This window comes from uncultured Rossellomorea sp., from assembly GCF_947488365.1.
Taxonomy (GTDB): domain Bacteria; phylum Bacillota; class Bacilli; order Bacillales; family Bacillaceae_B; genus Rossellomorea.
This window is the reverse complement of sequence record NZ_CANKZT010000001.1, coordinates 1-114,825: the sequence shown is the minus strand read 5'-3', so window position 1 is coordinate 114,825 and position 114,825 is coordinate 1. Positions and strand designations below refer to the sequence as shown.

The 114,825-nt window shown below is 39.6% G+C and carries 122 protein-coding genes and 4 pseudogenes (1 of these 126 only partly in view); 29 read left to right on the top strand and 97 right to left on the bottom strand.

All coding sequences use genetic code 11. From position 1 onward, the window contains the following. From glpK to Q1B03_RS00620, 3 genes are all read right to left on the bottom strand, one after another. Positions 1–754, bottom strand: the 5' portion of a protein-coding gene (glpK, locus tag Q1B03_RS00630) for a glycerol kinase GlpK (RefSeq protein ID WP_299737053.1). 737 nt of this gene lie to the left of the window's left edge; the window shows 754 of its 1,491 coding nt (coding positions 1–754); it begins with the start codon at positions 752–754; its stop codon lies beyond the left edge, outside the window. Between the two features lie 18 nt (positions 755–772). Next, a complete protein-coding gene (locus Q1B03_RS00625; protein WP_299737050.1) occupies positions 773–1,603 on the bottom strand; it encodes an MIP/aquaporin family protein in 831 nt (276 codons plus the stop codon). A gap of 182 nt (positions 1,604–1,785) precedes the next feature. Next, positions 1,786–2,346 carry a glycerol-3-phosphate responsive antiterminator gene (locus tag Q1B03_RS00620; RefSeq protein ID WP_299737048.1) on the bottom strand — a complete coding sequence of 187 codons (561 nt, stop codon included), beginning with the start codon at positions 2,344–2,346 and terminating at the stop codon, positions 1,786–1,788. A 209-nt stretch (positions 2,347–2,555) separates the two neighbouring features. On the opposite strand from Q1B03_RS00620, the gene Q1B03_RS00615 reads away from it, so the two are divergent. Further along, positions 2,556–3,671 carry an NADH:flavin oxidoreductase gene (locus Q1B03_RS00615; RefSeq protein WP_299737046.1) on the top strand — a complete coding sequence of 372 codons (1,116 nt, stop codon included), beginning with the start codon at positions 2,556–2,558 and terminating at the stop codon, positions 3,669–3,671. Positions 3,672–3,838: 167 nt separating this feature from the next. Here Q1B03_RS00615 and Q1B03_RS00610 read toward each other — a convergent pair. From Q1B03_RS00610 to Q1B03_RS00600, 3 genes and pseudogenes are all read right to left on the bottom strand, one after another. Next, positions 3,839–4,231 (bottom strand): annotated as a pseudogene (locus tag Q1B03_RS00610) (VOC family protein). Between the two features lie 121 nt (positions 4,232–4,352). Then, positions 4,353–5,594 (bottom strand): aminopeptidase, encoded by a 1,242-nt coding sequence (locus Q1B03_RS00605; RefSeq protein WP_299737044.1) that lies wholly within the window; start codon positions 5,592–5,594, stop codon positions 4,353–4,355. Between the two features lie 11 nt (positions 5,595–5,605). Beyond that, positions 5,606–6,037 (bottom strand): HIT family protein, encoded by a 432-nt coding sequence (locus Q1B03_RS00600; protein ID WP_299737041.1) that lies wholly within the window; start codon positions 6,035–6,037, stop codon positions 5,606–5,608. Positions 6,038–6,149: 112 nt separating this feature from the next. Between Q1B03_RS00600 and Q1B03_RS00595 the strand changes: the two genes are divergently transcribed. Continuing rightward, positions 6,150–6,653 carry a GNAT family N-acetyltransferase gene (locus tag Q1B03_RS00595; RefSeq protein WP_299737039.1) on the top strand — a complete coding sequence of 168 codons (504 nt, stop codon included), beginning with the start codon at positions 6,150–6,152 and terminating at the stop codon, positions 6,651–6,653. Positions 6,654–6,707: 54 nt separating this feature from the next. Here Q1B03_RS00595 and Q1B03_RS00590 read toward each other — a convergent pair whose 3' ends face one another. Together Q1B03_RS00590 and Q1B03_RS00585 are read right to left on the bottom strand one after the other, a co-directional pair. Next, positions 6,708–7,208 (bottom strand): CBO0543 family protein, encoded by a 501-nt coding sequence (locus tag Q1B03_RS00590; RefSeq protein ID WP_299737037.1) that lies wholly within the window; start codon positions 7,206–7,208, stop codon positions 6,708–6,710. 316 nt (positions 7,209–7,524) lie between these two features. Further along, positions 7,525–8,070: a GNAT family N-acetyltransferase gene (locus Q1B03_RS00585; protein WP_299737035.1), complete on the bottom strand. Its 546-nt coding sequence runs from the start codon at positions 8,068–8,070 to the stop codon at positions 7,525–7,527. A 152-nt stretch (positions 8,071–8,222) separates the two neighbouring features. On the opposite strand from Q1B03_RS00585, the gene Q1B03_RS00580 reads away from it, so the two are divergent. Continuing rightward, a complete protein-coding gene (locus Q1B03_RS00580; RefSeq protein ID WP_299737033.1) occupies positions 8,223–8,615 on the top strand; it encodes a hypothetical protein in 393 nt (130 codons plus the stop codon). 39 nt (positions 8,616–8,654) lie between these two features. Here Q1B03_RS00580 and Q1B03_RS00575 read toward each other — a convergent pair whose 3' ends face one another. Continuing rightward, positions 8,655–9,668 carry a S66 peptidase family protein gene (locus tag Q1B03_RS00575; protein ID WP_299737031.1) on the bottom strand — a complete coding sequence of 338 codons (1,014 nt, stop codon included), beginning with the start codon at positions 9,666–9,668 and terminating at the stop codon, positions 8,655–8,657. Between the two features lie 261 nt (positions 9,669–9,929). Here Q1B03_RS00575 and Q1B03_RS00570 point away from each other — a divergent pair, with 261 nt between their 5' ends. Further along, complete coding sequence (locus Q1B03_RS00570; RefSeq protein ID WP_299737029.1) at positions 9,930–11,243, top strand: D-alanyl-D-alanine carboxypeptidase family protein; 1,314 nt, start codon at positions 9,930–9,932, stop codon at positions 11,241–11,243. Between the two features lie 105 nt (positions 11,244–11,348). Continuing rightward, positions 11,349–11,741 carry an SET domain-containing protein gene (locus Q1B03_RS00565; RefSeq protein WP_299737027.1) on the top strand — a complete coding sequence of 131 codons (393 nt, stop codon included), beginning with the start codon at positions 11,349–11,351 and terminating at the stop codon, positions 11,739–11,741. 36 nt (positions 11,742–11,777) lie between these two features. Here the strand turns inward: Q1B03_RS00565 and Q1B03_RS00560 are convergent, their stop codons facing one another. The 12 genes and pseudogenes from Q1B03_RS00560 to Q1B03_RS00505 all read right to left on the bottom strand — a co-directional run bounded on the left by Q1B03_RS00560 (position 11,778) and on the right by Q1B03_RS00505 (position 26,101). Beyond that, positions 11,778–12,491, bottom strand: a complete 714-nt coding sequence (locus tag Q1B03_RS00560; RefSeq protein WP_299737025.1) for a hypothetical protein — start codon at positions 12,489–12,491, stop codon at positions 11,778–11,780. Positions 12,492–12,814: 323 nt separating this feature from the next. Next, entirely contained in the window at positions 12,815–13,639 is an 825-nt protein-coding gene (locus Q1B03_RS00555; protein WP_299737022.1) for an EcsC family protein, read from the bottom strand. Between the two features lie 72 nt (positions 13,640–13,711). Next, complete coding sequence (locus Q1B03_RS00550) at positions 13,712–14,983, bottom strand: hemolysin family protein (RefSeq protein WP_299737020.1); 1,272 nt, start codon at positions 14,981–14,983, stop codon at positions 13,712–13,714. 42 nt (positions 14,984–15,025) lie between these two features. Next, positions 15,026–15,427 carry a MerR family transcriptional regulator gene (locus Q1B03_RS00545; protein WP_299739542.1) on the bottom strand — a complete coding sequence of 134 codons (402 nt, stop codon included), beginning with the start codon at positions 15,425–15,427 and terminating at the stop codon, positions 15,026–15,028. Positions 15,428–15,622: 195 nt separating this feature from the next. Continuing rightward, positions 15,623–16,105, bottom strand: coding sequence for a YjdJ family protein (locus Q1B03_RS00540; protein ID WP_299737018.1), 483 nt, complete (start codon positions 16,103–16,105; stop codon positions 15,623–15,625). 270 nt (positions 16,106–16,375) lie between these two features. Beyond that, a pseudogene (locus tag Q1B03_RS00535) lies at positions 16,376–16,921 on the bottom strand (nucleotidyltransferase family protein). Positions 16,922–17,178: 257 nt separating this feature from the next. Continuing rightward, complete coding sequence (locus Q1B03_RS00530; protein ID WP_299737016.1) at positions 17,179–17,343, bottom strand: hypothetical protein; 165 nt, start codon at positions 17,341–17,343, stop codon at positions 17,179–17,181. A 72-nt stretch (positions 17,344–17,415) separates the two neighbouring features. Then, positions 17,416–18,639, bottom strand: a complete 1,224-nt coding sequence (locus Q1B03_RS00525) for a type III PLP-dependent enzyme (RefSeq protein WP_299737014.1) — start codon at positions 18,637–18,639, stop codon at positions 17,416–17,418. A gap of 3 nt (positions 18,640–18,642) precedes the next feature. Beyond that, entirely contained in the window at positions 18,643–19,854 is a 1,212-nt protein-coding gene (locus Q1B03_RS00520; RefSeq protein WP_299737012.1) for an MFS transporter, read from the bottom strand. A 2-nt stretch (positions 19,855–19,856) separates the two neighbouring features. Further along, positions 19,857–21,842: an IucA/IucC family siderophore biosynthesis protein gene (locus Q1B03_RS00515; RefSeq protein ID WP_299737010.1), complete on the bottom strand. Its 1,986-nt coding sequence runs from the start codon at positions 21,840–21,842 to the stop codon at positions 19,857–19,859. Then, on the bottom strand, positions 21,829–23,724 hold the full coding sequence (locus tag Q1B03_RS00510; RefSeq protein ID WP_299737008.1) for an IucA/IucC family siderophore biosynthesis protein: 1,896 nt from the start codon (positions 23,722–23,724) through the stop codon (positions 21,829–21,831). The genes Q1B03_RS00515 and Q1B03_RS00510 overlap by 14 nt, the downstream gene beginning before the upstream one ends. A 253-nt stretch (positions 23,725–23,977) precedes the next feature. Then, positions 23,978–26,101 (bottom strand): penicillin-binding protein 2, encoded by a 2,124-nt coding sequence (locus tag Q1B03_RS00505; protein ID WP_299739540.1) that lies wholly within the window; start codon positions 26,099–26,101, stop codon positions 23,978–23,980. Positions 26,102–26,481: 380 nt separating this feature from the next. Between Q1B03_RS00505 and Q1B03_RS00500 the strand changes: the two genes are divergently transcribed. Then, positions 26,482–26,877: a sporulation protein gene (locus Q1B03_RS00500; protein WP_299737006.1), complete on the top strand. Its 396-nt coding sequence runs from the start codon at positions 26,482–26,484 to the stop codon at positions 26,875–26,877. A 52-nt stretch (positions 26,878–26,929) separates the two neighbouring features. On the opposite strand, the gene Q1B03_RS00495 is transcribed toward Q1B03_RS00500, so the two are convergent. After that, the gene (locus Q1B03_RS00495) at positions 26,930–27,664 is read right to left on the bottom strand and encodes a nucleotidyltransferase domain-containing protein (RefSeq protein WP_299737004.1); all 735 of its coding nucleotides are present in this window, start codon (positions 27,662–27,664) and stop codon (positions 26,930–26,932) included. A gap of 140 nt (positions 27,665–27,804) precedes the next feature. Between Q1B03_RS00495 and Q1B03_RS00490 the strand changes: the two genes are divergently transcribed. After that, positions 27,805–28,275, top strand: a complete 471-nt coding sequence (locus Q1B03_RS00490) for a hypothetical protein (RefSeq protein WP_299737002.1) — start codon at positions 27,805–27,807, stop codon at positions 28,273–28,275. 39 nt (positions 28,276–28,314) lie between these two features. Here the strand turns inward: Q1B03_RS00490 and Q1B03_RS00485 are convergent, their stop codons facing one another. The 5 genes from Q1B03_RS00485 to Q1B03_RS00465 form a co-directional block, all read right to left on the bottom strand. Continuing rightward, a complete protein-coding gene (locus tag Q1B03_RS00485) occupies positions 28,315–28,713 on the bottom strand; it encodes an HAD family hydrolase (RefSeq protein WP_299739538.1) in 399 nt (132 codons plus the stop codon). A gap of 18 nt (positions 28,714–28,731) precedes the next feature. Then, positions 28,732–29,040: a hypothetical protein gene (locus Q1B03_RS00480; RefSeq protein WP_299737000.1), complete on the bottom strand. Its 309-nt coding sequence runs from the start codon at positions 29,038–29,040 to the stop codon at positions 28,732–28,734. A gap of 15 nt (positions 29,041–29,055) precedes the next feature. Next, positions 29,056–29,226, bottom strand: coding sequence for a tRNA U-34 5-methylaminomethyl-2-thiouridine biosynthesis protein (locus Q1B03_RS00475; protein WP_299736998.1), 171 nt, complete (start codon positions 29,224–29,226; stop codon positions 29,056–29,058). An 18-nt stretch (positions 29,227–29,244) separates the two neighbouring features. Continuing rightward, positions 29,245–29,448, bottom strand: a complete 204-nt coding sequence (locus Q1B03_RS00470) for a hypothetical protein (protein WP_299736995.1) — start codon at positions 29,446–29,448, stop codon at positions 29,245–29,247. Positions 29,449–29,755: 307 nt separating this feature from the next. Further along, positions 29,756–30,394 (bottom strand): hypothetical protein, encoded by a 639-nt coding sequence (locus Q1B03_RS00465; RefSeq protein WP_299736993.1) that lies wholly within the window; start codon positions 30,392–30,394, stop codon positions 29,756–29,758. A gap of 233 nt (positions 30,395–30,627) precedes the next feature. Here Q1B03_RS00465 and safA point away from each other — a divergent pair, with 233 nt between their 5' ends. Then, positions 30,628–31,257 (top strand): SafA/ExsA family spore coat assembly protein, encoded by a 630-nt coding sequence (gene safA, locus Q1B03_RS00460; protein ID WP_299736991.1) that lies wholly within the window; start codon positions 30,628–30,630, stop codon positions 31,255–31,257. A 162-nt stretch (positions 31,258–31,419) separates the two neighbouring features. Here safA and Q1B03_RS00455 read toward each other — a convergent pair whose 3' ends face one another. Next, on the bottom strand, positions 31,420–32,055 hold the full coding sequence (locus Q1B03_RS00455; protein WP_299736990.1) for an FMN-dependent NADH-azoreductase: 636 nt from the start codon (positions 32,053–32,055) through the stop codon (positions 31,420–31,422). Between the two features lie 195 nt (positions 32,056–32,250). After that, positions 32,251–32,673: a DUF1801 domain-containing protein gene (locus Q1B03_RS00450; protein ID WP_299736988.1), complete on the bottom strand. Its 423-nt coding sequence runs from the start codon at positions 32,671–32,673 to the stop codon at positions 32,251–32,253. A 234-nt stretch (positions 32,674–32,907) separates the two neighbouring features. Here Q1B03_RS00450 and Q1B03_RS00445 point away from each other — a divergent pair, with 234 nt between their 5' ends. From Q1B03_RS00445 to Q1B03_RS00435, 3 genes are all read left to right on the top strand, one after another. Beyond that, positions 32,908–33,627, top strand: coding sequence for a DUF3784 domain-containing protein (locus Q1B03_RS00445; protein ID WP_299736986.1), 720 nt, complete (start codon positions 32,908–32,910; stop codon positions 33,625–33,627). 288 nt (positions 33,628–33,915) lie between these two features. Further along, positions 33,916–34,053, top strand: coding sequence for an FbpB family small basic protein (locus tag Q1B03_RS00440; RefSeq protein WP_299736984.1), 138 nt, complete (start codon positions 33,916–33,918; stop codon positions 34,051–34,053). Beyond that, a complete protein-coding gene (locus Q1B03_RS00435) occupies positions 34,053–34,448 on the top strand; it encodes a sporulation protein (RefSeq protein WP_299736982.1) in 396 nt (131 codons plus the stop codon). Before Q1B03_RS00440 ends, Q1B03_RS00435 begins: the two co-directional genes overlap by 1 nt. Before the next feature lie 40 nt (positions 34,449–34,488). Here the strand turns inward: Q1B03_RS00435 and Q1B03_RS00430 are convergent, their stop codons facing one another. The 11 genes from Q1B03_RS00430 to Q1B03_RS00380 form a co-directional block, all read right to left on the bottom strand. Then, a complete protein-coding gene (locus tag Q1B03_RS00430) occupies positions 34,489–34,620 on the bottom strand; it encodes a hypothetical protein (protein WP_299736980.1) in 132 nt (43 codons plus the stop codon). Between the two features lie 11 nt (positions 34,621–34,631). Beyond that, positions 34,632–35,054: an N-acetyltransferase gene (locus tag Q1B03_RS00425; RefSeq protein WP_299736978.1), complete on the bottom strand. Its 423-nt coding sequence runs from the start codon at positions 35,052–35,054 to the stop codon at positions 34,632–34,634. A 7-nt stretch (positions 35,055–35,061) separates the two neighbouring features. Beyond that, positions 35,062–35,199, bottom strand: a complete 138-nt coding sequence (locus tag Q1B03_RS00420; protein ID WP_299736976.1) for a hypothetical protein — start codon at positions 35,197–35,199, stop codon at positions 35,062–35,064. A gap of 62 nt (positions 35,200–35,261) precedes the next feature. Then, on the bottom strand, positions 35,262–35,726 hold the full coding sequence (locus Q1B03_RS00415; RefSeq protein WP_299736974.1) for an N-acetyltransferase: 465 nt from the start codon (positions 35,724–35,726) through the stop codon (positions 35,262–35,264). Positions 35,727–36,024: 298 nt separating this feature from the next. Further along, positions 36,025–36,228, bottom strand: a complete 204-nt coding sequence (locus Q1B03_RS00410) for a hypothetical protein (protein ID WP_299736972.1) — start codon at positions 36,226–36,228, stop codon at positions 36,025–36,027. A gap of 339 nt (positions 36,229–36,567) precedes the next feature. Next, a complete protein-coding gene (locus Q1B03_RS00405; RefSeq protein ID WP_299736970.1) occupies positions 36,568–37,836 on the bottom strand; it encodes an MFS transporter in 1,269 nt (422 codons plus the stop codon). A 99-nt stretch (positions 37,837–37,935) separates the two neighbouring features. Then, the gene (locus Q1B03_RS00400; RefSeq protein ID WP_299736968.1) at positions 37,936–38,559 is read right to left on the bottom strand and encodes a winged helix-turn-helix domain-containing protein; all 624 of its coding nucleotides are present in this window, start codon (positions 38,557–38,559) and stop codon (positions 37,936–37,938) included. A gap of 539 nt (positions 38,560–39,098) precedes the next feature. Beyond that, complete coding sequence (locus Q1B03_RS00395) at positions 39,099–39,968, bottom strand: cation diffusion facilitator family transporter (protein ID WP_299736966.1); 870 nt, start codon at positions 39,966–39,968, stop codon at positions 39,099–39,101. Positions 39,969–40,176: 208 nt separating this feature from the next. Continuing rightward, entirely contained in the window at positions 40,177–40,731 is a 555-nt protein-coding gene (locus Q1B03_RS00390; RefSeq protein WP_299736964.1) for a hypothetical protein, read from the bottom strand. A 453-nt stretch (positions 40,732–41,184) separates the two neighbouring features. Next, positions 41,185–42,870, bottom strand: a complete 1,686-nt coding sequence (locus Q1B03_RS00385) for an acyl-CoA dehydrogenase family protein (protein ID WP_299736962.1) — start codon at positions 42,868–42,870, stop codon at positions 41,185–41,187. Positions 42,871–42,952: 82 nt separating this feature from the next. After that, entirely contained in the window at positions 42,953–43,339 is a 387-nt protein-coding gene (locus Q1B03_RS00380; protein ID WP_299736960.1) for a MerR family DNA-binding transcriptional regulator, read from the bottom strand. Between the two features lie 176 nt (positions 43,340–43,515). On the opposite strand from Q1B03_RS00380, the gene Q1B03_RS00375 reads away from it, so the two are divergent. Beyond that, positions 43,516–44,472: a nucleoside hydrolase gene (locus Q1B03_RS00375; protein WP_299736958.1), complete on the top strand. Its 957-nt coding sequence runs from the start codon at positions 43,516–43,518 to the stop codon at positions 44,470–44,472. Positions 44,473–44,588: 116 nt separating this feature from the next. Here the strand turns inward: Q1B03_RS00375 and Q1B03_RS00370 are convergent, their stop codons facing one another. Further along, a complete protein-coding gene (locus Q1B03_RS00370; protein ID WP_299736956.1) occupies positions 44,589–48,656 on the bottom strand; it encodes a S8 family serine peptidase in 4,068 nt (1,355 codons plus the stop codon). A 258-nt stretch (positions 48,657–48,914) separates the two neighbouring features. Here Q1B03_RS00370 and Q1B03_RS00365 point away from each other — a divergent pair, with 258 nt between their 5' ends. Beyond that, a complete protein-coding gene (locus Q1B03_RS00365) occupies positions 48,915–50,159 on the top strand; it encodes a helix-turn-helix domain-containing protein (RefSeq protein WP_299736954.1) in 1,245 nt (414 codons plus the stop codon). Between the two features lie 108 nt (positions 50,160–50,267). Here Q1B03_RS00365 and Q1B03_RS00360 read toward each other — a convergent pair whose 3' ends face one another. Then, entirely contained in the window at positions 50,268–50,420 is a 153-nt protein-coding gene (locus Q1B03_RS00360) for a hypothetical protein (protein ID WP_299736952.1), read from the bottom strand. An 80-nt stretch (positions 50,421–50,500) separates the two neighbouring features. Further along, a complete protein-coding gene (locus tag Q1B03_RS00355; RefSeq protein WP_299736950.1) occupies positions 50,501–51,052 on the bottom strand; it encodes a 2'-5' RNA ligase family protein in 552 nt (183 codons plus the stop codon). A gap of 266 nt (positions 51,053–51,318) precedes the next feature. On the opposite strand from Q1B03_RS00355, the gene guaC reads away from it, so the two are divergent. The 4 genes from guaC to Q1B03_RS00335 all read left to right on the top strand — a co-directional run bounded on the left by guaC (position 51,319) and on the right by Q1B03_RS00335 (position 53,406). Then, positions 51,319–52,302, top strand: a complete 984-nt coding sequence (gene guaC / locus Q1B03_RS00350; protein ID WP_299736948.1) for a GMP reductase — start codon at positions 51,319–51,321, stop codon at positions 52,300–52,302. 240 nt (positions 52,303–52,542) lie between these two features. Then, complete coding sequence (locus Q1B03_RS00345; protein ID WP_299736946.1) at positions 52,543–52,836, top strand: hypothetical protein; 294 nt, start codon at positions 52,543–52,545, stop codon at positions 52,834–52,836. Between the two features lie 127 nt (positions 52,837–52,963). Beyond that, complete coding sequence (locus Q1B03_RS00340; protein ID WP_299736944.1) at positions 52,964–53,158, top strand: hypothetical protein; 195 nt, start codon at positions 52,964–52,966, stop codon at positions 53,156–53,158. Positions 53,159–53,214: 56 nt separating this feature from the next. Next, positions 53,215–53,406, top strand: a complete 192-nt coding sequence (locus Q1B03_RS00335) for a twin-arginine translocase TatA/TatE family subunit (protein WP_299736943.1) — start codon at positions 53,215–53,217, stop codon at positions 53,404–53,406. A 126-nt stretch (positions 53,407–53,532) separates the two neighbouring features. Here the strand turns inward: Q1B03_RS00335 and Q1B03_RS00330 are convergent, their stop codons facing one another. Beyond that, positions 53,533–56,610, bottom strand: a complete 3,078-nt coding sequence (locus tag Q1B03_RS00330; protein WP_299736941.1) for a GNAT family N-acetyltransferase — start codon at positions 56,608–56,610, stop codon at positions 53,533–53,535. Between the two features lie 317 nt (positions 56,611–56,927). On the opposite strand from Q1B03_RS00330, the gene Q1B03_RS00325 reads away from it, so the two are divergent. Next, positions 56,928–57,227, top strand: coding sequence for a DUF3889 domain-containing protein (locus Q1B03_RS00325; RefSeq protein ID WP_299739536.1), 300 nt, complete (start codon positions 56,928–56,930; stop codon positions 57,225–57,227). 60 nt (positions 57,228–57,287) lie between these two features. Here Q1B03_RS00325 and Q1B03_RS00320 read toward each other — a convergent pair whose 3' ends face one another. The 4 genes from Q1B03_RS00320 to Q1B03_RS00305 all read right to left on the bottom strand — a co-directional run bounded on the left by Q1B03_RS00320 (position 57,288) and on the right by Q1B03_RS00305 (position 61,242). After that, positions 57,288–59,705, bottom strand: a complete 2,418-nt coding sequence (locus Q1B03_RS00320; protein WP_299736939.1) for a heavy metal translocating P-type ATPase — start codon at positions 59,703–59,705, stop codon at positions 57,288–57,290. Positions 59,706–59,778: 73 nt separating this feature from the next. Then, complete coding sequence (copZ, locus tag Q1B03_RS00315) at positions 59,779–59,985, bottom strand: copper chaperone CopZ (protein ID WP_299736938.1); 207 nt, start codon at positions 59,983–59,985, stop codon at positions 59,779–59,781. Between the two features lie 14 nt (positions 59,986–59,999). Continuing rightward, a complete protein-coding gene (locus Q1B03_RS00310; RefSeq protein WP_299739534.1) occupies positions 60,000–60,311 on the bottom strand; it encodes a metal-sensitive transcriptional regulator in 312 nt (103 codons plus the stop codon). 406 nt (positions 60,312–60,717) lie between these two features. Beyond that, the gene (locus tag Q1B03_RS00305; protein WP_299736936.1) at positions 60,718–61,242 is read right to left on the bottom strand and encodes a helix-turn-helix domain-containing protein; all 525 of its coding nucleotides are present in this window, start codon (positions 61,240–61,242) and stop codon (positions 60,718–60,720) included. Between the two features lie 341 nt (positions 61,243–61,583). Here Q1B03_RS00305 and Q1B03_RS00300 point away from each other — a divergent pair, with 341 nt between their 5' ends. Continuing rightward, the gene (locus Q1B03_RS00300; RefSeq protein ID WP_299736934.1) at positions 61,584–62,408 is read left to right on the top strand and encodes an STAS domain-containing protein; all 825 of its coding nucleotides are present in this window, start codon (positions 61,584–61,586) and stop codon (positions 62,406–62,408) included. 95 nt (positions 62,409–62,503) lie between these two features. Here Q1B03_RS00300 and Q1B03_RS00295 read toward each other — a convergent pair whose 3' ends face one another. The 13 genes from Q1B03_RS00295 to Q1B03_RS00235 all read right to left on the bottom strand — a co-directional run bounded on the left by Q1B03_RS00295 (position 62,504) and on the right by Q1B03_RS00235 (position 77,155). After that, positions 62,504–63,301 carry a serine hydrolase gene (locus tag Q1B03_RS00295; protein ID WP_299736932.1) on the bottom strand — a complete coding sequence of 266 codons (798 nt, stop codon included), beginning with the start codon at positions 63,299–63,301 and terminating at the stop codon, positions 62,504–62,506. Positions 63,302–63,315: 14 nt separating this feature from the next. Next, entirely contained in the window at positions 63,316–64,320 is a 1,005-nt protein-coding gene (locus Q1B03_RS00290; protein WP_299736930.1) for an ABC transporter ATP-binding protein, read from the bottom strand. Further along, positions 64,317–65,240: a C40 family peptidase gene (locus Q1B03_RS00285; RefSeq protein ID WP_299736928.1), complete on the bottom strand. Its 924-nt coding sequence runs from the start codon at positions 65,238–65,240 to the stop codon at positions 64,317–64,319. The genes Q1B03_RS00290 and Q1B03_RS00285 overlap by 4 nt, the downstream gene beginning before the upstream one ends. Before the next feature lie 22 nt (positions 65,241–65,262). After that, positions 65,263–66,342 (bottom strand): mandelate racemase/muconate lactonizing enzyme family protein, encoded by a 1,080-nt coding sequence (locus Q1B03_RS00280; RefSeq protein WP_299736926.1) that lies wholly within the window; start codon positions 66,340–66,342, stop codon positions 65,263–65,265. Beyond that, positions 66,339–67,277: an LD-carboxypeptidase gene (locus Q1B03_RS00275; RefSeq protein ID WP_299736925.1), complete on the bottom strand. Its 939-nt coding sequence runs from the start codon at positions 67,275–67,277 to the stop codon at positions 66,339–66,341. The genes Q1B03_RS00280 and Q1B03_RS00275 overlap by 4 nt, the downstream gene beginning before the upstream one ends. Before the next feature lie 87 nt (positions 67,278–67,364). Beyond that, the gene (locus tag Q1B03_RS00270; protein ID WP_299736922.1) at positions 67,365–68,990 is read right to left on the bottom strand and encodes a peptide ABC transporter substrate-binding protein; all 1,626 of its coding nucleotides are present in this window, start codon (positions 68,988–68,990) and stop codon (positions 67,365–67,367) included. A gap of 42 nt (positions 68,991–69,032) precedes the next feature. Continuing rightward, complete coding sequence (locus Q1B03_RS00265; protein WP_299736920.1) at positions 69,033–70,046, bottom strand: ABC transporter ATP-binding protein; 1,014 nt, start codon at positions 70,044–70,046, stop codon at positions 69,033–69,035. A 5-nt stretch (positions 70,047–70,051) separates the two neighbouring features. Then, a complete protein-coding gene (locus Q1B03_RS00260) occupies positions 70,052–71,005 on the bottom strand; it encodes an ABC transporter permease (RefSeq protein ID WP_299736918.1) in 954 nt (317 codons plus the stop codon). Further along, positions 71,005–71,937 (bottom strand): ABC transporter permease, encoded by a 933-nt coding sequence (locus Q1B03_RS00255; RefSeq protein WP_299736917.1) that lies wholly within the window; start codon positions 71,935–71,937, stop codon positions 71,005–71,007. Before Q1B03_RS00255 ends, Q1B03_RS00260 begins: the two co-directional genes overlap by 1 nt. Before the next feature lie 14 nt (positions 71,938–71,951). Next, positions 71,952–72,776, bottom strand: coding sequence for a M55 family metallopeptidase (locus Q1B03_RS00250; RefSeq protein WP_299736915.1), 825 nt, complete (start codon positions 72,774–72,776; stop codon positions 71,952–71,954). 1,319 nt (positions 72,777–74,095) lie between these two features. Beyond that, positions 74,096–74,671, bottom strand: a complete 576-nt coding sequence (locus Q1B03_RS00245) for a histidine phosphatase family protein (RefSeq protein WP_299736912.1) — start codon at positions 74,669–74,671, stop codon at positions 74,096–74,098. A gap of 363 nt (positions 74,672–75,034) precedes the next feature. Further along, the gene (locus tag Q1B03_RS00240) at positions 75,035–76,210 is read right to left on the bottom strand and encodes a TraB/GumN family protein (RefSeq protein WP_299736909.1); all 1,176 of its coding nucleotides are present in this window, start codon (positions 76,208–76,210) and stop codon (positions 75,035–75,037) included. 357 nt (positions 76,211–76,567) lie between these two features. After that, positions 76,568–77,155 carry a vWA domain-containing protein gene (locus tag Q1B03_RS00235; RefSeq protein WP_299736907.1) on the bottom strand — a complete coding sequence of 196 codons (588 nt, stop codon included), beginning with the start codon at positions 77,153–77,155 and terminating at the stop codon, positions 76,568–76,570. 94 nt (positions 77,156–77,249) lie between these two features. Between Q1B03_RS00235 and Q1B03_RS00230 the strand changes: the two genes are divergently transcribed. Beyond that, positions 77,250–77,729: a hypothetical protein gene (locus Q1B03_RS00230; protein ID WP_299736905.1), complete on the top strand. Its 480-nt coding sequence runs from the start codon at positions 77,250–77,252 to the stop codon at positions 77,727–77,729. 35 nt (positions 77,730–77,764) lie between these two features. Here Q1B03_RS00230 and Q1B03_RS00225 read toward each other — a convergent pair whose 3' ends face one another. The 8 genes and pseudogenes from Q1B03_RS00225 to Q1B03_RS00190 all read right to left on the bottom strand — a co-directional run bounded on the left by Q1B03_RS00225 (position 77,765) and on the right by Q1B03_RS00190 (position 83,870). After that, positions 77,765–78,454 carry a hypothetical protein gene (locus Q1B03_RS00225; protein ID WP_299736904.1) on the bottom strand — a complete coding sequence of 230 codons (690 nt, stop codon included), beginning with the start codon at positions 78,452–78,454 and terminating at the stop codon, positions 77,765–77,767. A 191-nt stretch (positions 78,455–78,645) separates the two neighbouring features. Then, positions 78,646–79,719 carry a nitronate monooxygenase family protein gene (locus tag Q1B03_RS00220; protein WP_299736902.1) on the bottom strand — a complete coding sequence of 358 codons (1,074 nt, stop codon included), beginning with the start codon at positions 79,717–79,719 and terminating at the stop codon, positions 78,646–78,648. Between the two features lie 155 nt (positions 79,720–79,874). Then, positions 79,875–80,000: pseudogene (locus tag Q1B03_RS00215) on the bottom strand (MFS sugar transporter); the annotation flags it as partial. 16 nt (positions 80,001–80,016) lie between these two features. Next, complete coding sequence (locus Q1B03_RS00210) at positions 80,017–80,697, bottom strand: serine/threonine protein kinase (protein ID WP_299736900.1); 681 nt, start codon at positions 80,695–80,697, stop codon at positions 80,017–80,019. Positions 80,698–80,917: 220 nt separating this feature from the next. Then, positions 80,918–82,189, bottom strand: a complete 1,272-nt coding sequence (locus Q1B03_RS00205) for an MFS transporter (protein ID WP_299736898.1) — start codon at positions 82,187–82,189, stop codon at positions 80,918–80,920. Positions 82,190–82,227: 38 nt separating this feature from the next. After that, the gene (locus tag Q1B03_RS00200; protein WP_299736896.1) at positions 82,228–82,503 is read right to left on the bottom strand and encodes a helix-turn-helix transcriptional regulator; all 276 of its coding nucleotides are present in this window, start codon (positions 82,501–82,503) and stop codon (positions 82,228–82,230) included. Positions 82,504–82,958: 455 nt separating this feature from the next. Beyond that, positions 82,959–83,513, bottom strand: a complete 555-nt coding sequence (locus Q1B03_RS00195; protein ID WP_299739532.1) for a LysR family transcriptional regulator substrate-binding protein — start codon at positions 83,511–83,513, stop codon at positions 82,959–82,961. Between the two features lie 9 nt (positions 83,514–83,522). After that, positions 83,523–83,870, bottom strand: a complete 348-nt coding sequence (locus Q1B03_RS00190) for a LysR family transcriptional regulator (protein ID WP_299736894.1) — start codon at positions 83,868–83,870, stop codon at positions 83,523–83,525. 113 nt (positions 83,871–83,983) lie between these two features. Here Q1B03_RS00190 and Q1B03_RS00185 point away from each other — a divergent pair, with 113 nt between their 5' ends. After that, positions 83,984–84,607 carry a class I SAM-dependent methyltransferase gene (locus Q1B03_RS00185; protein ID WP_299739530.1) on the top strand — a complete coding sequence of 208 codons (624 nt, stop codon included), beginning with the start codon at positions 83,984–83,986 and terminating at the stop codon, positions 84,605–84,607. Between the two features lie 132 nt (positions 84,608–84,739). Here Q1B03_RS00185 and Q1B03_RS00180 read toward each other — a convergent pair whose 3' ends face one another. The 4 genes from Q1B03_RS00180 to Q1B03_RS00165 all read right to left on the bottom strand — a co-directional run bounded on the left by Q1B03_RS00180 (position 84,740) and on the right by Q1B03_RS00165 (position 87,227). Further along, positions 84,740–85,417 carry an HAD family hydrolase gene (locus tag Q1B03_RS00180; RefSeq protein ID WP_299736892.1) on the bottom strand — a complete coding sequence of 226 codons (678 nt, stop codon included), beginning with the start codon at positions 85,415–85,417 and terminating at the stop codon, positions 84,740–84,742. Between the two features lie 274 nt (positions 85,418–85,691). Continuing rightward, positions 85,692–86,183 carry a GNAT family N-acetyltransferase gene (locus Q1B03_RS00175; protein WP_299736889.1) on the bottom strand — a complete coding sequence of 164 codons (492 nt, stop codon included), beginning with the start codon at positions 86,181–86,183 and terminating at the stop codon, positions 85,692–85,694. A 92-nt stretch (positions 86,184–86,275) separates the two neighbouring features. Then, complete coding sequence (locus Q1B03_RS00170; protein WP_299736887.1) at positions 86,276–86,731, bottom strand: NUDIX domain-containing protein; 456 nt, start codon at positions 86,729–86,731, stop codon at positions 86,276–86,278. Between the two features lie 130 nt (positions 86,732–86,861). After that, a complete protein-coding gene (locus tag Q1B03_RS00165; protein WP_299736884.1) occupies positions 86,862–87,227 on the bottom strand; it encodes a VOC family protein in 366 nt (121 codons plus the stop codon). Positions 87,228–87,381: 154 nt separating this feature from the next. Here Q1B03_RS00165 and Q1B03_RS00160 point away from each other — a divergent pair, with 154 nt between their 5' ends. Continuing rightward, positions 87,382–88,437, top strand: coding sequence for a serine hydrolase (locus tag Q1B03_RS00160; protein WP_299736882.1), 1,056 nt, complete (start codon positions 87,382–87,384; stop codon positions 88,435–88,437). Between the two features lie 73 nt (positions 88,438–88,510). On the opposite strand, the gene Q1B03_RS00155 is transcribed toward Q1B03_RS00160, so the two are convergent. Beyond that, positions 88,511–88,810, bottom strand: a complete 300-nt coding sequence (locus tag Q1B03_RS00155) for a hypothetical protein (RefSeq protein ID WP_299736880.1) — start codon at positions 88,808–88,810, stop codon at positions 88,511–88,513. Between the two features lie 363 nt (positions 88,811–89,173). On the opposite strand from Q1B03_RS00155, the gene Q1B03_RS00150 reads away from it, so the two are divergent. Beyond that, complete coding sequence (locus tag Q1B03_RS00150) at positions 89,174–89,665, top strand: sigma-70 family RNA polymerase sigma factor (protein ID WP_299736878.1); 492 nt, start codon at positions 89,174–89,176, stop codon at positions 89,663–89,665. 77 nt (positions 89,666–89,742) lie between these two features. On the opposite strand, the gene Q1B03_RS00145 is transcribed toward Q1B03_RS00150, so the two are convergent. Both Q1B03_RS00145 and Q1B03_RS00140 read right to left on the bottom strand, forming a co-directional pair. Then, positions 89,743–90,198 (bottom strand): GNAT family N-acetyltransferase, encoded by a 456-nt coding sequence (locus tag Q1B03_RS00145; RefSeq protein WP_299736876.1) that lies wholly within the window; start codon positions 90,196–90,198, stop codon positions 89,743–89,745. Between the two features lie 170 nt (positions 90,199–90,368). Next, complete coding sequence (locus Q1B03_RS00140; RefSeq protein WP_299736874.1) at positions 90,369–91,016, bottom strand: pentapeptide repeat-containing protein; 648 nt, start codon at positions 91,014–91,016, stop codon at positions 90,369–90,371. Between the two features lie 239 nt (positions 91,017–91,255). Here Q1B03_RS00140 and Q1B03_RS00135 point away from each other — a divergent pair, with 239 nt between their 5' ends. Then, positions 91,256–91,762 (top strand): GNAT family N-acetyltransferase, encoded by a 507-nt coding sequence (locus Q1B03_RS00135; protein WP_299736872.1) that lies wholly within the window; start codon positions 91,256–91,258, stop codon positions 91,760–91,762. A 611-nt stretch (positions 91,763–92,373) separates the two neighbouring features. Here the strand turns inward: Q1B03_RS00135 and Q1B03_RS00130 are convergent. Beyond that, positions 92,374–92,757: a VOC family protein gene (locus Q1B03_RS00130; RefSeq protein ID WP_299736870.1), complete on the bottom strand. Its 384-nt coding sequence runs from the start codon at positions 92,755–92,757 to the stop codon at positions 92,374–92,376. Positions 92,758–92,858: 101 nt separating this feature from the next. Next, complete coding sequence (locus Q1B03_RS00125) at positions 92,859–93,944, bottom strand: citrate synthase/methylcitrate synthase (RefSeq protein WP_299736869.1); 1,086 nt, start codon at positions 93,942–93,944, stop codon at positions 92,859–92,861. 110 nt (positions 93,945–94,054) lie between these two features. On the opposite strand from Q1B03_RS00125, the gene Q1B03_RS00120 reads away from it, so the two are divergent. Next, positions 94,055–94,933, top strand: a complete 879-nt coding sequence (locus tag Q1B03_RS00120; protein WP_299736866.1) for a LysR family transcriptional regulator — start codon at positions 94,055–94,057, stop codon at positions 94,931–94,933. Between the two features lie 2 nt (positions 94,934–94,935). On the opposite strand, the gene Q1B03_RS00115 is transcribed toward Q1B03_RS00120, so the two are convergent. Beyond that, positions 94,936–95,130 (bottom strand): hypothetical protein, encoded by a 195-nt coding sequence (locus Q1B03_RS00115; RefSeq protein WP_299736865.1) that lies wholly within the window; start codon positions 95,128–95,130, stop codon positions 94,936–94,938. Between the two features lie 34 nt (positions 95,131–95,164). Continuing rightward, the gene (locus Q1B03_RS00110; protein ID WP_341357942.1) at positions 95,165–95,743 is read right to left on the bottom strand and encodes a GNAT family N-acetyltransferase; all 579 of its coding nucleotides are present in this window, start codon (positions 95,741–95,743) and stop codon (positions 95,165–95,167) included. A gap of 144 nt (positions 95,744–95,887) precedes the next feature. Here Q1B03_RS00110 and Q1B03_RS00105 point away from each other — a divergent pair, with 144 nt between their 5' ends. After that, positions 95,888–96,445: an MEDS domain-containing protein gene (locus Q1B03_RS00105; protein WP_299736863.1), complete on the top strand. Its 558-nt coding sequence runs from the start codon at positions 95,888–95,890 to the stop codon at positions 96,443–96,445. A gap of 321 nt (positions 96,446–96,766) precedes the next feature. On the opposite strand, the gene Q1B03_RS00100 is transcribed toward Q1B03_RS00105, so the two are convergent. The 7 genes from Q1B03_RS00100 to Q1B03_RS00070 all read right to left on the bottom strand — a co-directional run bounded on the left by Q1B03_RS00100 (position 96,767) and on the right by Q1B03_RS00070 (position 103,383). Next, positions 96,767–97,225, bottom strand: coding sequence for a CotY/CotZ family spore coat protein (locus Q1B03_RS00100; RefSeq protein WP_299736861.1), 459 nt, complete (start codon positions 97,223–97,225; stop codon positions 96,767–96,769). Positions 97,226–97,305: 80 nt separating this feature from the next. Beyond that, complete coding sequence (locus tag Q1B03_RS00095; protein WP_299736859.1) at positions 97,306–98,322, bottom strand: YheC/YheD family protein; 1,017 nt, start codon at positions 98,320–98,322, stop codon at positions 97,306–97,308. Between the two features lie 11 nt (positions 98,323–98,333). Next, a complete protein-coding gene (locus Q1B03_RS00090) occupies positions 98,334–99,551 on the bottom strand; it encodes an ATP-grasp domain-containing protein (RefSeq protein ID WP_299736857.1) in 1,218 nt (405 codons plus the stop codon). Positions 99,552–99,666: 115 nt separating this feature from the next. After that, on the bottom strand, positions 99,667–100,749 hold the full coding sequence (locus Q1B03_RS00085) for a YheC/YheD family protein (RefSeq protein WP_299736855.1): 1,083 nt from the start codon (positions 100,747–100,749) through the stop codon (positions 99,667–99,669). Positions 100,750–100,940: 191 nt separating this feature from the next. Continuing rightward, on the bottom strand, positions 100,941–101,660 hold the full coding sequence (locus Q1B03_RS00080; protein ID WP_299736853.1) for a glycosyltransferase family 2 protein: 720 nt from the start codon (positions 101,658–101,660) through the stop codon (positions 100,941–100,943). A 96-nt stretch (positions 101,661–101,756) separates the two neighbouring features. Further along, positions 101,757–102,626 (bottom strand): glucose-1-phosphate thymidylyltransferase RfbA, encoded by an 870-nt coding sequence (gene rfbA, locus Q1B03_RS00075; RefSeq protein ID WP_299736851.1) that lies wholly within the window; start codon positions 102,624–102,626, stop codon positions 101,757–101,759. Position 102,627: 1 nt separating this feature from the next. Then, complete coding sequence (locus tag Q1B03_RS00070) at positions 102,628–103,383, bottom strand: glycosyltransferase family 2 protein (RefSeq protein ID WP_299736849.1); 756 nt, start codon at positions 103,381–103,383, stop codon at positions 102,628–102,630. 275 nt (positions 103,384–103,658) lie between these two features. Between Q1B03_RS00070 and Q1B03_RS00065 the strand changes: the two genes are divergently transcribed. Continuing rightward, positions 103,659–104,756 (top strand): polysaccharide pyruvyl transferase family protein, encoded by a 1,098-nt coding sequence (locus tag Q1B03_RS00065; RefSeq protein ID WP_299736847.1) that lies wholly within the window; start codon positions 103,659–103,661, stop codon positions 104,754–104,756. Between the two features lie 186 nt (positions 104,757–104,942). Here Q1B03_RS00065 and Q1B03_RS00060 read toward each other — a convergent pair whose 3' ends face one another. From Q1B03_RS00060 to Q1B03_RS00050, 3 genes are all read right to left on the bottom strand, one after another. Continuing rightward, the gene (locus Q1B03_RS00060) at positions 104,943–105,362 is read right to left on the bottom strand and encodes a hypothetical protein (protein WP_299736845.1); all 420 of its coding nucleotides are present in this window, start codon (positions 105,360–105,362) and stop codon (positions 104,943–104,945) included. Between the two features lie 198 nt (positions 105,363–105,560). Further along, complete coding sequence (locus tag Q1B03_RS00055) at positions 105,561–107,795, bottom strand: YheC/YheD family protein (protein ID WP_299736843.1); 2,235 nt, start codon at positions 107,793–107,795, stop codon at positions 105,561–105,563. Positions 107,796–107,967: 172 nt separating this feature from the next. After that, entirely contained in the window at positions 107,968–108,702 is a 735-nt protein-coding gene (locus Q1B03_RS00050; RefSeq protein ID WP_299736841.1) for a YheC/YheD family protein, read from the bottom strand. Between the two features lie 211 nt (positions 108,703–108,913). On the opposite strand from Q1B03_RS00050, the gene Q1B03_RS00045 reads away from it, so the two are divergent. Next, complete coding sequence (locus Q1B03_RS00045; protein ID WP_299736838.1) at positions 108,914–109,267, top strand: hypothetical protein; 354 nt, start codon at positions 108,914–108,916, stop codon at positions 109,265–109,267. 202 nt (positions 109,268–109,469) lie between these two features. Here Q1B03_RS00045 and Q1B03_RS00040 read toward each other — a convergent pair whose 3' ends face one another. After that, positions 109,470–110,039, bottom strand: a complete 570-nt coding sequence (locus Q1B03_RS00040; RefSeq protein WP_299736836.1) for a hypothetical protein — start codon at positions 110,037–110,039, stop codon at positions 109,470–109,472. Between the two features lie 309 nt (positions 110,040–110,348). On the opposite strand from Q1B03_RS00040, the gene Q1B03_RS00035 reads away from it, so the two are divergent. After that, the gene (locus Q1B03_RS00035; protein ID WP_299736834.1) at positions 110,349–110,783 is read left to right on the top strand and encodes a hypothetical protein; all 435 of its coding nucleotides are present in this window, start codon (positions 110,349–110,351) and stop codon (positions 110,781–110,783) included. 72 nt (positions 110,784–110,855) lie between these two features. Here Q1B03_RS00035 and Q1B03_RS00030 read toward each other — a convergent pair whose 3' ends face one another. The 6 genes and pseudogenes from Q1B03_RS00030 to Q1B03_RS00005 form a co-directional block, all read right to left on the bottom strand. Then, the gene (locus tag Q1B03_RS00030) at positions 110,856–111,230 is read right to left on the bottom strand and encodes a nucleotide excision repair endonuclease (RefSeq protein WP_299736832.1); all 375 of its coding nucleotides are present in this window, start codon (positions 111,228–111,230) and stop codon (positions 110,856–110,858) included. Between the two features lie 105 nt (positions 111,231–111,335). After that, entirely contained in the window at positions 111,336–111,647 is a 312-nt protein-coding gene (locus Q1B03_RS00025; RefSeq protein WP_299736830.1) for an iron-sulfur cluster biosynthesis family protein, read from the bottom strand. Positions 111,648–111,659: 12 nt separating this feature from the next. Further along, entirely contained in the window at positions 111,660–112,547 is an 888-nt protein-coding gene (locus tag Q1B03_RS00020; protein ID WP_299736828.1) for a diacylglycerol kinase family protein, read from the bottom strand. 266 nt (positions 112,548–112,813) lie between these two features. Continuing rightward, entirely contained in the window at positions 112,814–113,644 is an 831-nt protein-coding gene (locus Q1B03_RS00015; protein ID WP_299736826.1) for an aminoglycoside adenylyltransferase domain-containing protein, read from the bottom strand. 275 nt (positions 113,645–113,919) lie between these two features. Next, the gene (locus Q1B03_RS00010) at positions 113,920–114,153 is read right to left on the bottom strand and encodes a hypothetical protein (RefSeq protein WP_299736824.1); all 234 of its coding nucleotides are present in this window, start codon (positions 114,151–114,153) and stop codon (positions 113,920–113,922) included. Between the two features lie 173 nt (positions 114,154–114,326). Further along, positions 114,327–114,825, bottom strand: a pseudogene (locus tag Q1B03_RS00005) (hypothetical protein); the annotation flags it as partial.

Genomic DNA, 114,825 nt, shown 5'->3' with positions numbered 1-114,825 from the left:
GCCCGAACATTGCGGCTTGCTGATCCCCGGCTGCACCTGCAATCGGAATCTCCTTGCCGAAGAAATGATAAGGTACCGTTTTGGCATAAACTTCTGATGAGGGACGGACCTCAGGCAGCATACTCTTTGGAACGCCTAAAATATCGAGTAGTTCCTGATCCCATTTCAGGTCATAAATGTTATACATAAGTGTACGGGAAGCGTTCGAATAATCCGTTACGTGGGCTTTTCCACCAGACATTTTCCAGATCAACCATGTGTCGATCGTCCCAAATAGAAGCTGCCCTTTCTCCGCTTTTTCCCTTGCTCCTTCTACATTATCAAGGATCCATTTAATCTTCGTACCTGAGAAGTAGGCATCAATCAGCAGGCCTGTCTTATTTCGAAATGTATCATTAAGCCCCTGTGCTTTTAACTCATCACAAATACCGGCTGTTTGTCGAGATTGCCACACGATTGCATTGTAAACCGGGTCCCCCGTTTCTTTGTCCCAAACCACCGTTGTTTCACGTTGATTGGTAATCCCGATTCCTTCGATCTGATCTGGTTTAATACTTGATTCAGATAAAACGCTTGCAATGACGGCTAAAATGGATCCCCAAATTTCGTTCGCACTATGTTCAACCCAACCCGGCTTTGGAAAATGCTGAGTAAATTCTTTTTGTGCAGTATGGGCGACTTCGCCTTTTTTATTAAATAGTATCGCTCTTGAGCTTGTCGTTCCCTGATCCAATGATAAAATGTATTTTTCCATTTAGTATCCCTCCAAAAATTAATTATCTGTTGATAGCTGATGTACTTTTTGTGCTAAGCTGATCTTTCTGTCACTGACATAAGCAAGCCCGAGTACTGCCAGTGTAACAACTAGGACTACCCAAAAACTTGGTGTAACTTGTCCAATGAAAATCGCTTTATAAAATACGCCTCCAAACGATCCTCCCAAAACAGGACCTACTACAGGAATCCAGGAATATCCCCAATTAGATGGGCCCTTACCTGGGATCGGCAGCAAGAAATGAGCAATACGAGGCCCCAAATCACGGGCAGGATTAATGGCATAACCTGTTGTTCCACCCAGTGATATCCCGATCGCAATAATTAAGAAACCAACGATAAATGGATTCAGACCATCTGTAAATGTATTCGCTCCTATTGATAATAATCCTACTACTAATACAAAAGTTCCAATGATTTCACTTAATAAATTCGAAAAATAGTGTGGAATCGCCGGTCCTGTAGCAAATACACCTAATTTCACACCTGGATCTTTCGTTGCATGCCAGTGGGGCAAGAAGTGTAAGAATGTGATCGTTGCTCCAATGATCGCTCCAATCATTTGGGCTATGATGTACTGAGGAACATCACTCCAAGGGAAATCTCCATTAAACGCTAGTCCAAGCGTAACAGCTGGATTTAAATGGGCCCCGCTAAACTTTCCAACAGCATATACACTCATGGCGACACCCAATCCCCAACCGAATGTGATCACTATCCAGCCGGCGTTATAAGCAAATGATTTCTTAAGATTCACATTTGCACAAACTCCTGCACCGAAAATGATGAGTAAAGCTGTTCCGACCACTTCTCCTAAAAATGCAGTCATGTTCGTTCCCTCTTTTCATTATGGATTAAGATTCATTATGGATTAAAAACAAAAAGACTCACGGAAGATGCCCCTATATGTAAGGCACTTCGCGTGAGTCTCTTAATCTCTTTCACAATGTATTAACTTGTTCATTATGTTACTCCAGAATGAAAACGTTGTCAACACGTTTTTCGACAATATTATTTAGAATCAAAATGTTTCCATAAAGCGCGATCAGAGGTTGTAATAGCATTGGCTCCAGCCTCGAGGGCAGCTTCCACCTCTTCAACCGTATCAATTAGCCCTCCTGCAAAAATGGGTTTACCCGTTTTGTCCCCAATTTCCTTAATGATCTTTGGAACCACCCCAGGCAGCACTTCAATAAAGTCGGGATCTGTCTTATGTATAAGTTCAATGCTTCGATTCATTGCACTTGAATCAATCACGAACATTCGTTGAGTGGCATAAACACCTTTTTGCCGTGCTTTTTTTATGACATTTCCTTTAGTGGATATAATGCCATAGGGTTTGATTTCCTGACAGACATATTCAGTCGCATATTCATCACTGGATAGTCCGTGGATCAGGTCTAAATGCAGGAACATGTTCCGCTTTTCTTTTCGAGCGTAATCGAATACACTTTTCAGCATTCCAACATGGAGATCGAGGAACACACCGTACTGGAAAGAGGTTTCAAGCATTTTATCAAAATCCTTCATGGACCGGATGGCAGGTAATATCTTTTGACCTTCAAAACTCACCTTCTTATTCCCTCCCTTACTATTTTAATTGGGGTTTTTCACAAGGAGAAATTATATCACAAATACCTTATGTTTTCGTGAGAGTCTCAATGATTTTACCACAATATTACATTGTTTGGTACTGGCACATTCATCAGGCGTAAAATTCGATTTCTCGCTGATGGATGATTATAATCATTGGTAAGTTTTCAATAAAAGGAGTGTTTAAAATGAGTTCATTATATAATCGACTATTTTCAAAAGGAAACCTCGGTGCCAGCTTGACAAAGAATCGGTTCATCGTTGCACCCATGACAAGGGTGAGTGCGGATGAAAATGGCGTGGCAAATGAAACGATGGAAAAGTATTATGAACGCTTCGCAAAAGGCGGTTTCGGAGTCATCATTACAGAAGGCATTTACACAGACAAACAATACAGCCAGGGATATTTAAACCAGCCTGGCATTGTAGATAAAGAGCAAACCGAAGCATGGAGAAAAATTGTAAAAACGGTTCATAATCATGGATCTTTGATGATTGCACAGCTTATGCATGCCGGGGGGCAAAGTCAAGGTAATGCTTATCAAGATACAACGAAGGCACCTTCTGCCGTTGCCCCAAAGGGTGATCAGCTTGGATTTTATGGGGGATCCGGATCCTTCCCAGTGCCCGGGGAGATGACGATTGAAGATATAGAGGCTGTCAAGAAGTCTTTTGTAGAAAGTGCTCTGAATGCCAAGGAAGCAGGGTTTGAGGGTGTAGAAATTCACGGTGCTAATGGCTATTTACTGGATCAATTCTTGACTGATTATCTGAACCATAGAGAAGATGAATACGGAGGAAGCCTCGAGTATCGATTGCGTCTTTTGACCGAGGTGATCCATGAAGTTCGAAGTGCTGTGGGAGATAATTTTGTAGTAGGCATTCGAATCTCACAAGGTAAAGTGGCTGATCAAAGCTACAAGTGGCCAGAAGGTCAAGCCGCTGCAGAGACCATCTTTACATCTTTAGGAAAAACGGAACTAGATTACATTCATACGACAGATGGAGATGGTTCTGAACCTTCTTTCGGGGAAGGTAGCATGACACTTGCCGAGGCTGCCACTTCTTTTAGTCAATTACCGGTAATAGCCAATGGTCAACTCCGTGATCCCTCTAAAGCAGAAGTACTTCTACAAAAAGAACAGGCAGAGTTTATCAGCTTAGGTACAAGTGCCCTTGCGAATCCGGATCTTCCGAATAAGGTTGAAAAAGGCTTGGATTTTGAGGAGTTCGAATTTGAAAAAATCTTGCTTCCTCAAGCATATGTGAAAAAACATGAGCTTGAGATGAACATTTTAGAATAAGTATTATAAAAGAAGAACCCTTTACCGACACGAAGGGTTCTTCTTTTCGTGGTTTAAGTCAGAAGTAAGTTAATAATTTTACATCGATAGGATCTGCAAGCCGATGTCTTCTTTTTTATCAAATAGGGTGATGAATTGTTCCGCAAAATCTTGATAGCGGGAACTTATTACTTCTTTCCTAAAAGGGACTGGATACGGGCTTGCATTTCAGTTTTACTGTGATACTCGAACATACCGATTCCATTACCCCATGGATCATTAAAGGTTGTCCACTTCACTGGGACTTCTTCTCGATCATGGATGTCAAAGGAATCAATTCCGAGGAGAGATATCAGCCTTTCCCGTTCCCTATCGATCGATTGAACGCCTAACCGAATCGGACCAGAATTAAGGGAAGGAGTACCTTCTGCTACTTGGAGCCAACAGCCGGGAATGAGTTCCCATTCTGCGAATCCGTCGTGGGGGATGAAATCAGGAGTCCGATTTAATAAAGTTTCATATCATTTCTGTCCTTCTTGCATATCGGTTACTCGGACTTGTACGGTCATTTCATAAATCATGGTTTGTCTCCTTTACTATTGAATTAGACTTAAATGTAAAGTGGGATTAATGGCTTAAAGAATAATATTTTAAGAGTGGAATGGCCAGCACAATCAAATCGACTCAAGCTGGCTATTTTCTTTAGATAGCCCAGTTCCCATTACGGAAAATAGCAATCTTCCTTCCATCACGACACACTCCATCTATATTCATTTGGGCTGATCCAATCATGAAATCTTCATGAACTACACTTTCATTAAGTCCCTTAGCTTCCCGTTCTTCATCAGATAATATCTCTCCATCCTTTATGCACGTTGGATAAGAGGAACCGATCGCTAGATGATTGGATGCATTTTCATCGAATAAGGTGTTAAAGAAGAGAACGCCAGAATCAGAGATAGGTGACTGATGTGGAACAAGTGCCACCTCTCCAAGGTAGGCTGCTCCTTCATCTGTTAGAATCAATTTTTTCAGGATTTCCTCTCCTTTTCTTGCTGTTACAGTCGTAATTTTTCCATTCTCAAAAGTAAGGGTAAAGTCTTCAATGACGTTGCCATTGTACGCCAGTGGCTTGGTGCTTGTAACTGTGCCATTGACTCCGGTTTTCACAGGAACAGTATAGACTTCTTCTGTCGGCATATTGGCAATGAAATGTGTTCCTTGTGGTGTATTGCTCGCCCCCGTCAGCCACAGGTGGTCTTCATGGAGTTCTATGATTAGGTCCGTTCCTTCCGATTGGTAGTGCAGGCTTTCAAGCTTTAAGTCATTGAGTTCTCTTGCTTTGTTGGTCAGAGTTTGGATATGTGTTTGCCAAGCGAGGACGGGATCTTCATGATCGATGCGGACGGATGTGAAGATACGGTCCCAAAGGCTTGTGATTCTCTCTTTCTCGGACAAGTCAGGAAAGACTTTATCGGCCCATTTCTGTGAAGGGATGGCGACGATCGACCAGCTGATTTGATCTTTTTCGATTGCTTCATAGAAACGGTCAAGGGCGTCTCCACTTGCTTTTTCAAAATTAAGGATCCGTTCGGGATCTATTCCTTTCAGCAGATCCGGGTCATTGGCTTCTATTTGCAGGAATGCTCCTTTATGGTCCACAACCCACTCATGAGCAGCAGACAGCCAGCTCGGATATTCATAAAATGTATCATCCGGCGCCAATTCATAATGTGTTCTCATGATCTCCTCGTCATACCATTGAACATGTACATTTCTTGCTCCGGCAAGATATGCTTCTTTTACAACAATGCGTACGAATTTTTCAGTTCCGAGTGGTGCAGAAATCCATAAGAGCTGATCAGGCTGAACATTTACTCCCACTTTAATGGCGAGCTCAGCGTATTGTTTTAATTTTTCATCGAAATCTTTATTGAACGTCATATTATTTACTCCTATTCTAGTAATCTACTTATGAAGGTTTTCATTTTCTTCTGGGTTTCTTCCAGGGATTCACTGTATGATACAACGTCGGCCTCACCATAGAATAAGTCTCCGAATCTTTCCGCTTCCTCATTACGAGGGATAACATGCATATGATAATGAGTTAATTCGTTGTATATGCCTCCATTTTGGCAGATGGTAATGCCATTTGGTTCATATAGAGCCTGAATGGCTTGTGCAACTAGTTGTGTAGCCTTCATTACGGAGAGGCTTTCTTCTTCACTGATTTCCGTTACTTCCACTTTGTGTCGTTTAGGGAGGATCAGGGTATGTCCGGGGTGATGCGGGACATGGTCCAAAAAGCAGGCCACATGATCATTTTCGTATATGATAAATACTCTCTCTTTTTCATTTGCAAGGCGGCAGCCGAGACAATCTTCCATACATATACCTCCAATTTAAAGGGATTCCATCAATCATGTCGAATTCTGTTTGAATAGCTAAAATAAAATCTCCTTCCATCATATCATGGAACAGAAAGAAGGTCAGAAAATAATGGAAATTCAATTACTCAATGAAAAACATGCCGAAGCTTATTGGCAGCTTCGTTTGGAAATGTTGCAGCAGAGTCCTTCAAGCTTCGGAAGCAGCTATGAAGAGGCCATTGCCCGTACCAATCCAATTGAAGTGACAGCCGAGAGACTTGTGCAAAATGGCAACTACACGTTTGGATGCTTTGATGACGGGAAACTAGTCGGAGCGGTGACCCTCGTACGGGAAGGTGCTTTAAAAATGAAGCATAAAGCTTCTATCTTTGCCATGTATGTCTCCCCTGCCCTTCGAGGGAAAGGGTTCGCAAGAGGGCTGCTTCAAGCTGCCATCACTCAAGCAAAAACGGAAGATGGCATTGAACAAGTTATGATTACTGTTGTAACAACCAATGAAACAGCGAAGGGGCTCTATCACTCTTGTGGATTCAAGCCATACGGGACAGAAAAGCGGGCGTTGAAATATAACTTTGAATATTTTGATGAAGAATTGATGGTTTTGTTCTTATAATTTTCTTATCATATTATAAAACGGTGAATCCAGAAGTGTGGATTCACCGTTTTTTTATAGTACATCGTAATCAAAGCTAATAAGTAGAAACGCAATGACAAAGACTGAAAGTACCAATGCCCGAGCAGGATTTTTGAAGTGAAGGCGCAGCATGGGAAACATTATGAAATAAAACAGAATGGTCCACCAAAGATTCCAGCCTTCGAAATATTCAATGAAATCCATTTTTCCAGCTGCCCATTCAATCAAGGTGGAGGTAGCAATATATTTCAAATAATAGAGGATTTTCATCCTGGTTTCTTCTGGATAGTGGCTCAAAAATAGAACCACAAGGCAAGGATAAGTGACCATGGTGTAAAGAGAATCCGTCACGAACATATTGATAAAAAATCCATCTAATTCCCAAACTGCCTTCATGGTGTAGCTGATATACTGATAAAACATATTGAAAAAACTGAAATAATAGATCGTGGGCAGAAATTCTTTCCATCTATTCCAGGATCCCCACTTCAAGGAACTGAGAATAATCACTACAATGACTACAATATGAAACATGGGATCCCCCCCATTACCCGACTCATAATATAGACATTAGTATTACCAAATATTTGGAAATGCATTCCTGACTATTGATTGTACTATTCTTCAGGAAAATAAATCAGCCACTTTATTACTAAACTCCCTTAAATAATAAAGGTATTGGTCTCCTCCATAGTTGTATCGCTTGTTATACATTTTTGCATCTGCCACTACAATGCTCCAACACGACCTGATCTTCTTGTATGATATAAACGGCCGCGGCAGAGCTCCCGTTTTTATGTTTAATGTTTTCAACCCAGGGGATCTTTTAGTGGTTCTTGTACGGTCTGTTTCAAGACTTCTTCCACTCGTCTGCGAGCATCCCATATACAATGTGATCTACAAAATGATCGTAAATCCATTCTCTTTGCCTCAGCTTCCCTTCTTCCTTGAAACCAAGACGCTCTGGTATTGCTCGACTGCGATGGTTGAATTCTGCAGCGGTTATTTCGACTTTATTCATTTTTAAGTATTCAAATGCGTATTTCGTCAGTCCCCTTGCAACTGTCGTCATAATCCCTTTTCCTTGGTAGCCTTCACCTAGCCAATAGCCGATGTACGCCACTTTGTTCGACCAATCAAGAATGTTGAATCCTGCTACTCCTACAATTTCATTTTGATAAATGATGCCAGTAGCTAAGCTCTTATTATTCGCGAAGCCTATACGTGTACCTTTAATAAATTCCTTTGAATCATCAACCGATTTTGAGTAATCCACCCATGGAAGCCACTCGCGCAGATAGGATCTGGACTGATCAGTCAGTTCATGGATTCGTTCAGCATCCTGTATATCGAGAAGTCTTAATTCTAATTCGTCGTTTAGTTTATAGGTAAACATGTTGATTGCTCCTTTATCCTTTTTGAATGGTAACTTTATCTTGACCACCATTAGTCTTCTAGAAGCTGTAGGGAATTTCCTTTAATATATTGGAATTTGTTGGTCGATATACAAAGGTGTTTGATATAATACATAAGATTGGGGGCGCTGAAATGGATAAAATAAAACAAAATAAACTTATATATATCATGTTCTCCTTCACTTCTATGATTAATTTCCTAGTGTTTTGGTTAGACCCGAAATCCTACATGTATTTGGCCATCAGCCTTATCTTTTTTATGAATGCCTGCGTTTTCTTTATTAATAGCAGGGAACCGGGTAGCGACTACTGGAGACGTTGGGAAACCATTAGAGAAAAGGGTAAATGGTTCTTTTCAGTTGTACATGGGTCGTTGATTACTGGATTAATATTCTCAGTGATTCTGTATGTAGTGATTAGAGACTACCTTCCCCTTTTGCTTGCATGCTGTGTTGCAGGTGGATGGCTATGGGGATACATCATGTGGATGATGAATGAAAAGCGGTATAATGTTATGAAGAAGTAGGCAGAAAAAACGTCCTGGAGTGGGACGTTTTTTTATTGGTTATTTGAATGTTTGAATGACTTTTCCTTTTCCACCTGAGACTTCTACCTCTCCATATGCTCCATTGATAAAAGTAATTTGAGGAGGCTGATGGCCACAGTCAATATCATACACGATCGGAATCTGCAGCTCGTCTGATAGCTCTTGGTAGACATCTTCAATCGTATAATCACCAACAGGCGTATTGCTATCACTTCTTCCAAACAGAATTCCAGAAGAATGGTCGAACCAGCCAGCTAATTTCATCTGCACAAGTGAACGGCGCAGATCAGCGGTGTTTAATTCACAGTTTTCAAAATACCAGAGGATGGGTTCATTCTTTATATGCTTCTCTCTAAAATCTGCTATATTACCATAAGGGGTTCCGATCAAGTGCCTGATGACATCTATGCAGCCTCCGAGTAGACGGCCATTTACCTTAACATCTTGTTTCCCTGCAGCTTTCCAAACTGTTGGCTCTGTTAAGTGAAAAATTGTTGGAGAAGGCTTGTCGTGATTCCATTCTTTTTGGTAGTGCTGGGATGAATGCTGAATAACAGACGATCCTTCTTTCGTTGAGAGAACGGATTCCCATTGTGCCGTCGTTGGATCTGAGTATTCCCCCCTTAAATCAACAAGATTGGTTCCATGTGCAGTGGCGATTCCGGTTTTTAATGTTAGTGCCAGTAATAGCACACTCGTGTCGGAATAACCCAGCAGCCATTTCGGTTTGATATTTTCATATTCAATGAGGTCAAGGATCTCTATGAGTAGTTGACCGCCCCATGGTGGGATGATTAGGGAGATTTTTTCGTCCTGCATCATCTGGTTCAATTCTGTGGCTCTATCTTGGGCAGGGGAAGATTTCGCTTTATGCTGCGTCCATACAGTCTCTCCGCATTTTACGGAGTAGCCTTTACTCTCCATTTTAGTGATGGATTGCTTGAACATATCATGCAGTTCTTGAGGAACTCCTGATGAAGGAGCGGTCACGCCTATGGTTGCGTCTTTTTTTAGTAGTGGGTATGTGATCATAGTCTTTCCCTCCAAACGGTTTAGATGATTTTACCAGATTGGAAGATTTGGAGCAAGAATTATTTTCCAGTTACGAAAAGAGGGACGGACCTCTCCCTGCCACATCCTCCTATAAAATAAGGATTCTCCAAAAAGAAAGGTCCGTCCCTCATTTTTACAATAATATGAACGATTTGAAAAGGTTTTGGGGTTTGGGGGCGTTTATGTGGTTTGTGTGGTAAAATAATTTGGTTGTGTAAACTAGGTTGTGGAGGTATTGGTTTGAAGAAGAATGCGATGAAGCGAAGCCTATCGGTTTTGATGATATCCTTTATGGCTATGACGCCTTTTCAGCAAACGGCGCATGGTAAGACAAATTTAGATATAAATGCAGATGCTGCGATTTTAGTGGAAGCAGATACAGGTAAGATTGTGTATAAGGAACACGAAGATCAGCTCCTCGGGATTGCCAGCATGACGAAGATGATGACAGAATACCTTGTGTTAGAAGCCATTCAAGAAGGAAAAATAAAATGGGATGAAACGTATAAAGTAAGCGACAAAGTCTATCAATTAGCGAATGCACCTGGACTGAGTAATGTCCCCTTAAGAGCGGACGAAAAGTATACGGTAAGGGAATTGTATGATGCCATGGTGATCAAATCTGGAAATGGTGCAGCGATTGCTCTTTCCGAAGTTGTAGCAGGTTCCGAAGGTGAATTTGTAAAGAGGATGAATGCAAAGGCGAAGGAACTCGGCTTTGAAAATTATCAATTTGTTAATTCTTCCGGTCTAAGTAACTATGATATGCTCGGCATGTTTCCAAAAGGAACCGATGTGAATGATGAAAACATGGTATCGGCTGAAGATATGGCCACTTTGGCGTATTACCTCATTCATGATTTTCCGGAAGTATTGGAGACATCAGGTCTCTCTTCCAAAGTATTTAGACCGGGTACAGATGAAGAGCTGGTCATGAAAAACACAAATGGCCTTTTAAAAGAGAAAGCATATTATTACAAAGGTGCAGATGGTTTAAAGACAGGAACCACTCCCTTTGCCGGTTCCACTTTTACAGGGACAGCAGAGCGTGATGGAGTCCGATATATTTCCGTTATTTTAGATGCTAAGGATGAATATGGACAGCCTAGCAGTGCAGAGCGTTTTACTCAAACGACAGAACTGCTGGATTACGGATTTAATGAATTTGAAACGGTGAAGTACAGCTTAAATGATATTGAAAAGAAAAAGGAACATACCTTAAACGTTCCAGATGGTAAAGAACAAGAAGTTGTGATTAAAATAGACAAGCCCCTCTCCATTCGAGTAAACAAAGAGGATTTAGACAAAATTGAAACTTCATTGAATTTAGACGAAAATAAGCTAAACAAAGATGGTTCACTCCAAGCTCCGATTGAAAAAGGAGAAAAAATTGGAGAGTTGAGAATTGAGAATCCAAATAAAGAAGAATATATTTTAGATGAAAAACGTCAATCCTATAAAGTGGATGTTATTGCAGCTGAATCAGTTGATAAGGCAAGCTGGCTTGTACGTAGTGCACGTAGCATTCAAGAGTTCATTGGTAATTTATTTTAAGGAAGTAGTCGACTTCTTATAGAGCTGTTAAAGATTTAGTGTTGCTTTTCTATCCAGTTCGTGTCAAGCTTACTAAGTTAAAGGATTAAGAAAGAAGGTGGCCTAATGATCGAAGTGAAAATATCATCTCTTAGTGACGGTGATCTTAATCGCGGCGTTTTTGCAAAAAGAGATATAGCCAAAGGAGAGCTGGTTCATGAAGCACCAGTCATCCCCTATCCCAATGAGGAACATGAACATATTGAAAAAACCTTCCTGGCGGATTATGTATTTGAATACGGAATCAATCACACAGCACTTCTCTTAGGATACGGAATGTTGTTTAACCATTCATATACACCAAATACAACTTACGAGATAAATTTCGATAACCATACCTTCGACTTTTATGCCTACAAAGACATTCAAGCTGGCGAAGAATTGCTCATTAATTATAATGGCGAAGTGGATAATGATGAACCGCTTTGGTTTAATAAAGATAAGAACGAAGAGGAATAAGATGAAAGGGACTTCCAATTGGAGGTCCCTTTTGCCTTACTGACTAATGATTTTCAAGAATTCAGGTTCTGGTTTCATTAGTTTTGTACCTTTATCTGATTTCAAATAGATTTCTTTATCTCCTTCGTAAAGGACTTCAACTTTTATATCATCAAACTGATAAGTTTTCTTATTGGAACGCGGTTCGGTTGATTGATCATCCCAATCAATGCCATCATTAATATAATCCATTAAAGACAGAATGATCTCCTTATCGTTAATTGCCCGGCAGGATTCATTACCAGAATCAATATAAACGCATGCGCTTTTGGGAGGCACATCTATCCAAACAGATGACTGATAAATAGGGTGTTTGTCAAATATGACTTCTGTATAGTCTTCCCCTTGATTAAAATGGGATGAGATAGATAATTCTCCATCAAATCCTTCTTTTCTCCATGTAGAATAAAAGCCGCCCCAATCATTTTCAGCATCCTGATCATCAAGAGCTGAACCTAATTCACTTACCTCCCAACCCAATTTTGGAAGTTCATCGAGATAAAAATCATAAATACCAACCCAATGATCGCCATTCATTTTATAATCGCTCATTGTCTGTTCCAAGCCTTCATATAAAGGTATATCTTCATGTTCTTCAGGAATGATCGTCATACCCTCATAGGTGCGGTCAGGCACCTTCTGGTAGAAATACCAACTAGGGATCACAAGGGAAAGCAAGATAAGATAAAAAAACCACTTTTTATTTTTCATTGGAACCTCCTTGAAGAACTATCATTTTAGATTTGCTGGATATATGAAGTACAGGAGAAACATCTCTTTGCTCTTTCACAAACATATAAGCCAAATAAAACCACTCCACTTCAGGAATTAGTCTCCTCCCCCAATTTCTCAAAATATCTTCAACTATCGTATAACCATTTATATTCATAACCAAATAAGCATCCCCAAGTATTTCTCTTATCTTAGTATAAATTTCCAGTAAAATGACATCCAAAAAAAATCAGAGGGACGGACCTCTGATCTGCATTCATCATGTAAAAAGATATTGATATTTAGCCTTTTCACCAGAAAGATTAAATTTCAGAGGTCCGTCCCTCTTCAATCTTCTCCAGGATCCGTCTTTTACGGTAGAGCATACGGCCGGCTTCTCCTATGTCTGCGATCATGGATTTGTTGATGAAGGAGCCAAAGAGGATTCCTGCGATGGGAATCATTTGGAATAGTTTTTTCCAGCCGAAGTTGTCACGGAAGCTGGTCATAACTTCCCTCCAGCCTTGAAGCTGGGATAGGGTTTGTTCTCTCTTCTGCATATCCTTTTTGTTAAAGTCCGATAGTTCCTGAAGGATTGCTTGCTTCCCGACAATATCCGAAGAAACGAATTGTAAGCATTTAATTATGAAAATACGCTCCTGCTGATCATTCGGATCGTACCCGTAACATATGGCAATCTCCTGAAGAGTCTTAAGGGATATGCCGAGGATGAAAGGAATATCAATACTTAGCGTCAGGAAACCACCGATGCCGGTAGTCGCCCCCTGGGTCATTGCAACCTTCTTTCTCATGTCCACTATCCCTCCGCTTACTTCATCCATTTCTGTAAGGGGCAGCTTGGAAATATCACTTACAATTAAATGAGGGTTGGCTGTTTTCTTAGTAAATCGCTTAACGACTTCTTTCTCACTTGTAAGGTAGCTTCCGCCTTTTTGTATGTAGCTTCCTATTTCATCCAGTGCTTGTCCGATCTTGTTATGTACCATTTGAGGAGTGATCCGGTCCAGGATCATAAAGGGAATACGGCCGAGCTTCTCCCAAAACCATAACCCTTTTTGATCATCAGCCCATTTATTTACCACTTCCAGTTCCCGTAAAAGAGCTTCCCTTGTTTCTGTTTCATGCATATAACAGCCTCCTCCTTCTATCAATAATGAACCAAAAAAATAACAGGCAATGAAGAGCCTGTTATTTCCTGCTTACTGAACAATATCTTCGGTTTTTTCTTCTAGTATTTCAACTTTAATCGTACGTACCCGGCGGTTATCCACTTCTTCTACGCTCACTTTTAAGTTTTCATAGTCGAAGCTGTCACCTTCTGATGGAAGATCTTCAAAGCTTTCAACGACCCATCCACCAAGGGTATGATAAGAACTTTCGGGCTCTGGTACATCAAGTAACTCTGTAAATTCATCCAATTGATATTGCGAATCGAATGTATATTCTTTATCGCTGATTTTTCTCATGGAATGTGTTTTTTCATCTTGCTCATCCCAGATTTCCCCTACAATTTCTTCCAAAATATCTTCAAGGGTGATGATTCCGGTTGTTCCACCAAACTCATCTACTACAATGGCCATATGCACATTGTTCTTTTGAAGCTTAGTAAGAAGGGAAGAAATTTTGACAGATTCAAAAATAAACATTGGTTCACGAATCAGTTCCCGGATGTTTACTTCACCGAATTTGATCAAGTGTGTAAAAAACTCTTTCTCTGAAAGAATTCCGATCACATTATCAATATGATCCTCGTAAACGGGAATTCGTGAAAATCGCTCTTCAAAGAACATTTCCTTAATTTCTTCAATCGGTTGATTCACTTCAACAGCCTTGACATCGATCCGTGGTGTCAGGACTTCGGTTGCAAGGATATCATCAAAGTCCATCGAGCGGTGAATCAATTCTCTTTCCTCTTTATCGATGACTCCTTCTTCTTCACTAATATCAAGCATCACTTTTAATTCTTCCTCTGTGACAGAAGGCATCTCGTGATTTTTCGAGAAGAACTTCGATACCAACTCTTTTAATTTGATAAAAAAGAAGTTGATCGGTGTTAGGACTTTTATTAAGAAGAACAGCACGCCGGATATGGTCAGGGAATAGGTTTCAGCATTTTCTTTTGCCAATGATTTAGGCAGTATTTCTCCGAAAATCAGAATTAACAATGTCATGACAAACGTACTGATGACAAGGCCCGTGTTACCTCCAAAAATATCTGTCGCAAGCTTTGCTGAGATACTGGCTGCAGCGATGTTCACGATGTTATTTCCGACTAATATCGTGGACAGTGCTTTATCAAAATTCTCTGCAATATAATGCGCTTTGATGCTTCCTCTTCTTCCTTCACTTACGAAATTCTTAAGTCTGATCTTGTTCACGCTGGAGTATGCCGTTTCCGCCGATGAGAAAAAGGCAGATAAAAGAATTAATGCTCCTAATAATACTAATGAATTCAGTGGTATATCGTCCAAAAAAAAGTCACTCTCCTGTAGTTGTTTATCTATTATGCTGGTTTAACCAGAAAAAACCATTAATGTTTGGAATAAGGCCAAAGCCTGTGGGGAAACTTGTTTTAACATGCGCTTACGGTCCTCATCCCCCAATGTATCCATTGCCTGCAGGACCTCATGCAATTCATTATGCAAATGCTTCATTTCATTTCGTATATGCTTCACTTGATTTTCAAGTAAAGATTGATCTACCTGCTCGGATTTCAACAAAATCAAACGATCTTTGATTTCATGCAATGTCATATTCATCTGCTGACACTGTTCAATCAGCTTCAAGTCGGCTAATGTCTCTTCATTATAATACCGGTAATTATTGTTTGACCGGTCGCATTTTAATAAACCCATTTTCGTGTAATAATCAATGGTCCGCTTGGACACTTCACTTATCTTCGATAGCTCGCCTATTCGATATGATTTCCCAAGTTATCACCTCTAGAGTAGTATACTGCATTTTGATAAAACCGTACAGTTAAACGTTACGGTTTAGGGACGGACCTCAAAATATGACCTGCTTTTAGAGTGAAGTTGCTAAATTTCAAGGGATTTAACATGAAATATGGTCAAATTGAGGTCCGTCCCTCTATTTGATATGGATCCCTCTTAATTTTGATTGAAATGGCTTTTCATTTGTATATATGGCAATAAGTGAAGGACGCTCGCGACCACTATCATAAATAGTCCAACTGAAAGAAATAACCAAAATAAAATATTCCCTCCTGCAGTAGGGGAAGAGGAGATGATGAAACTTACCGAAAGGTCGATCACACCAAGGAGTGCTAGGAAAATCCGGAAACCTGATTGTTTAAATAACCGAAATCCGATCAGAATTGAAAGATAACTGGCACTGATTATCATCATGCCAGGGTAGAGTGGCGAAAACTTGGCAGCATAAACAAAGAAATCAAGGGCTACAATATCATACGAACTTTGAACACTGTGATGAATCATTTCACTGAACGGAGCCGAATACCTCCATTCCCAAGAGTTATCCAACAAAGCACTCCCTTCATACCAGGAGACCAAAGACGCAAATCCCAGTACAACCAACCCAATCCCTACTTGTGACCAATACCTAATCGACATAACTTTCTCCTTTTCTAGGCGGGACGGACCTCAAAAAACGCTCTGTTTTCAAGATGAAAAACGTTTAATATCGAGGATTTCCCCCTGTAATTGAATTCTTATAAGCGATATGTAACAGAATGACCAATGTGACCGCTTGAAAGATATCAAGCTATGAACAGTACTATGAAGGTCACTCCAACTGATAAACTTTAAATAGCAAAAAAGAAAGTGAATAGTAACTCATATGTAATAACCTACTACATCAAATCTCCTTTTAAGGAAGAAAATTCACTCTTGCTTCACTTCCCACAAAAATCCATTGGTACCATGGATTTTCACTTTCGGCCACTTCGTATTCCAATCCTTTTCCAGCAACCTTTTTTTATATATAGAGGCCAATGCCTCTTTTTCTGTAAAAGGTGGAGTCGGCTTTATTTGTAGGGAAAGTAAATCTTGTATCCCCCAGGGTGCTGCTAAAATAAGGTCATTATTCTTGTTCAATGTCAATGCAATGGAGGTAGCAGTTTCTGAGAAACGAGATACAGCATCAATCGCTGAGCTATAGGGTGCTTCTTCATTTATAATATGCATCCTGGCCTGGTTTTTCACGGACCACGGTTCGACAGGTGTTTTCTCCTTCAATTTGGATTCCAGCTACTTTTCGAAATGTTCATCTGTATTTGAAGCATCAAAATACACGACATCAATATCCGGCAAGTCCGTTTTATACGAATACCCGTGCAGTGTATCCCACACCTTCGTCCTTACAAACCCAGCACAGATCCACCAGTCGGGCAGATGAAGGGATTGTGCGGTTTCAAGGATACTCATCATCTATGAATCATTTCTCACTAAATCAAAAATGTCCTGTTCAGATTTGATCACGGTCTTCTCCCCTTTGTTCTTTTGGTATACCATTGAAGACATTCCCCTGAATGAATTCACGGGTCTGACTTGAACGGTTTTAACTTATTTTACCATGAAAAACGGGATCAAAAGGATTTTTTCTGATTTGCTATTCAGCTCATTCAACCAGTGGGTATTGGTTGTCAAAATAAAAATGCCAGGAAGCTATTCCTGACATTTTCTTATCATTGCCCCCCGGTAAACCAACTGCTTGCTTTCACACGTTCTTCTTCCTGCAGTTGTCTTTCGTTATGATCTCCTGCTTCAAATGTATTTTGAGAGAATTTACGTCTGAGAATCCCACTTACTATACCGAATCCAACGGCAATGAAAATTATCCACCATAGCATCCGCTTCACTCCTATCCTTGAAAGATCTTTTTCTATATATACGGATGAACATAGGAAAAAGTTTCATGTTTTTTAAAAATCAACCTTGTCCAGGTGCTCTTCCAAGTAATGAAATTCAGGATGGGGATGCGATAAGAAATCATGATGAGAGATGGTCCATCCATACGCTCCTGCCATCGAAAATACGATTAAGTCTCCGGCTTTCAATCTTTCTACGTAACCCTTTCGGATTAGGACATCATTGGGGGTACATAACTCACCGGAAACGGTAACGTGTTCTTCCCTTATCTCTGGTCTGGGCAGTGGTTCATCAAACCATATGTCCACTGGATAAATCGTATGGGGATGACTCATTTTCCACGCTGCAGGCAATCGTAAATGATGAGTCCCTCCTCTTATCAGTGCAAAATGCTCACCATGATTTCGCTTAACATCCATTACTTCTGCCACATAGTATCCGCAATCACCTACCATATATCTGCCAAGTTCCAATATCAGCTGGATTCCCTCATGAGTAAATAAAGCTTCCATTTGCTGCAAACCATTCGCGAAGGCTTCCCAATCAAATGGCTCTTCTGGGTTTTGGTAGTTTATTCCAATTCCTCCACCTGCGTTCAATGTAGTGGCAGAAGGTAATGAAAACACAGCCTTCCACTCCACTATCTTCTTCAGGCAGGATTGTATGAATTCCAGGTGATCCCGGGCATCGAGATTATTACTCATCGCATGAAAGTGAAAGCCTTTTATTTCAAGGTAAGGATAGTCTGACAGTTCATTTAATAGAGTAGGAATCCTTTCTTCTTCTATTCCGAATTGAGTCGGAACCCCAGTCATTTTATGAGAGCTCCTGGCCACCTGATAGGTACTGTTTACACGAATGAGGACAGGAAGCTTTTCTCCTGTAACGGATCCTAAGCGGTTCAACCGATGCATGTCCCGTTCGCTTTCTATATTCATACAGTGAAGATTTCCCTTGGATAGATACTCTAGTTCACTATCTTTTTTTGCAGGTGCCCCAAAGATAATGGGCTTATCAGTGTGATCCAGGATCTTGACGAGTTCCCCTTCTGAAGCTGTGTCGAATCCATCAATGTACCCTTCCAAAGCCTGTATGATTTTCATGTCGGGATTTGCTTTGACCGCATAAAATAAGGAACAGTAAGAAGGCAATGACTCTCTCAGATGTTGAACATGTTTCTTTAATTTGTAAATGTCATAGATATAGGCACATATGGGATCTTCTTTTCTATTGCTAAGAAGTAATGGTAGATATGCGCTGACGGTTTTAGAAATCATAGATTACTCCTTCCATAAACTTCGATTACTGCGGACAACGACGATGGTGAATAGGATGGTTCCGATTCCCATTGAAAGTCCGGCCGTGTAAGCATCAAATGAACTGGCGATAAACCCGATCAGGATGGCCCCGAGGGGAATGTAGCCCCTGTCCATCAGGGCAATGCCCAATACCCTGCCCCTAAACTCATCTGCCACCTTCACCTGGATAAGAATTCTGCTTAACGTTCTGTAATATTGACTTGCGAATCCCACTAAGAACATAAAGCCCAGAGCTATAAAATAATAACGACTCATCACTGTAAATAAGAGTAAGGTTGCTCCGAAGGCAAGTGAGGACAAAATCAGCCAACGCCCTCCCATCCTCGGTTGTCGGAATGTCAAGATCCCAGTAGCTGCGATCGCACCTGCAGAAGAAATGGAAAGTAACAATCCAAAACCCGCTGGACCGAGACCCATCAACTCTTTCGATAGAATGGGAAGCATTGTCGTATAGGGAAAACCGAAAATCATTGGAGCTACAGCCACTAACATGATACCCAGTATTCCGGGTTTCCCTTTTATGTAATGGAAGGTTTCACTTAATGATTTCTTCCCTTGCGTTTCTCTCTTCCCTTTAACCCGTTGAGGAGCGGGAATGGTCATTAATGATAAAATGACCAGGAGTGTCCCAAACGAGACTCCGATCATCACATCTCCAGCCGTGAAATACCCTAGGAGAACACCTGCAAACGCTGGACCAATCATTCTTGCAACGTTGATACACGTCGTTTGTATGGTAATGGCACTACCCAGCATTTCAATAGGAACGATATCAGACAACAGGGCATTACGAATCGGCACTTCGTAACTCATGAAAATGGACCGTATTGTTACGGCGAAGAGTAATAAGTAGAACGATGCTTGTAGCCCAATTATTACAGCAATTGAAATGGTAGATAGAAAGATTCCACTATATAGGATGAGAAGTAAGTTTCGTCGATTATATTTGTCGGCTGCCACTCCTGCTGATACGGAAAAAAGGAAAACGGGCAGCAGCCTGCATGCATTCACAATTCCTAGCGCTACTGCTGAATGGGTCCATTCGTACACAATCCAGTTGAGGATGGTCAGATCCATCCAATCTGTCGTTCGTACAAAGAAGCTCCCGTACAAGAAGCGTCGGAAAGGTCGTGATTTTAACGCGAAATGTTGTTGAACAGGAAAAGAATTCACTTTCAGCTCTCTTCTTTTCCTAATGGATTGACAACTTGACTGTATAGGTATCCTTCTGAAGGGCTCATTCTCATCCTGGTTAATGCTTTATGCTTTACTTCTTTCTGATATAAAAATGCTCTGTCTTCTTCTACATTGCCGGAAACTGTCTGGGAAAGTGATGTAAATGTATTTTCACAAGCCGTTTTTACCAACGCCCAGAACTCACCTTCATAGACACCTGAAGCTTCTACAAGAAGACGGATGATCTCCCCAAAGTGGCTTTGGAAAATCGTGTAGTGGGCTTTTGAGTACATTTCTTCTATATGGTCTGTCATCGTGATACTGCCTGGATGAAAGGCCGGAAATAGATGTTGAGCATCTAATCTCTTTTTGAAGATTCTTGCACCTCCCCAATCCCGGAAGTAAAAGCGCACAGGTTTACCGTTTTTGAACACAGGGAGACTATTCTGCAAATGACCTTCCAACGCAACTCCATATTTTGTCAAGAAGGTGAGGAAACCTGGTATAGTAACAGATAAATAGTCTTTAAAAAATGACTTGGCTCCTCTTTCTTTAGATAATTTCTGATGCTCGCAATATTCATCCAACAGTTCAGCCAGAATGGTGCGATTGGAAAAAGGTGAGATGGCGTATAAACTGCTCCCGGTGATCATCACTTCCTGTTCATCCAGATCCTCTTCCCGATTTTCTCTTATGACGACGGTCAGATTTCTCCTTTGATCATTCCTTTCTGATTTAAATGTGTACCCTGCTATTTCATTTAGTGGAAGAAAAGAAGAAGTCAACTCTCTTTCTTCATTTAATATTTCACTCATCATATTCGTGAAAACCGTACTGTTTAAGGCAGTCTGACTTGAGATCGATCTTACAGTGGAAGTCATCTGACTATTGACAGCCAGTTTAACAAACCGAGTGGTGTTATTCTGAGGCAGGACAGTGCGAAATGATGAAGTCGCCTCACATACGACTGATAAAGTTTCAATCGGGATGATAATCCCCTTCTTAATTTCTGTTTGATAAAGTGGATATAAAGCATGTTTGTACTGCCATTCGTGAATAGGCAAAAGCTGATAGTTATTGAGATTGAGTTTATTATTTATCATAAATGCATGGTAGGATGGCATAATCTCTGAAAACGTTTCTTCTATTATATTGGGCTCGGCTTCCGTCATTTCAACCCATTCTTTCTTAACAGCGACAAAGCAAATCTTAAACGTTTGATGAAATTCCGGCGAATACGTGGCTACATGCTCAGGTGACATGCCCGTTTTGGTTTTTGAACCAGGATGTAAGTGATGTCCTTCTAAACTCAGCTGCTCATAGAATGAAAGCGGGCTCCAGAGGGGGTCATCCTGTTTCTTCCTTCTAACATATTCCAGGGAAGACGTGCAAGGGGATTCACCCATTTCTTTCTTCAGGCTCTCTATCCATTGGGCATTCATGGCATATCCGAGGGATTGATTAGCCGTTCCATTATCAAGTTCTTGCCTAAGTTTAAATCCCTCATCAGAAAGCTCTAAAAGAGAAATCAGTTCACTTGCCGTCTTTACTTTCCCATGGGAATCTCTCGAGATCCATAAAACATCCCCTTCAAGAGTGACTCTTCGAAAGGCGAGTTCATCCCTGATTGGGAACAGAATCATGTACTCCTCAAAAGACTTCATTCTATATGAAAGATCCTCCCTTAATTCTACAGTTTGAAGCTGATGCAAAAAGGGCTCCCACTTTTTATACACTTTCAAAAGGCTTGTGACATAAACTGAACCTATCTTCTTCAGTTGAACAGAATCAGAGTATAGTGAGTTCACGTCTTCTCTTAATAAAGAGGCGGCAAGCTTGTTCAGGATCGTCTGTCTCCCTTTATCCAGATGCTCTTTATAGTAGGCAACCAAATGGGGTTGTTTCTCTTTCAGGTAGTTCAGGCATTGAGTTTCTTCGCCTAGAAACTGACTTTCTGCTAATGGATGATTTTTATACAGTTTCAATGGTATTCTCCTTTCCTCCTTGAATTAATGGATTAGGAGCCGAAACATACATATTTTCTGTGATCGTATCGGATAATCTCATTTTTATCAGTGACTTTAAATACGTTCTTGTACTGTATAATTCTTGTTCAAAATGAGCTGCATTTTCTTTGTGAAGCTCTTGGCTTTTTAAGTCATCCATGGTGAATTGAATGACATCAGAAACCTGTTGCCATAGAAGAGTTTCAGAAATCTTTAGCTCTTTGGTTATTCTCACGATGATTTCTCCTAAGTGATTATGAATGACGGCATGTGAGAACATTTTATATAGATCTAATGGTTCTGTCGTGAGTAAGTTGGTTTCGTTGCTGATTCTCCCTTTTTCGATAAACGTCCGAGTCCGATCTTCTAAAATACGAATGCCTCCATTGTCACGAATCGATAGTTTCGTCGGAGTCCCATTTTCGAAAATAATGAGTGCATTTTGGAGATGTGCTTCCAGACTGATTCCATACTTTACGATCAAGCTTATGAGACCAGGGGTCAAAGTACTTGCGTATTTTTGAATGAAGCGAGCAGCTGCATTCTCTGTAGAAATCCTTTGTCTCTTTGACCATTCTTCAATAAGTTCCACAACCAACACCTTCCCGGTTACTGGCGAGGTGTTTATGAGTGAGGCTCCTGGAACAGCAATTTCCTCGTTCGTTAGATTCTTTTCTGGATTTTCTCTTATTAGAGCAGATAGGTTTTTTTCTAAATTTAGCGACGCTCCCTTTTGAAGGGATTGGTAATGCCCTCCACTGCTTTCAGATAGAAAGTTAATTTTATTCCTTATCTCCAAGTCGTGTTTGGAGATGGTATCCAACATTTCTGATATAACAGGTCCGTTCCTGACGGATGTCGGTGAAACGATTCTTTTGGCACTCGTCATTTGAACATTGAGTGCTGTTTTAATGTGATGATGTGTCCGATTATTTGGCGCTAATGATCGGAACGAAATCAGTGGCTGATAGGGAATCGCTGTGTCGATCGGGATCAGCAATTTCTGTTTCAATTCTGTTCTGTAATGTTTTTTTACAGTGTGTTCGAATTGCCATGGGTGAACGGGAATGAGCTCGTATTCATCGGGTACCAGGTGAAGTCGGGTTATATTCCCCTTGAATGCTTCTTCCAGGTATGGATAATCTTTCAATAATACGTCTGTCATGGAAGGTCCATCGGTTATTTTGGAGAATGACGATATGCTTTTATGGATAGCAAGGGGAATGATATCCACCTTATTTCCCCATTCTGGAGCGTACATCATCACTTCATTTTTCGATAAACCAAGTCTTGTCTTTGAACAAGGGTGGAGGGTATGCCCTTCTATGACCATTTGTTCTAAAAACGTCAATGGACTGAATGATGCGTTTGAAGATTGTCCTTGCTGTAAATACCTAAGGGTACTCACTGCTATGCTCCCTCCCCGTCTCAACTTCTCAGCAGTTAAAGCTAAAGCATCATTCGTGACACTGTTTTCCAGTTCGATTTTAAGTTGCTTCAGATTACCAGATTCAGAGGTCCGTCCCTCGATCAATTCCTCTATTAACTGAGAAGGAGTATTGATTGAATGGACAGTGTTTTCTTTTTCTATAGTAATGGGATCTTCAATATCCATGTGTCCAAGTGCATAGGTATGCTTTATGGGAACCTTGATTATTATGTTGTGTGAGGGTTTTATGTATAGTAATTTTACGTCATTGGTTGACGTTTCCTCCGTGTAGTCGATTACCTTTTCTCGAACGATCGCTTGAACCAGTTTGTGAAGAATGCGTTTTTGAGAAATTGGTAACTTTTCTTTGAGTATTTTTTGCACATCGGTCTCTTTTATAAAAATTCGCTGATGTGAGGACAGAGTGGTCATCTGTGCTCCTCCTTTTTTTAGTGAGAATCGTTTTCAATTACAAAGTTTAAATGAAAATGATTCTCATCGTCAATCTAATATACGGAAATAAGGAAATAGTCCCTTAGCGTGAAATGACCTTTTGAGTGATTGCTTCATAATCGCCCTTCAAGTTATGCAGATTGGAGGAGTTTTAGAACGTAGGTTAGAGAGGACTATCATTTGATATAAAATTAAAAACGCAACCCTTTTCTGCAAAGGGTTGCGCTTTTATTTATTCCGCTTCTGTTTCTTGTTCTTCCGTTTCTTCAAGCTGATCAGCATTACGGACTTCTTCTTCTGTTGATGAGTCGAAGTATCCGTCTTTTTCGTATTGCTTTTTCAGCTCGAAGTATTTGTCCATTGCCCGTTTGGCGATGGTTTTATTTACGTATGGATCTTTGTTCTGGTGTGAATATGGTAATACGACTGAAAAGGCTACTTCCGGGTTGTTGTATGGGGCATAGCCGATTAATGTGGTATTGAATGTTTCGTATTGTCTTTTTTCTTCCGGGCTATAATAGAATGCTTCTGCCGTTCCTGATTTTGCTGCAGCGTCATAAGCTGCATTTCTAAAGTTAGTCGCAGTACCATTACTTCCGTGAGTGACTTGATAAAACCCTCTTTGGACCTGCTGTATCTCTCTTTCCGTTGCATCTATCCTGTTTAAAACTTTAGATTGGTTTTCATAGAGAAGAGGCCCTACTTTCCCTCTTTCCCGACTGGGTTCGCGGATTTGCTTCATGATATGAGGCTGCATCCGGTAGCCGCCATTTGCAATGGTGGAAGCGTATTGAACCAGCTGCATGGGCGTGTACAAATCGTACTGACCAATGGCAAAGTCCATGAGTTTACCTGGAATTCTCTCTGTCCCTCTTAATCCTTCAACTTCTCCTGGAAGGTCAATTCCTGTTTTAACACCCAAACCAAACTGGCTGTAGTAATTTCTCATAATATCAAATGCTTCTGGATTTATATTCATTGGTTGATCACGACGATAAGTGGCATCAGCTATTTTAAATGCCGTCTTAAACATATAAACGTTGGATGAAATTTCTAGAGCACCGATATCACTCAAGTATCTTGAACCACTAAACCACGATTTCTTGACTTTCGTTCCCTTTATTTTAATCGGCTCATCATAAAGTACTTCCCCAACATTCAACGCTCCAGTCATATACCCCGTCAACACAGTAGCACCCTTAACAGCAGAGCCCACCCCATATTCCGAAGTGAAAGTCCCTAGAGCATAATCCTGCATCTCCGTCTTGCCATCAGCATTTTTGCCATATTTCTTTCCAACCATGGAAAGGATTTCCCCAGTGTGTGGATCCATCATGACAACAAAAGCACGATCCAGGAATGGAGACTCCCAGTATTGGGAGGCCTGTTTGCTTAGCTCTTCTTCAACGATTTTTTCAATCTCTTTCTGCAACTGAAGATCGATGGTTAATACTACGTCTTTTCCACTATGCCCTTCGCTGACGAGTTGTGTATCAAGGACGCTTCCATTTTTCGTGATATATTCGATTTCTTCCTTCTGACCTTTTAGGACGTTTTCATACTGTGATTCGAAATAACTGGTTCCAACACGGTCGTTAAGTGCATATCCCTGAGCTTTGTATTCATTGACAAGCTCACTTGGCAGCCCCTGTTGCGATGTCGAGACTCTTCCTAGAATCGTTCTCAACGTGCTATCATTCACATATTTTCTTTCCCAGTCCGTGGTAACATTCACGCCAGGCAATTCTGACAGGCGTTCACTGACTCTCGCCATTTCTTCCATGGAGACATCTTTATTTTTGATGATTTGAGGAGTGAGGGCATAGCCGGTATTGAACTCGCGGAATATGGCCAGGACTTCCTCTTCTTGTTTGGTGAAAGATTTGATATCCTTTTCGGTGATCCGTTCCAGCTGCATTTCGTATACCTTTTTATTCACATCATCTTTTGTAAGATCTTCATCGTCTTCCAGTTTCTTCAATTCATCTTCTGAAACAAGTTTTTCTGCTTTATCTGGATGACTCAGAAGCCAGAAATCCTGCCGATCCCGATCAGTGATTTTGTCTGTTTTCATTTCGATTAACTCTGCCAGATTTCTTGCTACTTTCAGCATATCCTCGGGCTTCGTCGTTTGTGTTCTGGTATAGGTGATTGCGTTTAAAGGTACATTGTCCACGATTACATTCCGATACCGATCATAGACTTTCCCCCTAGGTGGTGTACCATTATGGGATTTCACATTTTCCGTTCTCGCCACTTCTGCTTCATAATGGTTCCCCTGCACGATTTGCACAATCCCAAGACGAAGAATCAGAAGTGAAAATAGAAAAAAGACCGAAATAAACAGTAGATTCATTCTCAATGGCACATGGGTTTTTTTCTTTTTCTTCTTTTCCTTCAATTGAATGACCCCTTCTTAAGCTAGTATTTTACCAAAATATGATAATGTTCTAGTCCTATTTTATAGAAATTCAGACTATATTTCTACCTCTTTATGGAACAAATTCCAATTTATATACTCATTAGGGGTATGATTCATTTTCTGGAGAAAAGTGTGGGGAATGGATGCTGGGAAATACTATAATACTTATAAAAATTCGCGAAATATGTCGAAGAAGGATTATAGACAAGAGGGCTTCTTTTCTTTTAGAATATAGTCGTAGAAAAGGTGAAGAAAAGTGAAACCAAAGCTCTCCTAATTGCGTAGAATTGGTAACTAGATGAATGAGAGGTTGAATGACAGTTATGTTCAGTAAATTGATGTGCAGGTTCGGTATAGGTGCAACAAAGATTGATTTGGTATTAAATAAGAAAGAGTTTCGCCCGGGGGACGTGATCAAAGGAGAATATGAACTAACTGGCGGACGTGTTGAGCAGAAATTGAAAAGAATTGAAACAGACCTTTTGCAGTATGATCAGAATCGTGATCACTCATCTGTCCTTCATCACAATACCATATTAAGCTCATCAACGATGAAAGCAAACGAACAACGCACCATTCACTTTTCGTGCAGACTTTCAGATTCATTTCCTCCAAGTAGTGACACAGTCTCTTATAAGTTCGTCACCCGACTTGTCTTTGACGATGGTGTAAACAGTGTCGATCATGATGAGTTTCAGATTTTAGTATAACGATAGTTTAATCATGAGCCCTTCTTAGCAGAAGGGCTTTTTAGTTGAATCCTTATCCCTCATTCTTGCCTAATGTAAACCCATCAAATAATCTCCCGCCGTGTGGTTCTAATACCGAATTTACTAATCTAACAATTTCTTGTTTATTCCCATTACGGTAAAACTGTTCGAACGCCTCTACATATTCATCAGCAAAGTCTTGATCATATTCCTTTAGGGATCGAACAACCCATTTCGATGCACCTATCCAGCGACCATTTGTCCTGAGTACAAATTCATGCAGGGATTCCCCTAATGCTCCCGCAATAAAAATACCTTCCCCTCTATTTGTTGAGCCAATAAAATCATCCAATGCATCTGTAATGAAATATCTCTTCATATGGATCGTCTGAATAGTCCATTTTGGAGGTCCGTCCCTCAAAAGTTTATTTGCTTCTTCTTTGAGGGTATGGATGATGCGATGATCGACGATGGGAATTCCTTCTGAGACCATTCTCGGCAGGGATGGGCGGGCTCGTTGACAGTCTGATTGGAAATAGTCTCGGATGGTTTTTAAGTTATGGACAAAGGCTTCGATTGGCCAGCCCTGTGCGATAAGTGATTCCCGGAATTCTGAGGAAGTAGTATCGTCAATGATGACAATATCTAAATCGGATGTGCTTGTCTCCTCTCCCCTTACAACGCTGCCTCCAAGAAGTGCTGCCTGACAGGTTGGAAAGTTTTCTAGAACAAAATTCAAAGCTGCTTCATTCGCAGGCAGTCTTTCCTCTGGCTTTCTTACATTCATTACTTACAACTCCCTCCGATTAAGTGGTAATGAGTATAGTATACTTTATTTTTCTCAGGTTTATAGGAAATCTAATCCAAATTACCTCGTTTTCTCCACTCCTTATTTGGGAATAATGAGTTCAAAAGGAGGAATATCTTGTGAAGAAAATAAATGTATTATCTGTCATCTTAGTAAGTAGCTTTCTGTTTGCGGGTTGTGGAGCCTCTGACGACAATCAAGAGACAGATAAAATGAAAGATGCAAATGAACCTAAATCCGAGACAACATCCGGGGATGGTGCTTCAGAACAACCTGCAGCTGAAGACCTAAAGTCAGGTGTGAGTGATACTCTTCAAGCCGTTGAGGAGTTAAATATGAGTCTTACAAATGCTTCAAGTGATGCAAAAAAGGTGAATGAACAAGGAATGATGGTTGAAGAAAAATGGGATGAAATCGAGAAGTTGGTCGAGGAACAGTATCCTGAGGATTATAAGAATATAGAAGAAAGCCTGTATCCTTTAATTGCAGAAGCAAAAAAAGATGAACCTGATACTGAATCCTTAAAAGGATTGGTACAGGAAACAAAGAGTAAGATGATGAAATTTCAAGAGAAGCTCGAAACGTCATAAAAATATCGAGGAGTCGAATGAGCAAGCTTATTCGACTCCTTATTGTTTTATTGAATTTTTTAAACCGATCAAATGTCTTAACATATAGTCAGGCTGTTCTTTTTGTGGACACTCATACTCATACTTGTTTATCCATAAAGTATCTAAGCCTAGCGATTTCGCCCCTAAGATATCCGTGAAATAATTATCTCCTATAAAGAGGGTTCTATTAGCAGTACTCCCGAAAACATTCAGGGCATATTGGAAAATTTCTATATTTGGCTTCGAGAACCCTAATTTTTCCGAGACAATAACGGAAGAGCCTGGAAATATACCGGACAGCCCAAGACGGTCTACCTTTTCAAAGGCATTAAACACGGTTCCATTTGTGACAATTCCCAACCCCACACTGTAACTCAATTCAAACAAGAATTCGTTCAACTCCTGATAAGGTTTGATACGATCAAGGTAAGAGGATTAAAATATTTTCACGAATTTTAGAGAGATTTCCTTCTCCGCTGAGACGTTCAATTCCTTAAGAGTGTTCTTAATTCTAATTAATGAAAATTCATGAAAATTTAACTCGTTGGATGAAAACCTCGGCCATAAAAGATGATTATGCTTTGTAAAGGTTTGGATGAATTCAGAGTGGCCGATTTCCTGTAAGTAATGAAATTGCTGGATCGTATCTACTAATCCATTTTCAAAAGCCTCTGAGTGATCAAACAAAGTATCATCGAGGTCAAACAATAATAAATCATATTGTCCAAGATCTAGATGTTCCATACAGTTACACTTCCCTTACATTGATTCACTAATTTCTTCTTTTTCTTTTTTTCGACCTATGCTGTACCCAATAACCAAGCCAATAATTAGGATAAAAAGATAATCCGTTTCAAATCCGTTAGTGAAAAAACCTGTGATCCCCCATCCTAAAAGTGCACCGACAATTACGAAAAAAAGTGATTTCATATGTATTGACCACCCTTTTTAATAGAATCCAACCATTGTAAGCAAACCTACCCCAAGAACGGTTGTTAAACCACCTGTTACGATTGCAATGAACACTATTCGTTTTTGTTTTGTTTCATACCAAATACTAAATGCAACCACGAGGGTGAGCATTATTCCAAAGAACACTGCAGCATACGGGTTGGAAGGTGCTAATAAATCATTCCAATTTAACCAGGTCATCTTGTCATCTCCTTAGGAACTAATTTTGTTTTACCTTTACTACTAATGTTCACTCTATTTGTGTCTTCGATCAGAGGAAGCAACCCTAGTCCTGTGATGAGTCCCGGTGCCAGTAGTATGTATATGATTCTATTCGCAGAGAGTGCCGCCATTAGGCTATTCGTAGATTACAATCCACAATTTCTCTCCTACAGTGGCCAAGTTGATCACAAATGAAAATCGAGACGTTTTGGTTGCTGAAGAAAATGGAAGGAACCCGAGGAAATGTCTTGGAAAATGTCAGTATTCTTTCTGTTTATGAGTAACGTTATACATTCTTAGATACTGGAGTGTGGGATGCTTCTCTTATGCTCTCCACTCCATGCTTTTCTAATAATGTTAGAATGCGATCCAATTGTACCTGATCTCTAACCACTACAAATTGAGGCTGGAACCATTTCTTTTTCAACTTCACCTCTAATTTATAGCCATGATTGATTTTGTCATCGAGGCCGTAAAGCTCGTGCCACTTAATGATCTTATCTACTTTATACCCTTTCACCCTGGCCCATTGAACATAGTATCCATTGAGTATAAGTCCCTCATGTAACAAATAAAAATTCCCGCGGTGTTTAATGGAGCTGATCAAAATGAAAAAGAGATGGACGATACTAAAAATAGATTGATGAAACATATCGGTCCAGTATACAACCGTTAATAAAACAGTTAACAGGCTAATGACACCTACCGTTCCCCATTTCACCCACTGATAAGATTTTGTTTCCTTTGTTAAAGGCTGCATCACCTTGAACTCGCTCGGTATAACAATACTGTTCATATCTTCCTGGCTTGTTGGAAATTGGGCATTGCCTGCTTTTTCTGCAGCATATTTTAGGTTTAATCGAAACCGAATAAGATACACGATTCCGAGGATGAAGATAACGATGAAGAATAAATTGATCCACATAATGAAGTCCCCCTTTGAAATGAACGTGGGAAGAGTTACTATCTTTCCTTTCTTGTTTTACGATCATATAAAGGAAAAGGTTTCAATTTTTTCCAGTATATCAAAAAACTAATTAAATAGTCACCGTCTTTAAATTCTAGTAAAATTTACTATTTGCTTATTTATTGGGTTTTATAGAAGGGTGGTAACAACTACCTGTTTCAAAATTAACAGAATTATATTTCAATAGAACTATGAAAACTTTAAAACTTTTATCTATCTTATTGTTGTCTGTCACTTTTGTCATTGGTTTTGGTCAAGCTTCTCAGGTTTCCGCAGCAGGTACGTATACTGTGAGCTATGGAGACACAATGTGGAAGATTGCCGTAAAGCATCAGGTGGGTGTATCTGAGTTAATCTCGGCAAACCCGAATGTCAGCAACCCAAACATGATTTATCCAGGACAAAGCCTTATCATTCCAGGAGCAAATCGTACCGCTGAAAGCTATACATACGAGGTGGTGAAACTAGTAAACCAGGAACGATCAAAAGTCGGTTTACCACCACTGAAGGAAAATTGGGAATTATCACGTGTGGCACGTTATAAGTCAGAAGACATGATTGCGAAGAACTATTTCAGCCACACATCCCCAACATACGGATCTCCTTTCCAAATGATGAAGGATTTCGGAATTTCCTATCAAGCAGCAGGTGAAAACATTGCCGCTGGGCAAAGAACACCTGCCGAAGTAGTTGAAGCATGGATGAACAGCGAAGGACACAGAAAAAATATCCTTTCTCCAACTTATACAGAAATCGGAGTGGGTTATGTGAAGGGTGGATCGTACGGTCATTATTGGACGCAAATGTTTATAAAGAGATAAAGCTAAGAGACCCTCTATCATTATGGAGGGTCTCTCTTTTTTTAGCTTTTGAGAAGAACCTCTATTCTCCCTTATGTATGCTCTCATACGAATTTAAAGTGAAAATAGTATCATTTTTACATAATTAAAAAAGAGCCAACCGTAGTTGACCCTTTCTTACAATTAGAAAGTTTGTGCTAAATCCTTTGCTCTTGCAATCGCATTTGCTTTGATTTCTTCAGCTTTGTCAGGCATTGCTGCGTGACCTTCGACGAATAAGCCTTCGAATGAAGGAACTCCGTAGAATTGCATCATCACGTCAAGGTAGCGGTGCCCCATTTCCATTGCTGCAGCTGGGCCTTCAGAGTAGATACCTCCACGAGCTTGAATATGAAGAGCTTTTTTGTCCGTCAGTAGCCCAACAGGTCCCTGTTCTGTATATTTAAATGCCTTCCCTGCAACAGATACAGAGTCAATATATGCCTTCATTACTGGAGGAAAAGAGAAATTCCAGAATGGAGTTACAAAGATATATTTGTCTGCGTCAACAAATTGATCGGATAGTTCTCCAAGACGCCCTACTTTGGCTTGTTCTTCTTGAGAAAGCTCTTCAAATCCTTGACCGGATTGCAGTTTCCCCCAACCACTGAACACGTCAGCATCAATTTGAGGAATGTTTTCTTTGTACAAGTCCACGTTCACAATTTCATGCGTCGGATTTGCTTGTTTATATGTGTCAATAAATGCTTTTCCTACTGCCATGCTGTAGGATTGTGTATCATCATGCGGATGTGCTGTAATGTATAAAACCTTTGTCATGTTGAATCGTCCCTTTCTGATTGTGAATTCATCATCCAGTTCAATGACATTACCGTTATTGCCTCGAACTGAAATAGTTTTAATTCGAGATTAATATTATAGGATATTTTCTTTAATATCAAATATAAAGCTTCAACCTATAAAAAATAAGGAATTAGTCATGGTATTTAGACTAATTCCTCCTGATTATCCTGTTTATGGATTTGGGTACGTTTTTTGTAGAAACCTCACCGATTGGTTAATCAATTGTTTCAATACTGCTTGGTCGATGTCTGCTACTTTGTTTATGTACACGCAAGATTTACCTGTTGTATGTTTACCGAATGAATTCAATACCTTTTCCCTCTCTGGATCCCCAGGGGCGAAATATAGACTTATTTTCGCTTTCCTCGGTGAAAATCCGACTAACGGAGCATCCCCTTCGTGTCCTGTTTTATATTTGTAATGATAAGAACCGAACCCGATAATGCTTGGTCCCCACATTTTTGCTTCAAACCCCGTCGTCTCTGTGAAAATATCCAGCAAATTATAGGCATCCTCGCGTTTTTTAGGGTTCTCTACTGCTTCGATAAATTCGATCACACTGCTGTCATTTTGTCTTGTTTTCAATTCATACATTCGACTGCCCCTTTCTGATGCTCTCATTTTATTCTAACCACATAGTTCTCTATTTTCCATCTCGATTCCTGCATCCAGCGTTAAGTTAAGCATTTAATATGCACGGAATTGGTTAATCGAAAATGAGTTTATTCGTCAATACTTGATTTATCGTCCGAATAACACCGAATAATTGAAACCATATCAATATAAAATCGTAAATATACTAACGATAAACTGAGTGGAGGAACGTGAATGGGAATCCTGATTGGGATTCAACTAATGGTTATTATTCTTTTTTCATTATTAGGTTGGGCGATCCGAGCCCAAAAAAATTATTGGCTGATTTCGGGTTTTGTGACGCGGAGTAGGACAGAACAAGAAGAGTTGATTAAAAATGGCTATCCCAAAAGGACCGGGTCTTTATTGATTTATACTGCGGTCGGAATGCTTATCCTTCTTCCCCTTGCTTTCACCTCTTTTCCATTTGTAATAGAAGTTCAATTTGGTTTTATGCTTGTCTTCTTAATGGGGGGGTTAGTATATCTATCCAAATTTGAGGTTTCAGGCAAAAGGAAGAGAAGTTTCTGGATTAGTTCTACTTTGTTTGTGGTTGTTTTAGGATTTGTGAGTGTTCTCACTTATCTCGGGTATGAAAAATATGATTTGATCGTTAAGGATGAGGAATTTGAGGTCACTGGTTTGTATGGAGAAGCGTGGCAGCTTGAAGAGGTTGAAACGGTTGAGTTTATACAAGATATGCCTGAAGTTACCTGGAAAGTCAACGGATTCGGTCTTTCCACCATGGCTAAAGGACAATTTAAAGTGAAAGGTTATGGGAGAAGCTTGTTATTTATACACAAGGAAGCTCCTTATATTTATATAAGGGTGAATGATCAACATATCTTTTTGAATGGTGAAAACCCTGGAGAAACCAAGAAGTGGTATGATGAATTGAATGAAAACATTGACTAGGTAACGGGATATAAAATCCCTCCACTTCACCCCGATATCCAAATTCATTGACAACCCTCCATCCATCGATTATGATAGTCTCATAATTTAATATTCTCCTAAAGGGGAGTAGCTGTAACAATAAAGTCGTCATTACAGAGTGTATCACTCTCGGCTTTATTGACAACCATGTTGTTAGCGAGACCTTTACCAGTTGGTGAAGGTTTATATATGTCCAAAAAAGACCTTTACCAATTTCGGTAACGGTCTTTTTCTATATCACTTCACTTTGAAAGGAAGTAATGGACAATGAAAAAATTGAAAAATAACCTTTCCCTATTAATTGAACAAAATAAAACTGAAATTCTGAATGATAAAAATGAGATGAAAAAAATCGAAGAAAAAATAGATCAAAGATATACCTCTACAGAAAAGGAGAATGCATAATGATACTACGTAAATATATGTCGTTACTGGGTATAGGCTCTGCAAAAATCGATCTCGTTTTACCGAAAACCTCTTTTAAGCAAGGAGAACTCCTGCATGGGTACTTCTTTCTGGAAGGTGGAGTCATCGAACAAAAGCTGAGGCGGGTCGAATGTGATTTGGTGATGCTTGATAATAACGGTAAAGAAGAGAAAATCATTGATTCTACCACTGTACTAAAATCAGACATTATTCAAGCAGAGGAGTGTAACAAACTCTCCTTTACGTATCGAATTCCAGAAACTCTCCCTTACTCTGAAGAAAACGGCGTTCGCTACCTCTTCAAGACCAAGCTGACATTCGATCAGGGTGTGGAAAGCTTGGATGAGGACTATATTACAATTGACCAAAGCTGAAGAAGAAGGCTCATAATGGTGAGCCTTCTTCGAATAAGTATCATTTCTCTTTAATTTCCTCGAGAAGTTCAATAATTCTTTCATTCTGCTCAATCATGGTTTGATTTTGCTTTCTGAATTTCGTGAAATCAAATGAATAGATTAATAGAAAAATGGCTAAAATGATAACCACTCCATGACCTCCTATTTCCTTTGTTTATAATAAACAATCTCCGGGTCCCCAGGGTCCAGGTTTTCAATCATCCCACTTTGTGAATAGCCGTTAACTTCAAATATTCTCTGCATCTGCCGGTTTGATTGATTAGTAGACGAGAAAATTTTATCTGTCCGCGCAATTTTTTCAACATGCTTCAATAGTAAAGAGGCATTCCCCTTTCTTCTTTCCTCCGGTGAAACAATGATGAGAGAGACGAAAGTGTTATCGAAAAAGTGGGTGTTAAATATAAGAAACCCGGCAGCAGTCTTTCCATTTCTAACAACTAAACATCTCTTTTCCAGTATTGCTTCCTTGATTTGCTCCTGTCTGCTTTCGCTTCCGATCACTTGACAATCAATTTGTATAAGAGATGCTAAATCGTCTATATGCGCATATGCTACGTTTCTCATGACGCTCCTACTTTCTTTTCATTAAGAATAAGGAAATGAATACGATTACCAGGATTAGTACAACCATTCCAATGATTAGTATTCCGGTATTTCCAATAAAAAAATAACTGTCTTCATAACTGAATGTTTCACTTGATGCAGTCAAGTTGCATGGCCTCCTTTACATAGAAAAAGACACCGGATTGGAGTGGTGCCCTTTGTTCAAACTTAAAGAGACTTTGACATCAAGACATTGGTCACTTTGAACCCTGAATTCTGGTACAAGGAAAGAGCTACTTTATTATGACCAAATACATGGAGCGCTATTTTCAAAATACCTTTTTCCCTTGCAAGTGAGTCCAGGGACTTTAAGGCTTCTTTACCATATCCCCTTCCTCTTTTGCTTTCATGAATCTTAATATCATAAATGAATGCTTCTTTACCGTCCTCCTGTACGTTAATCCATAAAGTCCCTACGTCTTCCTGATTGTCACCATCAATTAAAGTAAACAAATAATGATCCTTAGACTCCAGTCCATCCGGCAGTAATTGATTAAATTCGTTTTCAGCCTGTTCCAATGAAGTTTCCTTCTGGAAGTTACCGGCTTTCGTCTTTTCTTCTGCGTATTCTTTAATAGAATCTTGAATCCAAAGAGTATATTCATGGTCTTTCATTGGTTGTAATAGAATCATTGAATGAGTGCCTCCCCTTTTTAAACTATTTCCAGCGGTTCCTGATTTCCCTTACTACAGTCTCAGGACGGTCCCAATGCAGTAGAGGAGTGGTTTCGGGGATCGACTTTACCTCACCCCTGGTTTGCTTCTTGAAAATGGCCCCAGCGCTATTACGATTTTCCTCCATGCTTTGGGGAAGGGTTTAATAATCGAATGGAATCGTCTAGTTTGTAATAGATATCCTCTGCTTCATCATTGGTGGTCATCTCCTAAGTATTGCATTTGTCGTTAGGAGCAAAAAACAGAAGGAAGCAATTTAATCGCCTCCTCCACCACCGCCTCCACAATCCCCACCGCCAAATCCGGTGTCGCAGCTGCCTGCTGAATCATGGCCTCCATCATAAGGACCATAATAGCCCCCATCCCCACTTCTGTCACCTCTTCTTGATGAACGGGTAAGATTTAAAGCAATCAATATGGAGACGATCGGGATTAGAACAATGAATAATATTCCTGCCATGTTCATCACCTCTTGCTATTGTATACGATTTTCAGCCGGATTAAGTTTCGGATTATTTAGAATTATTTCAGGTGAACTTTGAATGATCATATGGAAACAGCGTTTTTCCAACTCAGATAAAAAAGGTCCTTGTCCAGAGGTGAAATCTTAACACTCCCCCAAAACCCCATTTGTTAAAAGATTTCAAGGGCATCTCTGAATGCAATGTGAATAAACATTGAATATACTATTCTTCTAGTTTACCATTATCATCCATTACATTCACGTGACAGGAAAGTATTTTATCATATAAAAACATCCCTCCCCATAGGAATTCTTTGTGGAGGGATGTTTCTTTTATTAAGATGGAACCGTTGCACTCTCATCTGCCAAGCCTACTTCCTCTGGATTAAGCTTTGAGGTGTGTGGAAGGGAACGTAAGGTTTTGTTTAAGATCCATACGAGGGAGATAAATAAAATCCCACCAGCACTACCGATGTATACAGACGTGCTACTGAATATTTCAGCAAGGTAGCCGCCAATAAGGGATCCGAACGGCATCGCCATAGCCCCCAGGGATGATGTGACAGAGAAAATTCTACCGAGCAGATGCTGTGGAACGATTGATTGAAGAGCGGCCCCCATGATGACATTGGTGGCCCCGATTGGAATCCATGATAATCCGAATAATATAATGCTTAAGCTATTCATAGGAATAAAACCTGAAATCATCCAAGTAGTTCCACCCAAGAAAAACAATACAATCGTAAGCTTTCCTAACGGATAGCGCTCAAACCAGGATGCCCCAATTGCTCCGATTAAGGCACCTCCTGAAATGGCTGCTAAATAAAGACCATATAGTTCAGACCCACCTCTGTCATCGGCAAATGCCGGCAAAATGGCATAGACGGACCCTATGGCAAAGTTTGCTACGATTGATCCCAATAAAAATTTTGCAAGATGGGATTTGAATACGATTGTAAAACCTTCAATTAGATCTTTCTTGTATTCCGCAAAGGCTACGCCTACAGTTTGTTTTTCTTTTGATTTTGTTACGGATTTCATTTTGAGAAGACTGAACAAAATGGCTGCTGCAATAAATGTGACAACGTCGACCATATAAAGGGTGATGGCACCAACCAAGGTGATAAGGATTCCGGCAAGGGCATTGAAGGCAAGGTCGACCCCCTGAAAGGCAAAGGAAAACAGGGAATTACTTTTGACAAGTTGATCTTTTCTGACGATTCTTGGTAGGATGGCCGCCTGACCAGGGTAGGTGAATTGATTAAGAGCAGAAATGATCGGCATGAGGATGAGGATGAATGAAACAGTTAAGAACCCCATAAAATGTGCCAATGGGATAAACATAACCAGGATTGCTTGAATGATTTGGGTTCTGATCAGCATTTTCTGAATCGGCCATTTATCAACCAGGGGACCCACGAGAAACTGTAATGTTCCTGGTAATAATGTAAGGAATCCGGCTAACCCTGTGTAAAAGGCACTTCCTCCCAGCTCATAAACTAGCCACATGGCAGCCACGTAATAGATACTATCCCCCATATTCGTCACCAATCTCCCAAAGAACAATGAGACAAAATTACGGTTTTTCATTAATAATTCTTTCATTCTAATTTCTCCTTCAGACTGTAAATTTTTTTTAACCGTCTATCCAAAAAATATTCCTGAACAGTAAAATAAATTTTACCGTTTGTCTAAAAAAAACCATTAACGGTCTTTTTCTTCTTTCATTACTCTATTTTCAAACTCAGATTCATTAACTTGGAAACCATAAGCTGTAAGATAGTAATGGTTGGCTTCTGGATTCGATTGATTATCTTTTGCTATGTCTTGATATTCTTTTATAAGCTTGAAATATCCATCAATAAAAGACTTAAATTGTTCTTCTGTCACTTTTAATTCTAAGGAAGTGGCAAGAATATTCCATTCAGTCGGATCTTCGGGACCTGCTTGATCAAAGGCTTCTGGTGGTGCTGATAATACTCTTGCCATTGTCCTGTCAAGCATTCCATACATCATATGCCTCTTCGTCTCGGTAATTTCTTCTTTATGTGGAAGCATGCTTGAATCCGGATAAAAACCACTTGCAACAGATTGATAAAATTTTTGGACGATGCCATTCTTTTCTTCAGTTTTAACAATTTCGATCAAACCGAGTTTCTCTAATTCTTTTAAATGATAATGAATGCGAGCTCTTGAGAGATCGAATATTTCAGATAACTGTTGACCGGTATAGGGTTTTTCAACTAATCGAATCATAAGTTTGACCCGAAACGGATCGCTGAGTGCTTTGAGTTGATCATATTCTTTAATGATGAACATTGGTTTCATTTTGTATCACCTGTTATATGGATTCACACGGTAAAATTATTTTTACCGTGTGAATGAATTTTAACACCAATTGGTTATTTTATGCAATAGGTGTTTTACCTAATTTTCAAATTAATTGTTTTTTCTGTTTGGGAAATGTATTTTTAGCCGGACAGACTCAACTATTTTTTTAGTGCTGGTTCGTGATTACTAATTCATTCAGGAGTTTTTATTTCCAGAGGCTGGGACAAAACTAAATGCCACGATATAACAACGAACAATAGAAGTGTAGGGTCTTAATACCGCTAACGATTTCCGTGCAAGACTACGCTTTCCGCGGGTAGCCCGTGAGCCTCCTCGGCAAGCCTGCGGGGTCTCACATAAGCTACTTTTCCCGCAGGAGTCTTCGTCTTGCACTCCAATCAACCGCTGGACACAGCTAAAATCAAATGTACCGAAATAAATAATAAACCCGAATAAATCTGTCCTGTAGGAAGCAGATTTGTTCGGGTCTTACTTAGACTAAAACACTTTGTCCGAGCCTCAATTCCTTCTACCTTTTAATTAGGCTCTACATGGACATGCACATCGTACACTTCATGCTTCTGCATCAATTCTTTCTCTACAACACTTGAAATATCATGTGCCTGTTTAATATCAAGTGTTGACCTTACTAAAATAACCACATCCACGACAGTATTGCTCCCGTAGTTTCTCGCCCGTATATCCTTAACCCCTTTTACACCTGGGATGGTTTGAATAGTCACTTCGTAAGTTTCAATCAATTGTTCATCAAACCCGTCTGTTAAATAGTGTGAAGCTTCCCGGAAAATATTCCATGCGGTTTTACAAATTAAAAGGCCTACAAAAACGGCCGTCAGAGGGTCTAACCAAGGAAGGTAGAATTGAGCTCCAAGAATTCCGACTACTGTTCCGATACTCACCCATGCGTCTGAAAGATTATCCTTTGCAGCAGCCATAAGGGATTGGCTGTTTATTTTTTCAGCCAATCTTTTGTTATAGCGATAAACCAGGTACATGACGATAGCTGCACCCACCCCTGTCCATGCCGAAAGAAGATCGGGCGATTGAGTTTTCCCGTCAAATACAGACTGTATGGCATTATATAGTACTTGCAGCCCTACAATCATCATGATGAATGAAGCAATTAGAGAGGCAACGCTCTCTGCTTTCCAATGACCATATGGATGATCCTGATCTGCAGGCTTTCTTGAATATTTCAGTCCAATAAGAACAGCAACAGAAGCCACAATATCTGTCGCATTGTTCAAGCCGTCTGCCTGCAATGCTTCTGAATTGGCTGTGGTGCCAATGATGAATTTTATTATTGATAATACGATGTATGCAAGGATACTGATGATAGCTCCGCGTTCACCCAATTTTAACTGCTTATATTTTTCTTGATCCACTAGTTAAATCCTCCACACTTTAATTGTGCTTATCATATCAAGCCGTATTCATGTGGGTCTATAGCAACCTTCTTTAGTTCAGCTATCTTATTATGAAGAGGTTAAAAATGTTTTGTTGAGTAAACTTTTATGAACCCATAAAAAAATAGGACTGCGAGTGCAGTCCTATTTGGTTTTGGAATTGTTGATTCCTATGAATCTTTCGGTTTTAATCTACAATATCAGCTGAAAAACTAGGTTTTGTTAAGCCTGCTTCTTCATAGATAGCGGCCATTTTTTCTTCGAATGCAGCGAATTGTTCCTCAGATTCTGTGTATTCGGCATTCGCTTCATCTGAAAGATTGGCTGCTCTGGTTTCATACGATTTAGCAAGGTCATCTAACGCTCCTTGGATTTCTTCTTTTTTAGAATCAAGTGCGGCAGGAACTTCAAGAGCATGAACGTCTTCTGCTACAGATTTAGCGGCTGCTTCTGCATCAGTTTTCAGTTTTGCAATTTCTTCATCAGATGGTTTATCTTCTTCCTTTGCTTTAGCTTCTTCAAATGCATAAATAGCCGAATCATTCGCATTTACCGTGTTGATAATCTCCATTTGATAGTCTAATAGAGCGCTTTTCATTTCCATCTCATCTGACTTTGCTTCTTTCTCTGTTGCTTCAGTGTTCGTTTCTGTGTCTTTTTCTTCGGTACTGCCTTCACTGTTGCAGGCAGCAATAAATAAACTCATAGATAACAAGAAAAATGGTACCAATAATTTTTTCATCATCATTTCCTCCCCTTTTAATGAGATCCTGCAATTACATATATTACCTTATTTTATTTCATATGTAAACAAATGGATATTATTTTGTATTATTTGTTAATAACTCAATTTCTGTCGGATTGGTTAGTTACCATAACATTATTATAATAAAATATTTTTGGTTAATTTTTTCTTTGCGTGTTATTCAGTCAATATCAGAAATCGCGATTAACAGATGTTCTAAAAAAGTATGATATAAGAACATTCACTAATCCCAACCTCAATGTATTAAAATTAAAGTTTTGGTTACGATGATTATTAACAAAAGTCATACCGGGGGTGCTTTTCTTGGTGAAAAAAGAGTGTTCATGTGAACGCTGTAAGTGTAAGACGAAAAAAGAATGTGATTGTCCTTGCTGTTGCGAAAAATAATACAAGCCCCTGAACTCTTTCGAGCTTAGGGGCCAATTATTTTTACACTCGTATATTTACACTAACAATATCGTCAAAATATCGAACTGATTTCATCTCTTCATCAATCCATTCGGTTTGGTTCCATGTATGCTCGATAAACACTTCAGCTACCATTCGCTTCCTATCTCCACCCATAGTATGTGCATCCTTAAGTGCGATGACACTTTCGAATATATTGGCCATTAACTCAGCGATTCGTTTTGAATGATACGTTTGCATGTCGACGTCCCCTACTGCTACTTTTTCCAATAATTGTTCTAGTTTTGCTATCCCTTCTGTAACTGGGGTGCTAAACAACAGAAGCTCTTCCGGCAAATTGGATAACTCTTCTTTCATTTTCACCAAAAAGTATTCATGAGCGCGATGTTTATTCATTAACCTTAATACTTCAAGTCCCAAAATATTCGCTGTTCCTTCCCACACCGTCAATACCTGGGCATCCCTAAGTAAGCGAGGCAATACAAAATCTTCGATGTAGCCATTTCCTCCGTGCATTTCAATGGCTTCGTGGGAGAAATGAATCGCTTGTTCAGCTGATTCCTTTTTCAAAATCGCAATAAGTAATCTGTTTAGGACTGACTCTTCTTCTGTCGTCGGGATATCTTCTGATACAACGCGATCAAACAAATGAACGAGACGAAATACTGCACTCGTTTCTACCTCCTGCTTGGCTGCAAGACGAGACAATGATTCTTTGATCATCGGATATTGGGTCAATGGCTGACCGAATGCTTCACGGTAGAATGCATAATTTCTTGCTTCTAGATAGGCTCTTCTCATGATTCCAATCGAGGCAACGGCATTGCAGACGCGGGAAAGGTTCAATGCCTCCATCATATAATAAATGCCGCGATTCGGTTCTCCTACAAGATAGGCTTCAGCTCCATCGAATTCCACTTCTGCTGATGGGACCGCCCGGACACCCAGTTTATCTTTCAACCTTCTAATGTGAATGCCATTTAGTGAACCATCATCGTTCCTCCAAGGAACCGCAAACAGACTGAGTCCTTTCGTTCCATCGCCAGCACCATCGATACGGGCAAGCACCATGGTCACTCCGCACATCCCAGAGTTGGATGCAAAATATTTTTCACCAAAAAGCTTATAAGTATCCCCACCATGTTTGACGGCTTTTGTATCGTTGGCACCGACATCGGAACCCCCTTGACGTTCGGTTAAGAATGTAGCCCCCTCGTATAATTCAACTTCACCTGTTGAAAGGACATGAGGCAGGAATCTCTTTTTCACCTGATCGGATGCGTATTTTTCAAGGAGCAGGGCAGTAGCCATGGAAAGGGTCACAGGACAATAGAAACCAGGCTCTGTTTGTGATAATAGATAGCCTTGTGCATAAGAATATACATAGTTTCCTTTATGCCCGAGTGCAGGAATGTCCTTATGGATATAACCTACTATTCCCTTGTTATACGTTTGTTGCACCGTTTTCTTATATCCTTCATTCACCCAGATTTCAGAAATTTCTTCTCCCAATCGATTGTATTTGATCAGTCTTGGCTGCCCTTCACGGTCGGTGTGCATGGCCCGTTCATCAATTTCCCCCGCACATAATTCACCGAATTCGTCCAGCTCTGGATCAGCCCATTCGAGGAAATCTTTGTTCAGATAATGCTTCATGAGTTCCTTGAAATGAGGATCCTCCCGATAGAAGTTTTCAATTTTTTTCATGATTTCACCTCCTGTATTTCATCGCGCAATGCTTGTAGCATAACCTTCCCCGTCGAATTTCGTAAAAATAATCGTGAAAAATTCAATCTGATGTTTCCCCTGTCGCATTTAATTTTATGGCAAACTCATCCCTAAGTTCTTCCATCTCGGTTCTCATGGCTTCAAGCTCTTCAATAAACGTTGTCACCTCCTCGATTCGTTTGTTTCCATATTCAATCGTGCGTTCTAACTGCTTCCTTCCGGTTCGGTCCTGATCAAATAATTGGATCATTTCTTTGATTTCATCCAAGGTGAAGCCGAATCGTTTTCCCCTGAATATCAATTTCAATTTCGTGATATCACTCTTCGAATAGATTCTCCTTCCTGACTCGCTCCTTGAAGGTTGCAACAGATTTAGCTCCTCATAATACCTTATCGTGCGTGTCGTTACGTTAAATTCCTTTGCCAGCTGAGTTATCGTGTATGTCATAGTAATCATCTCTTTGTTAGAAAATTTTGATACTTCAAGTTTACCATTGACGTTAACGTAAAGTTCAACCTGTTTTAAAAAAGTTTTTGGTTCTTTGGGAGGGGTACCTTTATACATAATCATAATACTGTTTTCCATATACTAGTAATGAATATTGCAGAGGTGGTGAGTGAGACATGCAGAAGGTATTGTTATTTGCGGATATAGGGATCGACGATACCATCGCCTTGATCTATTCTTATTTGAGCGAAGAGATTGAACTGGTCGGGGTTGTTGCTGATTATGGAAATGTGCCAAGATCCCGTGCTGTGGCAAGTGTTCACTACCTTATGAACCAGTTGAACCTTATAGATCAGATTCCGATTATTGGCGGAGCAGAGGTTCCGATGACTGCAGAACAGCCTAAATTCTATCCTGAAATACATGGAGAATATGGACTTGGACCAATTAAGCCTGGTCTTTATGAAGGAATTATTGAAAATTTCTTTGAGATTATAAGATTGATAGAGAAATATGGGGATGAACTGATCATTGTAAATGTCGGAAGGTTGACATCCCTTGCGAATATGTTCATCTTATACCAGACTCTTATGAACAAAGTAAAAAAGATCTATCTTATGGGCGGAGCGTTCTGGGTACCCGGAAATGTAACGGCGGTATCTGAAGCAAACTTTCATTCCGATCCGATTGCAGTTAAGATTGTTTTGACATATGCGAAAAATCTTACCATCATCCCTTTAAACGTAACTGACCATGCCATTGTAACCCCTGAAATGGTTGATTACATCGAGTATAAAGGTCGATCGAAGCTTGTTAAGCCCCTGTTGGACTATTACTATGGTTTTTATAAGAAGAGAAATCCATTGATTAAAGGTAGCCCGGTACATGATGCTATCACCCTCATGTCGGCAGTCAATGATGACATGTTCACGTTTCGAAATCTACCCGTTCATGTAGTGACTTCAAGCACCGGCATCCACCGTGGACAAAGCATTGCTGATATCAGACCGTATATTCAGTTTGAAGAAACAGCCAAAAAGCATCGGATTGCCTTTTCGTTCGAGTATGAGATGTTCTTCGCACGATTTATGAATGTGATGACCGGGGAATCATTTGAGAGAAAAAAGGAATGATCTCTTCAGAAAGAGGTCATTCCTTTTAGGATTTATCAGGTGTTTACTTCAGGCAGTGCATATGATAACTTCTTCATTTCGTACACCCCCTACCAACTTACAATAAGGTAAATGGATTAAAGTCCTAATTCTTTTTTTATGGATTCCAATGTCTTTCCATTCCAAGAATCGGTAGGTGCTGGTGGATTCGTTGCGTCTTCGTTTTGCTGCAAATAGTTCTTCTCCACAAATCTCAAGTCTTTTTCATTCACTACTGTGTCAAAATTGATATCTGCCGCACGGTCATCAGTACCCCAGGCTTCCTGGATCGCAATAGCGTCATGGATGTCGATTACATGGTCTTGGTTTACATCCCCGCCTACTAAACTTATGCCGATTGTTTCTGATTTACCGTATAATGTCCCTTTGTATTCAAACCCAAATGCTTTATCTAATTTTGTAATAAAATGTCCTGGAACATTTACTTCAAATGTATAGGCATCATTACTTAACGGTAGAGGCTCAATTTCAAAACGTGCATTCCCATTAAACAAGTCGGAAGCATCAAGTTCATACCCAGAAGGATTTGTTACCTTAATTGAAGCCCCTACTTTTGCCCAGTCTCTGTATCCAGCAAAACCTCCACTTTCAACAAGATACCCTTCTGGTATCAAGTTTCCTTGAACACGGTTAAATCTAGGTTTTAGATTGTAGCGATTACCGGCACTGAGTAAGGTCTGCTCTTCATTGTTTGCATTAATGATCTTAGCTGTAGGTTTGATGTATCCAATGGGATAGAATAATTCGTCTTGGACTTTCACTTTTACATCTACCACTTCTGTTTGGTCAAATGCTTTATTTTCATCGAATTTCACTTTTACTTGATTTCCATCCACTTCAATAGATGCATAAGCCTCTACTTCATTTGTTAAGGCAGCTTCAACAAGATATACATGTTGTATTCCTGAATTATCAAACGACCAGGTCGCTTCTTTCACCCCATCAAGATTATCTAACACGAGTGAAGCAGTTAAAATATCTCCTGATCTCGCAGTTTCTACATTGTGTTTTGCATACGTAACAGGAGTACCTTCTTTCACGAAGAAGTATTCCTTCCATTTCGCCTGATTCCCAGCGTCGTCATAACCAATCAGATTAAATGAAAGGGATTTGGTTTTTTCGTTCATCTCTACTTCTTCATTCCATTTCCCATTCTCATCCATATAGATAGGACCGTTAGGGAATGGGGCTCCATAGGTGTAAACCGCGAAATTGGACGATTGATCGATGTCTATCCCTGCATATTGCATGTCCTCAACGTTAGAGTCTGTCACTTCCATTTCAAAAGGCACAGTCTTTTGTCCAGGCTTGTATTCGATGAAAGGAGATTCACTGTCGAGTGAACTTTTCACTTCAGGTGCTTCAATATCAATGAACAAATCATGGGTGATAGTCTTCTGTTTTCCAGTTGGTAAGGTTGAAACGAATTTCAGTTTGTAATGACCTGGTTCGGCAATACTCGTTTCGGATGCAACGGGATCCTTCTTATTTCCGGTGAATTTGTAGTAGTAACCGTTAAAGGCTTGTAAGAAATAATCACGGTTGTCTTCTGCTCCATTCAAATTCAGGGTTCCGATCAAGCCCAGGTCCTCTCCAGATTTACCATCTTGCAGGATGACATCCAACGTGTCAACTGGTGAGCTTAAATTGAATAACACCAATGCCGTCGTCGTTCTGTATTGATCATATGCATGATTATAATGTGATGGCGTAATTGCTGGTGTAAGTAAATCCAGTGAGTTGAATCCTTCCTCTGATTTTTTCACGCTGAAAGGAACCCGGTAGCTTTCACTAGAATCATTGCTGTTGGAAATGACTAAGTATCCTTCATAAATACCTTTTTTTGCTGTCTTCGGCATTGTAAGGAATACATTTGATTTCTTTGACTTCCCGGCATTGACCTTAATTGATTTGTCAACATTGACCTGTACGCCGTTTTCTTTCAGACTATTGGTTCCTTCTTGAACATTTTCTACAATCTCTACGTTGTATGTTTTTTTCTCACTACTTTCGTTTGTAAATTCGAGTGCCTTTTTTACCCGAATGTGAGATCCCTCTGATACGATCTGGTTATCAAAGCTTAAGCCGCCGGTTTGTTCCTTGATTGTGATGAGGTTTTCTCCATTTGGAAGCAATGTTTCATCATTTACTTGGATTTTCGTTTGACTGCGAAGTGCTTGATAAGGATCTATTCTACCCGCCCCGACTTCAAACACACTGTAATCTTCGTTTAATGGATCAGCGGTATTCATAAGAATTGTTTTGATATCTGACGGTTCAAGGTCAGGATTCTCTCCCAGAAGTAATGCAGCCACACCAGCGGCAAAAGGGGACGCCATTGAAGTTCCATTCAATCTTGCATAAGCATATTTATAGTCTTCCGGATTCTCTGGATTCACCATATAGGAAGGGAAGGTAGATAGAACACTTACGCCCGGTGCTACGATTTCCGGTTTCATATCATAGTTTTTATTAACAGGACCTCTTGAACTGAAATCAGCTAACTTGTCCCCTTCTGAGAAAGATTCTTCTAAGTTGCTAAATGTGAAAGTGGTTGCTCCATTCAAGATTGCTTCCTTCAGCTCTTCCCCGGCTTTCTTGGTCATGGAGAAAGCAGGAATAAAGTGAGTAGATTCGCCTAGATTATAGCCGACGTGACCTTCCACATTGTTGTACATGATGACCGCTTCTGCCCCATTTTCTTTGGCAAACTTCACTTTGTCAATTAAAGCAAAATCTCCCCGTTGTACGAATGCTACCTTTCCGTCGACATCTTTATTTTCATAGTCTTGCACATTACCCAAGCCTACATCGACTAATTCAAGAGACTTATCTTCTAAACTGGCAAATTGGTGAGCAAATCCTCTTGCCATGCTGATGATATCCGTGGACCAACCATCTGATAGTTCTCCTGTAAAAGTGGTTTGTGAAACCGGTACATCACTTGCCCCAACGGTTAATGCCAGTGCTGCTGTACCAGGTGATCCAAGCGTGAAATCATTGGATCCTGAATTCCCTGCAGACACAACAGCGGTTACACCATTAAGAACTGCATAATTTAATGCCGTACTAGTCGGATAATATGGATCGTTTATGCTTGCTCCAAGAGATAGATTGATAACATCCATGCCATCTTCTACTGACTTTTCAATACCGGCGATAACTCCTTCTGACGATCCACTTCCGTATGGACCAAGTACACGATAAGCATATAAATCAGCATCTGGAGCAACTCCCTCTACAGACACTTCACTATCATTCTCATTTTGCCCTACAATAGTCCCTGATACATGTGTACCGTGTGAAGTGTAATAAGGAGTACCTACTTGACTAAATTCTGGTTGATTGGATTTCTTCCAATCCTCATAAGTTGCCTCCATTGGATCGCTATCATTATCGACAAAGTCATATCCACCTTTATAAACGTCCTTCAAATCAGGGTGATTGTAGTCCACACCTGTATCAAGAACCCCAACTTTTATTCCTTCACCTGTGATTCCTTCTTTGTGCAGTTTGTCTACATTTAAATAGTTAATGCTTTCCACAGATGTGGTGATGTTTTGATCAACATCAGCTGGTAGGACTTCTTTAACTGGATCTACTGTAAACGTTTGGTTTTTATATACGGCTTTAACGGATTTTGAGTGAAGGAGCTGTTCTACCTGATTGGCTGGTAGTTTGATAGCAACTCCGTTATAAGCCGTTTTATAGGTTTGTGTGATTTTTGGTAATGGCTTTTTTTCTTTTTTATTTGAGCTTGATAGGTGTTTTTCTACGTCTTCTTTAAACACTTTGTGCTCTTGATCTACTTTTGCTTTAGCATCTTCTTTCTTTAAGGTCTTTCCTTTTATTGCAGCTTCTAATACCGCTACATTAACAGGTTTTGAACGGAATTCAACGATGACTGCAATCTCTTCTTCAGAAGTCAGTTCGGTTTCATTGAATCCTTGAAGACCCTCTAAGTTATTTAATTCCAATTGTTTCAAAGCGCGTCTTTGTTCTTCTGTTAAGGAAGATAACATGTCTTCTGATTTCCAGTCCGTTGCATTTACGATTGGTGTTGAGAGGGTGTTGACCGGGGATAAAAGTAATCCAGTGGAAAGGGCAATTACTGCAGAGCGTTTAGCAATTGAGTTTGCATTCATTATTCCTACCTCTTTCTTTTCTCTGTTGATTTTTAGTAGTATTCGAAATAGTAGTACAATTCCATTTTAGTATTCTTTCAGTTCGGAAGCTATTGGGGTTTTGTGTGAGTCTTTTTAACTAATAATAATCACAATATATAATTATAAAGATCTATTTATCGTCGTTATTTTAAAGAAAAAGTGGTAAATACATAATTTTTAATTGGGGTTATGATAATATTGGGTGAATTGGAACGATTGCAAAAAGGGGATGAGATCATGCTTGAAGGTAAAATTATCAAGTTCTATCGCGAACATCAACAGGTCAAACAGAAGGATTTGGGAGAAGGGATTTGCTCTACTACCCATATCAGTAAAATAGAACGAGGACTTACTGAGGTCTCAAAGGAAACAATCCAATTATTAAGTGAACGATTAGGTATTGATATGGAAAAGGAATTAGAGAATTATAAGAGTATCGATTCCCTCCTGAAAGAATGGCACGAATCGATCATTAAGAAGCTGCAGACAAAAGCAGATTCCATAAAGACACGACTCGATGGGATTCATTTATTGCAAATCCAGGATTTCTATCGGACGTATACCTTGATTCTCGCTCGGTATCATTTATTTTCCGGGGAAAATCAGCTTGCCAAACGTCTCGTTGAGGAAATGGAGACGTGGTCAGGACTTAGTCCATATGAACATAATATGTTGCTGCATATAAAAGGCATTTATCTAATGAGGGTAAACCACGATTTCTTCAAAGCCATTTCAGTGCTTAAGGAAATTCGCCTGGATGACTATTCTAACCGCGAATGCTTTTACGATTTAGCGGTTGCCTATCATTCCATTCATTCAAATGTACTAGCGTACTTTTATGCAAATAAGGCATTGCAATTCTTTGTAGAGAAGCGCAGTTTCTCCAGGATGATCGAGTCAGAGATGCTGATGCTGCTTCAACTTGAACAATCCGATGATTCCAACGTGGAAAACAAAGAATACCAACGATTAATCGACATGGCTGAAGACTACGAACTCGAACACCAGAGGGCCCTTCTTCATCATAACTACGCCTATCACCAGCTCAGAAAAGGCGATTTCAAGTCAGCCGGCGAATACTACAAAAAATCCGTCAACACCCGTAAACCCCAAGACCCCAACTACCTTGGCTCACTTGAAGGATACATTAATGCCCTTACCAAAGAGGGACGGACCTCGAAAGATGAGTTACTGCAATACATAGAAGAAGGTTTAGCTTTGGCCCGAAAAGGTAGCAACAATACGTTCTATCACTTCTTTACTTTACACAAATTGAATGTTAATGAAGACATAAAAGGGTATTATAAATATTTGGAAGAAAAAGCCTATCCCCACTTTCAGGAAATGGGCTACGTCCTCCCTATGGAGCATTACGGCGTATTACTGTTTGATTATTATATGGAAAAGGGAGATGAGGGGAAAGCAAACTTCTATGCCAAGGGCCTGATGGAGAAGTTCCGAAAGAATAATCAATTTGTATAATCCCATATAAAACGCAAAGGAAAGGCCTCTCCTTTGCGTTTTTAATTGTTTATTTTGTTGTTATTTGATTCAAGGAGGGTGCTTATTCCAAAGCAAGCCCCGCACATTCTACAACTTGTCTTGATCTACTAATTTCTTAAGAACATCTCTCAGCTCTTGGATAGTCGCATTCATTTGTTTCTGTTGTTTTCCGATTGTGAAGATCTCTATGCTACATGCGATGAATAAAAGGAAAAAAATAATATTGATAAGTTCCATCATTGGTGTTCCTCCTGGAAGAATCGTTCTCCGCCAGGTTACCATAATCAACCAAAAAACGCCACTGCAAATAATGATTCATTTTATTCCAGTAGTGACTTTGAATAAACAATCGGAGCCTCTATGCAATCCTTGGAATCATCGATGAGTTCAATTAAGGCAATTCCTGTTATTTTCCCTTCAATGGAGTCTCCTCTTTCTAAACAATGCTTGAAGCCCTGAGATAATTTTTCCGGTGAAAGCTTATTGGCTAAAGTGCAGTGTGGGATCCAGTTGTCAGGAAGATAGAGTGGATTAGCGGTTTCATTGAATTGGTGAAAGAAATCATGATGATCCGTATGAAAGTTAAGTAGTTCTCTTGTGATGGTCGGGGAGAAAAATAGAGTTCCGAAGTTTAGGAATGACCCTACGGTGTTGAGGGTGATATCGATTGGTTTTTTATGCTCATAATACTCCTCTAATGCGTTTATGTATGTTTGTTTATCTAATTCTTTATAACTCCCTATCGTAATGTGGGGCCGTGCATCGTTGATTTCTTCCTCATAGTAAGAAATATTTTTAACGGTCAGTTCCTTCCATATTTCTTGTATCAACTCTTCAGTCTTTTCATCGAATAGAGCGATTACCCAGTACATAGCTTAACCACCTTTACTGTTATACAGATTTGTTCATAAGCCCTTCTTCTTTATACTGTAACATAGTCTCTCTTTCAGTGTGTTTTTAAACTCTTATTTGCAAACGCTTAAATACTTGTTGAATCAATACCTGTGCCAAAATCCAAAGCCTTTTCACTTAAAATGATAAAAATCTTTGACATTGATAAGAAAATGATGTAAATTACCTTATGGACGAACATTTATAAAACAACCAAACTTTAATATTCGTGTTTAGGGGTGTAATAATGGAAAATGTGTTTGATTACGAAGATATTCAATTAATTCCTGCAAAATGCGTGGTGAATAGCCGCTCTGAATGTGATACAAGTGTGACACTGGGTGGACATACGTTCAAATTACCGGTTGTTCCTGCCAATATGCAAACCATTATTGATGAAAAAATCGCTGTATACTTAGCTGAAAATAATTATTTCTATATCATGCATCGCTTTGAGCCTGAAAAACGAATTTCATTTATTAAAGATATGAAGTCCCGTGGTTTGATTTCTTCTATTTCTGTAGGTGTTAAGGATGAAGAGTATGCATTTGTAGAGCAGTTAGCAGAAGAGAAGCTGACACCGGAATTTATTACAATCGATATTGCACATGGTCACTCCAATGCTGTAATCAGCATGATTCAACACATTAAAAAGCACGTACCAGAAAGCTTTGTGATTGCTGGGAACGTAGGTACTCCTGAAGCTGTCAGAGAATTGGAACATGCTGGTGCCGACGCCACAAAAGTGGGAATCGGACCAGGGAAAGTATGTATCACGAAAATCAAAACAGGCTTTGGTACAGGCGGCTGGCAGCTGGCTGCCCTTCGTTGGTGCGCAAAAGCCGCTACAAAACCAATCATCGCTGATGGGGGTATCCGTACCCACGGTGATATTGCAAAATCCATTCGTTTCGGTGCGTCCATGGTGATGATCGGCTCCCTATTCGCAGGTCATGAAGAGTCTCCAGGAGATACAATCGAAAAAGATGGCAAGCTATTCAAAGAATACTTTGGATCAGCTTCAGAGTTCCAAAAAGGCGAAAAGAAAAATGTTGAAGGTAAAAAAATGTTTGTTGAACATAAAGGATCGCTGGAACATACATTGGTCGAAATGGAACAAGATCTTCAATCCTCTATCTCCTATGCTGGCGGTACAAAGCTTGAAGCAATCCGGACAGTAGATTATGTAGTAGTGAAAAATTCAATTTTCAACGGAGACAAAGTATATTAATCTCTTATTAAACATGACTTGGGCCGGATACATTCGTATCCGGCTCTTTTTATTAGGGACGGACCTCTATATCTCTATACTATCCGGATTATCCAAGTTTTTGTCAATTGGAGGTCCGTGCTTCTTACATTCATTTAAGAAGTTATAGACACCGGGGGAAAATAAGCTATAATTAGTTTTAATATTATCTTGGGAGGTGAGGTGACTGTGGTGAGATTTTTATTATTGCTGGTGTTGTGCATGATGTTTGGGACAGTTCCGGTTCAACAACAGAATCAAAGCCCGACTTTGACAAGTATTGATGATGTGGCTACTATTTCTGACCATGTGCATTTAACCGATGCAGATATGATCCTCGACGTGGTCCCTTCCCTGGGCCAGAAACAAGATGGTATGACTTCTAACAAAGCTACAATCCTTCCTACATTACAATTCAGGTTGATCCCTTTATCAGGAAGTGTGTCTAATGCTGCTATCTTCCCAGATTCATTGGGCTTTCTTGAAGTTGTCATGTACCACTCAAATTACCTCTGATTCTTACATTCATAAATAACATTTGGTCATAAACTTTTTTTTCATTATAGTTAAGGGTCTATTTGTATTGCCCAATTATAAAAAAATATTGATCATTGAAAACTAAATAAAAATGAGGTGTATTCAAATGAGAAATTATGAATATCGTAAGGAATCCATTGCTTGTTACATCTTCTGTTCCCTTTTCATACTTAGTTTTGTCGGTACCATATTGGTATCTGCAGAAATGAGCGGAAATAGCATCATCTCATCCGTCCCTCGATTCTCTTGGGATATGATGATTAAGTGGAAAGACATTGTTGAAATATTCGACTTAAAGTAAGCTAAAGCAATGTTGCCTTTCAAATACTACTTCTATAATAAAGTGAGGAAATCAAAATGAACCTAGGCTTCGGTGAAATAGCGATAATCTTGTTCGTTGCACTCCTGTTCTTTGGACCAAGCAAACTTCCACAGCTCGGAAAAGCTGCCGGTATGTCTTTGAGAGAATTTAAACAGGCGGTAAGTGGATTGATGGAGGACGACAAAGACAAAGATCAAGGTGAGAAGAATATTACTCAAGATAAATAATTAACATATAGGGACGGACCTCTAAAAAGCCAAAATCCCCATTCATCGGCGTCTTTTAACTTTTAAAGGTCCGTCCCTGATCCCCAAAAAAACGCGAACCTACTATTTAGTAGGTTCGCGCAGTTGTTAAGTGAATTTGATGTGTTGCAGTGATTTGATGGCTTGTGTAGACTGTGTTTCACCGTAAAATAGGATACTCGGTTCTACAACGATGGTTTCACCCGTTGCTGCAGACCACTTGTTTGTTGACGCAACTAGGAGCACATCTTGGTTCAAATAAGCTTCTGACAGTTTTCTCGTGTTTGAATGAACGAACGTTACAGTTTCTTGATGTTCATCTGATCCAATCGTAACAAAAGGTGTATCTCTCAATACGAATTCCTCTGCTCCTGCATAGTATTTATGAAAAATTCCTTGTGTTGGAAGTTTAACGAAACTGGATGTTAATGTCTCACCGGTCTTGAAGAAAGCCTCCAAATCCAGCAACTCTTCAGTAAACGTCCTTCCCGAATTCTGCTGAATCTCTGCGTATACAGCCAGTACCGGCACTTCTGGAAGTGTTAACGCATATTGACGAAGAACAATCCCCTTCATCTTTTCATGCTCCTTGAATTCTGTTGTCAAACAAATCCCTGCCCACTGATGGCCATGTTGATCCAACTTTGTTACAGATCCTATTGCGGTCTTCTCTTTCAACATTGAATAGGAACTAACGGCTTGGAAAGAGTATCTGATACCTCCCCCCCATGGGTTCCACCACGCCCTTGGACCCGGGATTGGATATTGATGATCCAAGGTTTCATTACCATCAATCGATAATGAATAGATACCAGGATAATATTCAGATGACGCTTTAAACGAAATGACGCCATTATCTACAGACCAGACATCCTCGTTCCCCTCAACCTTTACCTCCCTCTTACCCTTAACGAGTTGCAGAGATTCTACTTTTCCGAAATGACTTTGGGAATGGAATTCCCCAGCTACCCATTTCACTCCTGGTGATGCATGTTCAATCCCAAGATTCAAACGTGTTACTGACTCTGCTTTACTCACTTCTTTCACAAATGTTTCATTTTCTGATTGAATGGTAAATTTACCATGAATATAAGGGGTCAGCATGGAACTGAAAAAATAATCTACCCTTTCACCAACAGACGAAATAACCTCCCCACCGGCTTTTTCTAGAGTATACAAAGGTAGCTCTTTCGTTGCTTCTTCATATCCACCCACCAATTCCCGCCACTTAGACCAGTGGTTAGACGTGTTGATTCCGACCTGGATCGGACCTAAACACATTTCCTCCCGGGGTTGAATCCGGTCGATTTCATATTCCAGAGCCATTCGCCAATCATCTTTTCTTCCAAGGGCTGCTTTCGGCCAAGCAAGCCCGATTGTATCTCCCAAGGAAGAACTTGTGAAAATCCATCGTTCAGTCAAATCCTTGTCTCGAATGTATTCCATAAATGGAACAAGTGACTCATTCCCGACTAAGACTCCATTCCTTTGTGGGATAGCCATTCCTTCAAAGCTTATAAAAACAGGCTGAATGAGGGAAAGATGCTTCCTTTCTTCTCCTCCGGTATTCACCACTTCATGCTTGATTTCCACTAAGCCATCACCGTAAATAGTAAAATACGTATTCAGAAGCATAGACGAAAAGGCATCGGATTCTAAAGTCGTTTTGATCACAAATGCTTCAGGAAGCTCAATATACTCCACAGAGGATGCTTCTTTCTTGGAAAATTCTTCACTGTATGGTTTTCCAAATTTAGGTGTGAAGAACGTTATCGGATCTTGGGTTGAACTCCTAGACCCAATTTTAACGATATGGTTCCGTTTTTCAATCTCAACATAATATGGCCCATTGAACCCTGACCAATGCTCGTCTGTTTCTCCACCAAATTTCGCCCCAAAACCTGGTAGAGCCAATGACAGCCGAGTGGCAAAAGCAGTCACTTCCCCGTTTTTCTGTTCAACCTCTACATTTATTTCTTCTGACAAAAAGCCATTCTTCAAAAGCTGGACCGGAATTGGTATCGAAACTCTCTTATTCCCTTCGATTTTTGCCATCACTTTTGATGTTTCCCAATCCAATACCTTATTTACAGGCAGTTTGATCGTCCAGGTAGTTTCTTCTTTTAATTGGCTTTCTAAGTCGAGATAGAGCATTCCTTTTCCATGGGGTTTCCAATTCTTCTTTACCGTTCTTAACTGAAGCTTCCCCGCTTGTTTAGGAAATATCCCTAGGGTAAGAGGGACTGATTGACCGTCAAATTCAACTGTCACCCCAACAGTCGGGTGCTTCTTCCAAGGACTTGGTTGCCTGGTTGGCATAGTGAGCATTATAGGGAATTGCCCCATCCAATTCTTTTTCACTAAAACGCTCTTATGGAATTCATGCTGTACATGTGAAGATGATACTCCTCTTAGGGAGATTTCAACTGGGTTCTCTTTGCGATTTTCTATATGATACGTCACATAGTGTTCTTTTTTCTCGAGCATCTTGAAGTCAGGAAGCTTCATTTCTAATAATAAATCCTGCGTTTCGATTAAACGAATGCCTCGCCCGGTTCGTTCAAATTGAATACGGACGAACTCATCACCCGCTTCCCATCTGTATTCATAATACGTATGGTCTTTATCTTTCAGGCCGTCTGGTTTGATTTCAATCAGGCGCTGACTGGTTGTATACCAATCATGCTTCTCAAAAAACGACTTCAGCCAGTCAATTTGGAGCACCATCGGGATAAAATTCATTAGATGAACAGTGTCATCGCGATCTTCCCAGAAGAATCCGCATTTTTTATATAGGGGTACCGCTTTTGTATTACCCGCCCACGTAAATAGATCAAGTCTTGGCCATTTTAATTCAACAGTTTTTTCTACTGCTTTCAATACGAGTTGTTTACCGATCTTCAAGCCTTGATAATTGGGGTGCACGTTCAGAAGAGGGATGTAAAGGGCACCTTCATCCTCTCGATATTCAGATAATCCGCAGTAACCGGCCACCTCATCTCCCACCATCGCTATAAATAAATGGAGATTCGTGGAGTTAGCTTCTTTGTCTTTCACGTCTTGTTCCGTTGTGACAACGGAATCCCCACCCCAGTTTTCACGGCTTTCATTCCACATTTTTGCTATCCCTTTTGCTAAACCTTCATGATATTCTACGATTTTCACTTGCTCAAGCGTCGTCTTCATAATGTCCTCCTACGCTAGGTTTTAATATATTTAACCTCATCCTCAGTGATTTTTTGCATTGCATCGACGATTTTAATCATCGTCATCGCCCCCTTTCATTTAGATGGAAAGATTTTCTTCCTCATCCACAGTTTAAGATTTTATGCTGAGTAAGTAAAGAATATTCTAACTAAAAGAAAAATTTCATTTCTTATGTAATTGTAAGTTAAATGGAAAATGCAGAATGCAGAATAATTTCAGCTAGACTAGACAACCTATAAGATAAAAAGAAGGTTATTGTATTGAAAATGAAACTGTATGTGTCAATCGTGCTTTGCATGAATTTTATTGCCAACACGGCAATACTTGACGTGAAACCCGTACACGCTCAACAAGAGATTCCCTCCTATGCTAAATGGGGAAGTCTGGCAGTGAAAAAGACGAAAGAGAAATATCCTGATGCTGCGATCGTCGACTATCTTCATATTGGGAAGGAAAACGGATCAAAGGTATCAACCGAGAAGTTTAAGCTATGGTTAAAACGTGGCGGTAAAGAATTTGGTGTGTTTGTGGACATTCAGTTTGAAACGGATACCGAGAAACTGATTGATATCAAGTTTAGGGAAACAGATCGATAAATAATAGGTTCTGAACATTAAAAGAGATCAAAGGATTCAATCCTTTGATCTCTTTTAAGTTTACAGCTTCACTCTCTGCAATCTCAGGGCATTCAATACAACCGACACTGAACTAAATGCCATTGCAGCTCCGGCAAGCCATGGTGCTAAGAATCCCATTGCGGCAATGGGGATGCCCAGTGAGTTATAAGCCAAGGCCCAGAACAAGTTTTGTTTAATATTACGAATGGTTTTCTTACTCATGAAGATAGCATCGGCAATACTGTGCAAGTCGCCACGGATAAGTGTAATATCGGCAGCTTCCATGGCAACGTCTGTACCTGTACCGATCGCCATTCCGATATCCGCCATGGCAAGTGCAGGAGCATCATTAATTCCATCCCCGACCATCGCGACTTTCTTTCCTTCCTTCTGCAGTTTTTGAACTTCCCTTGCTTTTCCTTCAGGTAATACTTCCGCAATTACATGGTGAATTCCAGCTTCCTTTGCAATTGCTTCAGCGGTTCGCTGATTGTCACCAGTAATCATTATGACTTCTAACTCCATATCCTTTAACCGTTGAATGGCTAGTTTCGAAGTATCTTTTATAGTGTCCGCTACCGCGACAAGGCCCGCATAGTTCCCATTAATAGCAACGAGCATAACCGTCTTCCCTTCTGTTTCAAGAGCTTGTTTTGTTTCTAATACGTAATCGGTGTGAACACCCTCTTGTTCCATCAATTTTGTGGTACCGATGACCACCTCTGTACCTTCTACTTTAGCTTTTACACCATAGCCTGGTATGGCATCAAAATCTTCACTACCTAATAAAGTAATCCCTTTTTCTTTAATGCCTTTAACAATTGAAACAGCAAGTGGATGCTCAGAAGACCGTTCCACCGCTCCAACCAAAGCTAGAAAATCCTCTTCATTAAAACCAGTCTCCACTTTTACATCTGTTAAAACCGGTTCACCATTTGTAACAGTACCCGTTTTGTCGAGTATAACGGTTGTAATTCCATGAGTGGATTCCAAATGTTCTCCGCCTTTAAAGAGAATCCCGAATTCAGCTGAACGCCCGGAACCTGCCATTATCGAAGTCGGGGTCGCTAATCCAAGGGCACATGGACAGGCAATCACAAGTACGGCAATAAGTTTTTCAAGTGCTTCTGCAAAATTACCTGGTTCAACCCAAATGTACCAGACAAGAAATGTAAGGACTGCAATCCCTACAACAATAGGGACAAATATTCCCGATATTGTATCCGCTAACCGTTGAATAGGAGCCTTGGAACCTTGAGCATCCTCCACCACTTTGATAATTTGTGCCAGAGCTGTATCTCTACCTACCTTTGTAGCTTTCATTTTAAGGAATCCGTTTTTATTCATTGTGGCACCGATTAATGTATCACCTATAGATTTATCCACCGGAACGCTTTCTCCTGTAATCATCGATTCATCAAGTGCTGAACGACCTTCGATGACTTCTCCATCTACAGGAACTTTTTCACCTGGTTTGATGAATACAATATCTCCAACTACAACGTCTTCTAGAGGAATTTCGACTTCATTCCCGCCTCTTTCCACCGTTGCTGTTTTCGCTTGAAGGCCCATAAGCTTCTTTATGGCTTCAGAAGAACGACCTTTCGCCTTGGCTTCAAACAATTTTCCGAGAATAATGAGTGTGATTAAAATGGCACTTGTTTCAAAATATAACTCAACCATATGCATTCCGGATCCAATGGACTGATAAGCAAGGAACACACTGTAAAAGTAAGCAGCAGATGTACCAAGTGCAACCAATACATCCATATTGGCACTATTGTTCTTTAATGCTTTATAAGCCCCTGTATAAAACTGTTTCCCGATAATAAATTGTACAGGTGTTGCTAAAGCCATTTGCATCCAAGGGTTCATTAAGATATCCGGTAATGGAATGAATGATGTAAATTCAAAATGACTGACCATTGACCACAATAGGGGCAAAGATAACAATAGTGACCATATGAACTTACGTTTTTGCTTCTGAATCTCTTGAAGTTTATGATCGGTTTGTTCTTCTTGATTTTCATCATTTTTCACTGTTGCACCGTAGCCAATTGAATCAACCTTTTTAATGATTTGATCTGTAGTGATAGTCCCGGGGGCATACTCAATGGTTGCTTTTTCTAAGGCTAAATTAACCGTTGCATGCTGTATACCATCTTGCTTATTCAATACTTTCTCGATTCTTGCAGAACAAGCAGCGCAGGTCATCCCGGTAATATCAAACTCGGTTTTTTCAAGTTGTATGTCATAACCTAAATCCCGAATTCTTTTTTGAAGGTCACTTGGTTTCACTTCTTCTGGATTGTATTTTACCGCTGCTCTCTCCATCGCGAAGTTAACCGATGCGTTTTCTACACCGTCCATTTTATTTAATCCTTTTTCGATTCGATTCGCACAAGCAGCGCAAGTCATTCCTGTTATATCTATACTGGTTTCTTTATGCTGAGCCATTTATCAACCCTCCATACCTATACGGGGTATGCTTTTCTGTAAAAGAAAACCGTGCTGAGAAAGCACAGTATTTTTACACGACATCATATCCCTGATCATCGATTGTTTCTTTAATTTCATTAAGTTTTACTTGTGAATCATCGAATTCAACTTCTACTTTCTTTTCTTCCAAACTTACTTGCACCGATTTCACACCGTCTAATTTAGCAACACTTCCTTCAATTGCTTTAACGCAATGTCCGCAAGACATACCTTCCACTGTTAACGTTTCTTTTTGCATCTGTAACCTCTCCTTTATTTTTTCATAAGTTTTTGGATTGTAATCATAAATTCATCTAATACTTCTGTGTCACCTTCTTGAATTCGGTCGAGAACACATGTCTTCATATGACCTTCTAATAGGATTTTGGCTACGCTGTTAAGGGCAGATTGAGTGGCGGAGATTTGCGTAATAACGTCATCACAATACGTATCGCGCTCAATCAAGCCTTTAATTCCTCTTATTTGACCTTCAATACGATTTAATCGCGTCACAAGGTTTTTCTTAACATTATCAGAGTGATGACTCTTCCGAAATCCTTCGTATGAGCATGTAGCATGCTCCATCACACGCTCTTCTTCTTGAATCACGGATGGGTTAATTTCAGAATCTTTTTCATTCTTTTCAGCGGTCATCTTCCCACCTCCTTACCCACAATATACTATACCCCATTATGGTATGTAAAGGAATATGATTTGATACTTTATTATTGATTTATTCTAGAGGCAACACCCTATCGGAATCCTTCATAACACTGAAAATTCTTCTACACCATGACGTATATATGCTCATAACTATAGAAAACCTCCCGATGTTGAATGCGCTTTAGCTTATAGGTTAAAGTTGGAGAATTCCAGTCTGAAGAGAGAGAGCCAAGAATTTTCACCAAATAAAAAAGCGCGTATCCTCAATGGAATCGACGCCTTTCGTATCTAAATATTATAAATGTTTGTTGATCTCATCTGTTGGGGTCTAGGTATTTATTTCCGTAGAAGCTGTTGCGACACCAATAATGGTGCCCTCTTCGTTTAATAAGGGGTGGGCATACACCTGATAGGATACTGTTCCTGTAGTTAACGAAATCGAGATTACTCGATTGATGGGAGACTTCTTGTCCAGAACCTCCTGTTTCAACCTCATTAATGACCGATTTCCTTCATTATCATTTAGCTCAACGTCTGTTTTTCCTATATGTTCATCTGGAATTAAATCAGGAGTATTGAAGATCCAGGTATAGCGTAATTGAGTATCACAATGAGCGAGCACGACAGGGGCATTCTTTAAGGCAATCGAGAACGGATTTTCCTCAAGATTAAAGCTGGATGCGTGAAAGTCCAACACTTCTCCCAGTTTGACGGTGACCTCACTGCTCGGTTTACGGATCCCGTTCTCGATTTGAGCATAGTAGGATCTTTCAATAAAAGCTTTCGAAGCCACTTCCTGTTGGGTCATCTTCTTCCTTTTTCTTAACTTAATAAGCCAAGTTCTTTTATTCAATCCTCAATACCCCTTTCTGAACCTTAATGGCAGAAAAGCAATGGTTAAACTCTATTAGAGGGTGGCTAAACAGAAACATTCCCAAATGGTTTTATTCGATATAATAGAATGGTAGGAAAGTATTAAAATGACCTACGCTTTTATCTTCATCATGTTGTGAATCTTCTTATTCGTAAAGTGACCTCTTCATAAGAAATCTATACGTCCTCATTTAGTATCATTGCCTATGTACTCCTTATTAAAAAGCATAACATAATATCCAGCGTTTCCTCTATCATTTTCCAAATATATTTACATAATCGTGAAACTCGCAGGTTTGATCATTAGTAGGAGGTTATTATATGTCGATGAACGCAATTCATGACGAAAACAAGTATCTTGAATTCATTAACAACATAGTGGATGAAAAGGCGAAGTTGATTCAAGAAAGAACGAACGAAGACACTTCTTACCCGAATATTGTAAATGTATCTTTGCGGAAATGGAGAGGAGAAATGATTGAGCTCTTGGCCCAGTCTCTGCGTTCTCATGATACTCAAAGATCACTTGAGAGCTGGGCATGTTCATCTGGTACATTATTTAAGCAGTTAGATCTATCCCTTGAGGTAGCGATAGAAGATCTTCACCATTTTCGGGATGAGATCGGGAAAATGATTAAAACAGACGCCATTAAGAGCGAGCTGTCAATTGAATCCTTTTATGAACTTCTTTCTGTTTTTCATTCTGGTGTAGATCGAGCCATATACCGCCTTACGACTGCCTATTCTCACCCCCTTTCTGAAACAATTAGTTCCGAGCTATCGATCCCGATTGTGAAGATGACTGATACGATTGCCATTTTGCCGCTTATAGGAGATATCAACTCAGACCGTGCTAAGGATTTAATGGAAAGATCTCTTTCACAAGGATCGGCATTGGGGCTGAGCTATCTAATTATTGATTTATCAGGGGTATCGGTTGTGGATACAATGGTTGCAGACCAACTCTTCAAAGTGGTAGCGGCACTCAAATTAGCAGGAATTCAAGCCATCTTAACAGGCATCAGACCTGAAATTGCTCAAACAATGGTCAATCTGGGTATCGTCATTAAGCATATTCCGACGTTCGCCAGTCTTCATACGGCGCTTATACATTTACAAAAGACAAAAAGCATCCTGTGGATTTAGGATGCTTTTATTATGGATAATGTTTTTTTCGAGATGGAACGAGATGACATTTAATAACTAAAAAGGATAACGTATTTGACCTGACATTGCTTTTTTTACAAATCAGGTTTAGTTAAATAATCATATAGAAGCTTCCCGATTTCCGCAATTGTGTCCCGCGCAGATTCGTTTTCTCCAAGTTCGTCAATTAATACTGCTATGTAGGCAGTTTTTTCTTCACACCGAACAATGGCACAATCATGTTCAACACCTGGTAACTCACCTGTTTTGTTTGCTATATAGACATTATCCTTATCCATTTTTGCCGGGAGCTTAGTATCAAGTTGCTGCTGATGCAATATATATAGCATTTTTTCCCGGCTTTGCTCACTGAATATTTGCCCCTGATCCAGTATACGTAAGCAAGTGATGATATCAGAAGCAGAGGTGACGTTGTCATAGCCTTGTTTCATTGCTTGAAAATCCATCAGTTTCCGACTAAGCTTAGTGTGTTTTAATGCTATAGAGTTACAAAGGCTATTTATTGCATCTGACCCAAGACGGTCGATAATGAGATTCGTCGCGGTGTTATCCGACACAATGATCATAAGTGTGAGGAGATCTTCTACCGTCAATGAAATATTTTCGGAGAGTGTTTTCAACACTCCTGCCCCTCCCACTCTCTCCTCTTTAGGGACCATTACCGTATCATTTAAATCGATTTTACCTTGCTCTGCCTGCCGAAAGCCTTCAAGTAAGATCGGAACCTTGATTAAGCTTGCAGCAGAATAAGGAGTTTCATTATTGATTTGGATGGAGTGTGATGGCAGGTCAATGGCTACGCTGACCCTGCCCCTGCCCATATTTTTATCTATAGCGCACAGAATTCTTTCCTCTAATAATTTCTCATTCATCCACTATTCACCCTTTACTTTGTGACCGCTACTTCGTCATGATCCTTGGTGATCTCATTGTCATACAGGTGACAAGCTACATAGTGCTTTTCTTCTACTTCCTTCCACTTAGGTTTATAGCTGGCGCACGCTTCCATAGCTACAGGACAACGGGTCCTGAATACACAACCACTTGGTGGATTGATCGGACTGGGGATCTCCCCTTGAATGATCATTCGTTCACGCTCATCCTCTACATCGGGATCAGGAATGGGGATAGCTGAAAGTAAGGCTTGGGTATAAGGGTGAAGAGGCTTTTTATAAAGCTCATTACTCTCTGTTAATTCAACCATATGTCCCAGATACATCACTCCGATACGGTTACTAATATGCTTTACCATGGAAAGATCATGAGCAATGAATAAAAATGTCAGACCCTTTTCCTTTTGAAGCTTTTTCAATAGGTTTACGATTTGAGCTTGAACGGAAACATCCAGAGCAGAAATCGGTTCATCGGCGATAATGAAGTCTGGATTAAGGGCCAGAGCTCTAGCTATGCCAATACGCTGACGCTGTCCGCCACTGAATTCATGTGGATAGCGATTAGCATGATCCCTATTCAGTCCGACATCTTCCAGCAACTGATAAATACGTTCCATCTGTTCTTTTTTATCCCGGTATAAATTGTGTGCCTCCATCGGTTCTGCAATAATTTCACGCACCGTTGAACGGGGGTTAAGAGAAGCGTATGGATCCTGAAAAATCATCTGCATGTTTCGATAAAAGGATAGCTTTTCCTTTTCAGAGAGTGTATGAACGTTCTTCCCGTCATACAGGACTTCTCCTTCTGTCCTGTCATACAATCCGATGATTGTACGGCCTGTAGTCGACTTCCCACAACCCGATTCCCCTACTAATCCGAATGTCTCACCTTTATAAATATCAAATGAAATACGGTCTACTGCCTTTAAGGTTTTACCTTTTTCAAGCTGAAAGTATTTTTTCAATTCCTTTACTTCTAATAGTTTGTGATTCGTCATGATGATTCCTCCGTTTCCTCCCAGTAGCGTCTTGCAATACATAATTCTTTCTCGTAGTAGGTTCCTTTCAGTGAAAGAATTTCAATGGTTTTCCCAGTATTGGGAGAGTGGATCATTTGTCCGTCACCATGATAGATCCCAACGTGATGAATGCTTCCCTTACCTTCTTCATATGCAAAAAATAAGAGATCACCAGGCTCTAATTGATCCAGTTTTACTTCTTTTCCCTCTTTTGCCTGGTCATTTGCATCACGGGGAATCAGATAACCATTTGCCTTGCACATGGTATAGCTGAACCCTGAGCAATCAAACCCATAGCTGGTCATCCCTCCCCATAAATAAGGAAGATGAAGAAAGGCTTCTCCTGAAGTGACGATGTCTTGGCCGCTCCCCTTTTGATCGTTTAGCTTCGTGGATGAGATGAATACATCTTTCTGCTTTACGAAGCGTGTGCCTATCGGAGTGGCCACTTCAATAACGTGATCATGCTCTTTCACAACGGGTAAAACCGTTTGAAAACTGAGTTCCATCTCGATCTCGTTCTTTCCATTGATTAAATCCGTAAATTTGCTTTTGACGATGGCATATGTATCCGTTTGAGGCAGCTCTCCTTGTGAAAGTTGAACACTTGGAACCCAACCGGGGTATCCTCGACTGTCTTTCGATGAGGCTTGGTCTGGAATGATCACATGGGACCAACCGTTACTCTCTTCCATCACCAATACTTCTTGGCCGAATAATGCTTGAGATTGTATACGGTTTTCATCGCACAGAGCCAACCGGGTTTCATGTGTTAAGGAATCTAACCATTCGTTGATTTGAACAGGATTGGAAATGGCTGGTGAATCCAAATCACGGGCTGAATCCTTAGATGTCCATACGGTTGATACGGGTACTGCTATTAGTGCTTTTGTCGTCATATTAATTCCCCCTGGTATTCATTTAAACTAGTACTCTCTCTATCCCTAATCCGGGTTGGGTGGGCAACGTGATCATCCGACCGTTATATTCAATGCCACCCGTGACAATATCTTTTGCCAACATAAGAGGGGCGTCGAAATCAAATCGGGTCACGTTTTTCTTGCTTGCTGCAAAATGAGCTGCGGCCGTAATCCCGAGGCGTGTTTCAATCATGCTCCCTACCATACATTCGACACCACAAACCTCCGCGAGATCGTTAATTTTCTGAGCGTGATAAATGCCCCCGGCTTTCATGAGTTTGATATTGATCAGGTCTGCACTGCGGGTTTTTAACACCTCAAATGCTTGATATGGAGTAAAAACACTCTCATCTGCCATAATCAGTGTATCCACTCCATCAGTGACTCTCTTCAGCCCTTCAATGTCATGAGCAGGTACAGGCTGTTCGACTAATTCAATATTGAGATCTAGGTCTTCCATTTTACGAATCGCTTTGACAGCAGCTTTCGATTCCCATCCTTGATTAGCATCCAGTCGAATTTTGATATCGTACCCGATTCGTTGACGGATTTCATGAATTCTTTTAATATCTGTCTCTATATCATCTTTTCCCACTTTTACCTTCAGTACGTTAAATCCTTGCTTCACATATGCTTTAGCATCCTCACCCATTTCCTTTGGGCTATTAACGCTCACAGTATAATCGGTCTCCAGCTCTTGACGGTACCCGCCAAGAAATTGATAGAGTGGAAGATTGCAGTACTGTGAAAGGCAATCATATAAGGCCATATCCACAGCAGCCTTTGCGCTTGAATTCCGGACAAGTAATGAATGTAATTGTTGAAAAAGCTGTTCATAATTTAAGAGACTCTTACCTATGATGGCCGGCTTGATCACTTGTTGTATGGCCCATTCAATGCTTGATAAGCTGTCCCCTGTAATCACGACTGTCGGGGGTGCTTCTCCCCATCCAACTGTCCCGTCGTCACACGTTATTTTCACGACGATGGCTTCTGCCACTTCAACGGTTCGTAAAGCAGTTTTAAAAGGGGTATGTAAAGGGACGGCCGTTCTGAATGTTTCCACTCGATTTATCTTCATTTATTCTCATCCTCCCTTATACCCGTTTCGACTATGAATGTTTGGTCATACGTGTTCATTCTTCCTACGCTCCCAATAGGGATGGCTATACTTGGAGAGGAATGTCCGATCTTAAATCCTTTTAGTACGGGCTTACCTGCATCTGAAATATGTTCTTTGAGCACCTCATCGAGAGTCAGGGATTGTTCGCGTTTTTCCGGCACACAGTTTTTGAAATCCCCGATGATGATACCAGATGCATCATGGAATTTCCCCGCCATCTTTAGCTGATTCATCATCCTGTCCACTTTATAAGGTTCTTCATCAATATCCTCGATAAATAGAATCTTACCTTTTGTATCCACTTCAAAAGGAGTTCCTAATGTGCTTACTAATAAGGTAAGGTTCCCACCGATTACAGGACCGCTTGCTATGCCTTCTACAACTGTTTCTAAAGGGGATAGCTTGTTTGTATACTCGATGTCTTTCGCATGAAACAACTGTTCAAAAGACTTCTTCGTTAAGTTATGAACATCCGAAAGGCCAATATCAGAACTTAACATGGGCCCATGAAATGTCACGATTCCAGTTTGTTGATGAATAGCTGTATGTAAAAAAGTGATATCACTATATCCCCAAAAGATCTTGGGGTTTTTCCCTATCAAGTTGTAATCCAATCGGGATGCGATCCGTCCTGTACCGAAACCGCCACATGCACAAATGACAGCTTTAACGTCACTGTCTTTGAACATCATATGTATATCTTCTATCCGCTCTTGATCATAACCTGCCAGGTACCCATATTTCTTATGGACAGATTTCCCCAGTTTTATTTTCAAACCTAATTCTTCAAGAAATGATAAGGCTTTTTTTAATGGTTCAGGTTTCGGAGGGCTTGCAGGAGCAATGACTCCTATTGTATCTCCTACTTTGAGTTTTGAAGCTTTTATCACCATACATTACCCCTTTCGTAGAAAAAGAGGGAGCAAACGCAAGGCTTCAAATAGCCTTGCGTCTTCTCCACTCACTAGTAGTTCAAGCACTTATTTCTTGTCTGCCCATTTTAATTCCATGTATCCAACTGGATGACGAACGATACCGGATACATCTTCATTTTGTAAGTACACGTGGTTGTAGAAGTGAATTGGAATGATCGGCATTTCATCCATTAGGATTTTCTCTGCTTCATACATTAATTCGAAGCGCTTCGCTTCATCCGCTTCATTCATGGCTTCTTTTATTAAGCTGTCAAACTTTTCGTTACTCCAGCCTGTTCGGTTCATAGAGTGGCCAGTTTGGAAGTTCTCCAGGAAGTTGATCGGGTCTGCGTAATCTGCCAGGAATGAGCTTCGTGATAATTGGAACTTCAATGCTTTTTGCTCATCCTGGAATACGTTCCATTCCATATTGGCTAATTTCACGTCAACCTCCAAGTTTTCCTTGAACATTTGTTGAAGGGCTTCAGCGATTTTCTGATGTGTATCACTAGTGCTGTACGTTAAGGTTACTTCAGGAAGCTTATCGTATCCTTCTTCTTCCATTCCTTTTTTCAGAATTGCTTTCGCTTCTTCGATATCTGTTTTCACTAAATCTCCATTTGCTTCCCGGAAGTCTTTTCCAGAAGGATCTTTGAACCCTTTTGATACGAAGCCGTAAGCTGCTTTTTCCTTATTCTTTGTTACAAAGTCGACCATCTGCTGTTGATCTACCGCCATAGAGAATGCTTTACGGATATTTTGATTTTGGAAAGGTTCTTTTTCTAAATTGAAACGGTAGAAGTAGGTTCCTGCTTGATCCTCTACATTCACTTTCCCTTCTTCGAATAACTGTTTACTTAAATCAGCCGGTACGTCTGCAGTATCCAGCTCACCCGTTTTGAATAATTGATAATCAGTGTTTGTATCGTTCACCATTGCCCAGTGTACTTTATCCAATTTCACTGAATCTTTATCCCAATATTGATCGTTCTTCTCCATAACAAAGTGGCTGTCATGCTCCCATTCAGTTAATTTAAAAGGGCCATTTGCAACGAATGTATCAGCTTCTGCAAACCACTCAGGATTTTCAGTAGCAACCTTCTCATTGATTGGGAAGAACGCTGGATTCGCAATGACGCTTAAGAAATACGCTTGTGGACTAGTTAGAGTGACCTCAAATGTTTTCTCGTCCTTCGCTACTACCTTCACTTCATCTGCTGAACCTGTACCTGTATTGAAGGCTTCTCCACCTTCAATGAAATAACCCAAGAAGGCAGCCGGTGATCCCGTTTCCGGATTCAACAGACGTTTCCATGCAAAAACGAAGTCTCCAGCTGTTACATCATCCCCGTTTGACCATTTAGCATTATCACGAATGTGGAATGTATATACCTTTCCGTCTTCAGACACGTCCCATTTTTCTGCCATTGCCGCTTCGGGTTCATGATTAGCGTTTAAGCGCGTCATCCCTTCCATCAAGTTGTTTAATGCTGTCCATGAATAGGAATCAAACCCTATTGGCGGATCAAAGGATGTTGGTTCAGCACCATTGTTAAGGTTTAGCACCTTTCCTGCCTTTTCTTTCTTGCTGTCTCCATTGCTTGACTCACTGCCTGCATCCTTCGTTGCTGTACAAGCTGCCAATACAAACAAGAGCATTCCCACTAAAAAAATTGATAATAACTTTTTCATGATCTTCCCCCTCTTATTTTATTTATCTATCAAACAATTAGCCTAGCTGATGGTTAAGCTAATCGATGAAAGCATCGCTTTTTTGGCTCGTTTATCCTGAAGCCAGCAGTCGACATGGTGACTGTTTGATAGCTGCGTTTTCATGGGATACACACGGTCGCACACTTCCATCGCTTTTTCACACCTTGGAACGAAAGGACATCCAGTTGGCGGTGAAAATAAATCAGGAGGTGAACCGGGTATCGGAATCAGATCTTCCCCATCAAGGTCAAGCCTTGGAACTGATTTCAGCAACCCTTGTGTATACGGATGCTGAGGGTGATAGAAAATCTCTCTTCTGCTTCCTTCCTCAACAATTTTCCCGGCATACATAACGGCGATCCGATCAGCAACTTGAGCTACTACACCCAAGTCATGGGTAATCAAAATAATCGAGACTCCTGTTTTCTGCTGGATTTCTTTGAATAATTCCAAAATCTGCGCCTGAATGGTAACATCGAGAGAGGTGGTTGGCTCATCGGCTATTAACACGTCTGGTTCGCATACGAGTGACATGGCAATAACGATTCGCTGCCTCATCCCACCACTAAATTGATGGGGATATTGCTTTAATCGTTCTTCCGGGTTTGGAATACTAACTAGTGTCAGCATCTCAATCGCTCTTTGTTTGGCCTGTTTCTTGGAAACATCGTTATGCTGCAGGATTCCTTCTATAATTTGCTCCCCGATTGTAAGGGTCGGGTTCAGAGCCGTCATGGGGTCCTGGAAGATCATGGAAATGTCAGCGCCCCGTATTTTTCTCATTTGTGGCTCAGTCAGGTTCAAAAGGTCTGTTCCTTTGAATAGAATCTTTCCGTTCGTCACCTTTCCTGGAGGGTTAGGAATCAATCGCATAATGCTTTGAGACGTTACACTCTTTCCGCATCCGGATTCGCCGACAATGGCAAGCGTTTCCCCCTTATGTAAATCAAAGCTCACTCCCCGAACCGCTTTGACTTCTCCCCCATATGTCGAGAAATGTACATGGAGATCTTGTACGGATAATACTTGATTCATGATGATTACCTCCTTAGCTTCGGATCAAGCGCATCTTGTAGACCGTCACCTAAAACGTTGAATGAAAACATAGTTAGTGAAATAAATAAAGCCGGGAAGAATAAACGCCACCAATAGCCTGATAGAATCGTAGATAAACCGTCATTAGCCATGACTCCCCAACTGGCATACGGAGCTTGAATTCCCAATCCCAGGAAGCTTAGGAATGCTTCCGCAAAAATAGCACTCGGTACAGTCAGTGTCATCTGAACGATAATAGGTCCCATCGTATTAGGCAGTAGATTCTTACGAATGATCCGTGCCGTCTTTGTTCCAAACGTTTTAGAAGCAAGAATAAATTCATAGTTTTTGATTTGGAGCACCTGGCCCCTTACAATCCGGGCCATACCAATCCAGCCCGTTACGGTTAATGCAACGATAATAGTGAGCAGGCCAGGCCCCATCACAACCATTAATAAAATCACAACTAAAAGGTAAGGTAATCCATATAGAATTTCTACAATACGCATCATAACGTTATCGGTTTTACCACCCTTGTAACCTGCTATGCCCCCATATACAATCCCGATAACAAAATCAATGAGTGCTGCCATAAAGCCTACAAACAACGATATGCGTGCACCGTACCACGTACGGGTAAATACATCTCTTCCCATATCGTCAGTACCAAACCAGTGATCACCGGAAGGCGGCAGGTTTTGGTTCGAAAGTGTTTGCTTCGTTACGTCATGGGGTGAAATAATGGGGCCAATGACGGCCATCACAATTAATCCTATTAAAAAAACAAAGCCAAGCATTGCCAGCTTATTTTTCACAAGACGCTTCCACGCATCCTGCCAATAGGAAAGACTAGGTCTGACCACCGCTTCCGCATCATCTTTATTTCTCTTCTTCGGTGTAAACCACTCATCCAGCACGTCTGGAGTCACGTTTGGCTCTTGGTGATTTGGAACTCCCATTATTTCGCCTCCTTCTTATGTAACTTAATACGGGGATCAAGGAACCCATAAGCTAAATCTACTAAAAACAGCATGAGTATGAGAAATGCACTATAAAATACAGTGGTCCCCATAATGACAGGATAATCACGCTGATTAATGCTCTCCACGAAATACTTTCCCATTCCCGGAATCGCAAATATTTGTTCAATCACGAATGTACCAGTTAATATTCCTGCTGCCAGAGTACCCAGTACGGTTACAACCGGCAGTAAGGCATTTCTCAATGCATGCCTAAACACAATCTTGATTGGTGACAACCCTTTGGCACGGGCTGTTCGAATATAATCCTGGGTTAACACTTCCAGCATGCTTGAACGAGTCAGACGGGCAATGATCGCCATTGGCCCTGTTGCTAATGCCAAGGTCGGAAGAACCATGTGACGCCAGCTCGTCCACGTTGCTACTGGAAGTATTCCCCAGTTTACAGCCACTTGTTGAATAAGCAACGTGGCCATCACAAAGTTTGGAATGGAAATCCCAAGTACGGCAAACGTCATAGCCATATAATCGATCATTCCGTTATGTCTAAGGGCAGCCAATATCCCCAGAATGACCCCGGAAACCACAGCGATTATGAGAGTAATCATCCCTAATTCAAAGGAAATCGGAAATCCCCTGCCCAACAAATCATTCACGGTTTGAGATGGCTGTGTAATAGATGGACCAAAGTCTAAAGAAACAAGAGACTTTAAATAGAGAAGATATTGGACCATTAACGGTTCATTCAAATGATAATGAGCTTCTAAATTCTGCTGGACTATCTCACTTGTATTTCGCTCTTCATTAAACGGTGACCCTGGTATGGCATGCATTAAGAAAAATGTTAATGTCACAATCAGCCATAACGTAATTACCATGGCCAGTAGCCTTTTTAACAAATATGTACCCATTGATCTCACACTTTCTAACAGAATGTTGTTCGCATCGCCAGTTCAGTCATTACAAGCATGGCTCTATAGGCTTCCAGAATATCTTTCGCCTCAAATCGTACAGTCGTTGTGCCTGCTTCTAGTTCTGTCCCTGGCATGAGGCTTGCCCACTCCGCTTGTCCATAGTTCGCAAATTCAATGCGCAAAGTTGGATGTTCAGGAGGAGTGAGAGGTTTTACATTTTTTTTATTATGTATAGCTTCTTCGGTTTTCTTTTTTAATAGTTGAGACGATTTCATGGGAGTAAGGCTTTTCGCCACAGAACGGGAAATCGTTTCCTTTACAACGGCGGTCGTAACATTAGGTATCAATGCTTCTGCCTCAAGTGCTGCCTGATCATCTCCGGCAACCATTAACACCGGGACCCCATGAAACCCTGCAACATAGGCATTAAAGCCCAGTTCTCCCACAGCAATATCATTAATATACATATTGCGAACTCCAAAGATCATCGAATGAGACATCACCCCTTTCATGGACGCCCGCGCATGATAACCCACAAAAAAAGCCCCATCATACGTAGAATCCAGTCCTTGAACCATTGAATATGGTTTCACACCGCCGGATATCAACTTTGTTTCAGGGTGCAGCTTTTCAATTAACAGATTGTTCATTTGTGAATGGCTATCATTAACCAGTACTTCGGCGCAGCCTGCCTCAAAGGCAGCAGATACTACCGTATTCGCCTCATCCGTCATAATGATTCTCCCGCGCTCATAATTATGCTTGCTTGAATCTACATGAGTATGATCAACTAAGCCTGTAATCCCTTCCATATCCACCGATATATATAAATTCATATAGTGTCCCCCCTTTCCTAGGAAATATTTATTGAATTTTCTTAATATTATAATTATTAATTCGCCTAATTACAACAATTTTTTGAATAAAAAGGAATTTATTCCTATTTTAATAAAAATAAGGGAGATAGGACTATGTTTATTTTCGCTCAAAAGAATTTTCCACCATTTCCAATCAAGAAATAGTTATTTAGAATCATCAAATCTTATCAGAAACCAAAAATGCGATGGATTTTATAATCGAAATCACACCGCACTCTTTAGTTTATGTACATGTCATAAATCATTGGGTTTGAGAGTAAGGAGAAGGATAAATGACCCATGATCATTATATAAATATATTTCCAATGGCTTAGTCGATTTTAGGAAAATGAAAGTCTGGTTATGATTTTTTGTATGTTTGGTATGTTCTTTTGTAGATACATTGTTTTTCTCTGATTGATGATAGCGAGGTTCTAATTACGGTTCGCTGATGAAATGAAATTCCGCTGATATATTTACTATTTCGATAATAAACGAATTATCTCTCCTCTCAAATTCACCATGTTCATCCCTCTTTAACCTTTCATAAGAAAAAGACCTGGAGGAATCATTTCTCCAGGTCTTTATCACTGTTAATGTATATTAGCTTATTTTATTCAAAAGTTTTTCTGAGTGCTGAGAGCCCATCTCTGCCACTAAATCCAGTAATTCTGCTTTCGTTGTCTCATCTAGGCCTTTATAAATAAGGAAAGCTTGCGTTGCATCAGAAGTAATTAACTTTCTGTATAACTTTGAGATTCTTTTACTCCTGTGGGTGTCCATTAGATCCTCCTCTATAAATCCTTTCTGTTATTATAATAAATATAGGCTAGTTTTTTCAATATATTCTTCAAAAATTAATTATGTAACAAAAATGATTCAATTATTTTACAGGGTTACTAATGGTAAACCTTGGAGGAGAAAATAATTTTCTTAGACCTTTACACGTATGTGATTATCTATAAGATAAATCAGGTGATAACTTTCCAAACTCAAGTGCTTCGAGAATGATCTCCTCAGAGAAACCTGTATACTGAGAAAGTATTTGGATCGTAATTTTCTGAGATTTACGAGAAGCTTGCTTTTTTGCCATATGTGTCTGATACAAAACAATGGAATATTTGTCATGTATATTGAGCAACGATCGTCACAGCTCCTATTATTCTCTCCTCACAAGGTTGCGGGTAAAGGCTACTTACTATTTACCCAAAGATCTTTTTTAAAAACGTATCCTGAGAAGTAATCATTTGCGGATTGCTCCGTTGGCTTATTCCCGGATTGAAATGCTCATGGGAGATTTATACGTTTTTAAGTGAGGTATCTGCTGTTTGTCCTAATATATGATTATCGGCGAATTCATACTGTTTATACTCCCCATTATTAGATGAGAGCTTCAGAATATTGCGATCCTCTGGAACTCCTTTAAAATAAGCCCCAATACACCCAGTCGTACAACGATGACCAGAGATCAAGATATTCTTCTCACTTTCTCCATGATTCACCTGTAGTTCAGACATAAATGAAAATACTCTCTGCATGTATTGATCCGTTTGTTCAACACCATTATAGATTCGAGGATCAGGGAGAACCCCAGCCATTTTCACTTCACCTTTTTGCAGTCCATCCGCTTCTCCCAGATCATACACATCCAATCTTAAATCAACCGTAGCTTTCATCCCGGTGGTAATTTCAGCGGTTTGGATGGCTCTTTCTTGAGGTGAAGAAAAGACGTAATCGAAAGTAATTTGAGATAGTATATGCTTTAGGTTTTCAGCTTGTCTTATACCTTCTTCATTTAAGGGCAGACCGTTTCTTCCTTGTAGTCTGCCCTCATTGTTTAGAATGGTTTGGCCGTGTCTGATAACATAGATCATATGTCGGTTCCTTTCTAGAGTGGAGTATTTAATGGGTAATATTGTATTATTATCTATATCAAATAAAAATTATTTAGCTTTCCCCCTCTTTTGTCTCTCTATTTGAAGCACAAGAAAAGCTACTCCGACGATTCCAACAATCCCGAACCCTCCCGCAATAAACCCTTGAAAAGAATTTGTGAAGATTGTGAATCCCATGATAAAACTTAAACATACAAAGAGGAGAAGTAACCAATGTGCATATCTAGATATAAAATTGTTCATAAAAACCTCCATAACATTTATCAATACATTCATTTTAACATAATATTCCAAACCCCCCCAAAAAAATAAGCTACCCAACAGGATAGCTTATTTCACTTACTATAAATTTTCAAGAAACAGACGAACAACATCTGCACCACCTATGACTGTTCCTAATGTACTCCCGAGATTAGCAAGTACAATAATAAGTAAGATGCGGGTTACTTTGTTTCTCCAGAATCCTTTTACACTTAGAACATCTTCAGATAGTGAGTCAAAGTCACCGACATTCGGTCTGCGGAAATATGCTTGTACGAATCCGGCGAACCATCCAGCTGCAAGGAGTGGATTTAATGAAGTGATTGGGGCTGCAACGAAAGCCGTTAATATCGCTAATGGATGTCCTAATCCGATGGCTACACCAAGTGCAGAAAAACCACCGTTCCACAATATCCAACTGATTCCCTGTTGTATCCCTGCATCCGGATTGGAAATGAAGGTATAAGCAATCACAGCAAGAATCATGATGGGAATAGCCCAGCCGATAATCTTTGGCCATTTTGATTTAGCAGGTCGTTCGTTCAGTTTGTCTAAATCATGTTCTTTATAGATTTCCTTTGTGATACCAGGAACATGAGCTGCCCCTAACACGGCAACAACTTTTTCTCCAGGAGCATCTTTTATTTTCTGAGCAAGGTATTGATCACGCTCATCGATTAATGGCGTTTTCAATTTAGGAAACACCTGGGTAAATTCATTTAGCATCGAATCAAGCATATCTTGAGATTTGATTTTCTCGAGTTCTTCTTCTGTAATGGTATCGTTACTGAAGATGCTGTATATGATTTGGGTCATAAGCTTAGCCTTGCCACTGAATCCTACGCTATTCCATATACGGGAAAATGTGATTTGAATATTTCGGTCAGCTAATACAAGCTCGGCGCCGGTTTCTTTCGCTGATTCGATTCCCTGAATCATTTCCTGACCGGGCTTGATCCCGAATTGCTTGGCCATCCGTCTCTGAAATGATCCGATTGCAAGGTTCATAAGAAGCAAAGTTGCTTTTTTGTCTTTAATGACTTGAAAGATGTCTGTGTCTTTCCATTTGTCTCCCTCAACGATTGACTGATACCTCGGTTCATCCAGTTCTACACAAACCGTGTCGGGCTGCTCTGATTCAATTACTTCTTTTACCTGTTCTGCGCTCAAACGCGATACGTGAGCCGTTCCGATGAGAATATATTCTTTCCCATCCATATGTATTCTCGTAATATTCTTTTCGTTTTCTGTCGACATAGGATACCTTCCTTTAATTCCGTTGACTTGCGTATAAATTGAATATACCTCATTATGATAAACTAGTTTTGGCAAAATTTAAATAAATTCTATTTAGATTCGAGAAAGTTATTGATTGTTGAGGTATTTTTATACCATATGTATGGATTAAAGCTGGAAATTTGGTGTGTTGATATTTATTCGTTCGATTTAACGGCGCTATTTCAATTTTATCGGCGAAATCTCAAATATAACGGCGAAATCCTTGTTTTATCGGCGAAATATAAGATATAACGGCGAATTCATTATAAAGGACTTCAAATGTTTCTATTATGAAAAAATCCCATCTAATAGATAGATGAGATCCCTAATTTAATATCAATACCCACTCCTTTTCTCAAACACAGCCTCACTCACAATATCATACATTTTTTCAACACCTTTAGCAGAAGCTTCAAATTGATAGGAGTTTTCAATGTCAATCCCAATATTCAAGGCTTCTTCCGTAGCATCGATGGTGGCTCCAAGAAAAATGAACTCCCAATTGTATCGTTCCTGTTGATGATTAATGAGGTCCTTCACCGTATTGGCCGAAAACTCAACGCTCGCATTTTCCATACCATCGGTTGTGATAACGAAAATGACTTTACCCGGTCGATCAACTTCTTCAAGATTGGATAAGCGATGACCTACTTCGAGAATCGTTTTTCCGATAGCATCCATCAGAGCAGTGCTCCCCCTAACATAATATTCCTCTTGTGTGAGCCTTACCTTATCACCCTCCATTCCACTCCATAATTGCTCAACCTTATCATCAAAAAGAACGGTAGTAACGAGGGTTTGACCCGGTAATTGACTCTGCTTTTCAATAAAAGAGTTATATCCTCCAATCGTATCACTTTCAAGGCCACTCATTGATCCGCTTCTGTCTAACAGGAATATAATTTCAGTAGAGTCAGTATTCATTTTTTTCCATCCTCTCTTATTGTTTCTGATATAATCATAAACACGAATAGTAAGAAATGGGTCGCCTCGTAAGCGACATTTTGGAGGTGAACGGATGCTTAATGAAAAGATTTTGCAGGAACTTCATGATTTCGTGGAAACAAATAGAGAAATACGGATATATGATATACAAAAAGAAGAACACTTCTTAAGTGATAAGATTTATTCCAGTGAGCTGGAAGATTTTATTGAGCTGCATCAATCAACGTCTTTTTCAGAGAGGTTGTTTCAGCACATCGATGGCAAGGGTCAGACAGATGCTTCCATCTACAAAAAAGCAGGAGTCGACCGCAAGCACTTTTCGAAAATCAGATCGATCCCTGATTACAAGCCGAGTAAACGGACAGTGGTAGCCCTGTGTCTCTCTCTTGAACTGTCGGAGGAAGAAACATTTGATATGTTGAGTGCCGCCGGTTTCACCCTTTCAGACAGCGACCGATTCGATCTCGTGATTCAGTTTTGTTTAGAGAAGAAAATCTATGACATCGATGACGTGAATCAGGCACTGTATTCCCTTAAGTTAAAACCACTATAAAAAAGTAGAGTGCTAGAAAAGGCACTCTACTTCTACTAATATTTCTTTTCGATTTTTTCTTGTAATGTTTCGATTTTTTCTGGAAGAACAAATAAGTATTCAATGAGGCCTTCTAATAATTCCATCAATAAGACGGCTGTTTCATCGTCAATTTCTCTCTCCAATTCAAGCATTTCATAAAAGGGAGAGTTTGGATGAACAAGGTGACTCAGCGCCTGGATTGGCTTTGTAAGGTCGACATTTTTGGGTAACTGATCGAATTGTTCCGATAAGGATTGCCCGTTTACTTTGTCCCCATTAAAATTCTTCAGAACACTCTCGAGGACACGCTTAGACATGACGGCTGTAGCAGAGTTATCCTTCGACTGGCTGACATTTAATGCGGATCGAAATGATCGGACGAGGTCTTGTGGAATGCGTTTGTTTCCTTGAATCTGATCCAACGGTCCGTTCGTTGCCAGGGGATCATAAATATAAAGGCCAGCTTCCTCTCTCCGATTGAGCGAGTCATCATTAAGCATAATAACGAATAGAGCAGGTTTCTTACATTCTGAACAATTTGCATCTGCAAACAATCCTGTTTTGTTCACTTGATAAAAATTGGCCTTCAGAAGAAATTCACTTGTCTTAGAACAGCTTGGACATTGACTTTTGACTTTCTTAGGAACTTTTTGGTAACCATACTGAATATGAGACAGTACAGAACCTGGTAATATTTCTCTCATTTGAACCTCCTAAAAAACGCGCCTTATGCATTTTAACTATTCGGAAAATTTAAGATAAATATAAAAACGCTTTCCTTATATCAAAATTATACCTTTGCTAGAAATGATTACAAGGTTTAATATTTGGAAAATAGGATTTGTGAAATTGGGACTATGGAGAGTTTATAAGTAGTAACAGAAATGGAAAATGTTTATTTTTTTAATTCTCCAATTGTTTTTCCTACTTGACTTACGATGGATTCAAGCAGATCTTTAGTAGATATATCCCTGCTAAGCCTTGGGCTTTGTCCAGACCACAAGGACATGAATTCTGGATTTCCTTGTTTCCCAGCTTCCTTTCTCATTTTTTTCGTTAACGCATTTTGTATGGGGTACGGAGGTAATAGGCTCTCGAATTCCTGCATTTCCCTAGTAAATCTATTTTCAATCCCTCGAGCAGGTTTCCCGCTAAAGGCAGCTGTGATGACCGTATGGGTTTCTGATGATTCTAAAACACCCCTTTTATGAATAGCCCCAGCCCCACTCTCTTTACATGTAAGAAAAGCAGTTCCCATTTGGACTCCTTTTGCCCCTAAAGCAAGTGCTGCAATAACGCCTCTTCCATCCATAATCCCTCCTGCAGCTATCACAGGTATGCTTGCGGCATCCACCACTTGGGGAACAAGAGAAAAGGTACCGATCATTGAGTGTTCACATGAGCCTAGAAACGTGCCTCGATGCCCACCAGCTTCACTCCCTTGAGCGACAACGATGTCTACTCCGCTCTCTTCATTGATCACTGCCTCTTCAACAGTCGTCGCGGTGCCGATCACGATGGTTCCTTCCTTTTTTAACTCTAACACAAGTTCTTTAGATGGGGCGCCGAACGTGAAGCTGCAAACAGGTACCTTTTCATTGAAGATGACTTCTAGCTGCTTTTCAAAATCGATTTGCATCTCTGAAAATGAGCTGTTGTCCGTTAGGTGTAATTCCTTTTTAAAAGGCTCTATTAATCTTTGGGCGTTGGTAATTTGTTCATCATTGACTATTGGTGATTCAGGTATGAATAAGTTCACCCCAAAAGGCTGATTCGTATGATCTTTTATTTCTTTGATCGCTAGTCTCATATCATCAGCGGACATATATCCTGCTCCCAAGGTTCCTAATCCTCCCGAGTTTGAGACGGCAGATACCAGATTTGTAGTAGTGACTCCACCAGCCATTCCTGCTTGGATGATGGGATAGTGAGTTCCCAGAATTATAGAAACGCTGTTTTGATTCCACATGGTTTCCCCTCCTTATTCTTGTAATACATAAAATTGAAGCATAAATAAATTATGTCAAATTGATCCTTCATGTACAATTGATTTCTCTCTTTCTTTCTTCTATAGAAAGAGGCGGCAATGAATGCCGCCTTACAATAAATAGTGATGTTTTTTCATTAAGCAGATCTTCTTTCTAACCCATGCAAACAAGCAGTTAGCAGCACGGCTCCTAAAACCATGATGCTTCCGATCCATGGAGTGTGGATGAGCCCCATCCCGTCTACAATAATTCCACCCACGAATAGCTCTGAGCGCTTTTTAGTCTTTTTTAAATGAAGTAAACTTTAACACAATTTTCATGAATTCCTCATAGGAGGTGAAATGCTTGTTCCAGGAGTTATACCATTTTCGAATCGTTTCAAGTAACCAAAATGGAACGGCTTTTCCGTCTATGAGGTTGTAATGATCCTCATATGCTTTCTTTAGATGCTCCCATCTGAAATCATTTCCAGGGAGGACGTACTCTGACACATCTATAATTTTCGCTCTTCCATTTTGAAGCAATATATTCTTTAAATGGATATCACGGGGATTCAAACCTTGATCACGAACATATTTTCTAGCATCCTCCACGTCTTGAACTGCTTGTTCTGGAATATGAATTCCTTGGAGCAGACAATCGAATAAAGTTGGCCCTTGTTCGTAACTTAGAACGAGAAACTTGTCATAAGCTGCATAGCATGTTGAGAAGTATGGGGAACCTCCAATTGCATTATACACTTTTTCTTCTATTTTAATTTTCGATCCTTTATCCTCGGCGTACAGTTTAAATGCATAATCTGGAGCATAGATGGATTGAAAGACCGCTGCATCCGTCCCGACACCGATGCATCTTAGACTATCATCGCCACCGTGGATCGTGACAGGTTCATTATTAAGATTGGAAGATACGGTAACTTGAGATAGAGATGGTATGGCTGCTTCCCATATATTATCCATATGTTCTCCCTTCGTTAAGTTGAACTCTATTAAAGGTATGATTGGAATCGATACCTTATTCAGAATAATATAGCACCTACTAAGCCATGATATCAATTTTGCACCTTCATAATTTGCTAGAAATTTTAGACAGATGTATGTAATGACAGAGATTCATCATTACAGTTAACTTTTGTTAGAAGCTTGTAGGTGGCCAAAATCACGCCTCCCATACATTACATTAACCTACTTTCGCAGCATCAGCCTGTTGTTTCAACTCCACACCTTCTTTTCTTCTATCCAATTCAGGTGAAATGATCTTTAATATGAGTGTCCCGACAAGACCGATTGCAAGGATGATTCCCGCCATGATGCTTGATGGTAGTATTGCACCAAGCGTGACCGTCACAGAGGCAATCAGCATGGATAAGTTAAACTTCAATCCATTGAAGGCCATATAAGAACTACGGGCATCGTCAGGTGGAATGGCAGCCATATAAGATTGTTCGACAGGCACTCGGAATACCTCTCCAATCGTTAGAATGCTCATCATCAGGAACAGGATAAATAAATTATTGGAATAAGCGAGAGAAGCATACCCAACCGTGAATAGGAAGCAGCTCCAAACTAAAACAGTTTTGTCTTGTAACGAGTGTGGGATCCTTGTCACAAACAACATGAGAATTACGACTAGAATCGTATTTTCACTTCTGAGAATTCCCATCGTCTGTACTCCGTCAATTTGCCATAAAAGGAATTGTTGAGAGGGCATTTCTTCGGTTAATCGAATTCCGATATAATTGGTTAGCTGGAACTCCATTGATAGAATAAGAATGCCTGCGATCGTAAAGAGGACAAATAGCTTGTCATGCATTACTTTCCCGTAGTTTGATATTAATTGCTTAACGTGTTGGGAAGGTGTCAGCTCAGAATTCACTGGTGCATAGCTTTCACTAATAAAGAAGGCAACCAATGAAGCGGTTATGGCAGATGCTACACTTAGGGCAAGGAACAGCTCGAACAGGTAATCTTTAAATAAGAAGGCACCAATGATTCCACCGATCGCGATGGACAGGTTATTTGCCCAATACGTAATCGAATACATCAGCTTTCGTTGAGGGGGTGTACTTACATCAATCATCATTGCCTGATTAGCTGGTCCAGCGAGTCCCCAACAAATGCTGTTAATCGTCATCATGCTAAAGGTGATCGGTGCAGATTCAAACCATGGAGAATTACAAACCATCATGGTTAGAAAGGCTAGAAACCTGAGTGTCTCTGCAAATAACATGATCTTCTTCCGACCAAATTGATCTGCAAAGTACCCTCCAAGAAAATTGATTCCTATTCCAACAAACACGTTGATCAGAAGTAGAAGCCCGGCCACCTTCGCTCCAAAGTGAACAGCTAAGTAGATGGACATAAACGGGAAAATCATACTCCCAATAAAACGGCTCATAAATGTTTCAATTATGCGTATTTTTATATTTTTATGGAAATCTCTAAATCTCATACTATTCCTTCTCTCTGTCTATTACACATCTAGTTACTTTATTTATCTAAAAGCTCTGTTAATAAAGTAATTTTCACTCCAAGTGCTTCAAATATGGATCGACAAGTGATGTCACTTACTTTTCCCTTTCCTCCTTCAAGTCTTTTAATCGTTTGAGCACACACGTTTGCTTTCTGAGCTAATTCTTCTTGTGTTAATTGAGATTTCACACGCAGAATGTGAACGATTTCACCCATATGTAACTTGCCAGTATGAGAGTCATCTCTTACAAAACAATTATTTATGGAGTTACACAGTTTCTTTATGTCCTTCATAAGTTGAACCCTCCAACATTTGGTAAAATTATATTTACTAAATATAAAGAAATTTCTACATATTTTCAAGGGAAATCGTATACTTTTCTTATTTTCAATATACGGTTATATCGGAAAGTCTTCATGGTAAGATCGGTTGAAAGTCAAGTACGACTTTTGGATGAGGTGAGTATTATTGAGTTACAGAGAAGAATATATACGTATTAAAAAAAATAGAAGGGAAAATGAGCCTGGGATAAAACTAAAATCCCACGATGTAAAGACGAACAACCATGCCTGCTAGATAGCAGGCATGGTTGTTCGGGTTTTACTTAGACTAAAACACTTTTGTCCCAGCCTCATTCTCCCATTTTAATATCTTTTATGAAATTAATGCCAGCTAACCGAAATTCAATTGCTTATATCCATAACTTGTACATAGCATATTATCGTGAATCTTAATAGAAAAATTGATATTATCCTTCTTCAAAAAATTGATATTCTTCCTTGGATACGTATTTTGTTAAAAGTTTTAAGAAAGTATTATATGAAGTTGGTAATGATTCTGCTGAGACTAAACCGACGACTGCTATTTCCCTGCTTACTCCTGGGAATTCTTCGACTTCTAATTCAACAATAGTATCGGATTTTGAGATTATGTCTTCTGTTAATAAAGCAACCCCTATTCCATTTTCCAAAAAATCCAATGCGGTTAAAGGCGGTAGTTCGATATAGTCTGTTCCAGGTTGCAACTGTGCTTTTGGCCAATGAATGCTTTCGTGATTCCAATCAACCACAATAAAAGGCTTACTACCCAGGAATACATCTATAATAGAGAGAGTTTTATTCTTCATCATATTAACTAGCGGATGAGCGTAATGAGCTGCAAGTTTTAGAGGTGCCCGCCAAATCCAATATTTATTCAAGTCTGTATTAAAGTATGGATGTGTTATAAATCCCATCTTAACGGAACCGTCATAAAGCATTTCAATGATTTGTTGGTTATGTCCAGTGTGGATTTCAACTGAAATATCAGGAAATTATGCATGTGCTTTCTGTATAAATGAAGAAAATATACCTGTCGTGAAGGTTGGAAGAGTCCCTATCATTACGTGCCCTACCTTTCCATCTCGAATAGACTGTACTCTTTCCACCCCTTTTTGAAGAGATTCTAACGCTTGTCTAGCATAAGGTAGAAATCCTTTTCCTAATTCACTTAATTCAACCGTTCTTCCAACTCGAGTGAAAAGCGGGCCCCCTACTTTCTTCTCTAAGCCCTGTATTCTTAGTGTGATAGTCGGTTGAGAAAGATCGAGATACCGCGCAGCCTTGCTGATACTTCCGAGCCTTACCACATGATCGAATGCCTGTAATTGATTAAGGTCCATCTTTTCACCTCGTATAAGAATTACTAATACTAAATATAACTTATATTGTATTGTGTAATAAATGAATCGGACATTATAATTTAGTTACTCATATAAAAGGAGGAACACATTTGATGAAAAAACGACTAATTGCTCTGGTTGATGAACAATATAGAACACCGAAGGGTTTACTCGGAGTTTATTTTGGTGAAAAAATGGTTCATCAACATAGAATTGAGACATTGTGGACGTTGGAATTGCTTAAATTGAAGGATAACGATTGTGTATTGGAACTTGGCTGTGGTGCTGGATATGCCGTGAAAAAGGCATTAAGGGATTCAAACGTTAACAAAGTAGTCGGTTTTGATTTATCCCAGACCGCACTTGCATCCGCAAGATTTCGAAATAGAGTAAACATAAACAATAGTCGTGCAGAATTTGTGTTTGGAAATGTTAAAAGTCTTCCTTTTCAAGACGGGATGTATTCCAAGGTCTATAGCATTCAATCAGTTTACTTTTGGGACTCTTTCCAAGACTCAATCAATGAAATATATCGAGTGTTGAAACCAGGAGGTTCCTTGATCATTACTTTAAGTGACGGTAAAAACGGTATACCTTGGACGAATATTCAAAGAATGATATTAGAAGAACTTATCCCTATTATGAAAGTCAGGGGATTTAAAAATATTGATTTATTAGAAGGACCCCTTTCCAGAGGGTATAATACCGTTGCAATTGTGGCGAATAAACAAATTTAATTTAGAAACCATTTACCAAAATGACGTCTATTCCTATGAGGGACGGACCTATTGCATGGATGATTTTCGCTTCTTCTTGTATATATAAGGTTTTCCAATTTGGGTTGTATGGAGTTAATTGGACGGATGATTTCACCTTCTATTGTTATTTAGATGATCAATATATTCCGGCAACTCCATCAAATCATCAATCACCCCATCTGCTGATTCCGCATGGCTTAAGTGAGGGTCTTTCTTCCAGATACCTTTCATCCCCACCTTTTGAGCACCATACACATCATATTCAGGGTGATCCCCGATAAAGATGCATTCATGAGGTTTTAAATTCAACCTTACTAATGCCCGCTTAAAAATTTTTGGGTCAGGCTTTTTCAAGCCTTCCCATTCTGAAACAAGAATTTCGTCAAAGTAAGCTTTTATTTCAAGAGCTAGGATGTTGTCCATTTGAAACTGACCAAAGCCATTTGTGATCATTCCGAGTTTGATATTTTTCTTTTTTAATTCATCCAACATATTATGTAAATGTGGAAAAGGTACACAGCTATGCTTAAATTCACTTATGTAATCCTCAAGCAGTCCTTCCCAGGTTAATTCAGGGATGGTGAATTCCTCGATAAGCCGCTTGTACACCTCATCTTTCCAGACGTATCCGCGCTTGTCTAATTCAATGAATCTGGTTATGTACGATTCTTTCGGGATATGTCTTAGCCATTTATCCAGGCGTTCATATTGGTTACTGATGAATTCATATACAGAGGCGTCTCTGTTCAGCAGGGTTCCGTCCAGATCGAAGATGGCCGCTTGGATCATGATGGGGTATCCTCCATTCCTATCGTCTTATTCAATATAGGTTATATTTCCTCAAAGAGGTAGCAGATTCGTCCAAAGAAAGGGGTTATTACGTCATCTCAGCTTTTTTTTGGTAATTAATGATTTCGTGGTGCAGATTCCTTCCTTAAACTATATATTTTAGGCTTACCTGTTCATTTATCAGCGAAAATCGATTTTTATCAGCGATATTTTCAATATATTTGCGAAATCCCGATTTTATCAGCGGAAATTCAAATATATCAGCGAATTGACACTATTCCAGTATCTTATGCATAATAAACATCTCCCCATTCCTGCCTATCACTCTTATCCCTGTATCATGAAATCCTGCTTTTTTATATACATGCTGAGCCCGAACATTCTGATAATTGACAGCTAATATTATTTCTTTTTTGTTAAGGAAGTGTTGATTTATGAAAGGATCAAGTGCTTTTAGTGATTCAGAAGCAATCCCTTTGCCTTGAAATTTCGGGTTAATTGAATAAGCTCTGATTAAGATGGCATCCTGGTTATCCCAGTATGCTTTAACTCCATCCCAACCATGGAGAACAAAGAAACCAGCAGGTTCCCCCTTATAAAGAATAACGATCGGGTATCTTTCTGTTTCTTCATTGCACTTAGCAATTGCAGGTAACGGCAACGAAGTGTATTGAAGCTGTTCTTCAGATAGGTGATAGTCTGTTAATCGAATATGATGATTTTCATTGTAGAATTCAAGTGAGACAAGATTTTTGATGATCATCATGGTCTCCCTCTTTCGTTTGGATACAGTAACGACTGATCATTTAATGGGTGAGTATATCCATGCTCAGAGTTTGTCATCAAGAGCATGATTCTTTAGTTGATATCTCCAAGATATATTAATGAATTTTGATCGTTACCAAGATAGTCAATGATCCTTTTAGGGTACAACCTATACTGCATCAGCTCATTCAAATCAATCCATTCGACATCCACTTGATGGCTATCGGGATTTGTTGGAATCGGATCCTTTTCTTCTGAATTCATTAAGGTACACTTAAAATAAAATTCCATTTGATGAACATCATAGTCAAATGAAGCATGCTCATGGTTCTTGCCGATATACTCCCGAATATGTACGAGTTCTCCTATCTCCACTTCACTTCCAATCTCCTCGATACATTCTCTCTTTAAAGCTTCATGAAGCGTTTCACCGTGTTCCTGCCCACCTCCTGGAAAGAGATAAAAGAATTCATTTTCGTCTTTGTTTTTGGTTAGCAGGATTTTGTTATCTTTCATGATGATCGCTTTTGCAGAATTTCGAATCGGCATGGACTATTTTCCCTTCTATTTGTCATAGTTTCTCATATGTATAAAACATCGTTAATAAACGATGGAATATAGTGATTGGTATCTTGTCGGGAGATTATACCATGAACCTCCCGACCTATTAAACGTATTCCTACTTACAAACCATCAGCAAATTCCCATCAGGATCTTTAAACACGAAGTACTGATTATTTTCAATAGCCGTTACCAATTCCACACCGTTGTCTTTCATAAATTGATACGATTCATGAATATCGTCCGTAGCAAATTGAATGGCCGGGAAATTCAGCCTTGGAAGTTTACCAGTTTCGTCTCTCCACATGGGCATGGTGTCCAGGATCATACCAGCCCCATCCATATCGGCTACAAATAGATGATCGAAATGTTCTTTTCCCTCATCAATTCCGAGCATTTTGGAGTACCATTCTTTAGACTTTTCTATATTACTTACAGGAATAAACACCAATTTCACTTTGTTCTTTATAGGGCTTTTTATCATAGTGATTCCCTCCATTTCTGTTACATTACTAGAATAAATTTCAATATGTACATGCACAAATCCTGCTTGCGTCCAGGATTTTTCCTCATGGGGGAAGATATATCCGTTTTTATAAAGAGTTCCTTAGAAAATATTGCTAGAAAGGATGATTTCTTTGATAGATCACAGTATTCTTGAAAATACGGTCCACTCACTATGTGAGAAACACCAGCTTCCCGGCATGTCAGTTTGTTTGACTGATTCAACTGGTGAGGACCATTTAATAGCAGTTGGAGTTCGACAATCCGAGTCATATTTACAGTTGGAGCCTGATGATCATCAACGTGTGGGAAGCATTACAAAAATTTTTATCAGCACGCTTATTTTGAAACTACAGGAAATTAGACAACTCTCACTTGACCAAACGGTGGAATCCATCTTACCAGGTACCCTCACCCATGGCAGTCGAATAACCGTACGTCATTTGCTTCAACATAGAAGTGGTTTAAAGGATTACATCTGGGTGGATGTTGCAGGAACGAAATCTATCCAACATGCCGTTTCCAGTCTTCAAGATATCTTTCCACCTCGAAGTCTCGTTAGACTGATTGCCAACCATGATCTCGAATTTGAACCCGGCACTGAATATCACTACTCCAATACAGGATATATCGTGCTTGGTATGATTGTGGAAAAATTATCAGGGAAGTCAATTGAAGACGTAATCGATCAATGGATTATCCAACCGCTTCAACTAAAAAGGACGTATTTTCCTCTAACGAATGAACTAAGACATCCATTTGCGACTGGTCATTCTAAAGCAACTCCAGATATGACAGAGCTTTCTGAAGAAGTGACAGAAATAAATAAACTCAATATATCCATCACTTGGACTGCAGGAGCTCTTGTTTCTACCCCTTTTGAAATACAAACGTTTATGAAGGCTGTTTTCAATGGCACGCTTTTATCAGAGGAATCTAGGAAAGAGATGCTGCATTTTCACGAAACCGATGATACGATGCAATCCTATGGACTCGGGTTGCAACAATTTACATTTGCTAATGGGGTACAAGCAGTTGGTCATCAGGGTGTAATTCATGGATACGAATCAGTGACACTCTATTATCCTGATCATGAAGTGCTTTTGACCGTAATCGTAAATCAGATGCCAGTTGGGGTTGTTTCGATTGTGGGTCAGTTGTATCGAGAAGTTTTTGAGTGTGATAAATAAATTTCCAATTTAATTAAAGAAAAACGCCCAGAGGATTATCTGAGCGTTTTTTTGAGGGCTGAATCAAGATGGCTTAGCCATTTTTCTCCCGGATTTGCATCCGGATATTTTCTAATTCTTCAAGAGTCAACTTGTTTAGAGACTTTTTTATTTCGTCTTCAATCTGTTTTTTGTTTTTCTCCTGGTAATGTTCCCACCAGTCACGAAGATCTTCCGTATTTGTCAGGAGGTATTCAATGTCAATTTCCTCAATCTCGTCATCGGATAAATAGTTCAGTACAGCTGCCAGCATCCGTTCAAGTCTATCGACATTTTCTTTTTCCTGTATCTGTTCTTCCGTTTTCTCAGTTGAGGAAGCACTTTTGCGTGGCATTGTATCCCCCCCTTAAGGGTTTTATTGATTCTAGTATTGCCTAAGAGGTGTATGAGGTAAACGTGAAAGTTCGTCCGTGATCACGAATCTTTTCCAAATAAACTCATCATTTTTTCATTCCATATGTAAGTTACCTGCATCTGCCTTCACCTGTTGATTAACCCGTATCAATCTACATTTCCATAACAAACTTGGAGAAAATAGGATGTTTCCTAAAGTGAAAATAGTTTTTGACCTACCAGTTTCTGTACGTTCATCACAGTGAAACGGCTATCTTTCTCTTTTGTCCGCCCCCCTTTTCCTTTGTAAGGTTAACCTACCTAGGAATTCATAGAGAGGCGCGTCGATCAGAAGGAAACTGTAATGGAACCATTTGAAGAGCTTCATGCAAAATATGATTTAATGATTCATAAATTGATTCATTCTTTGCACATATACAAAAATAAGTCTGAATATTATCAAACCGGACTCATAGCTCTTTGGGAGGCCCATGAAAATTTTGATCCTGAAAAGGGTGCCTTCCCAGCTTATGCTTATTCATTTGTACGCGGAAGATTATTATCTCAATTAACCAGTGAATATCGGAATGAAGAGAAAAGTATTTTCAAAGAGGCGGACTTTTTTGAGATTATCGAGGATGAGCAAGCGAATGTTCAGCTGGCCCATGAAGTGCTTCTCTCCTACTGTCATGGTTTAACTGAAAATCAGAGAAAATGGGTGTTGTATACATGTATGCATATGTTGACCGTTAGTGAAATTGCCAAGGCAGAAAATGTATCGATTTCCGCTGTAAAAAAGTGGCGAAAGGGAGCGAAGGAGAAGATTCAGGGAATGTTGGATATAAAAGATTACTAAAGATTAAACGATTGTACTTTTTTTGGGTAATGAAGAAAGGCCACTTTTCTAAACTTGGCCTTTCCAAAATGTTTTATTTAGATTTTCAAATCCTTCACAACAGCCATTTCCCTGCCAAATCTATCTCCTTGGTCAATAAATCCCAGACTGGCATATAATCGATGGGCACCTTTATTATCAGGGTGATACCCCACAACAATCTTAGTTGCATCAAGGGTTTTAGTCATTTCAGCCATCATCAGGATAGTTGCCGCCTTACCGATTCCCATCCCTTGATAGTTTTTATCCACCATGATTCTGTAAACCCAGTGAGCATCGAGTTCTTCTGGTACTGAGTTGTACATTAAAAATCCAACCACTTTATGATCAAAACAGATGGCAAATGGTTTTAAGGTATGCTCGAATTTTGATTGTGCAATTGATACCGCATTTGACTCGATGAAAGCCTGCTGATCCTCACATATTTCTAACTGACAGCAATCGTACCAATTTTCTGCGTTTAATTCTACTATATGAACCTTGTTTGAAATCATTCATTTTCTCCTTTCATTATGCGGGGAGCGAGCCTGTTAATTAGGCGACATCCCCATATTTCTCCACCGAAATCAGGCATTCTGAACCCCTCCTCTTCAAACCAAGAAAGTTTTTGGAATTTTCAGACTGTTATATTATACCATTATTTTCTATATGGAAGGCAGTTTTTTTATTCTCTCACCTTCAACCCCAACAAACTTGCAAACCCAATGGCCTGCTCAGGTGAAACCTCACAACCAAACAAGTTTTCAGGTGAAACATTGATTCGTGTATATGTACAATTACTTATATCAATTCCTTTAAGTATTGTTTGAGTAAATTCAATCTCATTCAGATCGCATAGATCAAATTTCACTTTCACAAGCTTGCATTCTGCATAGTTTGCATGCTGCAAGGAGCTTTGAATGAACTTCACCTGTTTTAAACGTGCTTCGACAAAGTCAGTCATATTCGCAAGGCATTCATCAAAAGTGACATTCACCAGATTGGTTTCAGAAAAATCAACCCCCATTAACTTGCATTCTTTGAACGTCACTCGATGTATGATCCCCTCACGGAAGTTTGCATTTGATAGATCGCAGTTCTCAAACACGACATCGGTCATATCCACTCTTGGAAAAGACGCACCTATGAAAGACACATTTTTGAAGACAATTTTAGATAAAACGAGCTGATCAATTTCTTCTTGATCAAGCCTTGCAGTTTCTATCCTGCAATTAGATAGAAATGGATCTTCTTCATAATATACATCTTGAAAATTAGCTGATTCCAATCGAGCTGGGATTTTGGGAGCTTCCATTTTGAAATTTTTTGTCATGATTACACCTCATCTATCTCATTCGTTATAAGGAAACTATAGCATGTACAAACTTGAATGATAGTCTTGGATTTTTGGTGTGAGTGTGTCTCGCAAAATAATATTGGAGGCAGCACTTCTCTTCATTATCATTCAAAAAGAATCCGAGCATTAAAACTTTTTATTCATTGAGTTGAAATAGATTCTTTTCATCATTCAAGTTAAAATAAATGTAAAAGATACTAGAAGAGGTGACCCATATGAAAGTAATAGAAACAAAAAGACTCATCCTCCGATGGGTAGAAATCAGAGATGCTGAATTCATTATGAAATTACTAAATGAACCTGGATGGCTGCAGTACATAGGTGACAAGGGGATTCGTACACTGGATGATGCCATGGACTATATTATGAATGGACCGAGAGCAATGTATGAGCGGGAAGGATTCGGGCTATTCTTGACGGAACACAAGGAAGAGAAGGCTCCGATTGGCTTGTGCGGGTTAATTAAACGGGAAGGTCTTGAAGATGTGGATATCGGTTTTGCATTTCTCTCACACTATCAATCACAGGGATATGCCTATGAAGCCGCGACGGGTACATTGGAATTTGCCAAGAAACTAGGTATAAAACGACTCGCAGCGATCACGACGAAGGACAATGATTCGTCTTCTAGATTGTTAGAAAAACTGGGTATGCACCATGAAGGTTACGTGACTCTTCCAAATGATACAGAAGAACTGAAAAAATATGGTTTAGACACCTAGTATTTAAGATAGAAAAATGTCACAAGGCAGTTAGTGCAACCAGGAGATCCATACACGGGTTAAGAACTTGTGTTTAATGATCGAACCAGAAGCGCTGTTGATTACTTGCATAATATTGTTAATAAAAAAAGGCCGGGACAAAAGTGTTTTAGTCTAAATAAAACCCGAACAAATCTGCTTCCTAGAAAGTGGATTTGTTCGGGTTTATTATTTATTTCGATACATTTGATTTTAGCTGTTCCAGCGGTTGATTGGAGTGCAAGACGAAGACTCCTGCGGGAAAAGTAGCTTATGTGAGACCCGTCCAGCTCCGGGGCTTAGAGGCACATGTCATAAGTCAAATCGTCCAAGAAGGCAAAGAACGCCTTCGTGGCCGCTTCGTCTTATGCCACCCGCCTCTGAACAAAGCCCCTCCGCTTTTCTTCCCGCAGGCTTGCCGAGGAGGCTCACGAGCTACCCGCGGAAAGCGTAGTCTTGCACGGAAATCATTAGCGTTATTAAGAGACTATACTTCTATTGTTCGTCATTACATCGTGGCATTTTAGTTTTGTCCCAGGCTCTTTTTAGATAAGCAAAGAGATGCATCACCATTTAATTAGTTTCTTCAAACTCTAGTTACTTTTCTCCATAACCGCAAAGTAATTACCTTCATGGTCTGCAAAGTTGAACACTCTTCCAGAAGGCATTTCCACTATTTCTCCGACTGTTATATTTTTATTTGATAAGCTATTATATAATTCATCCAGATTGTTTGAGAACAGCATTAAGGAAGGCGTGCCAAGATTTAATTCAGGCTCCATTTGAGCGATTAATTCCTTATTGTGGAGAACAATACTTGTTTCCGCATCTTTAGAGGGAGCAATTTCAATCCACCTCATTCCTTGACCATTACCTTCTTCCGCTATGACAGTGAAACCTACTTTTTCAATCCAAAAATTCACGGCTTCATCCTGGTTATTCACGTACACCATAATTTGACCGACTTTGCTGATCATTCCAAACCCTCCTTTTAAAGTATGTTTCAATTATATCACTAAACAAAGGAATATTTTACAAATTATTAAACCCACATTACATGGAATGTAGCTCCGTAGATTTATATTTTCAGTCTACCAATATATTCAGATTGAGGCCGGTATATTGTATTGTTTTCAGCTTGTTCTAGAACATGAGCCGTCCACCCTACGATACGACTGGCCGTAAAGGTTGGTGTGAAAAGTTCAGGTTTAAGTGCAATTGATTTCATAATGGCTGCTGCATAGAACTCTACATTCGTGTAGAGGGCTCTCCCTGGTTTCAATTCATTTAACACATCAATAGCCGTATGTTCCACATGTAATGCAAGGTCCAGTGAGCTATCTTCCCCCTTAGATTCGACTAGTTTCTTTCTCAAAGCAGCTGCTCTTGGATCATGTGTTTTATACACACGATGACCGAACCCCATCAGTTTCTCTCCATTGAGTACTTTCTTTCTGATGACTTTTTCCGCATTTTCTGCCGTACCTATCTCATTAAGTAAGTCGATAACGCCGGATGGTGCCCCTCCGTGAAGGGGTCCTTTCATTGTCCCGATCGCCGCAGTAATGGCAGATACCATGTCAGATTCAGTTGAAGATGTGACTCTTGCTGAGAAGGCAGAAGCATTCATACCATGTTCAAGTGTAAGGATCATGTATGTCTCCAATGCATCAATGACTGCTTTAGAGGGCTTGCTGCCAGTTAACATGGATAAATAATTTTCTACGTGGTTAATATTATCATTCGGTTCAGTAAATGGTTTGTCTTCTACTAAAGATTGTCGATAAGCAATGATGGTTGGAATAACTGCTGTTAATCTTATAGCTTGATCAATGGTTGGTGTCCATTTGTAAGCAGGTACTCCTTCAGAAGAAATAGCCGTTCTTAATACACTCATCATATCCATATCCTTGGGAAGCGTCTTAATAACCTCTTTCATGGTTCGTGATAAGGATCTATTAATCACCAATTTCCTTTTTATATCATTCTTTTCCTCCTTTGTTGGTAAGTGACCATACCATAATAAGAATGCGACCTGTTCAAATGACAAGTTGGTTAGATCACTAATGTCATATCCCCTGTAGATAAGCAACCCCATTCTGCCGTCAATATGACTGATTGTCGTTTGTGCTGCCACGATTCCCTTTAACCCTTCAGTAAACATTTCAATCATCCCCTTTTCCTTTATTACAATTATTGTATAATGATTTTATAATTAAGAAAATTAAATATATTTAAATGTTTTGATTAATACTATTAATAAGGGTGAAGGAAATGGAACTAAATTTGTTAAAGACATTTATTACGGCAGCTGAATGCAATAATTTCAGGAAGACCGCTGAAAGATTATACATATCGCAGCCATCCGTTACTGTACATATTAAACAATTAGAAAAGGAACTCGGAGTTTTATTGTTTGAAAGAGACGGAAGGAAAATAAAGCTAACAGAAGCAGGAAGGTACTATTTAAAGCATGCCCGTAGAATCATTTCCGTTTATGAAGAAGGTATCACTGAGCTTCAAACTTTTAATCAGGGGTATACAACAAAACTAAGGATCGCTATATCTCCATTGATTGCTGACAACGTATTACCTTTTGTTTTAAAACAGTATATAGAAAGCCATCCTCAAGTCGAGATTTCTGTTGAAATTATTGAATCGGTAGATATTGAGAAAGCTGTTCTTGCTGAAAAAGTTGATATTGGTCTCTCATGTCTTCCTTGTTTTAGTCCTGAGCTTGATCATACATTACTATTTACTGACAAAGTTATTCTGGTAGCCCCCCATGACGGAAGAGATTTTGAGTCGGCTTTCCCTTTAGACGAAGAGGAGTTATTAGCCTCCAATTACTTATTAACACATAATCACCCTGCATACTGGGATGAACTATGCAGCACGATTAAATTGTTCTATCCGAAAACCAGGATGATGAAAGTTTCTCAAACTCATATTACCAAACGATTTATTGCGGAGGGCCTTGGCGTATCGTACCTCCCTTCTTCAACCGTGAGAAGGGAGCTGCTTGAAGGATGGCTATTGGAAGTTGAAACGAATGCTTTTCCATTGCCCGAAGCTAAAACTTTCGCCATTACAAAATATGCTCATAAAAAACAGAAGGAATTTTTGAGTTTTTTATCACGTTTCAGGGTATAAACCTAGCAGGGTTCAGCAGAATGAAAAGTAAACAGTACTACGCCGGCAACATATATTCCATAACAAATGGAGTACATATCTCCCGCATTCGTGTACTGTTCTACGATTTTTTTCCTTTCATCTGCTAAAAGCAAATAGGGTAAGCCTAGTGACCTGTCACTAGGCTTAATAAGTTCCAGCTGCACCGTATTCACCATCCTAGTCTTCCTTTGTTCCTGGATTTTCATTCCTTTAATCTTCTTTTAAATACTTTTCCATCCGAATATCAGACCACATTCGACTGTTCCAATAAGTAAAGTCTGCTATCCGGCCAATTTCCTGATAGCCGAGTTTTTGATAAAGGTTTCGAGCATTAGTATTAAACTCAAACACTCCCAATTCTATTCGTTTAAGACCTTCCTTCCTAACCTGATGTTCCAAATAGTTTATTGCCTCTAAACCAATTCCTTTTCCACGTCCTTCAGATTCACCAATCGTTATCCCCATCCAGGCAGTTCCTTTTTCCTTTTTATAGAGATGCTCAGGGTCGACCATGTAATTCATTTCCCCTATAAGCTGGTTATTAAGGTGAATCAGGTATATATGATGATGTTCTAAACGTTGTTTTAAATCCAGAAATGTCAAGTTTCCACGCTGGTCCAATTCTTCCTGATTTTTATTTGGACGGGTTAATGGAATTAAATCGGGGTTGTTTTCCCATTGGTTCATCGATTCGATTATTGCTGTATTAGGTTCGATTAGTTTTGTGAAATAAATATCCATTGGATCGTCGGTTCCTTTCGTACTGTTTATGTTCAGTAATATCGGCAATTAAAATCATCTATCAAATATTCAACTAACTAAATGTGTATGGATTGGCAAATTGTTATGTTATGCTTAAGTTAATCCAATTTCTGAAGGCTTAGGCATTCCGCCCATTGAAAATCTGGTTCCCAATTGATGAGAGGTGAGGTTATGGAAGCGTTAAATGATGTTAAATTAGTAACGTTAGAAAAAGGCCATGTCTTTTATCAGTTTCAGGCAGAAGAAGCCTATTTAAACAACCTGATGTTATTTATTCGCTCTGGATTGGAGAAAAATCAACATATGCTGATCATCGAAAGCATGAGAAATATCAACAAGGTCAGAAATAGAATAAACAGGATATTTAGTAAGGAACAGCAATCCTCCATCTATTTAGTTGATAACTTTGACTACTACTTTTTAAATGGTGACTTTAATACCCAAAATATTCTTAATCATTTCAAAAAAGATATTGCCGCTATCAAAAACCTCAATACTTCCATCAGAACCTGGGCTCACGTCGAGTGGACCTCTGCTGAACCAGATGCTGCAGTACTCAAAAAGTTTGAATCCATCGCAGATGATTACGTCTTACAAGAAGGTTTACTTTCCGTCTGTGCCTATTCTAAAAACGTTTTATCAGGATCTTTGATAAACACTCTCGAACAGGTACATATGTATGTGATGACTGATGATTCCCTTGAGTTGTCCATGGTTTATGGAAAATAATAAAATCATTTAAAAAGAGATTTGTATTTATGTAGAGTCTCTTTTTTCGTTTATTCTGATGCTTATCTGCTAAAATCAAATTGATTCACTTCTTTTTCAGTAACATAAATCTGTAGACCGTATGATATTTATATGACCTTATACACAAGGATGTCGTCCAAGTATTCATTTTATTTTTTGAATGAACTTCACGTCAAACCCTTCCATATATACCCTCGTACAATATAATCAATACAGAGATAACACCTCCTTATTTTAACATCAATTCCATAAATATTCTTTACCATACTGAAAGTTTGAACCTTTTACTCTCCCTGTTAATTACCATTTTGGCTCAATAATGATGATGCGTTTTAATAAGTCCACGTCAACGCATTGAATGGCACAAATACAGTCAAGGTCAACCTCAACACACGTCGATGTTTTAATTAGCTTCGTGACCTCACACATGGATTCTACATCCTCACCGTAGATATTCAATGGTCGTAGAAGAGAAACCGTGGCACAGCATGTATCCACATCCAATTTTTCAAGTCGGAAATAGCTCGTTGTAAAACAGTACTCTGGTTTTCCTTTTTCTTTATAATCACAGCCGGTTAAGAACAGCGGTCCATCTTTTCTGAATAGTGTAAAAGGAATCGTGTCAACACCAACTAATGTTAAAAGTAATTTACCGAAATAAGGAGTCTCGGAATGGTTTATATAATCCTGCAACTTTTTCAATTCATTAAGGGCATCGCATATACATTTAGCGTTTAGTCCCTGCATTTCTTGTTCCAAGTTCCTCGCCCCAATCTGTCCTTTACCTATAGTTTATCGATACAAGGCATGATTGGTGCAGTGTGGATAATAAAATGGACCTACTTACCGGACCCAATTTTCAGGTACAGACAATATGGCAGCATCCTTTTGGCCACTTCAAACTCACGATGCCTGGATCCTGGTCTCCAATTCACTTCAAAAATCCATAGCCCTAAATTCTGATCAATTCCCACGTCAATCCCCAATTCATCGAATGAATAGGGATAAAGAGATTCGAAGTGAGCAGGAAATGCCACCGCAAAGGTTTCAAGTTTTCTTTTCAACTTTTCATCATCATCTCCAAACTCTTCCTTCAAAAAAGGAATCCATTCACCTCGATATCCCCCACTGCTGATATTGCTGATTTTTTTTCCATTTCCACTTATTCTAGGATAAATCAGGTTAATCTCCCACTGACCTTGCCCATTCTTCTGCACATGGATTCTGAAGTCGTACGTTAATCCGGATTGTGTTTGACATGATACAAAGGGCTGAATTAAATAGTTCCTGTCTTTAATTAACTCATGAATCCAGCTTATAAATTCATCACTTTGATATCTTTGAGAATGAATACCTTCCATCAACAGAAAATGATCTGCATCCTTTTCTATAAAAAAGACGTCTTTCCCATGATTGCCTGAAAAAGGCTTGATGACAAGTTTTGAATGATCACGAAATAAGTGATGGACTTCCTTTAAACCTGTCAGCTTTATGGAAGGTATCAGATGAGACTTGAACTTTCCTCCCTTCATCACCTTTTGATATACTGTCATTTTATTCCCTACAGAATGACTGGTCAGGATGGTCATATTTTTGAGACATTTAAGGATTGACGATTGTCTTTTTGTTTTCGGACTGCTGCTATTAATAACGACATCAGGGAATCCCATTTCCTTTTGGATCCATTGCCCATCTTCGTATATCCAACCATGTATCACTTTCTCTTGAAAATCCACTTGTTGATAAGAAAAATAAAAAAACGAAATCCCTTCCATCTTTGCGACTGCTGCAAATGCATAGGCTTTTTTTACATCATGTGGACGCTTGCGATAATGAAGCATTCCGACGAGTGCCATTTAATCACCTCCTATAATGGCTCTAAAAAAAACCTCAATTCTTTGGCTGCCTTTATGGCGATTTCCTTTGCAGCTTTTACGGTATCAGCAGTGGCTATAATACAGGCATACCGATTTCCCATTGATTTTGGGGGAACCAATACGCTCCCTTTTCTCGGTTTCACATATACGTATTTCACACCTTCATGCGCCGATGCACGTTTCCTTCCTGTCACCTTCAAAAGTCTCCCCGGGGCGTTCACCGTTACATACTTCGCATAGACGGGTTTTTTGAATACAGCTGAGAGTTCAGGAAACTGCCCAAGGTTCATCCTGATGATTTCCCTGATCAGATTGATCCCCGTCCCTTCCTCAATCAGCCGATTCATCGCACCTCCTGACATTCGGGGGTTGATTTCAATGAGCTTCCATTCCCCATTTGCATTTCTCATTTCCAGGTGACAAGATCCATTTTCGAGCCCTACACACTCTACAATTTCAATGATGCGATCATGAAGGGATAGTAACTCATGAGCATCTAGTTTAGCCGGAAAGGCATATCCTGTGATAATGAAATTTGAGCCGAGCTCTTGTTCCACAACTGCAATTATATTTACTTCCTGTTTGTAAACAAGCACTTCAATCAAGTATTGAGGACCCTCTACAAACTCTTCTATCAGTAAATTCATATCGGGGTGTTTCCTTCTTATGAGGTTGATCCCCTCCGAAAATTCACTCGGCGTCTTTGCCAGCATGATATGCTTCGATCCATTTGATACAGAAGGTTTTATTATGAGAGGCCATACATCATCCTGACCTTTATTCAAATCAGCTACTGATTCGTTCATGTCCAACGTAGAATAATACGGAGAGCTGGAGAGATGGTGAAGGTGTTCACGGACATTTGCTTTGTTTTCCATAATGGATAGGGCTTCTACAGACGCTGGAAATAACCCTAAATCAGTGGAAATCCTGCTTGCGTATGAAACAAAGGGATCAATCAAGCTTAAGCATGCAGAGAGGTGATGGCCAAGTTGTTGTAACGAATGTAAGGTGTTTAAAAGTTCGTCCTTTTCCAAGAGATTTTCCATGTATAACATCTCATCCACCTCAGGGAACTCTTCTTTTTGGCTTATCAGGCTAGATCGGTCCGTTATTAAAACCGTTACATATCCCATCTCTTTTGATACTTTTAAAGCTTCTCTGCTGGTTCCTGACTTATGACTGCCTATAAAAACGATTGTTTTCATGCTTTCCCGTCCATTTCTATTTCAGTATCAAGAGTTCATTTATTATAATGTATTCCTATAGATTGTCAGCATTGATTCTTCCCATTAAAAAACCGACCCTAATGAGTCGATTCCATCATGATGAATGTTGTTTTTCGTAGAGAAAAGCAGCATACCCTATCGGTGTGGCATGGGTCTGTTTCCACTCTTCCTGCATGTTGGCATTTCTGAAGGTTACTCTCAAATCTCTCCCGTTGCATTCAATGAACATGGGAACCCCTTCATTCGTCAAGCCGATATCCAGGCCCAAATCCGCCATCCTGGGAAGCTCTTTTTCCAGCTGCCAAGCGACATTCAGGGATAATCGTTTAATGTCTTCATATACTTGGTCCAGATTGAGATGGGGCAGATCCTGGAGTAATTCAGGTAAGGAGTAACACGATCCTCCACGGGCTACATTAGTGAGGTACCAATCTTTTTTTGCTACCTTTCCCACCACTCCTGTCATCTGCCATTCACCCATGTCATTTTTTTGCACCGATACCCTCAGGTCGAACACTCCCCCCTTACTTTTGGCCAGGGGAATTCGCTTTTGGATGATTGTACGTGGATTTGCTATTAGTTTTAACAGAGAGAAAGGCCATGTAGTCGAGAACCGCTCCTTCACCATTTCTTTTTGTCGTCGATATGAGAATTCCCATTCTTGATCAGCGAGCTTCGACAATTTCGCTATTCCGAGTCCCAATGAGCCGCTGTTCGGTTTGATGATGAGTTCATCGTATTTATCCATCATGGTCTGTAGATTTTCCTTACTGGCTTTAACCGTTTCAGGTATATGGGGAACCAACTTCTTATTCATCCTGAGGATGTTATTGATCCTTATTTTCTTATAACGATTTTTCTCATTAAAGAAGACAATTCCCTCTTCTTTTAATTTCCTCATTTTCTTTTTTGCTGAAACTTTTCCTGTAAATGTGCGATTATGGATAATTGGGGGTTTTGGAATTGGAGTTAGAATATATGTTCCTTCCTCACTTAACACATATGCCATGATTGTATCTACACCTGGCTCAATGTCCTTGAATCGAAAATAACAAGGAATCAGATCATATTGTTCCCCTGCTTCCTCATAAAAGGAAAGGTTCTCATAATAGGTTTTTCCTTTTTTTATACCGTTGAATACAACTGTTCCCACCATAATACCTATATATTTTTTCAAGGGTCTTTCCCTCCCATCAAGTTTTATTTTTATTTGCCCTCATGTTAAATCAGAATCGAGGGTCTATCAGAAATTAAATGAAAGCCACAGGTTCAATAATAATAAGAAGGGTGTAACGGAGTAATGTAACGAGGCTTTTTATCACAACTATATTCAGATAATTCCGGCTTGGTATAGGCACATGATATGTTTTACTTGTGTTTATCCACAAACTTCTTAAAATCATGTGTTATGGCAATTTTCCTGGAGGTTCTATATAGATATCGTCTTGATGGGCGCCAGGTATGGGAATGGGTTTCCTTCCTCAAAATGGCATAATGAAATCGGCTGGAGGAGCATATTTTGAAGCCTGCCGCTTTACATCTTTTAAGAAAATGCAAGCATTCCCCTACGTTTTTATTTCCAAATGGAATGAGTTTCAGAAGCCTTTTGGTCGTAAAGATAGTAGCCCCCTGGGGAAGATGGACCCTTTGCATTTCACGTCCTGGAAAACGCAGTCTTAATTCCTTTTGGTAAATCATATACATAAAACATGTTCTCTTTCCAACGACCGCAGCATTCAACTTTTTCATAGTAGCCATGGCTTCCGATAAATAAAGCGGACCGTAATAATCATCATCATCCATTTTCGCAATATATGGGTATTTTGCTTTCGTCACACCGATATTCAAGCATTTTCCCAAGGTCATCTCTTCAGGAAGCTGAAAGACGGAAACCTCATGGTACTCTGAGGCTTTCTTCAACCAATACTCCAAATCCATAGAGTCCTTGTTTAATAGGATGATAAGCTCCTTTTTTTCCCAATGCTGATTCTCATAATTGGCAAATAGGTTTTCTATACAATCGTCTCGATTAGTCGCTGCAATGATAGAAATCCCTTCAGAAATCGATATTTCCTTCTCTTCATTCACGTTTCTCACATCCTTATTGATTATTATTGTAGTCCACTCTTCCTCATCCTCTTATTTCCTCTTCTAATCTATGATTCAGTTTAGGAGGAATTAAGTTTATAACCTGCTGACTAGATTTTTGAGGTATCTGCCATAATCACTCTTCCCGTTTTCATTTGCCAGCTTGGTGAACTGATCCTTGGAGATAAATCCCTCTCGAAAAGCGATTTCTTCAATACAGCCTATTTTCCCTCCAAGATACCTTTCGATGGTCTCGATGAATTGGGCTGCTTCCAATATAGACGGATGGGTCCCGGCGTCAAACCAGGCGAAGCTCTCCCCCAGAATTTCCACGCTGACCTCCCCCATATCCAAATACACGTTATTGATATCCGTGATTTCCAGTTCACCTCTGACCGAAGGCTGTATTTTTTTGGCGACTTCTACGGCTCTCTGATCATAGACATATAACCCTGTAAGTGCATAGTTCGATTTAGGGAGAGCGGGCTTTTCTTCGATGGTTATAGCTCTATTATTCTGATCAAGTTCTACGATACCGTATCTTTGAGGCTCGTCTACTTGAAAGCAAAACAACGTTGCACCGATTTTAGAATGAAGGGCATTTTGTAATCGTTCGGGAAGGTGCTCCCCATAGAAAATATTATCCCCAAGGATTAACATGACATGGTCGTTTCCGATGAACTCTTCCCCGATAAGAAAAGCATTGGCAATTCCCTTTGGCTCCTTTTCGACTTTGTACTGAATGTGTAGTCCTAAGTGGGATCCATCTCCAAGCATTTTCATAAACCTGTCCTGATCTTGAGAGGTCGTAATGACCAAAATCTCCCTCACACCAGCAAGCATCAGCGTGGAAAGGGGATAGTAAATCATCGGTTTATCGTATATGGGGAGTAACGCTTTTGAAATAGACTTCGTCAACGGGCTCAACCTCGTACCTCTTCCACCAGCCATAATAATTCCCTTCATGCTACCCCTCTCCTTTCTTGTCCGGTAAATGCTTGTATCTCCTCTCGATATCCACTATCTCTCTATAGTTTTGTGTGAAGCAGATCCTTTTAGAAGTCCTGAATAAATACCTGATTCTTGGCTGCCATGTATGCTTGCCCGAATCTCTTCTGATATAGCAATAGTTATTTCTACTGGTAGAGTGGATCCGATAACCTTTCGCCCTGGCACTTTTTAGAAATGACGTGTCCTCGCCCAATGAACGATTTTGAAAAGGCACATGGTGAATAACTGACTTCTTTGCGACTATAGTTCCGCCCAATACTTTTTTCACCCATTTATATTCGAAGCCAAAGTATCGGAGTCTTAATTCCCTTGTGTTGGAAAAGAATATATATCCTGACCACTTTCCAACAATATCAGCATTTGTTTTCTCGAAGGCTTTTAATGCTTCTGCTAAAAAATGACTACCATAATGATCATCATCGTCCCATTTTGCGACATAATTATATCTTGCCTTATGGGTACCATAGTTCAGACAGCTCCCCAATGAGGTCTTTTCCGGAAGCTGATACACTTGAACGTTTTCATAATGGGATGCTCTTTCTTTCCACTCTTCTAATTTCAATGAATCACTGTTTAGTATGATGATGAGTTCTTTTTCCTGTAATAACTGGCGCTCATAATTTGTAAAGATATTATCCATAAACCACTGTTTATTCGTACAAGCAACAATGGAAATACCATGGTTTTCATTCATCTCCATCTTTTTATCCACATGAATTTCCTCCTTTTTCTTCAAAGCGTTAAACATTCATGCTGACATTACTACTTTCAGACTATTCATCTTGTACCGAATTGTGTGGTTGTTTACAACAGGCTTGTCAAATATAAATGGTCTTTTATATAAAAATAAGTAGATTTAATGCAACCTTCTTCTAAATAGGATTTAAATTCCATGAATGCACAATCCATATCAAAGCTTATCCATATACTATAAAGATTCATTATTTTGCTAGTGTATGGCTACTATTAATTAAGGAAGGTGATTGAATGGCAAAAATTTTATATTTAGGCTGGCTTGGCCACCAAAATATCGGAGACGAATTAATGTTTGATATATTCAGAGAAAAGTTCAGGGAAAAAGCAGACACCACAAAATACAAATTAATCCCCTCCACAAGGAAGGTACTCAGACGACTTAAACGGAAAAAACCCTATCTCCATTACTTTGACAGTATCGTTTTAGGTGGTGGATCCCTATTTGTACCAGACCTGGTCAATATTCTTTTCAGAGCCGTAAAATGGCATAAGAATATTCGGATATTCATTTGGGGCAGTGGAATCGATTGGCTTGAAAAAAGGGAACTCATCCGACTTGGATTACAGACTGAAGATGAAATAAATTGGAAAAATGAATTCAAGATCTTTAAAGACCCTTTCTTCAAGAAAAAGCTTCAAGCCATCTTTCAACATGCTCAATTCATTGGGATCCGGGGGCATTATACGTATCAATTCTTTCAGTCAAAGGGGTACAATCTGGAAGGAGTTAAAGTGACAGGCGACCCGGGATTACTGGTTCATATGCTTCAAGAACCTCCAGAAAACAAGGATTCAAAGAAGGTAGTCATTAATTGGGGAACCGCCCATCAAAGACTTTACGGGAGAAATGAGGCAAAACTGGAGCAGGAAATGGTAGATGTAATAAAAGAATTAGTGGCAAAAGGATATGATGTTTATATTTATCCCATCTGGGTCAGTGATCTTGCACCTTGCAAAAGTCTTTATAATAAAATAGAGGATAAACAGCATGTCCATTTGATTACTCACTTACTGGACCAGTACGGTATACTAAATTTGATTAAAGACGCTAAATTTACTATCAATTTCAAGTTACATGCAAATGTTCTTTCCGCTTCAGCCGGTATTCCATTTGTCGCTCTAGGGTACCGTTTTAAGACCTTTGATTTTGCCCATTCAATAGGATTGGACCACCTGGTTGTATCTACGGACGAAACTCATTTCAGCAAACAGATCCTCTCGAAGATCTCCGATATTGAAAACCATGGAAGCTTACTGCTACAAAATCTACCAGCATACCAATTACAGGTAGAAAAGGACTTAGAGAAGGTGTTCGATTTTTTTAAATAACTCACTAAAAGAAGCTTTAATAGGCTTCTTTTTTGATATCCAATTAGTAGTTTAATAGGTTAAAAAAATAGAACTTGTTATCCACAAGTTCTCCTTTTTCAATCCTGAGAAGTTTAAGACCCATCAAAAAATGATATTATATGTTTCTTTCTTCTCTTTTTATTTCCCTCCATACTATATCCACGATTAACCAAATACGACAGTTGCATTCAGAACAGGAATAACTCCAATAGATGGTAACTCAATGGGCATGGATACTTGTTGGACCTTTTCACTTACCATTAATTCAAACGAAACAGGAAACGTCTCTTCGTCAATCGTTACAATTCCTTCCACCATAACCGTCATCGTCTGATCACCGTCCTCGTCTACTGTGCACAGTGGCATTCCGATATCAGTGGAAGTGAAAGTGGCAATGAATGTTACCTCGCAACCTGATACAGTAAACATTGCATTTACTGTACTGTTGTCAGGTAAAAATTCACGACAGATATCGATATTGAACGAATAATCCACTAAAAAATTGAATGGAAAATTACAGATAGAGAAACAGCCTTCCCCTTCTGCAGAAGCGTGACAATCGCAAAGAAAATTTAATCCCATCACATAAAACCTCCTTTCAATTGAATTACATTATTATATGACTGGAAATCAATAATGAATGGACAAACTACTTAGGAATAAAGATACATTTCTTTGCAGGTGGGAAAAGTCTTCTCGAGTTAACTAGACCTGGGAACCAAATGCATATTCCACCCTGTTTTACTTACCCACATATCAAAAGTTCAATAAACGTTCTTACGGTTACGTCCTTGGTTGAACCACTTGAAATCCCTGAAGGTGAACCGCATAAAATAGGGGTTGATAACGGATGGCAAGATACGTATCATAATCCATCTTCTTGAAACCTTTAAAGCTCGGGAAGATATTCGCCTCCAATATCCAAGGGTAGGTTCTATAGTCCAACGCAATATCTAATCCGAATTCGGCATAATGTTCGTCCTCCTGGTCCATTAGTGCACAAAAGCGTTGGCATAAGTCCACGATTCCCTTGTGAGCATATGAATATGATAGAGGAGCATTTGATTGATCAAGCGCTTCTCTTAAATGCAAGGCTTTACCTCCACGTGCTATATTCGTCAATTCTTCATTTATTCCGGCTACACGACACTCTATCCCTGCGCATTTCCATGTATCCTCTTCGATTTTCTGCATGACAACCCGGACATCAAATGGCCGCCCTTCTATTTTCAATAAATCAATATAGGTTTGATACAAATAGGGATAACTGAAAACATTCAGTTCAAAAAGCTTATCGTAGAGGGCTTGGGGTGTTGTAATACTGTGACAAAGCTTTAGCTTATTGCTGGATTCATGCAGATGGAATACGTCAGATTTATATTCAAGGATATATATTCCACGTCCTCGCGATAAGCTGACAGGTTTCAAAATGATTTTATTCTTTTCCTTTACAAAACGAATCATTTCATCCAGATCTTGAAGGAGATAAGTCGATGGAAGATGTCTTTTTAATTGGGGTTCTTCCTGCATTTGAGTTAAGTCGGACTTCGTAAAATGGTGTGAATTAAAGAGTTGGTTGTTGGTGAGGATTTTTAACTTTTCAATGGTGTGGTTATCTTGATGAAAATTCCGCCTGTAAATGACTGAGGGTATAGATGTAGATCCATACCTCCAAACTTTTTCGCTGGGATCGTATACCATGCCGTATGCAATATTCTCATTCCAATTGATCGATCGGGCAGAAAACGCAATCACAGTGCCCCCATATCTCTCATACATTCCAAGACGGTCCTTAAACTTCTCCATATAATTTATATGATAAGTTTGATTCTTATTTCCCAATAAAAATCCTATAAGCGGTCCAATCTCCACAACATTCTGTCTGGCTGACATTTGGTACACCATGTCTAATGGTATGTGCAATTTCCTGATCAGATTGCTGGATATGAATAACTCAATCGGATTGTTGTACGTATTCTCTCGAATCATAGTGAGATCATCATAAGGGATCAATTTGAACGTTTCTTCATTGACACCGAACTTTAAAACTGTCAATCCTCCGAAATCAGTATGAAATAAATGTTGGGGGAGTTTGATCACCGGGGACTCTTCATCAATATCTATGAATTTCACCCAAATGACTTCATTGCCCTCCCCCTTTTTTTGTTCAAATTGCTTCTTGGTGCTATCCGTTTTTATTAGGGCAACCGGATTCATGACGTCAGAATGTTGCTGATAGAAGTGGGCTAATTCCAAAGGATATTCCACAATCTCCTTACATATTTCCGGCTTCCAAAACTGAAGGTCTTTCATGGTGGAGTGGATGGTATCGGTTGAATCTATTTTCAGGTGCCCTTCCATATTCATCCTGAATTGAAGTCCAAGTTCATAAATACCAGGATAATAATACTGTATGAGGTCTAATATAGAGTGACTGATATCCTTAACTTGCTCCTTAATAGAGGATAAAGAAAATGATCCTGTAATGGAATGGAGTTCTTCCAGAGTATAAAGATCACCATCCATATCCTTTACATAATGAAAGGGAGTTCTCCAGTTATGGTCCTTCCCTTTTTGACAAACGATCTTTAAGATAAAGGGAGGGTTGCTACCTACCTCTTTATTGGATATCCCCGTTAATGACGGATTTGATTCAATGATTTTTAGAAGGCGTTTTTGTCTGATCACATGATGTTCATTGATGATTTTAACCTTATTCGTTTGGATAAGTTCTCTCAGCTTTTTAATACTTTTCTTTTTATTGTATTTTGTTGGATTATAGATGACTTGAGGGATCTTCATGGTTCCTCTCTCTATTAGTTGCCCATTCCTGTATTCAAAGCTTTTTACTTGATCATTCCGCAATGACAGGTGATCAAGGGTAAAGAATACAACATTTTTTCCTAATTCTTCTGCCTTTTGCACATAGTGAAGGCAGTAAGACTCTTCTTTATGGTGTCGAATTATATTATTCCATTGTTTTGTAGATAACAAGATTCCAATCGGTTGTTCATCCATTACCACACCTCCAAAGCAAAGTTCACGGGACCTTTTTCATAAATATATGCATTCTTTTCGTAAACGTATAGGCACAGGCCTTTGAATGAATACAAATGATGGAAAGAATGGATCGTGCTAATATGAGATACATTCAATCATAATAGCGCGATCCCGTATCGTGTAAAGAGGTCTATCCTCTTCTGTATTTTATGATTTCCTCCAGCATGGATTTATCCTTCAAAAGATTGAACATAGAAATCGTCGGGGTGAGGTTGGCTTCGATAATATAGATTTGTCCATCGTCAGTGATCCCGATATCAAGACCTATTCTTCGTCTTGTAGGGTAAAGGTCCTGTAAGGCTATGGCAGTATTGAGGGCTACTTCTTTAAGTTCACTCAACACTTTTTCGGTGTCTTTGTTTGTAAGTGTTGAGTGTTCAATTGCTTCTTCCAGGGTCATCACTCCCCTGGCATAATTCGTCGCAATAAATCCCTTTGCTGCCACTTTCACAAGTACCCCTGTTACCTTCCATTGGGACGAATTCCTTTTTCGCTGAACCATTACACGAGTATCAAATGGACACCCCTTAATCAAAGCTAATGGAATTCTCTGTTGAACAATGTATTTTTTCTTCCTGCTCAAATGATTCTCCTTCAGATAGTTAAATGCCCGAACTTTCCCGACGATTTCTGTTTTTGTTGATTTAGAATGGATTTCGAATATGTGACCCTCGATGGAACGGATCTGAATAACCCCAATCCCGCGTAAACCAGCGGTGGGCTTGACAATAACAGCCCCAAACTCATCTAGTGAATTTGAAAAAGACTCGAAGGTCAGCATCTCTGTTTCGGGTAAATATGGAGCCAGGGCTGGGTCTTTCTTCATGATGGTATATTTTGTGTACTTTCCCGTTGACACTTTCATAATAATTACTCCTTTATCCTGCTATTCACCTCTACTTTATATTATATGTTCCCTACTCTATTCTTCTTGTACGCTTATCCCAAAGCATAGGAAATTAACCAATTTCTCATTGAATGGAATAAAATGGGACTTAATTTAAGTCATACAACTAGTCCATAACTTTGAATGTTTAATATATATATAAGGAATCAAAAATAAGGAGGAATGAAATATGGGATTATTTCAAGGATGTTCACCTGGGTTTTGGGGGAACGAAGATAATGTAGACCTTTGGGTAGGTTTTACGCCAGACCAGGATTATGATACTGTTTTCGGTGTTGATTTCTTTGTTCTAGACAGAACCTTATTCGAAGCACTAAATGAAGGGGGAGGAGGACTGGATGCATTAGGTCGTCAATCTGTAGCCGCCCTTCTCAATGCTGCTAATCCAAATATTAATTACCCGTACACTGTTGACGAAGTCATAGCTCTAGTACAAAGCATTGACCCTACTGTCTCGCAAGAAGTAGAAGATCTAAAAGATTTATTTGAAGGCTTTAACGAATTAGGCAGTCCGATTTGTTAGAAAGATTAAATAGGAAGGTACCCCCACTTTTCTGGGGGTACTTTTTTGTTATAGTTCGTCATTAAATTCCATATAGCGGTAACATTATCCTTTTTGCCATTTATTTAAAATTTACAAAGAAACCCTTTTTCCACATATTTTTGTTGATGCCAGATAGAAAGGGAACGATTGTATCTTGAAGTATCACTCTCCTTCATACTCTTTACCTTATTGCCTTCCCCTTCACCTTGGAACCCACAACCGATTCAACAATCCGATCAAATACCTCCTGCTTTGTCTGCCTCTGCGTAACGTGGACCTCCAAATACTTAGCAAGCTTCACTAAATCTGTTTTTCTCTTTACTGTTTCTTCTCCACGTAAATACTTTCTGGCTTCTTCAACATTCTCAAATTCTCGAAGTGTGGAAGCTATCTTTTCTAATCGGTCTATTTCATGAACTCTTCTCTGCTTCATGGAAAAGAAACAGGAAATCTTCTTGTAAAGGATTTCTTTGGTATCTCGATTTCCTGTTGTGATATTGATGTATTCACAGAATGAGAGGAGATCTTTCTTTGAATATCTCTTTAAAAGTGACTCAACATCTTCTTCCTTCTCCGCTTCTTTTTGGATTTTGTCCCTGAGCTTTTCAAATTGGAGGTGGCTTTTCGGCTTGGCTTCGATGAATTGAATTTTCCCTCCACCGTTGATAAACGTATCGTAAAGATTAGAAGGGAGGCTTTCAATAAACTTCATGAGACGGTTCAAGACGATTATCGTTTCTTGTTTAGACATAGGCTCCTCCTTCAAGGTTATAGTTCATCAAAGATTGTATCGTCACACTGTTGCCTCCGATCAATGAGGAAATGGATTCTTTACTATTGATGTATATGCTTAAAGAAGTTGTCTGCTGATTCAATTTGCAAAATGTGAAATGATTATTTTTAGGCATATAGGCCAACGAAAAAAGAGCTAGTCCTTGCTAACTCAAATAATTCCTTACTTCTTCACTCTTCACTTCCACAACAATTTGTTCTACCAAATATCCTCCTCCAATAAGTATAATTATAACCTTTTATAGACCAACGCTAAGGAGGTACACCAGTGAACGGAACCATCAATCCCATTAAATTGAATGAGGTCATTGAATATGAAGATCTATTTCACGAGGCTTTTAAAGGAACATCGTTAAAAGCAGGACAAGTGACTCAAGTTATCTACTGGATCAGGCCAGGGAAATCATTCATTACCTATGACATTGTTGACCGGCATAAGAAGTATGTAAATATTGAGGATGCACCTTCCCCACCCTCGGTTCAACGAGAAGAGATTAGCTTTAAAACATTATTTGAGCTGAATCAGCAGGTGGATATTGAGATTGCTGGAATGAAGAGAAATTCTGTCATAGTGGCGATCAACATCACTTGGTCTGATAATGACTGTGTGGTGTCTTATGGGGTGACGGACCTGACAGATACGACGTATTTTGGAGTTCGGGAAGAGTTGTTGGTGAGGTGGAATCCGGAATATGCTGTTTAGAGTTGAAATTTATTAATGATAAACAATAAAGGTGCCAGAGTCCATAATCGGACTCTGGCACCTTCTTTAGATTTATTTGTAGAATACTTTATCTACATTATATTTAGCTTGTAGCTTATTGATGATGTACGTTTCGTAGATGTCACGATCCATAGCGTCTTCTACAATGGCCACATCGATTCGGTAGATTTCACCTCTGTGGTTACGTAGTGGTGAAACGGTATCTTCAAGATGCTTCTTGACTCTTTGTCTTAGCTTTCGTGCTTTACCAACGAAGAGAAGTTCGTCGTTGATGTTGTAAAATAAGATGATGCCGCCTTTATCTCTTGGGATTTCGTGGAGATCGATGAAGCCTTGGATGCTCTTGATCTTTGGTTCTTCTGAGTCTCTTGATTGTTTGCGTTCCGTTATGGAGATATCCGCTTGTGGGATCTGAATTTTTATCATGAATGGTCACGTCCTTTGTTTACTGTAAGAAGTAATGGTAACACATAAAGGATAGAATTACTATACAACGTACCATTTAAAAAAAGATAGTCTTCTCCGCCCTCTTTATGCGTAGCGGAGCCCGATACGATTATTAAACGTCTGATTCTTATTTTTAAACACGAAGAAATTATCTTTAAAATCAATCGTGAGTTCGTGTTCATAGGTATCTTCAAAGTCATCGTCGACGATGAAATCAAAATGATCAGATTGGATGATTTTCTCAGATGAATGAGGTTCTCTATTATCTATCACTTTTATTTCATAAAGATTATTTACTATATCGCAGCTTCCCCGGTCAAGTGATAGCTGAATCATTTTGCCATCAGGGATTTGGTTTAGTTTTTCTATAGCAGGTTGTGTTATTTCTAATTTCATTTTACATTCCTCCTAGTCTGTTAGTGGAACAAGTATGTCTAGATGCTGCTTTAGATTTTCAACGGTGATTGGTAGTTTATCTCCCTCGTCTCCATCGATATTGGCAATCATCTCATAGGTGGATGATGCTTCCAGGTTTGTGACTTTCATATAATGGACGTGTTCGCTTTCTGCGAGTTCTCCTGAAAGGATCTTTGGCAGTAGCAATAGAAAATGTGGCAGGGCCATGTCTTTGATGATAAAGACATGTAGCTTACCGTCATTCACTTTGGCCTCGGGTGCAATGGTTTCCATACCTCCGACAGAGTTTGTCAGGGCAACAAGCATGAGGAGCGCGTCCCCTTCCCAGTCATGGTCGGAATGGACCTTGAGCTCGAACGGCTGCTTCTCCTTCATTTTCTTCATTCCCTCTATTATATATGCAAGAGGACCGAGCTTCGACTTCTGTTCGATGGATGTTGAGAACGATGCTTCTGCCAAAGCGCCGACTGCGATAATATTGATGAAATATCTGTCATTGATTTTTCCAACATCGGTCTTCTGTACATGATTTTGCTTGAATATGTCGATGGCCTCTTCAGGGTCCATAGGAATATTTAAAGCTCGTGCGAAATCGTTGACTGTTCCGAGCGGAATCAGACCAAATAGAGGACGTTGATCCTGCTCAGCTATTCCATTAATAGCTTCATTGATTGTTCCATCACCACCCATGGCTGCGATAAAATCAAACTTTCTTTCACAAGCTTCCCTGGCGAAATCCATTGCATCCCCTTCCCCTTCTGTCATGCGAACCTCTGTTTTATATCCCATTTCATTAATGGTCTCAAGAGCATAATCACGATATTCCTGCCCTTTTTCCTTTCCAGAAGAGGGGTTTACGATTAGCATGGCTTGTTTCACACCGATTCCTCCTTTTAATATGTATACGGTATCTTTACCCTGATTTAGAGGAGTGGAACCTTATGTCTGATTAAAAGATGAATGAAAATACTCACCCAAAAGAAATAAAGAAGTAACACCAAGAAAAAGAACGATTACCTGAATGGCAATCGCTTATTATATCTAATCTAAATATCCTCTAACAAGAAGGAAGTGCAAACATCTTGAAATAGGTTGAAATTTATGTATTATCACAAATGGACCTATAATTGATCATTATTAATCCATCAGACATTTTTAACACTTTGACTATTTTTCATTTCATTACAGTGAGAAATTAAATACTTTAAAAATTTTATTGTTTTATGGATACGCTCGTGTTCCGTATTAAATAGGCTCACCTTCAATCCACTACGGATATTCATTGCTTCCTTTATAATGCTGTGCCATTCTTCAGGAAGATGCTGCAATCCATATTCACCCGCATTTTGCTTGGAGATAATGTCGTATTCACTTAACGTGTAGTATTGACGGAGCAATCCAAGTACGGACCATTCTATTTCATCATCTATCATGTCAGATCGGAATCTCTTTAACTCTTTAATCGAATTTTCCATCACATGCACCCTTTCTGCCCAGTAGGTATTCATGTTGGTAAGAACGTAAGAATATATTTGTTGTGATGAAATGTCTACCTTAAAAGAAGTAGTGTCTGGGCCAATGACGCTAATACCCTTATGCTTAAACAAATACCAAGTGATTGGATTAAAATTAAAATACTCACCAAAATTCAATACACCATTATTGTAGTAAGCATAGTCTTGCTTTTCGTCTATATTGCATATATCTTCCTGAATGATATACACTCCATCCATTTCCGGTTTAGGATATTTCAGAGCTAATTCTTTATGTATTAGAGTTAAGATATCAGAATCCTTTTCTGTCATTCGACGGCGTGTAACCGAGATAAAGTCAATATCACTTGAATTATTTACGTACGCATCCAGAACGATGGACCCATGTAAATACAAGCCTTCAATCGTTCTTGGTAGATATTTATTACATAAGGCTAAGTAATCTTGTAAAACTGCTTCCACCATCTTCGGAAATCTTGACAATGCATTTACCTCCTTAATCAATTCAATGTTCTATTCGAAAATTACCTAATTTTCTCGATTTCTTGAATTTTATACTGTCCGCAATCTCTGATCAACATGTGTAGATCCCTTTAATTGTTGAATATATGTTATATAATTCCTTTAATGGGATATTTATTACTACGAACCATGTTAACACTTAATCCCATTTTATTGTAGAGTCAATTAAGATTGAAAAAGAGACGCTTACCAAATCATCACAGGTTAGCGTCCTCTATATCTCTTGATTCATCATATTAATTAAGTTTTAAAATAGTTAATCCTGCACTATTAATGGGAATATTATCGACATTACTGATAAGGTTATCCGCTGTGTGGCCAATGTTTCTAAGTTCTACTATTCCACCTGCTGGTATAGAAACAATCGCTTCTCCATTAACTTGAAAAATCGAATCCAGGGTAACAGGGGCGCTTGTGAATATTCCCAGCTGGTTACCATACCTGCTGGAGGTTACTATTGAACCGTTCATGAATAATGCGTATGCTCCTCCTCTACTAAATCCAATCTTTCCACTAGTAAATATGACATTATAGTTTATTATATAGTCTCCCTCGTTTACTACTATTATAGAAGTTCCAGTATGAATAAAGTCTCCTGCAGAACTAATACCAGTATGATTAAAGAAAACAGGTTGGTCAGGTATTACGAGATCTCCGCCAGTTCTATATACATTACAGTATTTTCGATTGCAAGCGCATTCTCCTTGAAGACCTTGTACACCCTGGGGTCCTGGTTCTCCTTGAGGTCCCTGCTCTCCTCGAAGCCCTTGTTCTCCTTGAGGTCCCTGCTCTCCTCGAAGCCCTTGTTCTCCTTGAGGTCCCTGCTCTCCTTGAAGCCCTTGTTCTCCTTGAGGTCCCTGCTCTCCTTGAAGCCCTGGTTCTCCTTGAAGCCCTTGTTCTCCTTGTGATCCCTGCTCTCCACGAAACCCTTGTTCTCCTTGTGGTCCCTGCTCTCCACGAAGCCCTCGTTCTCCTTGAGGTCCCTGCTCTCCTTGAAGCCCTGGTTCTCCTTGAGGTCCCTGCTCTCCACGAAACCCTTGTTCTCCTTGTGGTCCCTGCTCTCCACGAAGCCCTTGTTCTCCTTGAGGTCCCTGCTCTCCTTGAAGCCCTTGTTCTCCTTGAGGTCCCTGCTCTCCTTGAAG

Bases quoted from the DNA above. Each gene is read 5' to 3' on its own strand.
- Q1B03_RS00210 (WP_299736900.1), bottom strand. From the start codon at position 80,697: ATGGATAATATATGGGAAGCAGCCATACCATCTCTATCTCAAGTTACC.
- Q1B03_RS00240 (WP_299736909.1), bottom strand. From the start codon at position 76,210: ATGTCGACAGAAAACGAAAAGAATATTACGAGAATACATATGGATGGG.
- Q1B03_RS00335 (WP_299736943.1), top strand. From the start codon at position 53,215: ATGAACCTAGGCTTCGGTGAAATAGCGATAATCTTGTTCGTTGCACTC.
- Q1B03_RS00470 (WP_299736995.1), bottom strand. From the start codon at position 29,448: ATGACCTGGTTAAATTGGAATGATTTATTAGCACCTTCCAACCCGTAT.
- Q1B03_RS00090 (WP_299736857.1), bottom strand. From the start codon at position 99,551: ATGAAAACAATCGTTTTTATAGGCAGTCATAAGTCAGGAACCAGCAGA.
- Q1B03_RS00465 (WP_299736993.1), bottom strand. From the start codon at position 30,394: ATGTGGATCAATTTATTCTTCATCGTTATCTTCATCCTCGGAATCGTG.
- Q1B03_RS00525 (WP_299737014.1), bottom strand. From the start codon at position 18,639: ATGATTTCTAAAACCGTCAGCGCATATCTACCATTACTTCTTAGCAAT.
- Q1B03_RS00105 (WP_299736863.1), top strand. From the start codon at position 95,888: ATGGAAGCGTTAAATGATGTTAAATTAGTAACGTTAGAAAAAGGCCAT.
- Q1B03_RS00295 (WP_299736932.1), bottom strand. From the start codon at position 63,301: ATGAATGAGAAATTATTAGAGGAAAGAATTCTGTGCGCTATAGATAAA.
- Q1B03_RS00385 (WP_299736962.1), bottom strand. From the start codon at position 42,870: ATGAAAAAAATTGAAAACTTCTATCGGGAGGATCCTCATTTCAAGGAA.
- Q1B03_RS00355 (WP_299736950.1), bottom strand. From the start codon at position 51,052: ATGTACTGGGTAATCGCTCTATTCGATGAAAAGACTGAAGAGTTGATA.
- Q1B03_RS00270 (WP_299736922.1), bottom strand. From the start codon at position 68,990: ATGAAAAAGTTATTATCAATTTTTTTAGTGGGAATGCTCTTGTTTGTA.
- Q1B03_RS00415 (WP_299736974.1), bottom strand. From the start codon at position 35,726: ATGATTCTATTACAACCAATGAAAGACCATGAATATACTCTTTGGATT.
- Q1B03_RS00050 (WP_299736841.1), bottom strand. From the start codon at position 108,702: ATGAAAGTGTCAACGGGAAAGTACACAAAATATACCATCATGAAGAAA.
- Q1B03_RS00510 (WP_299737008.1), bottom strand. From the start codon at position 23,724: ATGACCACTCTGTCCTCACATCAGCGAATTTTTATAAAAGAGACCGAT.
- Q1B03_RS00590 (WP_299737037.1), bottom strand. From the start codon at position 7,208: ATGTTTCATATTGTAGTCATTGTAGTGATTATTCTCAGTTCCTTGAAG.
- Q1B03_RS00220 (WP_299736902.1), bottom strand. From the start codon at position 79,719: ATGTGGAATCAAAACAGCGTTTCTATAATTCTGGGAACTCACTATCCC.
- Q1B03_RS00040 (WP_299736836.1), bottom strand. From the start codon at position 110,039: ATGTCTAAACAAGAAACGATAATCGTCTTGAACCGTCTCATGAAGTTT.
- Q1B03_RS00450 (WP_299736988.1), bottom strand. From the start codon at position 32,673: ATGTATGAATTGAAAACAAGACAAAATGACAGCAGTGTGATCGAATTT.
- Q1B03_RS00605 (WP_299737044.1), bottom strand. From the start codon at position 5,594: ATGACGTTCAATAAAGATTTCGATGAAAAATTAAAACAATACGCTGAG.
- Q1B03_RS00405 (WP_299736970.1), bottom strand. From the start codon at position 37,836: ATGAAAGAATTATTAATGAAAAACCGTAATTTTGTCTCATTGTTCTTT.
- Q1B03_RS00560 (WP_299737025.1), bottom strand. From the start codon at position 12,491: ATGAAAAATAAAAAGTGGTTTTTTTATCTTATCTTGCTTTCCCTTGTG.
- Q1B03_RS00455 (WP_299736990.1), bottom strand. From the start codon at position 32,055: ATGACAAAGGTTTTATACATTACAGCACATCCGCATGATGATACACAA.
- Q1B03_RS00280 (WP_299736926.1), bottom strand. From the start codon at position 66,342: ATGAAGATAAATCGAGTGGAAACATTCAGAACGGCCGTCCCTTTACAT.
- Q1B03_RS00530 (WP_299737016.1), bottom strand. From the start codon at position 17,343: ATGCTATGGTGGATAATTTTCATTGCCGTTGGATTCGGTATAGTAAGT.
- Q1B03_RS00135 (WP_299736872.1), top strand. From the start codon at position 91,256: ATGAAAGTAATAGAAACAAAAAGACTCATCCTCCGATGGGTAGAAATC.
- safA (WP_299736991.1), top strand. From the start codon at position 30,628: ATGAAAACTTTAAAACTTTTATCTATCTTATTGTTGTCTGTCACTTTT.
- Q1B03_RS00260 (WP_299736918.1), bottom strand. From the start codon at position 71,005: ATGGGAGTTCCAAATCACCAAGAGCCAAACGTGACTCCAGACGTGCTG.
- Q1B03_RS00425 (WP_299736978.1), bottom strand. From the start codon at position 35,054: ATGAGAAACGTAGCATATGCGCATATAGACGATTTAGCATCTCTTATA.
- Q1B03_RS00250 (WP_299736915.1), bottom strand. From the start codon at position 72,776: ATGAATTTATATATATCGGTGGATATGGAAGGGATTACAGGCTTAGTT.
- Q1B03_RS00390 (WP_299736964.1), bottom strand. From the start codon at position 40,731: ATGAAAAAATTATTGGTACCATTTTTCTTGTTATCTATGAGTTTATTT.
- Q1B03_RS00185 (WP_299739530.1), top strand. From the start codon at position 83,984: ATGAAAAAACGACTAATTGCTCTGGTTGATGAACAATATAGAACACCG.
- Q1B03_RS00170 (WP_299736887.1), bottom strand. From the start codon at position 86,731: ATGCCGATTCGAAATTCTGCAAAAGCGATCATCATGAAAGATAACAAA.
- Q1B03_RS00325 (WP_299739536.1), top strand. From the start codon at position 56,928: ATGAATTTTATTGCCAACACGGCAATACTTGACGTGAAACCCGTACAC.
- Q1B03_RS00285 (WP_299736928.1), bottom strand. From the start codon at position 65,240: ATGACGACAAAAGCACTAATAGCAGTACCCGTATCAACCGTATGGACA.
- Q1B03_RS00235 (WP_299736907.1), bottom strand. From the start codon at position 77,155: ATGAATACTGACTCTACTGAAATTATATTCCTGTTAGACAGAAGCGGA.
- Q1B03_RS00340 (WP_299736944.1), top strand. From the start codon at position 52,964: ATGAGAAATTATGAATATCGTAAGGAATCCATTGCTTGTTACATCTTC.
- Q1B03_RS00180 (WP_299736892.1), bottom strand. From the start codon at position 85,417: ATGATCCAAGCGGCCATCTTCGATCTGGACGGAACCCTGCTGAACAGA.
- rfbA (WP_299736851.1), bottom strand. From the start codon at position 102,626: ATGAAGGGAATTATTATGGCTGGTGGAAGAGGTACGAGGTTGAGCCCG.
- Q1B03_RS00365 (WP_299736954.1), top strand. From the start codon at position 48,915: ATGCTTGAAGGTAAAATTATCAAGTTCTATCGCGAACATCAACAGGTC.
- Q1B03_RS00145 (WP_299736876.1), bottom strand. From the start codon at position 90,198: ATGATTTCAAACAAGGTTCATATAGTAGAATTAAACGCAGAAAATTGG.
- Q1B03_RS00115 (WP_299736865.1), bottom strand. From the start codon at position 95,130: ATGGTGAATACGGTGCAGCTGGAACTTATTAAGCCTAGTGACAGGTCA.
- Q1B03_RS00245 (WP_299736912.1), bottom strand. From the start codon at position 74,671: ATGATCTATGTTATCAGACACGGCCAAACCATTCTAAACAATGAGGGC.
- Q1B03_RS00375 (WP_299736958.1), top strand. From the start codon at position 43,516: ATGCAGAAGGTATTGTTATTTGCGGATATAGGGATCGACGATACCATC.
- Q1B03_RS00615 (WP_299737046.1), top strand. From the start codon at position 2,556: ATGAGTTCATTATATAATCGACTATTTTCAAAAGGAAACCTCGGTGCC.
- Q1B03_RS00010 (WP_299736824.1), bottom strand. From the start codon at position 114,153: ATGAACGGTTCAATAGTAACCTCCAGCAGGTATGGTAACCAGCTGGGA.
- Q1B03_RS00205 (WP_299736898.1), bottom strand. From the start codon at position 82,189: ATGAGATTTAGAGATTTCCATAAAAATATAAAAATACGCATAATTGAA.
- Q1B03_RS00575 (WP_299737031.1), bottom strand. From the start codon at position 9,668: ATGATCACATACCCACTACTAAAAAAAGACGCAACCATAGGCGTGACC.
- Q1B03_RS00410 (WP_299736972.1), bottom strand. From the start codon at position 36,228: ATGGCAGGAATATTATTCATTGTTCTAATCCCGATCGTCTCCATATTG.
- Q1B03_RS00330 (WP_299736941.1), bottom strand. From the start codon at position 56,610: ATGAAGACGACGCTTGAGCAAGTGAAAATCGTAGAATATCATGAAGGT.
- Q1B03_RS00600 (WP_299737041.1), bottom strand. From the start codon at position 6,037: ATGGAAGATTGTCTCGGCTGCCGCCTTGCAAATGAAAAAGAGAGAGTA.
- Q1B03_RS00225 (WP_299736904.1), bottom strand. From the start codon at position 78,454: ATGAGAGAAATATTACCAGGTTCTGTACTGTCTCATATTCAGTATGGT.
- Q1B03_RS00555 (WP_299737022.1), bottom strand. From the start codon at position 13,639: ATGCATGAAACAGAAACAAGGGAAGCTCTTTTACGGGAACTGGAAGTG.
- Q1B03_RS00095 (WP_299736859.1), bottom strand. From the start codon at position 98,322: ATGGCACTCGTCGGAATGCTTCATTATCGCAAGCGTCCACATGATGTA.
- Q1B03_RS00540 (WP_299737018.1), bottom strand. From the start codon at position 16,105: ATGTCGATTAGGTATTGGTCACAAGTAGGGATTGGGTTGGTTGTACTG.
- Q1B03_RS00345 (WP_299736946.1), top strand. From the start codon at position 52,543: ATGATGTTTGGGACAGTTCCGGTTCAACAACAGAATCAAAGCCCGACT.
- Q1B03_RS00310 (WP_299739534.1), bottom strand. From the start codon at position 60,311: ATGGAGCATGCTACATGCTCATACGAAGGATTTCGGAAGAGTCATCAC.
- Q1B03_RS00130 (WP_299736870.1), bottom strand. From the start codon at position 92,757: ATGATCAGCAAAGTCGGTCAAATTATGGTGTACGTGAATAACCAGGAT.
- Q1B03_RS00360 (WP_299736952.1), bottom strand. From the start codon at position 50,420: ATGATGGAACTTATCAATATTATTTTTTTCCTTTTATTCATCGCATGT.
- Q1B03_RS00500 (WP_299737006.1), top strand. From the start codon at position 26,482: ATGACAGTTATGTTCAGTAAATTGATGTGCAGGTTCGGTATAGGTGCA.
- Q1B03_RS00055 (WP_299736843.1), bottom strand. From the start codon at position 107,795: ATGGATGAACAACCGATTGGAATCTTGTTATCTACAAAACAATGGAAT.
- Q1B03_RS00565 (WP_299737027.1), top strand. From the start codon at position 11,349: ATGATCGAAGTGAAAATATCATCTCTTAGTGACGGTGATCTTAATCGC.
- Q1B03_RS00480 (WP_299737000.1), bottom strand. From the start codon at position 29,040: ATGGAACATCTAGATCTTGGACAATATGATTTATTATTGTTTGACCTC.
- Q1B03_RS00175 (WP_299736889.1), bottom strand. From the start codon at position 86,183: ATGATGATCATCAAAAATCTTGTCTCACTTGAATTCTACAATGAAAAT.
- Q1B03_RS00045 (WP_299736838.1), top strand. From the start codon at position 108,914: ATGGGATTATTTCAAGGATGTTCACCTGGGTTTTGGGGGAACGAAGAT.
- Q1B03_RS00380 (WP_299736960.1), bottom strand. From the start codon at position 43,339: ATGACATACACGATAACTCAGCTGGCAAAGGAATTTAACGTAACGACA.
- Q1B03_RS00580 (WP_299737033.1), top strand. From the start codon at position 8,223: ATGGATAAAATAAAACAAAATAAACTTATATATATCATGTTCTCCTTC.
- Q1B03_RS00155 (WP_299736880.1), bottom strand. From the start codon at position 88,810: ATGCCACGCAAAAGTGCTTCCTCAACTGAGAAAACGGAAGAACAGATA.
- Q1B03_RS00190 (WP_299736894.1), bottom strand. From the start codon at position 83,870: ATGGACCTTAATCAATTACAGGCATTCGATCATGTGGTAAGGCTCGGA.
- Q1B03_RS00300 (WP_299736934.1), top strand. From the start codon at position 61,584: ATGTCGATGAACGCAATTCATGACGAAAACAAGTATCTTGAATTCATT.
- Q1B03_RS00065 (WP_299736847.1), top strand. From the start codon at position 103,659: ATGGCAAAAATTTTATATTTAGGCTGGCTTGGCCACCAAAATATCGGA.
- Q1B03_RS00445 (WP_299736986.1), top strand. From the start codon at position 32,908: ATGGGAATCCTGATTGGGATTCAACTAATGGTTATTATTCTTTTTTCA.
- Q1B03_RS00030 (WP_299736832.1), bottom strand. From the start codon at position 111,230: ATGATAAAAATTCAGATCCCACAAGCGGATATCTCCATAACGGAACGC.
- Q1B03_RS00585 (WP_299737035.1), bottom strand. From the start codon at position 8,070: ATGTTTACCTATAAACTAAACGACGAATTAGAATTAAGACTTCTCGAT.
- Q1B03_RS00290 (WP_299736930.1), bottom strand. From the start codon at position 64,320: ATGACGAATCACAAACTATTAGAAGTAAAGGAATTGAAAAAATACTTT.
- Q1B03_RS00150 (WP_299736878.1), top strand. From the start codon at position 89,174: ATGGAACCATTTGAAGAGCTTCATGCAAAATATGATTTAATGATTCAT.
- Q1B03_RS00475 (WP_299736998.1), bottom strand. From the start codon at position 29,226: ATGAAATCACTTTTTTTCGTAATTGTCGGTGCACTTTTAGGATGGGGG.
- Q1B03_RS00435 (WP_299736982.1), top strand. From the start codon at position 34,053: ATGATACTACGTAAATATATGTCGTTACTGGGTATAGGCTCTGCAAAA.
- guaC (WP_299736948.1), top strand. From the start codon at position 51,319: ATGGAAAATGTGTTTGATTACGAAGATATTCAATTAATTCCTGCAAAA.
- Q1B03_RS00265 (WP_299736920.1), bottom strand. From the start codon at position 70,046: ATGAATCAAGTATTATCCGTACAAGATCTCCATGTACATTTCTCGACA.
- Q1B03_RS00400 (WP_299736968.1), bottom strand. From the start codon at position 38,559: ATGAAACCAATGTTCATCATTAAAGAATATGATCAACTCAAAGCACTC.
- Q1B03_RS00025 (WP_299736830.1), bottom strand. From the start codon at position 111,647: ATGAAATTAGAAATAACACAACCTGCTATAGAAAAACTAAACCAAATC.
- Q1B03_RS00320 (WP_299736939.1), bottom strand. From the start codon at position 59,705: ATGGCTCAGCATAAAGAAACCAGTATAGATATAACAGGAATGACTTGC.
- Q1B03_RS00370 (WP_299736956.1), bottom strand. From the start codon at position 48,656: ATGAATGCAAACTCAATTGCTAAACGCTCTGCAGTAATTGCCCTTTCC.
- Q1B03_RS00625 (WP_299737050.1), bottom strand. From the start codon at position 1,603: ATGACTGCATTTTTAGGAGAAGTGGTCGGAACAGCTTTACTCATCATT.
- Q1B03_RS00120 (WP_299736866.1), top strand. From the start codon at position 94,055: ATGGAACTAAATTTGTTAAAGACATTTATTACGGCAGCTGAATGCAAT.
- copZ (WP_299736938.1), bottom strand. From the start codon at position 59,985: ATGCAAAAAGAAACGTTAACAGTGGAAGGTATGTCTTGCGGACATTGC.
- Q1B03_RS00230 (WP_299736905.1), top strand. From the start codon at position 77,250: ATGCTTAATGAAAAGATTTTGCAGGAACTTCATGATTTCGTGGAAACA.
- Q1B03_RS00505 (WP_299739540.1), bottom strand. From the start codon at position 26,101: ATGAATCTACTGTTTATTTCGGTCTTTTTTCTATTTTCACTTCTGATT.
- Q1B03_RS00140 (WP_299736874.1), bottom strand. From the start codon at position 91,016: ATGACAAAAAATTTCAAAATGGAAGCTCCCAAAATCCCAGCTCGATTG.
- Q1B03_RS00440 (WP_299736984.1), top strand. From the start codon at position 33,916: ATGAAAAAATTGAAAAATAACCTTTCCCTATTAATTGAACAAAATAAA.
- Q1B03_RS00255 (WP_299736917.1), bottom strand. From the start codon at position 71,937: ATGGGTACATATTTGTTAAAAAGGCTACTGGCCATGGTAATTACGTTA.
- Q1B03_RS00595 (WP_299737039.1), top strand. From the start codon at position 6,150: ATGGAAATTCAATTACTCAATGAAAAACATGCCGAAGCTTATTGGCAG.
- Q1B03_RS00165 (WP_299736884.1), bottom strand. From the start codon at position 87,227: ATGATAAAAAGCCCTATAAAGAACAAAGTGAAATTGGTGTTTATTCCT.
- Q1B03_RS00200 (WP_299736896.1), bottom strand. From the start codon at position 82,503: ATGAAGGACATAAAGAAACTGTGTAACTCCATAAATAATTGTTTTGTA.
- Q1B03_RS00495 (WP_299737004.1), bottom strand. From the start codon at position 27,664: ATGAATGTAAGAAAGCCAGAGGAAAGACTGCCTGCGAATGAAGCAGCT.
- Q1B03_RS00125 (WP_299736869.1), bottom strand. From the start codon at position 93,944: ATGTTTACTGAAGGGTTAAAGGGAATCGTGGCAGCACAAACGACAATC.
- Q1B03_RS00275 (WP_299736925.1), bottom strand. From the start codon at position 67,277: ATGGTGATAAAAGCTTCAAAACTCAAAGTAGGAGATACAATAGGAGTC.